This window comes from Paraburkholderia sp. GV068, from assembly GCF_003058125.1.
Lineage (GTDB): Bacteria > Pseudomonadota > Gammaproteobacteria > Burkholderiales > Burkholderiaceae > Paraburkholderia > Paraburkholderia graminis.
On sequence record NZ_QBUB01000019.1, the window covers coordinates 1 to 105,566 of the forward strand.

Sequence of the window (105,566 nt, forward strand, 5' to 3'; positions counted from 1 at the left end):
GCTGGTCCGCAGCGTCACGGGCCATCGCGCGAATTCCTACGCCTGAAAAACAAAACCCCACGCTCCGGAAAACGTGGGGTTGGTCAGCAGTCTGAGGGCAGTCCGCAACGGACTGCCCTTTTGCTTTGTTTGCTTACGCGTTGCAGCCGCGCCACGCGGCATGCATTGCATTAGCCCGGCGGACTCGCGTCCTCGACCACCGCCGGCTGCTTGCCGACAATCAACCGCGCCGCGATGATCCCCGCCTCGTACAAAACGATCAGCGGAATGGCCAGAATCAGTTGCGAGAAGACGTCCGGCGGCGTGACCACGGCCGAAATCACGAACGCGCCGACGATCACATACGGCCGGATTTCCTTTAGCTTCTTGAGCGTCACGACGTTCATGCGCACGAGCAGCACGACGACGATCGGCACTTCAAACGTCACGCCGAACGCAATGAACATGGTGAGCACGAAGCTCAGATAATTGTCGATGTCCGTCGTCATCTCCGCGCCGAGCGGCGCGTTGTAATGCGCCATCACGCGAAAGATGGTGGGAAACACAACGAAATACGCGAACGCCATGCCGCAGAGAAACAGCGTATAGCTGCTGCCGACGAGCGGCCCGACCAGCTTCTTCTCGTGCTGATAAAGACCCGGCGCGACGAACGCCCAGATCTGATACAGCACGATAGGCAGCGCGATCACGAAGGCGACCAGCATGGTCACTTTCATCGGCACGAAGAACGAGCCGGTGACGTCGGTCACGATCATCTTGCCGTCTTTGGGCAGGTTCTGCATCAGCGGGCGCGCCAGCAGCCGGAAGATGTCCGGCGCCCAATACACGAGCCCGATAAACACCACGATGACGGCAAGGCCCGCGCGGATGATGCGGTCGCGCAATTCAACGAGGTGGGAAATGAAGGTCTCTTCAGTGCCTTCGTCCTGGTTTTTCTGGGGGTCGCTCACACCGGCCCTCGGTTAGAGATTGTCGTTCTGATCATCAGAAAAACCGCGTCGGACGACGCATGCTGGCAGGCGTATGCCGCGCAACGCGTGCCGCCCCGGACTGCACGCGCGTGCGGCGCGTGGTCGCGCGCTTGTACCAGGTGGGCATTGCCGTTTGCTTGACGCGCCAGTTCTTGCGCTTGGCCGCCGCGGCTGGCGTGCTGTTCTGCCACGAAGTGCTGCCGGCATTGCCGGCGGCGTCTTCGAGCGCCCCGCCGGCGATGCTCGGCGACACGGACGTCCCGCTGTTCCACGCGTCGTTCAGTTCGCTCTCATGCTTGCGCAGGTTTTCCTGAACTGCCGTTTCGACGTTGCTCGCCGCCGTCTCGAACTCGGTTTTCATGCGACGCAATTCGTCGAGTTCGATTTCCCGCGTGACTTCCGACTTGACGTCGTTGATGTAGCGCTGCGCGCGGCCAAACAGCGCGCCCGCCGTGCGGGCAACGCGCGGCAGCCGCTCAGGGCCGAGCACGACCAGTGCGACGACGCCGATGAGCGCCATCTTGGTTAGACCGAGGTCCAGCATGGAGGGAAATGTCCGTCAGTAACGCGGTTGGCCCGCGGCTTAGCGGTAATCGCCCGAACGCGGGGTCTTTTCCTTGGCTTCCACATCCACCGCGCCGTTGCGCGGCAGTTCGCGCTGCTGCTGCGCGTCCGCCGAAGGCGTTTCGTTCTCGCGCATGCCTTCCTTGAAGCCCTTCACAGCGCCACCCAGATCGCCGCCGATGTTGCGCAGCTTCTTCGTGCCGAACACGAGCGCCACGATCAGCAACACGATCAACCAATGCCAAATACTCAACGAACCCATGACTACTCTCCTTAACCCCGACGCCGCACGTAATGCGGCAAAAACTCGTCTGCCTTGCGGCGTGAATCGAAGCGCTTGCGCTTCATCTATACGTTACAGCAGCGTTGCCGCGCGTGCCGCTGTTTCGCCAGGACCTCGCACGCCGGACCTCGCCCGTATTGTGGCCAGAGAATCGCGTCGCCAAAATTACAGCGCGGCAAAAACAGCCTGGCAAAATTGGCTGTGCACCCGGCAACGTCTCCGCGGCCCGGCCAAGCCAGGCTGCGCCAGGCCCATTAGCCCATGCGCTGCCACGGACGCGGCCCCGCCAGAATGTGCGCGTGCAGGTGATACACCTCTTGCCCGCCGCCCGGGCCGGTATTGATGACGGTGCGGAAGCCGGTTTCTCCACCGGTGTACGCCACGCCCAACTGATCGGCCAAACGCGCAGTCAAAACAAGCATTCTACCAAGCATGGGCGCATCGCTTTCGGTGCAGTCCGTGAGCGTGGCGATGTGCTTGCGCGGAATGACCAGCACATGGGTTTCGGCCGCCGGACGGATGTCGCGGAAGGCAAGAAACTCTTCGTCTTCATGGACTTTGGTCGACGGGATCTCGCCGGCGGCGATCTTGCAGAAGAGGCAATTCGGGTCGTGACTCATCGTATTCCTGACGCGGTAGGGCTAAAGCGCGAAGCGTGGCTCGATGCGGCAGAGCGGATTTGCGCCGGCGCCGCATGACATGACACCAATTCAGAACCACGCCCGCGGATTCGCAAGCGGCTTGTTATCGTACAGATACAGCCAGCCCTTGATAATACGGTACAACATCCAGATGCTGACGGCCCAGAGCACCGCAAAGCCGATGAAGACGAACACCAGCAGCCCGCCTATCGCGTAACCCAGCAGGCCGATCCAGAACGTGCGGATCTGCCACTCGAAATGCGGTTCATACGGCGTGCCGGCCGCGTCGCCGCGCTTCACGTAATTGATGATGATCGCGATCAGGATCGTCAGGCCGCCCGTCAGCCAGTGAACCGCATACAGCGCGTACAGCACATGCGTCAGCGTGCGCAGGCTGCGTTCCCGCTCCGGCTCGATCGCGTGGCGGTAAGCCGGCGGCGGATAACTCTGGTGCGACTGTTCCATGCTGCGTCCTCCGGACGATGGGTTTGCGATGCGTTCACTGCAATGTGGGCGCCGGCGCTCGCCACTTCAAGGCAAACCGCGCGAAGAAACAGCAGAAATCGCACTCGGGAAAATCGCGCGCTCAATCGCCGTTCTGCTCGCGCTCGCGGCTCTTGCGCAGCGCTTTTTCCTCAATGCCCGACATGCCTTCGCGGCGCTCCAGCTCGGCGAGCACGTCCGCGGGGCTCAGATCGTAGTGCGACAGCATGACGAGGCAATGGAACCACAGATCCGCGACCTCGCCGACGAGCGCCTTCGTCTCGCCGCCGTGGCGCGTGTCCTTGGCGGCCAGCACGACTTCGGTGGCTTCTTCGCCGATTTTCTTCAGCACCGCGTCGTCGCCCTTATGGAACAGGCGCGACACATACGACACGTCCGGGTCGCCGCCCTTGCGGCTGTCGATGATCGCCGCGAGGCGCATCAACGTATCGGTCGTGGATGGATTGGCGGATGCGGCTTGGGTGGTCTGCGTCATTTGTAGATGTGTTCGGGGTCTTTCAGCACGGGATCGACGGCAATCCAGTCGCCGTCATCTGTCGAGCCTTCGAATTTCTGGAAAAAACACGAGTGGCGGCCGGTGTGGCACGCAATGCCGGACACCTGCTCCACCTTCAGCAGCACGACGTCTTCGTCGCAATCGAGCCGCACTTCATGCACATGCTGAACGTGGCCGGACTCCTCGCCCTTGAACCACAGCCGCTGGCGCGAGCGCGAGAAGTACACCGCGCGGCCGAGTTCGACGGTTTTCGCCAACGCCTCGCGGTTCATCCACGCGAACATCAGCACGTCGTTCGTCGACGCTTCCTGCGCGATCACCGGCACAAGGCCGTTCGCGTCCCACTTGACCTTGTCGAGCCAATTGACTGCCGTTGGATTCACCACGTCACAACCTCACCGAAATGCCCTGCCCGGCCATGAAGCGCTTGGCCTCGCCCACCGTGTGCTCGCCGTAGTGGAAGATGCTCGCGGCGAGTACCGCGTCGGCGTGGCCGCTCTTGATGCCGTCGGCGAGATGCTGCAGATTGCCGACGCCGCCCGAGGCGATCACCGGAATCGGCACCGCGTCGGAGACCGCACGCGTGAGCGCGAGGTCGAAGCCGCTTTTCGTGCCGTCGCGATCCATGCTGGTCAAGAGGATTTCGCCCGCGCCGAGCTCGGCCATCTTGCGCGCCCATTCGACGGCTTCGAGGCCGGTCGCCTTGCGTCCGCCGTGCGTGAAGACTTCCCAGCGCGGCGGCTCACCGTCCGCGGAAACGCGCTTGGCGTCGATCGCGACCACGATGCATTGCGAGCCGTATTTGTCCGTGGCGTCCTTGACGAGCTGCGGATTCGCCACCGCCGACGAGTTCATGCTGATCTTGTCCGCGCCCGCGTTGAGCAGGCGCCGCACGTCTTCGACGGCGCGCACGCCGCCACCGACTGTCAGCGGAATGAACACTTGCGAGGCGACTGCTTCGATGATCGGCAGGATCAGGTCGCGCTGGTCGGAAGTCGCGGTGATGTCGAGGAAAGTCAGTTCGTCCGCGCCCTGATCGTCGTAACGGCGCGCGATTTCCACGGGATCGCCCGCGTCGCGCAGTTCGACGAAGTTGACGCCCTTGACCACGCGGCCGGCGGTGACGTCGAGACAGGGAATGATGCGTTTAGCTAGAGCCATGATCTTGCAATTCTGCCAATACCGCTGATGAGGCCGCTCGCCTGGACCGCAGGCGAGCGGTGATGGGCCGGGGTGCCGGGCCGGGTTGCTCGCGGCGGGTTCGGCGCGTGGCGCTTGGGGCGCTTGTTCAGAAAGCCACCGCCAACTGCGGCTCGCATTGCGCCGCATGCAGGCGAGCAGGTGAGCAGGCATGCAGCGCGTGCTTGCGTGCGGCGGGCGTTGTCCTCAGACGCGAGGCTGACCACGCCGCCGCGCTCATCCGTTCAACCGCTCGCCCACTCGCCCGCTGCGCAGCCGAGCAGCGCTCAGGCGTCGTCCGATTCGCGCAGCCGGTCTGCCAAAGTCTGCGCGGCCGTGAAGTCGAGATCGCCCGAGTAGATCGCCCGGCCGCAGATCACGCCTTCAATGCCTTCGCCCTCGACTTCGCACAGCGATTCGATGTCGGCGAGATTCGACAGCCCGCCGCTTGCGATCACCGGAATCTTCACGGCGCGCGCAAGGCGCACCGTCGCCTCGATGTTGATGCCCTGGAGCATGCCGTCGCGGCCGATGTCCGTGTAGATGATCGACTCGCAGCCGTAGTCCTCGAACTTGCGCGCCAGATCGGCCACTTCGTGACCCGTCAGCTTGCTCCAGCCGTCGGTCGCGACCTTGCCGTCTTTCGCATCCAGCCCGACGATGATATGGCCGCCGAACGCGGTACACGCGTCCTGCAGGAAGCCCGGATTTTTCACCGCGGCCGTGCCGATGATCACGTACTCGAGACCGTCGTCGAGATAGCGCTCGATGGTGTTCAGGTCGCGGATGCCGCCGCCGAGCTGCACGGGAATCTCGCCGCCCACTTCCTCGATGATCGCGCGAATCGCGTCTTCGTTCCTCGGCTTGCCGGCGAACGCGCCGTTCAGGTCGACGAGGTGCAGACGGCGCGCGCCGCGCTCGACCCAATGTCGGGCCATCGCCGCCGGTTCCTCGGAGAATATCGTCGCCTGGTCCATATCGCCCTGTTTGAGGCGTACACACTGACCGTCTTTCAGGTCGATGGCGGGGATCAGCAGCATAGCAATCGGGTGTTGAGTGGGAATGGGTTGAAGGGCGGCGGCGGCGGCTGGTCGGCCAGCCCGCCCAAACGCCGTCTCGCTAGTTTAGTACAACTCTTTCGACGCTCTTGCGCACCGGCGGCGCAAAGCGAAATCAGGATGCGGCCGCCGCAGCGCGCGGCGAATGCCCCGCTTGCGGCAAAACAGCGCGCCGCGGCAGCAGGAAGCGAGGCGCTCACGGGTTCCAGTGCACGAAGTTGCGATACACGCGCAGCCCGGCTTCGGCGCTCTTTTCCGGGTGAAACTGGGTCGCGAAGATGTTGTCCCGCGCGACCGCCGACGTAAAAGGCACGCCGTACACCGTCTCGCCCGACGTGTGCGCGGCATTGTCCGGCACCACGTAATAGCTATGCACGAAGTAGAAGAACGCATTGTCGGCCACGCCGTCCCACAGCGGATGCGGCTGCGCCTGGCGCACGCGGTTCCAGCCCATCTGCGGAACCTTGAAGCGCGAGCCGTCGTCCTGCACCTGGCCTTCCAGGTCGAAGCGCAGCACCTTGCCCGGCAGCAGTCCGAGGCCGGGCGTGCCGCCCTCGGCGCTCCAGTCGAACAGCATCTGCTCGCCCACGCACACGCCCATCAGCGGCTTCGTGCGCGACGCTTCCACGACCGCTTCCTGCAGGCCGGACTCAGCGAGACTGCGCATGCAGTCGGGCATCGCGCCCTGGCCGGGCAGCACGACGCGGTCGGCCGCGCGGATCGCTTCCGGCTGGTCGACGATCGCCACGTCCGCTTCCGGCGCGGCCTTGCGCAACGCCTGCGCCACCGAGCGCAGGTTGCCCATTCCGTAATCCACAATCGCTATCGAAGTTTTCATTTCAAAGTAGGCAGCAAAGCCTTCAATCCATCGACGATGAATTCCACCGCCAGCGCCGATAACATCAAACCCATGAGCCGCGTGCCGATGTTGATACCGGTGCGACCGACCCAGCGTGCAATCGGTTCAGCGAGGCGCAGCGAAAAAAAGCAGATCGCCGCCAGCACCGCGCCGATCGCGATCAGACCGATGCGGTCGTACCAATGCGGCGAACTGGCCGCATAGATGATCGTCGTGCTGATCGCGCCGGGCCCGGTCAACAGCGGAATGGCCAGCGGCACGACCGCGATGTTGTCCTTCTGCTCGGCTTCGTCGCGCTCTTCCGGTGTCGAACGACTGTTGCCGATCTGCGCGTTCAGCATGTTGATCGCCATCAGCAGCATGATGATGCCGCCGCCCACTTCGAGCGAACCGACCGAAATGCCGAAGAAGCTGATGATCTGCTGCCCGAGCAGCGTCGTCACCGCGATCACGCAGAACACCGAAATAGCCGCGATCCGAATGGTCCTGCGCCGTTCGACGTCGCTCTGATTCGCCGTCAGGCTCATGAAGAACGGAATCGCGCCGACCGGATTGATCAGCGCGAGCAGCGAGATAAACGACTTCAGAATATCCATTGAACACCGGGCGCGCGCACGGCGCGGTTCCGGTCCCGGTAAATAAGTCGCTTAAAGACTGCCTTTGGTCGACGGAATCTGCCCCGCCGCGCGCTCGTCCAGTTCGACGGCCATGCGCAGCGCGCGGCCGAACGCCTTGAACACCGTTTCCATTTGATGGTGAGCGTTCAGGCCGCGCAGATTGTCGATATGCAACGTCACGCCCGCATGGTTCACGAAGCCGCGGAAGAATTCGATCGACAGATCGACGTCGAACGTGCCGATGCGCGCACGCGTGAACGGCACATGAAACTCGAGGCCCGGACGGCCCGAAAAGTCGATCACGACGCGCGACAGCGCTTCGTCGAGCGGCACATACGAATGGCCGTAGCGGCGAATGCCCTTGCGGTCGCCGATTGCTTTCGCGACGGCCTGGCCGAGCGTGATGCCGGTGTCTTCGACCGTATGATGGTCGTCGATATGCAGGTCGCCATGCGCTTCAATGTCGAGATCGAACAGGCCATGCCGCGCGATCTGGTCGAGCATGTGGTCCAGGAACGGCACGCCGGTGGCCAGCTTCTGCTGACCGGTGCCGTCCAGGTTGATCTTGACACGGATCTGCGTTTCGCTGGTGTTGCGAACGACTTCCGCAAGGCGCATGGTAATTCCTCGAATCTGGCTAGAAAGCGCTAGTAGTGTGGGAGGGGAGCGGCGAGCCGCCGCTTAATGCACGCTTATTGCACGCTCAGTGCAATACGAGCTTCAGCGCGGCAAGCAACTGGGCGTTTTCGTCGGGAGAACCAACGGTCAAACGCACGCAATTCGCCAGCAATGGGTGCATTTTACTCACGTTTTTGACCAGAACCCGCGACGTGAGCAGGGTTTCGAACAGAATCGACGCGTCGGGCACGCGCACCAGCAGAAAATTGCCGGCGCTCGGAAACACTTCGGCACCGGGCAATTGAGCGACGGCGTCTGCGAGTTTCGTACGCTCGTCGCGCAATTTCGCCGCTTGCGAGTCGAGCACGTCGACGTGATCGAGCAGGAAATCCGCGGCCGCCTGGGTCAGCACGTTGGTGTTGTACGGCGGGCGCACCTTGTCGAGTTCGTTAAGCCACGCGGGCTTGCCAACCAGATAGCCGAGGCGGATGCCGGCGAGACCCAGCTTCGACACCGTGCGCATCACGACCACGTTGTCGAACGCGTCGGCGCGCGGCAGCCAGCTTCGCTGCGCAAACGGCTGATAAGCCTCGTCGATTACGACCAGGCTCTTCGTCGCCGCGGCGATGATGCGCTCCATGTCGGCGTCGTTAAAGAGCGTGCCGGTCGGATTGTTCGGATACGCGAGATACACGACCGCGGGCTTGTGTTCGGCGATGGCTGCAAGCATCGCTTCGGTATCGAGCGTGAAGTCGCTGTTCAGCGGCACGCCGACGAATTCGAGGTTCGCCAGCTTCGCCGACATCTGATACATGACGAAGCCCGGCACAGGCGCGAGCACCCTGGCGCCCGGCTTCGCGCAGGCAATCGAGAGCATGCTGATGATCTCGTCCGAGCCGTTGCCGAGCAGCACATCGCAACCGGCCGGCACGCCCATCGTGCGTTTGATCTTCTCGATGAGCGCTTCCGGACGCGGCGCCGGATAGCGGTTCAACGCGACGCCCGCCAGATGCTCGCCGAGGTGCGCGGCCAGCGTCGGCGGCAGCGAAAACGGGTTCTCCATTGCGTCGAGCTTGATGTAGCCGGTGGCGTCGGGTACCGGATAGCTCGTCATCGCGAGCACGTCGTGGCGGATGATGTCTTGAGGTGTCGTCATAAGTCAGTGGGCCGGGCCGCGCGCGTCGCATGCAAGGCGCATGGAACGCTGCGGACACGCCTCGTTGCGCGGCAGGCTCGCCGCGCCGGGTTGGTCTGTGTTGTGCGTTTGTTGTTCGTTCTTGTTATGAGGCGGCGATTCGTCGAACGGCTTATGCGGGGCAAGGCGCGCAGCAGTGGAGCGCCTGAGCCCCGATCCGCTCAACCGCCTTGCCGCATCCGGTACTCGGCGCTGCGAGCGTGGGCCTGCAAGCCTTCGCCGTACGCCAGTTCGGCGGCAATTTCGCCGAGCGTCTGCGCGCCTTCCGCGCTCACTTCGATCACGCTCGAACGCTTGAAGAAATCATAGACGCCGAGCGGCGACGAGAACCGTGCGGTACGCGACGTAGGCAGAACGTGGTTCGGCCCCGCGCAGTAGTCGCCGAGGCTCTCGCTCGTATAGCGGCCGAGGAAGATCGCGCCCGCATGGCGGATCAGTTGCCCCCATTGATGCGGCTCCAGCGCCGATATCTCAAGGTGTTCCGGCGCGATGTCGTTGGCAATCGCGCAGGCTTCGGCCATGTCGCGCACCTTGACGAGCGCGCCGCGCCCTTCCAGCGACGCCTGAATCACGTCGCGGCGCGGCATGGTGGGCAGCAGTTCGTCGATGGCGTCCTTCACGCGGCCAATGAACGCGTCGTCCGGACACAGCAGAATGGACTGCGCGAGTTCGTCGTGCTCGGCTTGCGAGAACAGGTCCATCGCGACCCAGCGCGGGTCGGTCGTCCCATCGCACAGCACGAGAATTTCCGACGGCCCGGCGATCATGTCGATGCCGACCGTGCCGAACACACGCCGCTTGGCCGACGCGACATACGCGTTGCCGGGGCCGCAAATCTTGTCGACGGCCGGTACGGTTTCGGTGCCGTACGCGAGCGCGCCGACAGCCTGCGCGCCGCCGATCGTGAACACGCGATCCACGCCGCCGAGCAACGCCGCCGCCAGCACGAGCGGATTCTTCACGCCGTCCGGCGTGGGCACCACCATGACGATCTCGCGCACGCCGGCCACGCGCGCCGGAATCGCATTCATCAGCACCGACGACGGATACGCCGCCTTGCCGCCCGGCACGTAGATGCCCGCGCGATCGAGCGGCGTGACCTTCTGGCCGAGCACGGTGCCGTCGGCTTCCGTGTACTGCCAGCTATGGCTGCCGCACTCGATCTTCTGCTTCTCGTGATAGCCGCGCACGCGCGCCGCCGCCGCTTCGAGCGCCGCGCGGCGCTTCGGCTCGAGACTTTCGAGCGCTGCTTCCAGCTCGGAGATAGGCAGCTCCAGCGCCGCGACGCTCTTCGCGTCGAGCCGGTCGAAGCGGTTCGTGTATTCGAGCACCGCCGCGTCGCCGCGCGCCTTCACGTCGTTCAGGATCTGCGCGACCGAGCGCTCGATTGCTTCGTCTTCGCTCGCCTCGAACGCGAGCACCGCGTGCAGCGACTTCTGGAAGTCGCGGGCCGTGGAATCGAGTTTGCGAATCTTGATAGACATACGGGTATCCGTTTCGGTAAGGCGCGCTTTAAAGCGAGGTCAGACTGATTCGATGCGGATGTCAGGCCGCCGCAACGCCGGCTTTGGTCGCGCGTTCGAACGCGTCGAGAATCGGCCGCAACGCGGCGCGCTTGAGCTTCAGCGCCGCCTGGTTCACCACGAGGCGCGATGAAATCTGCATGACTTCCTCCACCTCCACCAGATGGTTGGCGCGCAACGTATTGCCCGAACTCACCAGATCGACGATCGCATCCGCGAGCCCGACGAGCGGCGCGAGCTCCATCGAACCATACAGCTTGATCAGGTCGACGTGCACGCCCTTGGCGGCGAAATGCTCGCGTGCGGTCTCGACGTACTTGGTCGCGACGCGCAAGCGGGCGCCCTGGCGCACCGCGTTCGCATAATCGAAACCCGCGGCAACCGCGACCGACATGCGGCAACGCGCGATGTCCAGGTCCACCGGCTGATACAGCCCGCTGCCGCCGTGTTCGAGCAGCACGTCTTTGCCCGCGACGCCGAAGTCCGCCGCGCCGTATTCGACGTAGGTCGGCACGTCGGTCGCGCGAACGATGATCACGCGCAGGTTCGCGTCGGTGGTCGGCAGGATCAGCTTGCGCGAGCTTTCCGGATCTTCGGCCACTTCGATGCCGGCCGCGGCGAGCAGCGGCAGCGTTTCTTCAAAGATACGCCCCTTCGACAAAGCCAGCGTCAACGGCGCGCTGACCGCCGGCGAACTCGACGTTTGCGGCATCGAACTCATGCCTGGCTCCCGGCAATGCGCCGCACCTTCGCGCCGATCGCGTTGAGCTTGGTTTCCATCCGGTCGTAGCCGCGATCCAGATGATAGATACGGTCGATCAGCGTCTCGCCTTCCGCGCGCAACGCGGCAATCACGAGGCTCGCCGACGCGCGCAGATCCGTCGCCATGACCTTCGCGCCCGAGAGTTTATCGACGCCCGTCACGAGCGCGGTCTTGCCGTCGGTCGTGATGTTGGCGCCGAGGCGGTTCAGCTCCTGCACGTGCATGAAGCGGTTCTCGAAGATGGTCTCGACGACCTGCGCCTTGCCGTCCGCCACCGTGTTCAGCGCCATGAACTGCGCCTGCATGTCGGTCGGGAACGCCGGGTATTCGGACGTGCGGAACGACACCGCGCTCGGACGCTTGTCCATGCGCACGCGCATCCAGTCGTCGCCTTCGTCGATCGTCACGCCCGCTTCGCGCAGCTTGGCGGTCACCGCGTCCAGAGTCTGCGGACGCACGTTCTTCAGCGTGACGTCGCCGCCGGCCGCCGCCACCGCGCACAGGAACGTGCCGGCTTCGATGCGGTCCGGAATCACCGTGTGCTTTGCGCCGTGCAGCTTGTCCACGCCCTGGATCACGAGACGGTCGGTGCCGATGCCTTCGATCTTCGCGCCCATCTGCACGAGCAGGTGCGCGAGGTCGCCCACTTCCGGTTCGCGCGCCGCGTTCTCGATGACCGTTTCACCTTCGGCGAGCACGGCTGCCATCAGCAGGTTCTCGGTGCCGGTCACGGTGATCATGTCGGTGATGATGCGCGCGCCCTTCAGCCGCTCCGCACGCGCTTCGATGAAGCCGTGATCGATCGTGATCTCGGCGCCCATCGCCTGCAGGCCTTTGATGTGCTGATCGACCGGACGCGCGCCGATCGCGCAACCACCCGGCAGCGACACGCGCGCGTGCCCAAAGCGTGCGACGAGCGGCCCGAGCACGAGGATCGACGCGCGCATCGTCTTGACCATTTCGTACGGCGCGACGAGGTTGTCGACCTTCGACGCGTCGAGCGACACGCGCCCTTCAGCACTTTCGATGCGCACGCCCATTTGCCCGAGCAGCTTGAGCATGGTGCGCACGTCCTGCAAATCGGGCACGTTGTCGAGCTGCACCGGCTCCGCGCTCAGCAAACTCGCGCACAGAATCGGCAACGCCGCGTTCTTCGCACCCGAGACAACGACCTCACCCGACAGCGGGTAGCCACCTTCAATGACGAGTTTGTCCATGCCTGTGTGTTCCTGATCGATCCGGACTTCAGCCGGAACTGCCTTGATTGTGTTCGACGCGCCGCTGCCGGCGTCGCGTCCTTCCTGAGTAATTCGCACTAAATTTCCAGATTACGCGTTCTGCCATTCGGCGGGCGTCAGCGTTTTCATGCTGAGCGCGTGGATTTCTTCGCGCATGCGGTCGCCGAGCGCCGCATACACGAGTTGATGACGCTGGATCAGACGCTTGCCCTCGAAGCTCGGAGAAACGATGGTCGCAAAGAAATGCTGACCGTCGCCTTCGACTTCGAGATGCTGGCAAGCGAGCCCAGCGGCGATGTATTGCTTGACCTGTTCGGGAGTCGGCAACATGTGAGAAGCTCCTCGTCAGTGGCGCAGCTTGTAGCCGGACGCGAGCATGCGCATCGCCACCACGGCCAGCACCACGAAGAAACCGGCGACGATCGCAAGGCTCACGAGCGGATTGATATCCGACATCCCGAAGAAGCCATAGCGAAAGCCGTCGATCATGTAGAAAAAAGGATTGAGCCGCGATATTTCCCGCCACACCGGCGGCAGCGTATGCGTCGAGTAGAACACGCCTGAGAGAAACGTGAGCGGCATGATCAGAAAATTCTGGAATGCGGCGAGCTGGTCGAACTTCTCGGCCCAGATGCCCGCGATCAAACCGAGCGTGCCGAGAATCGCGGCGCCGAAAATCGCAAACAGAATGATGTAGAGCGGCGCGGTGAAGCTGACGGGCACAAACCAGATCGTCACGATGAACACTCCGAAACCGACCGCGAGACCGCGCGCGACGGCCGCGAGAACATACGCGGCGAACATCTCGTAGTGCGACAGCGGCGGCAGCAGCACGAACACCAGATTACCGGTGATTTTCGACTGGATCAGCGACGACGAACTGTTCGCAAACGCATTCTGCAACACGCTCATCATCACGAGGCCCGGCACCAGAAAACTCGTGTATTCGACGCCCGGATAAACCTGCACATGATTGCGCAGCGCGTGGCCGAAAATGGTCAGATACAGCAGCGCCGTGATGATGGGCGCAAGCACGGTCTGGAACGACACTTTCCAGAAGCGCAGGATTTCTTTATAGAACAGCGTGCCGAAACCGCTATAGCCGCTCATGCGAGCCCCTCGATCACTTCCGGACCGTTCATCACCTGAACGAAAACATCTTCGAGGTCGGCTTTGCGGACCTCGATTTCTTCGAATGTGCAGCCCGCCGCGCGGCATTGCGCGAGAATCTTCTCGACGTCGTCATAGCTCGCGAGGCGCAGCAGATGCTGGCGGCCATTGCCGTTGCCCGCGCCGCCCTCGGCTTCGAGCGGGCGCAGTTCGGCGGGCAGCACGCCTTGCGCGAAACGCACGAACAGTTGCATGCCGGCGAAGCGCTGCAGCAGCGTGCTGGTACGGTCCAGCGCCACCACTTCGCCGCGACGCAGCATCGCGATGCGGTCGCACAGCGATTCGGCTTCCTCGAGATAGTGCGTGGTCAGCACGATGGTGTGGCCTTCGCGGTTCAGGCGCGAGATGAATTTCCATAGCGTCTGGCGCAACTCGACGTCGACGCCCGCGGTCGGCTCGTCGAGCACGATCACCGGTGGCCGATGCACCAGCGCCTGCGCGACCAGCACGCGGCGCTTCATGCCGCCCGACAGCGCGCGCATGTTGGCGTCGGCTTTCTCGCTCAGGTCGAGGTTGGCCATGATTTCGTCGATCCACGCGTCGTTGTTGCGCAGACCGTAGTAGCCGGACTGGATGCGCAAGGTTTCGCGCACCGTGAAGAACGGATCGAACACGAGTTCCTGCGGCACCACGCCCAACGCGCGGCGCGCCGCGCGGAAGTCGCCCACGACGTCGTGGCCGCGCACCGCGATGCTGCCTTCGTCCGCGCGCGCGAGTCCCGCGAGAATGCTGATGAGCGTTGTCTTGCCCGCGCCGTTCGGACCGAGCAGCCCGAAGAACTCGCCTTCTTCCACCGTGAGGCTGACGCCCTTGAGCGCCTGCAAGTCCTTGTAGCGCTTTTTGACGTTACGAATTTCTATGGCTGACATGACAGTGCGCCGCGTGCGTCGCGGCGCTTAAAGGAGCCCTGGGCGGGCGCAAAGTGCTGGAAAAAACGGAATTGGGGCCGGTGGGATTGCCCTAACCGTGGCCCAAAAAACGTTTGATTATAGGGCAAAACCTGGCGGCCCTATCTCAGTCGGGGGATAGCGGGAAGCGTGATGAACGCGTCAGGTGCGCGCGCGTGTGGCGCTGACGGCAAGCTGGCGAACGACGTGAGCAGAATCGCGTGAAGCCGGCGCTGAAGCGCGCCGGACCGCTCACGCGGGACGACCGCCTTCGATGGAACCGGCGATCAGCGTATCGACGCCGTAGGCTTGCGCGAGACTCGCGAGCCCGGCCGGCAGATTGAGAACTTCGAATGCGCCGCCGCGCGCCTGAGCGGCGCGCCGCCATGCGAGAAGCACGGCCAGCGCCGATGAATCGAAGTGCGTGAGCGGCGCGCAATCGACGCCGCCCGCGCCCGCTGCGATTCGCTCGAGACCCGCCGCGAGCGCGGCCTTTGCGCTCGCGTGGGTCAGCGTCGCGCCGCTCGCGAACCGTTGAGCGACGGGGCTCAGCACTTCGCTCACGACTGCTTGCCCGCGGCGAGTTGCTGATTGCGCTGCGTGAGGAACTGGATCAGTCCGTCGACGCCCTTCTGCTGGATCTGCTCGCTGAACTGCTGCTGATAAGCCTGGATCAGCCACGCGCCGAGCACGTTGATGTCATACACGCGCCAGCCTTGCGGCGTCTTGTACAGACGGTAGTCGAGCTCGATCGGCGAACCGTTGTTCATCACGACCGAACGGACCACCGTGTCCGTGTCGTCGGGATTCATGCGGAACGGCTTGTACTGGATCTGCTGGTCGCGCACCTGCGCGAGCGCGCCCGAATACGTGCGGATCAGCAGCATCTTGAACTGTTCGACGACCTGGCTCTGCTGCTCGGGCGTCGCCGTGCGCCAGTTGCGGCCCATCGCCAGTTGCGTGGTGCGGCGGAAGTCCGTGTACGGCAGGATCTTTTCGTTGACGAGACGCGTGATGTGCGAAATGTCGCCCTGCTGGATCGACTTGTCGGCGCGCACCGCGTCGATCACCTGCTGGGTGACGGTCTTGACGAGCACGTCGGGCGCGCTGCTGTCGACGGCTTGCGCCGATGCTCCAACACTCACGAAAGAGAACAACGCAGCAAACAACGGAATCAGAAAGAATTTTTTCATATCGAGCCTTGCTTAAAAAATAGTGCAACCGTTTGAGGCGACATTAACACGCGAGTTCAGCGGCAATCCATGCGCAAACTGCGAGAGTCGTATCGATCTGTTACGGCCGCGCCGGCACGCTCAACGCAACTTGAACGACGGTAAGTTGAAGCGCGTGGGCGGCACCAGTTGACCCGCCGGAATCTGCGTGGTTTCCGGACCGCCGTTGAGGTCGAGCGGCGGCGTTTCCGCGCCCGAAGCCGCTTCGGGCGCCGAGGCGCCGTTCGCCGTTGCAGCGGCTGACGCGGCTTGCGGCGGCGTCGCGGCGCTCACACCGGATGCACCGGATGCAGCCGACGCAGCCGACGCCTTCGCGGCAGCACCGCTCGTTCCCGCCGCGCCCGCGGTTCCGGTCACTGCACCGGCCGGCGCGCCGGCGGGCGTGCCGTCGACGTCTTCGTACTTCGGCAGCGGCGCTTCATCGCCATAGTTCGGCAGCGCCTGCGACTGCTTGCCGTCCGACAGCAGATACTCGCGGCGTTGCAGATACGCGTTGCGCACGAACGAATACTTGTCGAGCGCGGCGCCTTCCAGCACGTCGCTCGCATTCAGCAGATTCGCGCGCGTATTGACGATGTTCAGACCGTACAGCGCCCAGCTCAAGCCCGCCGGATCGACGTAGCTGAGCGGGTTGATATAGTAATTGCCGATCGAGCCGACCGCGTCGCGCGCGGTGCTCGGACCGAACAGCGGCAGCACCAGATACGGCCCCGCAGGCACGCCGTAATGGCCGAGCGTCAGGCCGAGGTCGTTGTCGTGCTTGGGCAGCTTCGCGAGCGTGGCCACGTCGAACAATCCGCCGACACCGAAGATCGTATTGATCACGATCCGCATGATGTCCTGCACGCCGTCGGTGATCTTCAGTTGCAGCAGGTTGTTCGCCGCAATGTAGACGTCGCCGATGTTCGAGAAGAAGTTCGTCACGCTGTCGCGCACCGGCTGCGGCGTGATGAACACATAGCCCTTCGCGACCGGCTTCAGCGCGTACTGGTCGAGCTTGTCGTTGACCGTGAAGATGGTGCGGTTCAGGCCCTCGAGCGGATCGCCCTTGGTCGGCGTCTGCACCGTCGTGCAACCGGCCAGGATCGCGGCCGCAACCGCCAGTCTACCCATCCGGAAGACGCGCGCGCCCCCGGCCTGTAAGGTCTGCATTGTTGTTCTCCTTATTGACCGGCCGAGCCGGAAGCGGGCACCGCCGCCGCGGGCGCCGGAGCGGGTGCTGCCGCCGGTGCCACCGATGCGGCGCCCGGCTTCGATGCGCCCGAATCGGCCGCTTTGCTGTAGAGGAACTGTCCGATCAGGTTTTCAAGCACGATTGCCGATTGCGTCATCGAAATGGTGTCGCCGGCTTTGAGCATCTCGGTATCGCCGCCCGGTTCGAGGCCGATGTATTGCTCGCCGAGCAGCCCCGACGTCAGGATTTTCGCCGACGTGTCTTTCGGAAACTGATACTGCTTGTCGATGTCGATCGTCACCTGCGCCTGATAGGCGTTGCTGTCGAAGCCGATCGACGCGACCCGGCCCACCGTCACGCCCGCGCTTTTGACGGGCGCGCGCGCCTTCAATCCGCCGATATTGTCGAACTTCAGCTTGACCGGATAGGTCGCCTGGAACGACAGCGAGCTCATGTTGCCGGCCTTCAGCGCGAGAAACAGCAGCGCCACGAAACCCAACACCACGAACAGGCCGACCCAGAAGTCGAGAGCAGTCTTTTTCATCGTCATCCCAAAGTGAATCGCCGCGCCGCCGTCGCGCCGCCGCGCGCGCTCAGTGACGCGCCGCAGCGGCAAAACAGGCAACGCAGTCTTAACTGAACATCAGCGCGGTCAGCAGAAAATCGAGGCCGAGCACCGCGAGCGACGCATACACGACCGTCTTCGTCGTGGCGCGCGACACGCCCTCGGGCGTCGGCCGCGCTTCGTAGCCCTGGAAGAGCGCCACGAACGTCACCGCAAGGCCGAACACCACGCTTTTGACGACGCCCGCGCCGACATCGCGCCAGACGTCCACGCCGCCTTGCATCTGCGACCAGAACGCGCCGGCATCGACGCCGATCAGCAGCACGCCGACCACATAGCCGCCCGCGACACCGACCGCGCTGAAAATCGCTGCGAGAATCGGCATCGCGATAATGCCGGCCCACAGACGCGGCGCGACCACGACCTTGACCGGGTCGACCGCCATCATTTCCATCGCGGTGAGCTGCTCGCCCGCTTTCATCAAGCCGATTTCGGCGGTGAGCGAGGTGCCCGCGCGGCCGGCGAACAGCAGCGCCGTGACGACCGGCCCGAGTTCGCGCACGAGCGAGAGCGCGACCAGCAGCCCGAGCGCCTGCTCGGAACCATAGCGATTGAGCGTGTAATAGCCCTGCAAGCCGAGCACGAAGCCGACGAACAGCCCCGACACCGCAATGATCACCAGCGAATAATTACCTACGAAGTGGATCTGCTTCGTGACAAGCCGCGGACGGCGCAGCAGCGGGAAAAATTCGACCAGCAGCCGGAGAAAAAAACGCGTCGCGTAGCCGGCCGTGCCGAGCCCGTCGAGCACCACGCGGCCGACCGAGGAGATCAATGTGCCGATCATGACCGCCCTCCGCCGACGCCGAAGTCCGCCGCGAGCGGCGTTCTGCTCGGATAGTGGAATTTGAACGGACCGTCCGGCGCGCCGTCGATGAACTGCCGCACCGTCGGATCAGTCGACGCGCGCAGTTGCGCCGGCGTGCCCTCGGCATGAACGCCGCCGTTGGCGAGGAAATACACGTAGTCCGCGATCGCGAACGACTCCGGCACGTCGTGCGTGACCAGAATCGACGTCGCGCCGAGCGCCTGGTTGAGCGCGCGAATCAGGTTCGCGGTGATGCCGAGCGAGATCGGGTCGAGGCCGGCGAACGGCTCGTCGTACATCATCAGTTCGGGGTCGAGGGCGATGGCGCGCGCGAGCGCCACGCGCCGCGCCATGCCGCCGGAAATCTCCGACGGCAGCAGGTCGCGCGCGCCGCGCAGGCCGACCGCATTGAGCTTCATCAGCACGAGATCGCGGATCAGTTCCTCGGGAAGATCGGTGTGCTCGCGCAGCGCGAACGCCACGTTTTCGAACACCGACATGTCCGTGAACAGCGCGCCGAACTGGAACAGCATGCCCATCTTGCGGCGCAGCGCGTACAGGCCGTCGCGCGTTTGCGCACCGACGTTCTCGCCGTGGAACAGGATCTCGCCGCGCTGCGCGCGAACCAGACCGCCGATCAGCCGCAGCACCGTTGTTTTGCCGCAACCCGAACCGCCCATGACCGCGACGACCTGGCCGCGCGGAAAGCGCAGGTTCAGGTTCGACAGGACGAGCCGGTCGCCGTAACCGAAGTCGACGTCGCGCAGCTCGAGTAAGGTCTCGGATGGGGAAGACACTGAGTGACAATCCTTTTGCACGGAAGGCCGAATTATAGGGCCATCATGCAAATGTTGCCGTGAGGCGCCCTGTCCCTTAACCAATCATGACGATTATTGCGTAAAAGCTTGTTGCAGTGCGGCAACGGCGGCCGCCGGATCAGACGCTTCGGTGACTGCGCGCACCACGGCCGCGCACCCGACGCCCGTCGCGAGAACCTCGGGCAGCACCTGCAAATCGATTCCGCCGATCGCCACCAGCGGCACGACGCCGTCCAGAAGCCGGACGTAGCGCGCGAGGCGCTTCAGACCCTGCGGCGCGGTCGGCATCACTTTCGTCGTGGTCGGGAACACCGCGCCGAGCGCGATGTAGCTCGGACGGAAGTGCAGCGCCTTCAGGATTTCGTAGAAACCGTGCGTCGACAGACCGAGCCGGATGCCGGCCGCCGCCAGCGCCGCCAGATCCGCCGTGTGCACGTCTTCCTGGCCGAGGTGCACGCCGTAGGCGCCCGCATCGAGCGCGGCCTGCCAGTGATCGTTGATGAAAACCTGCGCGTCGTGCCGCTTTCCCGCCGCCACGCAACGGGCGATCTCGCGCTGAAGTTCGTCGGCGGGACGGGCGGACTTGCGGCGCAACTGCACCGTTTTCACGCCGTAGCCGACCACGCGTTCGACCCACTCGGCGCTCGGCAGCACCGGATAAAGTCCGAGCCGCTCGGGGCAGCGCGGGAACGGCTGCGCCGGCGCTTGCGGCAAACCGGCAAGACGCGGAAAGGCAGCCAGATCGCAGGGGAAGGAGTCGCCCGCGGCGTTGGTCCGCGTTTCGTCGCCGTCGCGCCACGCGAGCGCCAACACGAGCGCGTCGTGCGGATCGAAACCGCAGTCGAGGAACGCGGCGAGCGCGGGGATCCAGTCTTCGGCGAGATGGCCTTCCAGACGGTATTTTTCGCCTCCGAGATGCAGCGTCGCCTTGTTCTCGGCGGCTTCGACCACCGCCGCGCCCTGCACGAGCCAGCGCGCCATCTGTTCGCCGTGCCGCGCGGCATCGGCGAGCACGATCAGATCGCCGCCATTCGGCTGATCCGGCGCGGTCAGGCAGATGCGCCACGGCGCGTGCGTGGGCGGCCAGTCGCCGAGACGGGCGCGGATGCGTTCGGTCGCTTCGGTGAGTTCGTCGGCGGGCGGCCAGAACAGGTCGCGGTCTTTCAGGGCCAGGGTCTGCGTCATGCGGCGCTCCCGTCCTGATGCCAGAACGGCATGCCGACCACCGGCGTGCTCGCGTGCGCACTTTCGCGCTCGGCCATCGGTCCGGCGAGAAACGCCTGACGGCCCGCTTCGACGCCCAGCGCAAACGCGCGCGCCATCGCGTCGGGATGCGTGGCCTGCGACACCGCCGTGTTCAGCAGCACGCCGTCGAAACCCCACTCCATCACCTGGGCCGCGTGCGACGGCACGCCGAGCCCGGCGTCGACGATCAGCGGCACGTCCGGCAGCCGCTCGCGCAGCACCCGCAAGCCATACGGATTGATCACGCCCTTGCCGGTGCCGATCGGCGCGCCCCACGGCATCAGCGCCTCACAGCCGGCGTCCAGCAGACGGCGGCCGATCACCAGGTCTTCGGTGCAATACGGCAGCACCTTGAAGCCGTCCTTCACGAGCTTCGTGGCCGCCTCGATCAGGCCGACCGGATCGGGCTGCAGCGTGTAGTCGTCGCCGATCAGTTCGAGCTTGATCCACTCGGTTTCGAAGATTTCGCGCGCCATGTGCGCGGTCGCTACCGCCTCGCCGACGGTCAGGCAACCGGCCGTGTTCGGCAAAAGCGGCACGCCGTGGCGCTTGAGCAGATCGAAGAAGCCGGCTTCGGCGCCGCCTTCGTTCATCTGCCGGCGCAGCGCGACGGTCACCATGCCGGGGCGCGCGGCGTCGATCGAATCGGACAGCGATTGCAGCGACGGATAGCGCGACGTGCCAAGTAGCACCCGGCTCGCGAAGGGTTGGCCGTAGAGCGTGAGCGCGTCGGCGGTTTGGGGGGAAGTCATTTGCATCATCTGGTCTCCGGCAAGGCGGGGCGGGCGGCGATTGCTCGTGATCGTGCGTGGTCGTGCGTGGTCGTGTTCGCTCGTCTGCGATTGCGTGATCGGCTGGCTTGGTTTGGCGCGGCAACGCGCTCAACCGCCGGCCACAGGCTGCACGACGTCCAGCTTGTCGCCCGGCTGCAATGCGCGCGCCGCATGCTGCGTGCGCGCGACGAAATCGCCGTTCAGCGCGACGGCGAACGGCGGCCGCGCGCCGTACGCGGCGAGCGCATCGGCGACAGTCGCGCCCTCGGGCAACGACAACGGCTTCTGATTGATATGAATGTCCATGGTGTTCGAATACGGTTCAGTCGATGGCAATTGCGCAGGCGTTCGCAGCGTCGCGCCGGCGGCCGGCGCTCACGCGGGCTCCCGCGCGCGCTGCTCGTGGAACAGTTCGCTCCAGCGCGCGGCGCGCCGCCAGTCCGCGAACGCGTCGGCGTCGCCGATGCGTCCGTCCAGCAGCGCCGCCGCGAAGCGCGCGGCTTCGTCGGCGACCTCGGGCACGATCATGTAGCCATGCCGGTACAGCCCGTTCACGCGCAGCGTCTGCGCGCCGTCCCACAACAGCGCCGGCCGATGATCGGGCAAGGTCGGACGGCACTGCGAATTCAGTTCGAGAATGCGCGCCTCGCCGAAGCCCGGATGCACGGAAAACGCCGCGCTCAGCAGCTCCAGCGCGGATCGCACGCTGACGGGCGACATGTCCTCGCCTTCCACCTCGGTGGCGCCGATCACATACAAATCGTCCTGCTTCGGCGCGATGTAGAGCGGATAGCGCGGATGCAGCAGCCGCACGGGCCGCGTCAGATTAATGCCCGGCGCGCGCACGCGTGCGACTTCGCCGCGGATGCCGCGCAGCGTCGGCAGCACGGGTTTCGCGCCGAGGCCGCGGCAGTCGATGGTGATGCGCGCAGGCGGCAGCGCCCTATCGAGCACGGGCGTATTCCAATGCGTTTCCACACCGCGTTGCGCGAGACCCGCCGCCAACGCACGCAGCACCTGGCGGTTGTCCAGTTGACCTTCGCGCGGCAGCAGCCAGCCCTGGTTGAAGCGCCCCGCGAGCGCGGGTTCGGCCGCACCGAGTTGCGCGCCGGCGAGCGTGACGAAGCCGCCGTCCAGCAGTTCGGCCGGCGCGTTCGAGCGCACCCGTCTTTCGAACAACGGCGCCTCGGTCCGATCCGCGTGATGCCAGACGACGAGCGTGCCATTGCGCTGGAAAAACACCGGCTCGGGCAACCCGGCCAGCACTTGCGGCCAGGTTTCGAGCGATGCGGCGCCGAGCCGCGTGATCAGAAGTTCGGCGCTGGCGGCTTCGGCAAGCGGCGCGAGCATGGCGGCCGCGACCCACGCGGCGGCCTGCGAGCCGTCCGCGTCGCCGCGCTCATAAAGCGCCACGCGATGTCCTTCTCCGGCGAGCCGCCACGCGACGAGGCGCCCGCACAGACCGCCGCCGAGCACAGCGAAATCGGGTTGTGCGGCGCGGCTCATCGTGCGCGCTCCGCTTCGATACGACGGACAAAAGCAATGCAGCGCGCGTCAAGAACGGCGCGACAAGGAGCAAAACACATAACTGAACAATAGGCGGTCATCGAGTCCTTTCCGTACGGCCGACAAAAAGCGCGTACCCAGGACGAAACCGGCGGGCAAGGCCGGCCAGGCAACATGCGTACTCCAATGAAGTACGCCGCCCGGCGGGGAATGGAAGACTGGCTGCTTCCGGAAACTTCCCGCGCCGGTATTACCCGGATCGGGTGCAAAGGGTCTCTCTCAGCCTCGCAGCCGCAGCGTGAGAATCACGCCGCTCAAGTGCAAAGCACCCCTGTTTCGTCGAAGGTCATTAGACCATAAAAGGCGCGGCGCTCGCAAACGAGCGGCGCATCGCGCCGCGCGCGGCTTGATCCGGCACCACCTTTTGCGCCTTACGCTTTAGCCGGATGAGCGGCCCAGCGCTCTGGCACAATGCCACGAGAGATGACGCGGAAAACGCGGCATCGCGCGAACGGTCGGCGGTTATGTCGCGGCGGCGCTCGCGCAGAGGCGGCAACAATGACTGCCGGCTTTGCGCCGGCGCCGTGAATTAATTTTCGCTTAAGGGCTTCGCGCCAGAATCGGCAGTCGCCGCGGCGCCCGGCCGTCAGCCGCCGCGCCAGCATAGATGCACACGCACAGATACGAAGACCCGCGAGGGGTCGGCCCGCGTGGACCGGCCCGAATCGAACAGCACTCCCAGGACGCTCATGACAACGAATACTTCTGTCAGCCCCGCGCTGCCGCCCGACGAGAAAGTCTCCGCATGGAGCCTCATCAAGCCTTACTGGGTGTCGGAAGAAAAAAAGACGGCGTGGGGGATGCTCATCGCGATCATTGCGATGAACCTCGCGGTGGTATGGATCAACGTCCGCGTGAACCGCTGGAGCGCCGACTTCTATAACGCGCTGCAAACCAAGAACGTGCGCGACTTCCCGCATCTGCTGATGATCTTTTCCGGGCTCGCGTTCGGCTACATCATCCTCGCGGTGTACGGGCGCTATATGCGCCAGATGCTCGGCTTTCGCTGGCGTCAATGGCTGACCACGCGCTATCTGAACGAGTGGCTGCACGACAGCGCGTTTTACCGGATCGAGCGCGACCGCCTCGCCGACAACCCAGACCAGCGGATCAGCGACGACCTGCAGTCGTTCGCCACGACCACGCTGTCACTCACGCTCGATCTGCTGTCCACGGTCGTCACGCTCGTCTCGTTCATCACGATCCTGTGGGCGCTGGCCGGCGCGCTGACCATCACGCTCGGCGGCGTGCCGCTGCAGATTCCCGGCTACATGGTGTGGGCAGCCGCGCTGTACGCAGTGGTCGGCTCGCTCGTGATCCAGAAAGTCGGTCATCCGCTCGTGCCGATCAACTATCAGGCGCAGAAAGTCGAGGCCGATTTCCGTTTCGGCCTGATCCGTCTGCGCGAGAACGCCGAGCAGATCGCGTTCTACAACGGCATGGACACGGAGAAGACGAACGCCCATTCGCTGTTTGGCCGCATCCGCGATAACTGGTGGCAGGTCATGAAGTACACGAAGCGCCTGACCTTCGTGCTGAGCTTCTACGGCCAGATCGCCATCATCTTTCCGCTCGTCGTCGCCGCGCCGCGTTATTTCGCGGGTGCCTTCACGTTCGGTGTGCTGATGCAAATCTCCAGCGCATTCAACACGGTCAGCGATTCGTTCTCGTGGTTCATCAACAGTTACTCGACGCTGGTCGAATGGCGCGCCACGGTCAACCGTCTGCGCGAATTCAAGCGCGTCGTGCATGCGCCGCGTCTGAAGGAATCCGTCTCGCCGGCCACCGCGCACGGCGGCATCAACCTGCATTTCGTCGACGCCGACAAGCTCTCCACCGACGGCCTCCAGCTCGCGCTCCCGAACGGCAGCCCGCTCTCGCGCATCCGCGACATCGTGATTCATCCGGGCTCGCGCTGGCTCGTGCGCGGGCCGTCCGGCTCGGGCAAGAGCACGCTGATGCGCGCGCTCGCCGGCTTGTGGCCGTTCGGCGATGGAGCCATCGACGCGCCGGTCAACGCCCGCATGATGTTCATTCCGCAAGTGAGCTACATGCCGATCGGCACGCTGAAGGCGGCGCTCGCGTATCCGTCGGCGGCGGACACGTATACGGACGACGAATGCCGCGAGGCGCTCGTCGTCTGCCACTTGTCGCAATACGCGGACCGTTTGCAGGAATCCGCGCACTGGACGCGCGTTCTCTCGCCGGGCGAGCAACAGCGCCTCGCCGCCGCGCGCGTGCTGCTGCACAAGCCCGACTATCTGTTCCTCGACGAAGCGACGAGCGCGCTCGACGCCGAGAACGAAGCGCGTCTTTATCGCCTCTTCACCGAGCGGCTGCCGAAGGCGGCCATCGTCAGCGTCGCGCATCGCGAATCGCTGGCGGCGTTCCATGACGAAACGCTCGAAGTCGAGCGCGCCGGCGAAGCGGTCGCCGCATGAACCCGGAGAGCGCCGCAGCGAGCGAAGCCAGTGCGGGCTTTGACCGCGTCGTGCTGATCACCGGCGCGGGTTCCGGCATCGGCGCGGCGCTGGCCCGGCGGATCGCCGCGCCGCGCACCGCGCTGATGCTGCACGCACGCGGCGCCGAGCGCGAGTCGCGCGAGCGTCTCGCGCACGTTGCCGCGGATTGCAGCGCGAACGGCGCGGCCTGCGCAACGGTGACGGGCGATCTCGCCGAGCGCGGCGCCGCGGAACATGTGGTGCATCAAACGCTCGCGAACTTCGGCGCACTCGATCAACTGGTCGCGAACGCGGGCCACGCGCAGCGTCAGACGCTTCAGGCGCTCGACTCGGATGTGCTCGGCGCCGCATTCGCCGCGATGCCCGCCGCCTTCGCGGCGCTCGTGAAGCGCGCGACGCCTGCGTTGGAAACCTCGAAGCGAGGCCGCGTGATCGCGCTGAGTTCGTTCGTCGCGCATCGTTATCGCGCGGATACGCCGTTTGCCGCGACCGCCGCGGCCAAGGCGGCGCTCGAGTCGCTCGCGAAAACCGCAGCCGCCGAACTCGCGCCGCATGGCGTGACCGTGAATTGCGTCGCGCCCGGCTATACGCGCAAGGACCGCGGACCGAGCGCCGACAACGCCGCCGTGTGGACGCGTGCCGCGGAATCGACACCGCTCGGCCACATCGCCGAGCCAGCCGACATTGCCGCGCTGATCGCCTTCCTGCTTTCCGACGAAGCGCGTCACATCACCGGCCAGGTGATTCACGTCGACGGCGGACTGACGCTCGGCTGATTCGCACCGCCGCGCGCAATTCGCCAACGCGCCCGCACCCGTACTCACATTCGCGCGAGCCGCGGCAAGATCCCGAAACACGCGAGAACACCTCGAAAGCATTTGCGAAGCGGGCAAGCTTTTCAGCCCTTTGAAACGAGCCCGAAACAGCGACGATAGTCGTGCGCGCCGTCCCCTGCGGCCCGCACGCCATCCACTGCTAACGGACTCTCGCTCATGTCATTCGATCGCCGCTCTTATCCTTCGATTCACCGGCTCGGCCTCGCTCTCTCCACAGCGGTGCTGCTCGGAAGTGCCGCTCATGTTGCTCATGCCGCGCAAACCACGCCGCCGAACGAACCCGCCGACGTGTGCCCCGCGCTCAGGCACATCGTCGAAGCATCCGATTACAAGCAATTGCACACGCAACCGGCCGCGCAACTGCCGGGCGTCGCGAGCGCCGAAGACTGCCGCGCCAACGCGCACGCGTACGACTGCCACTGGCGCGCGCACTGGCAAGCCGACGGTGTCGTCAACGATCCGCTCGAGGAAATCGGCGCCGACATCGCCGCGTGCTTTCCGAACGTCGTGCATGACGTGAACACGCCGACGCGCCAGCATTTCATCGTGACGACCGGCGAGCGGCGCGTGAATGTCACTGCGAGCGTGCAAGGGCAAAACGAGTTGCGGCTGCGCGTCGCGCGCTGAATGCAGACACGTCGAGGACGATGCGCGTGTTGCCGCGTTCCGCTGAATTTCGCTTCGCTCAGCCGATCCGCATGGCTTGCCTTTATCGCATTTGGCTCCGCTTGATGACCTTCCTGACCACGAAACGCGCTAACGCTTTAACGCGAGCCCCTCGCGCGGCCTGGGTCAGGTTGCGGCGGCCGAGCGCGCGGTTCGTCGCCTGTACGACGTTGACGGTCGGACTGAACGGCTGCGCGTGGACGCTGATCCAGGCAGCCGACGCCACCGGCTCCGTGATCCAGGCCGGCTACGCCATCGCCGCGAACTATTCGTCGCCGACCTTCGTGAGCGGCCGTCCCGCGGATGTGCGGCAAGTTTGCATCGAAGTGAACACTGCTGTGTCGGTCGGCGATTTCGTGCCGGCGCTGCAACTCGCGCTCGATCGCCGCGGCATTCGTTCGGATGTCTACAATCCCGGCACCTCGCCCGCCGGCTGCGAGGCGCGCCTCGTCTACAACGCGGCGATCGACTACGGCCGCCGCTCGTTCAGCGACGACGCGATCCAGTATCTGTCGGTCATCGACCTGACGCTCGTGCAGAGTGGCCGCATTCTCGTCACCGCGCGCTACCAGACGGGCGGCCTGAACAGCGACCGCTTCTCGTCGGCGTCGACCAAGCTCAATGGGTTGATCGACAAGATGGTGATCGACCGGACCGATTTCGGCCGCGAAACACGGCAGACCATTCAGACCTCGCAGGTCAACTAGCCGCATGCCGGTTGCTTTCTCTTACGCGAGAAAGGATTGGAAAGCGTTAGCCGCTTTGCTGCGCGCGCGCGGATCACTAAGATGACCTGAATGAACCAATCCATTCTGGTCGTCGACGACGACCCCGTCGTACGTGAGCTCGTCAGTCAGTATCTCGAAGGGCGCGGCTTCAAGGTTGCCACGCTCGAACATGGCATGGCGCTGCAGCGCAAACTTCAGGACGAGCGTCCCGCGCTGGTCGTGCTCGACATCATGATGCCCGAGCTCGACGGCATCAGTGCGCTGCGCGCGCTGCGCGTGGCGGGCGACGATATCCCCGTGATTCTGCTGACCGCACGCGCCGATCCGATCGACCGTGTGATCGGTCTCGAACTCGGCGCGGACGATTATCTCGGCAAGCCGTTCGAACCGAGCGAACTCGTCGCGCGGATTCGCACGGTGCTGCGCCGGCGCGGCTCGATTGCGCCGAGCGCGCCCGAGCAACGGGCGCCGTATCGCTTCGGCCGCTTCGAGGTGAATTTCCCGGCGCGTGAATTGCGCCGCGACGGCGAGCGCATCACGCTGCGCTCAAGCGAATTCGCAATGCTGAAAGTGTTCGTCACTCACGCGATGACCGTCCTCACGCGCGCGCAACTGCTCGAAAAACTGCACGGCAATAGCGAGACGCATCGCAACCGCAGTCTCGATGTGTCGATCTGGCGTTTGCGTCGGCTGATCGAAGTCGATCCGTCCGAGCCGCGCTATGTGCAAACGGTGTGGGGACGCGGCTATGTGTTCGTGCCGGACGGCGAGATCGGCGCGGCCGAGCGCGGAGCGGGCGCGGCTGCACAGTGAGCGCGTTCGTTGACGCCGCCTCAGAAAGTCAGCACGCTCAAAAACATTCTCTGCAGCCAGCCCATCGTCGTCGCGTCGGAGATCATGCCGGAGCCGGCCTGCTCGATGCGCGCATTCGCGACCTTGCTCGACGCGACGTAGTTGCCTGTTTCGATATCCTTAGGATTCACCACGCCTGACAGCCGCAAGCGGTCGCGGTTGCCGCCCATCGAAATCACCTTTTCGCCCGACACGACCAGGTTGCCGGTCGGCATCGTGCCGATCACGGTCACGGCGAGTGTGCCGGTCATCGCGCTCGCGTCGGTGAGACTGCCTTGTCCTTTGAATTCCGTGCTGGCCGAGCCGATGTTGAAGAGCCTCGCGAGCCGCGCGGCGGCGCCCGTCGATTTATCGGCGGCATCGGCGGTGATGCTGCTCGCCCGGCTCGCAGCCGCCGTCGAACTGTTGTTCCCGCTATACGACTCGGACAGACGGATCGTCAGCACGTCGCCGATGTGTTGCGCGCGCGGCGTCTCGTACAGCACCATCAGCGTGCCCGCCTGATAGATCGCGCCCTGCGTGTTGACGTTCAGCGGCGCCGACACGAGCGGCGGCGCCATCGGCGTTTCGACAATCGACCTCTGTCCGCTCGCGCAAGCGGACACACATGCCGCCGCGCACAGCGCGACGGAAAAACGTAGCGTAGGCATCGGGTTTACTCCCTCGCTGAATGGTGCTGATCCGCGCATTGGCGCCGCTGTGCATCAACCGGCTTCCGCATCGCTCGCCTGCCACTGCCGCACGACGGACTTCACCCACGCGTCCGACCCCTTCAGCAGATAAGTGAGCGTGCCGTTGCGCGTGCCCGGCAGGAAACACAACGTGATCGAACTGACCGCGTTTTCCCACACGTAGACCGGCAACGCGCCCGGCGACGACACGTTCCGCGTCGCATGACGCGGCGGGCCGTAGCGGTCCGCGAGCGCGTCGCGCAGATCTTCGGCGGTGACTTCGTCGATCACGAAGGAAATCTCGTAGAGCCGCAGCGCGCTTTGCCCTTCCATGCGCGCGAAACGCAGCACATGCTCGACCGCCGGCGCACCGTCGACGACCGCTTGCGACAGCGCCCAACCGTTATCGTCGCGATGCGCCCAGCGGCACGCGACGGTCAGACTCTCGTGCGACTTCAGCCGCATGCCGAGCGCGCCCGCCTGCACGTCCGTCTCGCAGACCGGCACGCTGCCGACCGGCGTCGCACGCACTTTCGAACCGGCGCGGAATTCATCGAGCGTGATGCCGAGCGCGATGCCGCGGAAAGCAAATGGCGTGTCCTGCGCGCGTCGGCGGGCGTCGGCGAATGCGTCCTTCGATGCCGACGCCGAAGCTGCGGCGCCCGCATCGCGCGCCGCCGGCTGCGCCGGCACGGTCAGCGAGAATGTGCCGCACAGCAGCGCCAGCGCGCAGGCAATCCGTTGTGGTCTCATGTTTCAATCGATCGCGGATGAACAGATGTCGAACGGCGTGGCCGCCGCATGGCCGACGACCGGGATGATCTTCAGCGTCGCCGACGTGAGCCGGCAAGGCAGCGCCGCAACGGCGCAGCCGTCGAGCGGCAACAGCGCCGCGCCGAGCGCGAGCCACGCAGCGGCGCGCACGAGGCGCCCGGAAATTATTGATGTCGACACGCGCGCCTCGGTACGTCAGGCGGTCGTGTTGACGTGATGGCCGACGAGGCCCGCGGGCACCGACGGCTGCGGCTGCGGCTGAGTCGCCGAGCCCTTGGCTTGCGCGTTGCCGCTGCCGCTCCCGCTCGTCGCTGCGGAACTGCCGTTGGACGCCGGCTTTTCCGTCGCCTTGGTGGGCGCAATCGAAGAAAAATGGGTGGAATTGAGGTTGCTGGGAACAGTCATGATGAGCCTCGCATGGCGCTGGTTGGGCTGGGTTTCGCGGAAATGAGTCGCGCACCGCGTGCGCCGGATGAGAGCCCGAAGCTCCGCCGACGTGCGGCGCGACGTATCGCAGGACGAATCATCTCGCCGCCCACGCCTCGCCGATGCACGAAGAAAAGCGCGCTTTTCGACGGTGCTTACGACGCGTTGCGAGTGCTTTCCGGCACTTGCCGTTGTGCGCAAACTGTTTCGAGAAATACCGCGTGCGCACATCGAATGCGAGGCCCGCACGCGCGCCCGCGTTGCCAGAAGCGGCAGTGCTGAAATATGCTGTGAACCTTGGTTGACGGGCCTTACGCTCGCGTGTGGGGACATTGCGCCCAATTGCGCCAGAATCGCGCCGAAAAACTCGCACCGCATCGGGTAAGCATTGGTAAGAAAACAGTCGGCCGCGCGTCGCGCGCGCCGGTCTAGAATTTCGCCATGAATCCACAGGTCCTTATCGTCGACGACGATCCGGTCGTACGCGATCTGCTTTGCAAGTTCTTGCAGTCGAACGGCTTCGATGCGTCGGTGCTGCATGACGGCACCCATCTCCAGCGCCGGCTCGAGCGCGAACGGCCGTCGGTCGTCGTGCTCGACATCATGATGCCGAACACCGACGGCCTGCGCGCGCTCACCGCGCTGCGCGCCGCCGGCGACGACATTCCGGTGATCTTCGTGACGGCGCGCGGCACGGTGGCCGACCGCATCGTCGGGCTGTCGCTCGGCGCGGACGACTATCTGACCAAGCCCTTCGATCCGCGCGAACTGCTCGCGCGCATCCACACGGTGCTGCGGCGCCGCGGGCCGTCGACCACGAGCGCGCCGGAAGCCCGCAAGCCGTACAGGTTCGGCCCGTTCGAACTGGACTTCGCCACACGCTCGCTGTCGCGCGCCGATACGAAGCTGCCGTTGCGCGACAGTGAGTTCGCGCTACTGAAGATCTTCGTCAACAACCCGTACAAGGTGTTATCGCGTGTGCTGATTCACGACCTCGTGCACCGCGACAACCTCGCCTTCCGCGATCGCAGCCTCGACGTGCCGATCTGGCGTCTGCGGCGCGTGATCGAGGACGATCCGTCCAATCCGTGCTACGTGCAAACCGTGCGCGGCAAGGGCTATGTTTTCGTCCCCGACGCCGACGGCACACCTTTCTCCGACGAGGCCGCCTCGAACGCATGAGAAACCCGCTGAACACGCTGTTCGGCAGAATGGCGTTGCTTTCGACGGCGGTGCTGTTGGCGATTCAGGCCGGCTGGTTCGTGCTGGTGGTGATGCAGCCGCCGCGCCATGAGATCGACGGCTTTGCGCGCGGCGTCGTGCTGGCGCTGCAGGCCATCAACGGCGAGCCGATCAAGGGCGCCGCGCTCGCGCCGGCCATGCGCGTGCATCTGGTTCCGACCTGGAACATGCCGCCGAGCGTCCATCTGCGCGAACCCACCGAGCACCTGGTTGTTCAGTTGACGCAGCATCTGCGTGAGACGCTTCCGCCAGGCACCCAGATTGCCGTCGACGATCTGCGTCCGCCGCAACTGTGGGTGCTGTTTCCGGGCAAGTCGAACTGGGTCGTGCTGCCGGTCGATCTGCCGCCGCCGCCGCGCTTTCTGATCGAAGCCATTTCGATGCTGGCCGCCGCGTTGATCCTGTCGTTGTTCGCGGTGTGGCAGATGCAGCGTCCGCTGTCGCGCGTCGCCGACGCCGCGCGCGTCTTCGGTTCGGGCGGCCGGCCGGAACCGGTGACGGTGCAAGGCCCGCGCGAACTGCGCGAGCTGATCGGCTCGTTCAACGACATGATGCGGCGCCTGAACGAGGCCGGCGACGACCAGGCGGTCATGCTCGCCGGCGTCGCGCACGACCTGAAAGCGCCGCTCACGCGCCTGAAGCTGCGCGCGAGCGTGCTGGTGGCGGAAAGCGAGCGTGCCGGCCTGATTCGCGATGTCGATTCGCTGACTAACATTGTCCAGCAGTTTCTGGAGTTCGCCGGTCAATCCGCCGATGCCGGTCCGCCGGTTCAGGTCGACGAATTCTTGCGCGAGCAGTTTTCGGATAGTGACGGTGTGGGTGACAGTGTGATTGACAGCGCCGTCGATGGCTCGGGCTCGCAGGACGCGGCCGGCGAAGCCCGGCTGTTCGCCCTGGATCTGCGTGCCGGCCCGTCGTTCACGTTGCCGCGCACGCTGCTCGACCGGCTGGCGACCAACCTCGTCGATAACGCACTCGAGCATGGCGCGCCGCCCGTCGATATCCGCACCGCACGCAGCGACGGACATTGGGTCATCAGCGTGCGGGACCACGGCGCGGGCATTCCCGACGACCGCATCGCAGCCGCGATGAAGCCGTTCGTGAGGCTCGACGCCGCGCGCGGCGGCGAAGGCCATTGCGGTCTCGGTCTCGCGATCGTCGCACGGCTCGCGCACGATCGCGGCGGACGTTGCCACGTGCGCAATCACGCCGAGGGTGGGCTGGAAGTGTGTATTGAGTTGCCGGTGGGGGTGGTGGCGGCGTCGGCGTCGACATCGACATGACAGGTGGGCTCGTGGTAGCGGTAGCGGTCGTGATCGCACTGCGCGGCGCGGCGCAAGGCACGCGCTTACGCTGCCTTACCGCATCGGCTAACGCATGACCGCGGGCCTTATAGTCGACCCCGGCAACCTCGATGCCGCCCTTCTCAGTCCGCCCGCGTATCCGGGGCGGATTTTTTTTGACTGCGTGTTCGGCCTGCGTGTTCGGCCTGCGTGTTTGGCCTGCGTGTTCGGCCTGCGCGTTCGGCCTGCGTGCTTGGCCTGCGTGTTTGGCCTGCGTGTTCGGCCTGCGTGTTCGGCCTGCGTGTTCGGCCTGCGTGTTCGGCCTGCGTGTTCGGCCTGCGTGTTCGGCCTGCGTGTTCGGCCTGCGTGTTTGACCTGCGTGTTCGGCCTGCGCGTTCGGCCTGCGTGTTCGGCCCGCGCGTTTGGCGCGCATCTTCAGCCGCTGTTTTCAGCTAGCCCGTTCAGCCCACGCGCCTAACCCGCTCCCTCGCCGCCACATCAAACAACCAACCGGCTCCGCAAGCTCTCGATAGCCGCCTCCGATACGCCAAGCCCGTCAGTCAGATAGCGCGTCATCGTGCCGTAGCTCGTCTGCACCTGATCGAAGCCAGCCTGCAGAAAACTCTCCTGCACGCCGAGCAACGGTTCCTGAATCGCGGCGAGCGCGTCGCCGTCCTGCGCGCGCAATGTTTCCTTCAGCGACCTGATGGCCTGCGCGCGGTAGACATTGCTCAGCAGATAGTCCTGCATGATCACGTCGAGCGGCACATTCGCAATGCTCTGCAGCAGCGCCGCGACCCAGCCGGCGCGATCCTTACCCGCGTTGGAATGAAAGAGCTGCGGGCCCGTGCCGTCCGCGAGCTGGCGCAGCAGCGCGCCGAAGTTCGCCCGCTGCGCCGCGCCGGTCACATAGCCGCGCGCCTGCGACTCCATGAACGCGGTCGCGCCGGCGGCTGAATCGAAAGGCGGCGGCGTGAAGTCGCGCACACCGAGCACATCGAGCGTTTGCGAAACCGCGCCGCGCGGCAGCATGTCGGCGGTGCGCTCGACTTCGCCGGGCGTGCGCAGATCGTAGACGCTCGCAATGCCGAGCCGCTCCATCTCCGTCTGATCGGCGACGCTCAGCGTCAGCACGTTCGCGCGGAAAAAGAGGCCGCGCCGCATCTTCTTGCCGTCGACGGTCGGATAGCCGGCCGCAGCGCCCGCGACATCGCGGAAATTGTCCACCGATGCAAGCCGCGGCGTGTCGCTCTGCTCGTCGCCGAGGCCGCCGCCGCATGCGGAGAGCAGCGAGCTGCCCACGCCGGACACCAGCAGCACGCTGGCGGAGCGCTTCAGGAACGTCCGTCGCGACGCGCATGCCGCCAGCGAGTGCGCGGGCATGGCCGGGGGAACAAGGTGGCGGCGAGTTGCCGGACAGTTTTTCGCGGTGGCGGGCATTAGGCGATCTGATGTGTCATGCGCGAGGTGAGTAAAAAAAGTGCAGCCTGAGCGCTGCGGGCGCAGTTTAACGTTTCCAATATTTTTTTGGTTACGACGTATTAGTTCGTAAGCAACGGTCAGCTTGGTCTTTGCCCGTGCCGCGCGCGCTTCCGATATGCCCGCTGCAATCACGCGCGAAAAAGCGCTTCTTAAGCCATTCTCCCAGGCATTTCGTCTCCTGTCGGCTGCTTACTCCCTGCTTACCGTCTGCTGCCAATTTTGACCACAAGTGGCCGCACGACGCCTCGCCCCGTAGAATACAAAGACCTCCCCTCGAGCCGCACGCACACAAGAAAAGCCCAGGAGAACACAACAAACATGCCTTCTCTCCAATGGTTCACCGAATTGACGCAGCGGGAACGCCGCACGCTCTACGCGGGTTTCGGCGGCTACGCGGTCGACGCGTTCGACTTCATGATCTACTCGTTCCTGATTCCAACGCTGATCGCGACGTGGGGCATGAGCAAAAGCGAAGCCGGCATGATCGCGACGAGTTCACTGATTTCATCGGCGCTCGGCGGATGGCTCGCCGGCATTCTGGCCGACCGCTATGGCCGCATCCGCGTGCTGCAATGGACCATCGCGACTTTCGCGCTGTTCACGTTTCTGTCCGGCTTCACGCATTCGTTCTGGCAACTGCTCGCGACACGCACGCTACAAGGTATCGGCTTCGGCGGTGAATGGTCAGTGGTCACAATCATGATGGCCGAGACGATACGCTCGCCGCAGCATCGAGCGAAAGCCGTCGGGACCGTGCAGAGCAGCTGGTCGTTCGGCTGGGCGGCCGCGGCCATCGTCTATTGGGCGTTCTTTGCGTTGCTGCCGGAGCAAGTCGCGTGGCGCGCCTGTTTCTGGATCGGCCTCCTGCCCGCGGCGTGGATCATCTACATTCGCCGCAACGTCAGCGACCCGGACATTTATCTCGAGACGCGCCGTGCGCGCGACAGCGGCCTGGAGACCGCGCATTTCCTGCAGATTTTCTCGCTGCCTCATCTGCGCACCACGCTGCTCGGCAGCGCCTTATGCACCGGCATGCTCGGCGGCTATTACGCGATTACCACCTGGCTGCCGACCTATCTGAAGACTGTGCGCCATCTGTCGGTGTTCAACACGAGCGGCTATCTGATCGTGCTGATCGTCGGCTCGTTCACCGGTTATATCGTCGGCGCGATTCTGTGCGACAAGATCGGCCGGCGCGCGTCGTTCATCCTGTTCGCGATCGGCTCGTTCGTGCTCGGCATGATCTACACGATGCTGCCGATCACCGACGGCATGATGCTCGCGCTCGGCTTTCCGCTCGGCATCGTCGTGCAAGGGATTTTCGCCGGCGTGGGCGCGTATCTGTCGGAGCTGTATCCGAACGCGATTCGCGGATCGGGCCAGGGCTTCTGCTACAACCTGGGGCGCGGCTTCGGCTCGTTCTTTCCGATTCTCGTCGGCACGCTTTCGCAGGGCATGTCGCTCGTGAAGGCGATGGGGATTGTCGCCGGTTCGGGTTATCTGCTCGTGATCGTCGCCGCTTTGTGCCTGCCTGAGACGAAGGGTAAGGTGCTCGGCGCGGCGCATCCTGCTGCATGACATGGCGGCCTGAGTTGCGACCTGAGATCGCGACCCGACGTTGCCGCTGATTTGCCTGATAACAGCACATGAAAACGATTGTTCTCGGGGGCGGCGTGATCGGCGTCGCCACCGCCTTCTACCTGCGCCAGCAAGGCTGCGAGGTGACGCTGATCGAACGCGAGCCGGACGTCGCGCTCGCCACGAGCTTCGGCAACGCGGGCGTGATCGCACCCGGCTACGTGACGCCTTGGGCCGCGCCCGGCATGCCGGCCAAGGTTCTCAAATACCTGTTCAAGCCCGCTTCGCCACTGATTTTCCGGCCGACTTTGGACCCGGCTCAATGGCGCTGGATCGCGCGCTGGCTGCGCGAATGCGAGCTCGAGCGCTTTCGCGTCAACAAGCAGCGGATGCAGCGCATCGCTTACTACAGCCGCGAGTGTCTGCGCGAATTCCGCAGCCGTCATCCGTTCGATTACGGCCGCAGCCAAGGCTACCTGCAACTCTTTCGCAGCGAGTACGACGTCGAACTCGCACAGCCGGCGCTCGCGGTGCTGCGCGACGCGGGCATCGCTTATCGGGAAGTGAGCGCCGCGCAATGCGTCGACATCGAGCCGGGCCTGCGCTGGGCACGCGCGACGCCGGTATCGGGCGTCCATCTTCCCGACGACGAAGCCGGCGACTGCGCGCGCTTCACGCGTGAACTCCGCGCCATCTGCGAACGTCATGGCGTGCGCTTTCGCTTCGACACGCGCGTGACATCGCTCGACGTGGAAGGCGGCGTCGTGCGCGCGGTGCGTGTCGAAAGCGAGCGCGGCGCGGAGACGGTGCCGGCCGACAGCGTGGTCGTGGCATTGGGCGTCGACAGTGCGGCGTTGCTCGCGCCGCTTGGCGTGAAGGTGCCGCTCTATCCGGTGAAAGGCTATTCGGCGACGCTGCCTGTGATCGACGACGAAAAGGCCCCGCGCGCCGCGCTCATGGACGAATCGCTGAAGACGGCGATCACGCGTTTCGGCGACAACCTGCGGGTGGCCGGCACGGCGGAACTCGGCAACCGCGACGCGACGCTGCGCGAGCAGGCGTTGCAGACGCTGATGAAAGTGCTGGCCGACTGGTTTCCGCACGCCGCGGCGCCGACGTCCGCGCATTTCTGGGTCGGCCGCCGCCCGATGACGCCCGACGGCGCACCGTTGCTCGGGCCTTCGGGCATCGGCAACCTGTGGCTCAACCTCGGCCACGGCTCGACGGGCTGGGCGATGTCGATGGGCTCGGCGCGTGTGGTTGCGGATCTGATCACGCAGCGCGAACCGGAGATCGATCTGGACGGGCTGACGCTGGCGCGTTATGGGAAGTAGCTAGCCTCTGCGCAATCAAGGCACTAAGGCACGCAGAAACCGCACGTTAAAAAGCCGGGTCACCTTCTCAGGTGCCCGGCTTTGTTCTCACTGCTCTCAGCGGTGCCGCCCGCTATAACGCGAAGCAGGCACCGTCGTCGTCTCCACCTCTTCCTGCAAACCCTGGCTGGCGGCGAGACAGACGTTTAACGCGGCAGTTCCGAATGACCCATCAGGAACGCATCGACCGAACGCGCGCACTGACGGCCTTCGCGGATCGCCCACACCACGAGCGACTGGCCGCGGCGCATATCGCCCGCCGTGAACACCTTGTCCACCGACGTGTAATACGCCTTGTCGCCCTCAGTGGAAGCACGCACGTTGCCGCGCGCATCCTTGTCGACGCCGAACGCCTCGAGCACCGGCGACACCGGCTGCGTGAAGCCCATCGCGAGCAGCACGAGGTCGGCCTTCATTTCGAACTCCGAACCCGGCACTTCGACCATCTTGCCGTCCTTCCATTCGACGCGTGCCGCGATCAGCTTTTCGACCTTGCCGTTCTTGCCTTCGAGGCGCTTCGTGGCGACCGCCCAATCGCGCGAGCAGCCTTCGTCATGCGACGACGACGTGCGCAGCTTGATCGGCCAGTACGGCCACACGAGCGGCTTGTTCTCTTCTTCCGGCGGTTGCGGCAGCAGTTCGAATTGCGTGACGCTCTTCGCGCCGTGACGATTCGACGTGCCCACGCAGTCCGAGCCCGTATCGCCGCCGCCGATCACGACCACATGCTTGCCCTTCGCGAGCAACTGGTTCGCGACCTTGTCGCCGGCGTTGACCTTGTTCTGCTGCGGCAGGAATTCCATTGCATAGTGAATGCCTTCCAGCTCGCGTCCTGGCACCGGCAGATCGCGCGGCGTTTCCGAACCGCCGGCGATCACGACCGCGTCGAAGTCTTCCTTCAACTGCTCGGGCGTGATGGTTTCCTTCGCCGTGTTGCCGATGTACGGCGGCAGCGAATCCGCCTTGCCGACGAACACGTTGGCGCGGAACGTCACGCCTTCCGCTTCCATCTGGCGCATGCGGCGGTCGATCAGCCACTTCTCCAGCTTGAAGTCGGGAATGCCGTAACGCAGCAGGCCGCCGATGCGGTCGTTCTTCTCGAACACGGTGACCTCGTGGCCCGCGCGCGCGAGTTGCTGCGCGACGGCCAGGCCAGCAGGGCCCGAACCGACCACGGCGACCTTCTTGCCGGTCTTGTGCTTCGGCGGCTGCGGCGCGACCCAGCCTTCGGCCCACGCTTTGTCGATGATCGCGTGTTCGAGCGACTTGATGCCGACCGGGTCGTCGTTGATGCCGAGCGTGCACGCTGCTTCGCACGGCGCCGGGCAGATGCGGCCCGTGAATTCCGGGAAGTTGTTCGTGGAGTGCAGCACTTCAATCGCGGTCTTCCAGTCCTGATGGAACACCAGGTCGTTGAAGTCCGGAATGATGTTGTTCACCGGGCAGCCGTTGTTGCAAAACGGGATGCCGCAGTCCATGCAACGTGCGCCTTGAATCTTCGCTTCGTCGTCGGTGAGTGCCGCGACGAATTCCTTGTAGTGCTTCACACGCGTGAGCGGAGCTTCGTACGCCTCGTGGCGGCGCTCGAACTCGAGAAAACCGGTTGCCTTGCCCATGTGGTTCTCTTCTCTATCTGTATCTAGGGGTAATCTGGACCCGCCGCGCATCGGATTGTCGAGCGGCGGCGGGTACGGCTAAAGGTGACGTCTACTGTGCGGGAGCGGTTAGCGCTTAGTCAGCGTTCAGTCAGTGCTCAATCCGCGCTTAGGCGGCGAGCACTTCCTTGTTCGCTTTCTTCGCTGCCATTTCGCCGAGCGCGCGCTTGTATTCGGTCGGGAACACCTTCACGAATTGACGGCGCGACGCGTCCCAGTTTTCGAGCAGCGCCTTTGCACGCGGCGAGCCCGTGAACTGGAAGTGACGTTCGACGAGACCCTTCAGCAGCGCTTCGTCGGTGGTGCCGGCGTGCCACAGGCCGCGGTCGACCGTGCGTTCCTGTTCGGCCTGCTGCAGAACCGGATCGAGTGCGACCATCGACTTGTTGCACTTGCCCGCGAACGTGTTGTCCGGGTCGTACACATAAGCGATGCCGCCCGACATGCCCGCTGCAAAGTTGCGCCCGGTCTCGCCGAGCACGACCACCGTGCCGCCCGTCATGTATTCGCAACCGTGGTCGCCCGTGCCTTCGACAACCGCCGTCGCGCCCGAGTTACGCACGCAGAAACGCTCGCCCGCCACGCCGCGGAAGAAGGCTTCGCCTTCGATCGCGCCGTACATCACCGTGTTGCCGCAGATGATGTTCTCTTCCGACTTGCCGCGGAAATCGTTCGTGGGACGAATGATGATCCGCCCGCCCGACAAACCCTTGCCGACGTAGTCGTTGCCGTCGCCGACGAGATCCAGCGTGATGCCCTTCGCGAGGAACGCGCCGAAGCTCTGGCCCGCCGTGCCCTTCAACTGGATGTGAATCGTGTCGTCGGGCAAGCCGTCGTGGCCGTACTTCTTCGCGATCGTGCCGGACAGCATCGCGCCGACCGTACGATTGACGTTGCGCACCGGCTGGATGAACGACACATGCTCGCCCTTCTCGATGGCCGCCTTCGCTTTCTCGATCAGCGTGTGATCGAGCGCGCGATCGAGACCGTGATCCTGCTGTTCGACGTGCTTGCGCGCCACTTCGGCCGGCACTTGCGGCTGATAGAACACGCGCGAGAAGTCGAGACCCTTCGCCTTCCAGTGCTCGACGCCCTTCTTCATGTCGAGCAATTCGGCGTGGCCGATCAGGTCGTCGAACTTGCGGATGCCCAGTTGCGCCATGAGTTCGCGTGCTTCTTCAGCGACGAAGAAGAAGAAGTTCACGACGTGTTCCGGCTGGCCCTTGAACTTCGCACGCAGCACCGGATCTTGCGTCGCGACGCCGACCGGGCACGTGTTCAGGTGGCACTTGCGCATCATGATGCAGCCTTCGACGACGAGCGGCGCCGTCGCAAAGCCGAACTCGTCGGCGCCGAGCAGCGCACCGATCACAACGTCGCGGCCGGTCTTCATCTGACCGTCGGCCTGCACGCGGATACGGCCGCGCAACTGGTTCAGCACCAGCGTCTGCTGCGTTTCGGCGAGACCGAGTTCCCACGGCGTGCCGGCGTGCTTGATCGACGACAGCGGCGACGCGCCCGTGCCGCCGTCGTGGCCCGCGATAACGACGTGATCGGCCTTCGCCTTGGCAACGCCCGCGGCAACCGTGCCGACGCCCGACTCCGACACGAGCTTCACCGAGACGCTCGCCGCCGGGTTCGCGTTCTTCAGATCGTGGATGAGCTGCGCCAGATCTTCGATCGAATAGATGTCGTGGTGCGGCGGCGGCGAAATCAGGCCGACGCCCGGCACCGAATAACGCAGCTTGCCGATGTAGTCGGATACCTTGTGGCCCGGCAACTGGCCGCCTTCGCCCGGCTTCGCGCCCTGCGCCATCTTGATCTGGATCTGATCGGCGGACGCGAGGTATTCCGCCGTCACGCCGAAGCGGCCGGATGCGACCTGCTTGATCTTCGAGCGCAGCGAATCGCCGTCCTTCAACGGAATGTCGACGATCACTTCGTCGCCGATCACGGACTTCATCGTGTCGCCGTTCTTGATCGGGATGCCGCGCAGTTCGTTGCGATAGCGGTTTTCGTCCTCGCCGCCTTCGCCCGTGTTCGACTTGCCGCCGATGCGGTTCATCGCGACCGCCAGCGTGGCGTGCGCTTCGGTGCTGATCGAGCCGAGCGACATGGCGCCGGTCGCGAAACGCTTGACGATTTCCTTCGCCGGTTCGACTTCGTCGAGGGGAATTGCCTTGGCCGGATCGAGCTTGAATTCGAACAGGCCACGGAACGTCATGTGACGCTTGGTCTGATCGTTGATCAGATGCGCGTATTCCTTGTACGTCTGATACGAGTTGCTGCGCGCCGAGTGTTGCAGCTTGGCGATCGCATCCGGCGTCCACATGTGTTCTTCGCCGCGCACGCGATACGCGTACTCGCCGCCCGCGTCGAGCATGCTCGCGAGAACCGGGTTGTCGCCGAATGCATCGCGATGCAGACGGATCGCTTCTTCGGCGACGTCGAACAAACCGATACCGCCGACCTTCGACGACGTGCCCTTGAAGTACTTCTGCACGAGGTCTTCAGCGAGGCCGACTGCTTCGAAAATCTGCGCGCCGGTGTACGACATGTAGGTCGAAATGCCCATCTTGGACATGACCTTCTGCAAGCCCTTGCCGACCGCCTTCGTGAAGTTGTAGATCGCCTTCTCCGCCGACAGGTCGCCCTTCAGGCCGGCCGCGAGCTGCGCGAGCGTTTCCATCGCGAGGTACGGATGCACGGCTTCCGCGCCATAGCCCGCGAGCAGCGCGAAGTGATGCGTCTCACGCGCCGATCCGGTTTCGACGACCAGACCGGTGCTCGTGCGCAAACCTTGCTGCACGAGATGCGTGTGAATAGCGGCCGTGGCCAGCAGCGCCGGGATCGCGACGTTGTCGCGGTCGGTCTTGCGGTCCGACACGATCAGCATGTTGTAGCCGGACTTGACGGCGTCGACGGCTTCCGCGCACAGCGACGCGAGACGCGCCTCGATGCCTTCCTTGCCCCACGCAACCGGATAGCAGATGTTCAGTTCGTACGAGCTGAACTTGCCGCCCGTGTACTGATCGATCGCGCGGATCTTCGCGATGTCCTTGAAGTCGAGCACGGGCTGCGACACTTCGAGACGCATCGGGGGGTTGATGTTGTTCGTGTCGAGCAGGTTCGGCTTCGGACCGACGAACGACACGAGCGACATCACCATGTTTTCGCGGATCGGGTCGATCGGCGGGTTCGTGACCTGCGCGAACAGCTGCTTGAAGTAGTGATAGAGCGTCTTGTTCTTGTTGGACATGACCGCGAGCGGCGAGTCGTTGCCCATCGAACCGACGGCTTCTTCACCGGCTTGCGCCATCGGCGCCATCAGGAACTTGAGGTCTTCCTGCGTGTAGCCGAATGCCTGCTGACGATCCAGCAACGCGGCGGCTTCGCGGCGTTCCGTCGCGACGTCTTCCGCCTTCGGCTCGATCTCGTCGAGCTTGATGCGCACGGCGTCGATCCAGCTCTTGTACGGCTTCGCGTTCGCGAGGTTGTCCTTCAGTTCCTTGTCGTCGATGATGCGGCCGTGTTCCATGTCGATCAGGAACATCTTGCCCGGCTGCAGACGCCACTTCTTGACGATCTTCGACTCGGGGATAGGCAGCGTGCCCGCTTCGGACGCCATGATGACGAGGTCGTCGTCGGTGACGATGTAGCGCGCCGGACGCAGGCCGTTACGGTCGAGCGTCGCGCCGATCTGCCGGCCGTCGGTGAACGCGATTGCCGCGGGACCGTCCCACGGCTCCATCATCGCGGCGTGGTATTCGTAGAACGCGCGGCGGTTGTCGTCCATCAGCGTGTGCTGTTCCCAGGCTTCCGGGATCATCATCATCATTGCGTGGACGAGCGGATAGCCGGCCATCACGAGCAGTTCGAGGCAGTTGTCGAACGATGCCGTGTCCGATTGGCCCGGATAGATCAGCGGCCACAGCTTCGGCAGATCGTCGCCGAGCACGTGCGACGCGATTGCGCCGGTACGCGCGTTCAGCCAGTTGACGTTGCCCTTCACCGTGTTGATTTCGCCGTTGTGGGCGATCATCCGGTACGGGTGAGCCAGTTCCCACGCCGGGAACGTGTTGGTCGAGAAGCGCTGGTGCACGAGCGCGAGCGCCGACACCGTGCGCTCGTCCTGCAGGTCGCGGTAGTACACGCCGACCTGCCCCGCCAGCAGCAGACCTTTGTAGACGACCGTGCGCGCCGACATGGACGGCACGAAGTATTCCTTGCCGTGCTTGAGCTTGAGCGCCTGGATGCGGTGGCTTGCGGTCTTGCGGATCACGTACAGCTTCCGCTCGAGCGCGTCGGTCACCATGATGTCCTTGCCGCGGCCGATGAAGATCTGGCGGATCAGCGGCTCGCTCGCCTTCACAGTGGGCGAGATCGGCATGGTGTGATCGACCGGCACGTCGCGCCAGCCGAGCACGACCTGGCCTTCGGCCTTGACCGTGCGCTCCAGCTCCTGCTCGCAGGCGAGACGCGATGCGTGTTCCTTCGGCAGGAACACCATGCCGACGCCGTATTCGCCGAACGGCGGCAAGGTCACGCCTTGCCTCGCCATTTCCTCGCGATAGAAACCGTCCGGAATCTGGATCAGGATGCCCGCGCCGTCGCCCATGAGCGGATCGGCGCCGACGGCGCCGCGGTGGTCGAGATTCTCCAGAATCTTCAGGCCCTGCTCGATGATCTCGTGGCTTTTCTTGCCCTTGATATGAGCGACGAAGCCGACGCCGCAGGCGTCATGTTCGTTTTGCGGGTCGTACAACCCTTGCGCGGCGGGAACCGGGTGAACCGGTTGCTGGTGATCGTTCATGGGGACACCGTCTGTGAGGGGCCGGACAGGCCGTTAAACCGTTTTTTCTATTGCCGCACGTGCACACCCGCAACGGCGAAGGCGCTTCTGAGGCTGCATCCTGCACATATCAAAAACGCCGGAATTCGGAATATACGCGACGAATCAACGGAATAGCAAATAAAACGTTGCGTTCGATCCCCAATTATCAATTTGGTGCATTGCGGCTCGCTTTTATTGGTGCCATATCGAAAGCAGGCAAAATAAAACGGCATGTCCGAATGCCGTTCAAAACATGAACCGTTGATTCTGTTGCCTATCGAGTGGGGCGCTCGCTGCGTTTATTGCGTCTGCGGCGTCTCGCGGACTTTGCGCGGCCGTCCGCGCGGCAATGGAGACACGCGCCGGTTCGCCGCGCGCGCCGCCCATTCGCGATACGTGTCGCTGCCGAGCACCCAGCCCTTTAACGTGGCCTGCTGAAGCTGGCTTGCCTCGCGTTCGTCGAGTGGCTGTTCGCAGAGCTCGCGGTACGCGCGTTGCCGCTCGAACGGCGTATTGCCGAGCGACCAGTAAAGCGGATGGTCGGTGATCAGGCTGTCGAGCGTGAGACCGATGTGATGCCGGTAGCTCGACCACCGGTAGTCTTCCGGCGCGCTCACGAGCTGCATGCGCACCGGACACATTTCGACGACGCGGCTCGCCAGCAGAAAGTACCGCTCGCCCTCGATCACCGTGGCGCGATAACGCCCTTCCCACAGCGTGCCGCGCCGCGCGTAGCGACGGTTGAAGTGCGCCACATAGCGGCGCCCCACCGCCTGCATCGCCTTGGGCAGACTCGACTCCTCGGTCGGCGTGACGAGCAGTTGAACCGCGCCCGGCATCAACGCATAAGCGTGGATCGACAGGTGATGGTCGCGGGAAGCCGCTTTCAAACAGTCGATGAACAATTCATAGTCCTGGTCGTCGACGAACGCAGGCTGCTGATCGAGTCCGCGGAGGATGACGTGCTGCGGCTGGTCAGGAACATAAAGACGTGCAAGCCGTGCCATGCTGAAGTATCCGATAGTCGCGTTGGTACATACCCGAAGGTCCGAAGAGCCGCATGCGCCGGAGATTCGGCGCGGCGCGGCCAGGCCAGAAAGCGCGCGTGGCTTAGGGAGAAAACTCTAACCGCCGCGTATGGTTAGTTTCAAACGTTGTGTTCATAATGAGCGGGCCTTTTTTGGAGGAGCACATATGAAATTAAAACAGGCCGTAGTGGGGACCGCGATGCTAGCCGGCATGACAACGGCAGCATACGCACAATCGGCCGGTAGCTTTACCGTCACAACAGGCTGGTTCCATCTTGCGCCTCAATCGAGCAGCAAGCCCCTGAAAGTGACGAGCATCGGCGGCAGTCCGACCAACATCACCGAACCGAACACCGGAGCAACGCTGAGTTCGGCCGACACCATCGGCCTGGCTCTTGGCTACTTCATCACCGACCATATCGCGACCGAATTCGTGGTTGGCTATCCGCCTTCGTTCGACCTGAACGGCAGCGGCAGCCTCGAACAATTCGGCAAGATCGGGCAGGCAAAACAGTGGAGCCCGACGCTGCTGTTCAAGTACTACTTCAACGCCCCCACTGCTACGTTCCGTCCGTATCTCGGTATCGGCGTGAGCCGTATCTGGTTCACCGACGAGAAGATCACCAACGGCGCATTTCAGGCAAACGTCCTGCATGGTCCGACCAGCGTCACTACGGATAGTTCGTGGGAGCCGGTGTTTAATCTGGGTTTCACTTACGCGTTCAACGAGCACTGGTTCGCAGGCGCTTCGGTGTCGTACCTGCCGCTCAGCACGACGGCCAAACTGAACACGCAGGCGAAGACGCCGGTCGGCACGCTCAATGTGCAATCGGAAACCAAGATCAAGCTGAACCCGATCGTTACGTACGTCAATATCGGTTACCGCTTTTAACACTCGCTTTTTGCAGTCGCTCCGAACGCCCGCTTCGCACAGCGTTCAACGCGCGGGCATCGAACTATGCCGTGCGATTAGGGTAGTCGAATTTCCGGGGCTTGAACAACGCCGTCATTCATCCAATGGCGGCGTTTTTTATTTTGTGCGCGCGGCGAGCCACCGCGCCGGCTTTACCGATGCCGCGCGTCCCGTTGCCGCTGCGTTTGTAAATTTGACCCGTCGCGAAGGCAATATGTGCTGAGGAAATTCGGCGCGCGCCGCCGTGGGCGGAGCATTCGGCTGTGGCACCGAAGTTGCGTTCTGCTGGTGTTTCCTGCGTTGCGATCAGGTTTAACGCAACCGTGAACGTGGGCCTTTTTCACCCTCATCGACGGAGCGACCATGACAGCACTTCCGAATACGCGAGACGCCCTCGGCGAATCCTGGACCAGCACGAGCCGCCGCGCGCGACGCATTGCGCGACACAGCCGCCACGCGGCCGAAGACATTGCAGGCGAACTGCGCACGCTGATGTCCGAGCTTGAATCCACCCTGGCGGACGGCACGCAGGCCGACGCCGTCGCACTGCGCGGCAAATTGCGCAAGCAGCTCGACAACGCGCGCGCCCGTTTAAGCGACACGCGCGAAGCCGTGCGCGAACGCGCCAACGTCGCGCTAGCCGATGCCGACGACTACGTGCATGAGAATCCGTGGCAGACGCTGGCGATTGTCGGCGGCGTCGCGTTGATCGTAGGCGCGCTGTTTGCCTCGCGGGTGCGCTGACAGGCGCGGCTACTGCGAACGCGCGCTTGCCAGGCGCGCGGCCACCGCGGCACGCTACGGCGTCGCCGTCGTGGCCGCTCAGTTGTCGTCGATGACGAAAAGGCGCTGATACTCCTTCAGCGCATAGCGGTCCGTCATGCCCGCGATGTAATGCGCGATCAGGCGCGGTTGCAGCGCGGCGTCGGTCGACTGATAGCCGGGCGGCAGGAGCCGCGGATCGTCGGTGAACGCGTCGAACAGACCGACGACGACGCGGCGCGCCTTGTTGGCCATCCGCATCACGCGGTAATGGCGGTACAGGTTCTTGAACAGAAAGCGCTTGAGCGCCGCCGCCTGAGCCGCGATCGGCTCGCTATGCGCGACGAGCGCCGGCGCCGCGCGCACGGCGTCGAGCGAATCGGGCGCATGATGCGCAAGGTTCAGCTTGGTCGTGTCGATAAGATCGACGATCAGCGTATTGATGATGCGCCGCACCGTCTCGTGAATCAGCCTGCGTCCTTCGATCTGCGGGAAATCGCGCCGCGCCGCTTCGAAGTGCGTTTGCCAAAGCTCGACTTCGGCGAGTTGCTCGACGGTCAGTAGACCCGAGCGCAGGCCGTCGTCGACATCGTGATTGTTGTAGGCGATTTCATCGGCGACATTCGCGATCTGCGCTTCGATGGACGGCTGACGCCCTTCGAGAAACCGCTCGCCTAAAGCGCCGAGCCGCCGCGCATTCTCACGTGAGCAATGCTTGAGGATGCCTTCGCGGGTTTCGAAACACAGGTTCAGGCCGTTGTACGCGCCATAGTGCTCCTCGAGATCGTCCACCACCGCGAGGCTTTGCAGATTGTGCTCGAAGCCGCCGTGCTCGCGCATGCACTCGTTCAGCGCGTCCTGGCCGGCATGGCCGAACGGCGTGTGGCCGAGATCGTGGGCAAGAGAAATGGCTTCGACGAGGTCTTCGTTCACGCGCAGGTTACGCGCCACGGAGCGCGCGATCTGCGCGACTTCCAGACTATGCGTGAGACGCGTGCGGAACAGGTCGCCCTCATGGTTCACGAACACCTGCGTCTTGTATTCGAGGCGGCGGAACGCCGTCGAATGAACGATGCGGTCGCGGTCGCGCTGGAACTCGGTGCGCGCGCTCGGCGGGGCTTCCGGATAGCGGCGCCCGCGCGAATGCGCCGAGTGCGCGGCATATGGCGCGAGATGCGCTTCGAGCGCTTCCTGCGTGAGCGCGCCGAGCGCGGCCGCGGCTGCGGCGGGTTGCTGCTTTACATCGTCGCTGCGCCTGTCTGTCACCGGCTTCTCCGAAACATGGGCGGCGCCGCTCGACGCCGTGCGCGGCGCCTTGCTGGAATATCCGCGTGTCAGACGGCGGCGGCCAGCGTGGCGTGCACCTCGGCGTCGGGCGCCTGGGTGATGAGCGTCTCACCGAAACGCTTCAGCAGAATGAACTTGATCGCGCCGGCTTCCGCCTTCTTGTCGACCTGCATCAGTTCGATGTAGCGCGATTCGCCGAGCGCGGGCGCGCGGGTCGGCAAATGCGCGGCGACGATCACGTCGACGAGCCGCTTGCGCGACGCTTCGTCGAGATAGCCGAGACGCACGGACAGATCCGCCGCCATCACCATTCCGCAGCCGACGGCCTCGCCGTGCAGCCACTCGCCGTAGCCAAGGCCGGCTTCGATCGCGTGACCGAACGTGTGGCCGAAGTTGAGAATGGCGCGCAGCCCGCCTTCGCGCTCGTCCTGCGCGACCACCGACGCCTTGATCTCGCACGAGCGCTTGACCGCCTCCGCGAGCGCCGTGGGTTCGCAGCCGTTCAACGCCTCGACGTTGGCCTCGATCCAGCGGAAAAAGCCGGCGTCGGCAATCGCGCCGGTCTTGATGACCTCGGCGATGCCCGCGGCCAGTTCGCGCGCGGGCAACGTGCGCAATGCGCCGATGTCGGCGATCACGGCCTGCGGCTGATAAAACGCGCCGATCATGTTCTTGCCGAGCGGATGGTTGATGCCCGTCTTGCCGCCCACCGACGAATCCACCTGCGAGAGCAGCGTGGTCGGCACCTGGATGAACGGCACGCCGCGCATATAGCAGGCCGCCGCAAAACCCGTCATATCGCCGATCACGCCGCCGCCCAACGCGATCAGCGTCGTCTTGCGGTCGGCGCGCGAGCCGAGCAGCGCGTCGAAAATCAGGTTCAGCGTTTCGAGATTCTTGTACGCCTCGCCGTCGGGCAACACGACCGTGGACACCTGCTTGCCGAGCGGCGCAAGCGCCGCGCGCAGCGTGTCGCCATACAGTGGATCGACGGTGGTGTTGGTGACGATCGTGACCGAATTGCCCGCAATGTGCGGCGTGAACAGCGCAGTCTGGCCGATCAGGTCGGCACCGATATGGATGGGGTAGGCGCGTTCGCCCAGTTCGACGTTGACGGTAATCATACGGCCCATTATGACGCAGGATGTTTGGCGACGCCGGCCATCTCGAGCTGCATCAGAACCATATTGACGAGTCCGTTGACCGAAGGCCGGCCTGTTTCAATCACAAAGTGCGCGCACTCGCGGTAGAGCGGATCGCGCACTTCGTAGAGCGCTTCGAGCCGCGCTTTCGGGTCTTCGGTTTGCAGCAGCGGACGATTCTTGTCGCGCCGCGTGCGCAGCCACAGATCGTGCGGATTCGCGCGCAGGTAAATCACGACGCCGCGGTTTTGCAGCGCCGCGCGGTTTTCCGGCCGAAGCACGGCGCCGCCGCCGGTTGCCAGCACGATGTTGTCGCGCTCCGTGAGTTCCGAAATGACGCTCGCTTCGCGGTCGCGAAAGCCGGCTTCGCCCTCGAGCTCGAAGATGACCGGAATGCGTGCGCCCGTACGCGCTTCGATTTCATGGTCCGAATCGAAGAACGGGCGATCGAGACGGCGCGCAATGGCCCGGCCCACGGTGGTCTTTCCTGCCCCCATGAGCCCTACAAAAAATACATTGGCGTGTGCGTCCCGCGCTTGCAACGGTGTCCTCTGGCTAATCCGGTATGGTTCGTGCCGCAGCTTACTGGCAAAGCGGCTGCCTTGTCGAGCCTGCGCGCCGCCGCTTTCGAGCGGCGGGCGCGTGCCCTCAATTCGTCTGAACGACGCGCGGCGTGATGAAAACAGCCAGTTCGCTGCGCTGGTCGCGATGGGCCCGATGGCGGAAAAGCGCGCCTAAAACCGGTATTTTGCCCAGGAGCGGCACCCGAGTCACATCGTCGCGACCGTCCGTCGCGTAGATTCCGCCGATCGACACCGTACCACCATCTTCCACTTCGACCCGGGTTTGCACGTGCTTGGTGTTGATCGCGGGACCGGCGTCGGTCTGTTCGCCGACGCTGTCCTTGGCCACATCGAGGTCTAGCACGACGCGGCCGTCCGGCATGATCTGCGGCTCGACTTCGAGCTTCAGCGTGGCCCGCCGGAACTGCACGCCCGACACGCCCTGCCCGACTTTCGCCTGATACGGCAGTTCGGTGCCCTGCTCGACCACGGCCTTCATCCGGTCGGCGGTAACGACGCGCGGACTGGAAACGACCTCTCCACGCCCTTCGGCCTCGAGCGCGCTCAATTCGATGTTCAGAAGCCGCGTCGCGCCCGCCGCGAACAGCGTGAGCCCGGCCGTGGCGGCGTCGAAGCCCGCGATCGGCCGCGCTGACAGATCGGCGACCAGACCGTCCTTGCCGCCGCTCAGCCCGCGCGTGGTGCCGTCGGCGCTGGTGCCCGCCATCGAAAGCCGCACGCCGAGATTGCGCGAAAAACCATGCTCGCCTTCGACGATGCGCGCCTCGATCAGCACCTGCCGCGTCGGCCGGTCGACGGAAGCAAGCAGCGCGGCTATCTGCGCGAGGCGGCCCTCCAGGTCGGTCACGAACAGCAGATTCGTGCGCGGATCGGCGGTCACGGCGCCGCGCTTCGACAGCACGCGCTGGTTGCCCGAGCCGGTCAACAGACGCCGCACGTCTTCGGCGCGTGCATAGTGCAACTGGAATGTGCGGCTCGCGAGCGGTTCGAGATCGGCGGCCCGCGCGTGGGCCTCGTAGCGCTGCCGCTCGCGCGCCGCCAGATCCGCGATGGGCGCGACCCACACGACGTTGCCGTGGCGCTCCATCGCGAGGCCGTGAACGTCGAGCAGCGTGTCGAACGCGACGCGCCACGGCACTTTGTCGAGGCGCAGCGACACGGCGCCGCGCACTCTCTCGCTCGCGACGATGTTCAAGCCGGTGAATTGCGCAAACGCATTCAGCACCGCGCCCAGCTCGGCGCGCTGGAAGTTCAGCGAGATCGGCTTGTCGTCGGCGGCTAGCGAGGCGTCGGCGGCGGTTTTCGGCGCGCCGCTCAGGCGTGCGAGCGGCGGCAACGGGACGGGCGGGCCTTCGAGCGCGGATGATGTCGCAGCGGCCTCGCGACTTAAGGCTGCCGCTTGCGGGCCAAGAGGCGCGGAGCCGTCGGCGGGGTCGGTTGCATCGCCCGTGTGGGTTCGATCGGCCAGCGCAGGCGTCGTGTGTGAGACCGCCGTGTCATCGGGAGAATCGTCGCGGAACGGGTTCGGCGTCTCGGCGATCGTGCCGCGTGGCAGCGGCGGGGCATCGTAGCGCGCGTCGGAAGGCGACGATGCCTCGTCGAGCGGCAGATAGGCAGGCAACGGTGGCAGCGATGGAATCGCCGCCTGCGCGATGCCGGCACTCAGCGCCACGCCGATTGCCATGCTGACGCACACGCTGAAATGCACGCTGATCGGCAGCCCAGAGCCGGAGCATGCGCGGGCCACACGGCGAAGAACAGCGCCCACAATCGACCGCGCGGCGGCACACAAGACCTTCCTGATGCTCATCACGATGCCTCCGCGAGCAGCAGCGTGCGCGTCGCATCACCTCGGGCGAGCGTGATACCCGACGCATCGAAGCGCGTGAAGCGCTCGTCGCCGATCTGCTGACCGGACGCGACAGTCGCTGCGCCGTCCGGCGTATCGACTAACGCCAGACCGCGCGCACGGTCATGCAGCAATCCAACAAGGCGCAGTTGCGCGAGTCCCGGGGAGTCGATCGCGGCCTGCATCTGGGCGGGCGAGAACGGGTCGAAGAACACGACATCTTCTTCGTCATCCGAATCAAGGCTTGCGTCGGCGAGCTCCTGCACCGAGAGGCTCACAGGCGCCGGGCGCAAACCGCTGTACACGCGCAGCGTCGCGTTCACCGAGAGCGACGCCGCATCGCGCTTGATCGTGACGTCGACGGGAACCATTAGCACCGGCAACTCCGTCAAGCCACGCAGAAACGACATCAGATGAACGAAGTCCGTATGCGCCGAGAACTGCAACGGTCGCTCGCTTTGTGCGCCCGTGCCGCTCGCGGCACCGGACTCCACTGCCAGCAACATCACGCCGTTTTGCGCGGCGAGTTCGGAGACGACGCGCACGTCATCCGCCGAAGTCCATTGCGCCCGCGACGGCCACGCGCCACCTGTCGTCCCGCTCGCCGCATCGGCTTCGCGACGCAACGCGGGCAATTGCAAAAGCGCACGCTTTGCCTCCGCGAGACGCTGCGCGCTCGCATGCAGCGCCGCGCGGCTTGCTTCGAGGCGCCCGAGATCGGCCACGATCCAGCCATGCGCACCGAGGCCGAACACCACCAGCGCAATCAGCAACGCAACCGCCCAGCGGCGACGCCTGCTCCACGTATGAAGCGGCGCGCGCGCACGTTTGATCCAATGCGCCAGCATGGAACCTGGCTGTTGCGCGCCGCCGAAGTCGATAAACGTCGTACTCATTTCAAACCTCCGCTGTGATCGGCGCTCGTTTTCGGCGATGCCGCCAGGCCCGCATGCTCGGCCGTATTTTTTATGGGGTGCTCCCAGCGCAGGCGGGCACCGAACTCCGTTGAGCCGGCAGTGCTCGCCGCGGCATTCGCCTTGCCCGACGCGCGATGCGATTCGCTCATCTCCGCGCTCTCTACACCGCGTATCGCACCGAGGCGCTTGAGCCACTGCGCGGAATCGATGTGCGCTCGCGAACTCGCCACGAGCTCGGTCTCATGCTCGCGCTGGCGAAGCTGCTGCAACAGCACACCGTCGCCAGGTTCGAAACTCAGCGCATCGAGCAGATCGCGCAAATAGGTGAGCGGCTCGGCGAGACGTTTTGCGCGGGCGGCTTCATCGCGCTGCCTGTCGCGCGTGCGCGTCAGCTTCGTATGCTCGGCCAGCGGAGCGGCGAGCTGCGCAAGCGCTTGCTCGGCCGACTCGCGCTGCGCATCGAGCCGCGCTTTCTCGACCATCTGATATCCGGCGAGCGCAATCACAGCAGTGCAGCCGGCCAACGCGGCGGCGGCCCATAGAAGGACGCACCGCCGACGCGCAAGCCGCGCGTCGCGTTGTCTGTGCGGCAGCAGATTGAAACCGCCGCGCCTCGGCGTGAACGAATGCGCGGCGCGCAACCGGCGCATGTCGCGTGCAACATGCGATTGCGCCGCCGCGCCGAGACGCCCCGCGTCGAAAACGGCCGCGCTCATTCGAGCACCCCGCGCAATGCAAGCCCGAATGCAACGGCGCCTGCCGGTTCGTGCAGCAGCGGATCGCTCAGCTTGCGCGCGACGCCGCCCAATGCGCCGCACTCGAACGGCAACACGGTGCAGCCGAGAACATCCGCGATATCCGCCATCGAGAAGCCGACGCCCTCCAACAGATCGAGCTCGCCGCCCACCAGCGCACAGTCGCACTCCGGGCCATGCGCCAGATCGCGCAACGCATCGGCGAGATCGGAATGCTCAGGCGCGGGATAGCGCATTTCGGCTGCGACGCTGTCGTCGACGAGACGCCAGCCTTGCACGCCGTCGGCGCCGATCCACAACGCCACATACGGTTCATGTGGATCGAGCTCGCGACTCGCCGCGTAGCGCATCGCACGCAGCGCGGCATGCGGCTCGCCGTCTATCGCGGTCAGCGAAATGCCCGCGGCCGCCGCGCATTCGATGCGCGCTTCGATATGCTGACGCGCGGTCGCGGCAATCGTCACCGAACGAACCGGCGACGGCCGGTCATCGACAAACCAGTCGACGGCCAATGCGTGCCGCTCGAGTCCCGCGATGCGTTCCACTTCGCTCATCACCGCCGGTTCGAGCTCGGCTAGTTCATATCCGCCGTCTTCGGCGCCACCGCTTTGCACGGCGAGGCGTGCGAGCGGGACCGTAGCGGTCAGCGTCGCGGACGCGGGCACCGCCATCGCGCAACGCAATGCGGATGTCGCACATGAATGAGGCAAGTCGGCAAACGCATCGCGCAACGCGCGCGAGACCGCTTGGCGATCCGCGATCTCGATGCCGGCCATTGCATTCGGCGGCAACGGCACCGTGCGCACGTATTCGATCTGCAACGACGCGCAGGCTCGCGCACGCTGACTCACCACGACGAGCCGCACGTCCTGCGAACTCACGTCGATACCCGCAGCGAAACGCTGCATACCCGCCTGCACAGCTTCCAGCCATGAACTTCTTATTGTCATCACGCCCTCCCTGAGACTCGCGCGGCGAACGATTCGAACGCGAGCAGCGAGGAGGATTGTGCGCATCGGCGCGTCTGAGCGACACTCAGCCAAACGGCCAACGTCGTCGAAACCGACGCGCCGGCGATCGTCAAAGCAGCTACAGTGAGGCCTCATTCAACGTGGCGCGGAGACTTGTAAAGAACTGTCAGTAAGCATGCCGAAAGCTGAAAAGCGGGGCGGCTATAATCGCGGGACTGTTTTTTGGTGCCTATATGCAATCCACGTCTCCCACCTCTCCGCCGCCCGCGCCGCCTAAGCGCAAACGCCCGTTGTGGCTCAAGCTCCTGCTTGGGTTTTTTGGCCTGATCGTCGCGGGCATCGCGTGCGTGCTGCTGGTGCTCGGTTATGCGCTCGTGGTCGCGACGCCTAACCTGCCCTCGCTCGAAGCGCTCACCGACTACCGGCCGAAAGTGCCGCTGCGCATCTATACGGCCGATCACGTGCTGATCGGTGAGTTCGGCGAAGAACGCCGCGACATCGTCCGCATTCAGGACGTGCCCGACAGCCTGAAGAAGGCCGTGCTCGCCATTGAAGACGCGCGCTTTTACGATCACGGCGGCGTCGACCTGACGGGCATCGCGCGCGCCGGCTTCGTCGCGCTGACCAATGGCCACGCGACGCAAGGCGCGAGCACGATCACGATGCAGGTCGCGCGCAACTTCTTTCTCTCCAGCGAGAAGACCTATACGCGCAAGATCTACGAGATGCTGCTCGCGTACAAGATCGAGTCGAAGCTCAGCAAGGATCAGATTCTCGAGGTGTATATGAATCAGATCTATCTGGGTCAGCGCGCATATGGGTTCGCGAGCGCGGCACGCGTGTATTTCGGCAAGGATCTGAAGGACCTGACGCTCGCGGAATCTGCGATGCTGGCCGGCTTGCCGAAGGCGCCGTCCGCGTATAACCCCGTGGTGAATCCGAAGCGCGCGAAAGTGCGCCAGGAGTACATCCTTCAGCGCATGTACGAGCTGCATTACATCAACCAGCAGCAGTACGACGAAGCGAGCCGTCAGCCGCTTGTCGTGAAGGGCGCCGGCAAGGAATTCAGCGTGCACGCGGAGTATGTCGCGGAAATGGTGCGGCAGATGATGTACGCGCAGTACCGCGAGGAAGCGTACACGCGCGGCCTGAACGTCGTGACGACGATCGACTCCGCCGATCAGGACGTCGCCTATCGCGCGTTGCGCAAAGGTTTGATGGACTACGAGCGGCGCCACGGTTATCGCGGCCCGGAGGCGTTCATCGACTTGCCGTCGGACGCGGACGACCGCGAGCAGGCCATCGACGACGCGCTGCTCGAGCATCCGGATAACGGCGAAATCATTGCGGCAGTCGTGACCGCGGCGAGCCCGAAGCAGGTGCAGGCCACGTTTATCGACGGCAATGTGGCGACCATTCAGGGCGACGGCCTGCGCTTCGCGCAATCGGCGCTAAGCGCACGCGCGCAGCCGAATCAGCGGCTGCGGGCTGGCGCGATCATTCGTCTCGTGAAGAACGACGAAGGCGAGTGGGCGATCACGCAGTTGCCGCAAGTCGAAGGCGCCTTCGTTTCCGTCGTGCCGCAGGACGGCGCGATTCGTGCGCTCGTCGGCGGCTTCGACTTCAACAAGAACAAGTTCAATCACGTCACGCAGGCGTGGCGTCAGCCGGGCTCGAGTTTCAAGCCGTTCATCTATTCGGCTTCGCTCGAAAAGGGACTCGGCCCGGCAACCGTCATCAACGACGCGCCGCTCTTTTTCAGCGCTGCGGAAACAGGCGGCCAGCCGTGGGAGCCGAAGAACTACGGCGGCGGTTTCGACGGTCCGATGAGCATGCGCACCGCGTTGCAGAAGTCGAAAAACCTGGTGTCGATTCGTATCCTCAACCACATCGGCACGAAGTACGCGCAGCAGTACATCACGCGCTTCGGCTTCGATGCGGACCGTCATCCGGCGTATCTGCCGATGGCGCTCGGCGCGGGTCTCGTCACGCCGTTGCAGATGGCGGGCGCGTTCTCGGTGTTCGCGAACGGCGGCTATCGGATCAACCCGTACCTGATCGCCGAGGTCACCGATCCGCGCGGCGTCGTCGTCGCGCACGCACAGCCGCTCGTCGCCGAGCAAAGCGCGCCGCACGCTATCGAGCCGCGCAACGCGTATGTGATGAACAGCCTGCTGCAAAGCGTCGCGCAGCGCGGCACGGGCGCGAAGTCCAACGCGCTCAAGCGCACGGATCTCGGCGGCAAGACCGGCACGACAAACGATTCGCGCGACGCCTGGTTCGCCGGCTATCAGCACACGCTCACCGCGATTGCGTGGATCGGCTACGACAACCCGCGCAGTCTCGGCGACAAGGAAACCGGCGGCGGCCTCGCGTTGCCGGTGTGGATCGAGTACATGGGACGCGCGCTCAAAGGCGTGCCGGACTACAAGATGCCGAAGCCCGATGGCGTGACCGAAATCGGCTCCGAACTGTATTTCGACGAATTCACGCCGGGGCACGGCTTTGTCTCGACGGTCGGCATCAGCCAGGCCGCGCTCGACGAAGCGAGCGCCGCATCCGCCGCGCCGGGACAGGTCGGCGAGCAGGAGAAGCAGGACATCATGAATCTGTTCCGCGGGCACTGACATAGCGTCCCGCTTGCTGAAGAAAAAAGCCGCCGCGCAGATCATGCGCGGCGGCTTTTTTTTGACCTTCTTTCCGTCGACAGCCCGACTCTGCGTTCAGGCTTCGAAGCGGACCGGTTCGCCAGCCTGCTGCGTCGCGTATTCGGAGAGCGCCTCGAAAAATTCCTTGCCGCTGCGCGTGTCGCGCCACTCGCCGTCGACGAAACGGTAGTGAAAACCGCCCGCTTTCGCGGCGATCCAGATCTCGCTCATAGGCGGTTGCAGGTTGACGATGATCTTCGAGCGATTCGCGAACTCGAGGGTCAGCACGTTGCCGCTGCGCTCGAGTTCGATGTCGGCCTCGGTGTCGTCCAAAGCGCGTTCGATGACGGCTAGCGCGGCCTCCGCGCGGGTCAGGTAATCACTATCGGACATGCTAAACTCCATCGATTATTTATTCAGGGACAGTCATGCGAGTCGTATCTCGGATGCGCGCGGCGGCGCCCGGCCGCGCGATTGTAGCGGGTTTAGCCATTCTCGCAGGTTGCGCGCTCGGCGGTTCGCTCACCGGTTGCGGGCAACGCGGTTCGCTCTATTTGCCCACGGTGCCGCCGTTGCCGGCCAAGCCGATCGACCGCACGCAGCCGCCGTCGCCTGATGAAGTGAAACCGGGCGCAGAAACCGCTGCCGACTCAGACTCCATTCCCGATACTTCCGGCACGCCGCTTTCGCTTGCACCGGCAGATGAGCTGTCTGCATCGCCTACGTCCGCAGCTTCCGCTGCATCGGCTGCAAAGGCAGCTTCGCAGCCGACCTCGCAGCCCGCCGCCACTCCCGCTCAATAAGACCTTCGCATGACTCGACCTGCATTTGACTACGTCGACGGCGTGCTTCACGCCGAAGGCGTGTCCGCCGTTTCGCTCGCCGAACAGTTCGGCACGCCGCTCTATGTTTATTCGCGCGCCGCGCTCACCGCCGCGTGGAACGCGTACGCGGGCGCATGCGCCGGCCGTCGCGCGAGCGTGCACGTCGCCGTCAAGGCCAACAGCAATCTAGCGGTGCTGAACGTGTTCGCGCGCCTCGGCGCGGGCTTCGACATTGTGTCGGGCGGCGAACTGGCGCGCGTGCTGGCCGCCGGCGGCAAAGCGGAAAACACCGTGTTTTCCGGCGTCGGCAAGCATGCCAACGAAATGCGCGAGGCGCTCGCGGCGGGCGTCAAGTGCTTTAACGTCGAGTCGATACCGGAGCTCGATCGGCTGAACCAGGTCGCTGAGCAAATGGGCAAGAAGGCGCCGGTTTCGCTGCGCGTGAATCCGGACGTCGACGCGAAAACGCATCCGTATATTTCCACCGGGCTCAAGTCGAACAAGTTCGGCGTCGCGTTCGAAGATGCGCGCGCGACCTATCAGGCGGCCGCGGCCATGACGAACCTTGAGGTGGTCGGCATCGACTGCCATATCGGTTCGCAGATTACCGAGATCGCGCCTTATCTCGACGCGGTCGACAAGGTTCTGGAACTGGTCGAGCAGATCGAGCAGGACGGCGTCACGATCCGTCATATCGACGTGGGCGGCGGTCTGGGCATTACTTACGACGACGAGACGCCGCCGGATATCGGCGAGTTCGTGCGCACCGTGCTCGACCGGATCGAGGCGCGCGGCCACGGCCATCGCGAGGTGTACTTCGAGCCGGGCCGTTCGCTCGTCGGCAATGCGGGCGTGCTGCTCACGCGCGTCGAGTTTCTGAAGCCGGGCGCTGAAAAGAACTTCGCCATCGTCGATGCGGCCATGAACGATCTCGCCCGTCCCGCGATGTACGACGCGTATCACGCGATCGACGCCGCGGTTAAGCGCGGCGTGCCGGCGCATGTCTACGACATCGTCGGTCCCGTTTGCGAAAGCGGCGACTGGCTCGGGCGCGAGCGGCTGCTGTCCGTGGAGCCGGGTGATCTGCTTGCGATTCGTTCGGCCGGCGCCTATGGCTTCGCGATGAGTTCGAACTACAACACGCGTCCGCGCGCAGCGGAGGTGATGGTCGATGGTACACAGGCGCATGTGGTCCGTGCTCGCGAGGAAGTCCAGCAACTGTTTGCGGGCGAAGCGATCTTGCCGGCGTAACCAGCGCCGCGACGTCTCAACCGGCGATTGAATAAAAAAGGCGATGCCCTCGGTGGCATCGCCTTTTTTGTTTGCGGCGCGCGCTCGTCTAACGCGGCTTTAAACTGCGACGCGCTCGCAGCCACACGATCAGGCGCCAGCCCAGCAGCGCCAGCATGATCGCGCCGTAGATCTTCGGCAGAATCAGGTCGTGCTTGCCGGCCTTCATCCACCAGAAATGCAGAATCGCCAGCGCTCCGATCACGTAGATCGCACGATGCAAAGTCTGCCAGCGGCGGCCGAGCTTGCGCACCATTGCGCGCGGCGACGTGGCAGCCAACGCGATCAATAGCACGAAAGCGGCAAAGCCCACGGTGATGAACGGCCGCTTGCCAATGTCCTTGATGATTTCAGCGACGTCGAACCACTTGTCGAACCACAGGTACGTCGTGAAATGCAGCGTCGCGTAGAAAAACGCGTAGAGCCCAAGCATGCGGCGAAAGCGCACGAACGCCGCGACGCCTGTCAGACGACGCAACGGCGTCACGGCCAGCGTGATGCACAGAAACACGAGCGTCCAGAGACCCGTGGAACGCGTGATGAACTCGATCGGGTTGGCGCCGAGCCGGTCGGTCATGCCGAACAACACGATGCGCGCAAGCGGATACCACGCCGCGATAAACACCGCGATTTTCGCGGGCACGACCCAGCGCGCGCCGGCGGTCGTCCGTTTCGCGGCGGCGCCCGCCGTCTGCGTTGCGCGAGCCTGCGCTCGTGGCGCGTTGCGCTCTGTGCGAGCGACGGATTGAGTATCGGAAGCCATCGTCATGTCGCTCAGAAGTTTTTCTTCAGGTCCATGCCCTGATACAGCGACGCGACCTGATCGCCGTAACCGTTGAACATCAGCGTCTTACGCTTCGGCGTAAAAAACCCGTCTTCGCCGATGCGCCGCTCGGTCGCCTGGCTCCAGCGCGGGTGGTCGACATTCGGGTTCACGTTCGAATAAAACCCGTACTCGCTCGACGCGTACGTGTTCCAGCTCGTCGGCGGCTGCTTCTCGACAAAGCGGATTTTCACGAGCGACTTCGCGCTCTTGAAGCCGTATTTCCAAGGCACCACGATGCGAACCGGCGCGCCGTTCTGATTCGGCAGCACCTGACCATAGACGCCCATCGTGAGCAGCGTGAGCGGATTCATCGCCTCGTCCATGCGCAGGCCTTCGGAGTAAGGCCAGTCGAGTATCGGCGTGGAAAGCCCCGGCATCTGCGACGGATCCGCGAGCGTGATGAACTGTACGTATTTCGCGTTGCCGGTCGGCTGCACGCGCTTGATCAACTCCGCGAGCGGCACGCCGATCCACGGAATCACCATCGACCAACCTTCGACGCAGCGCAGCCGATACACGCGCTCCTCGAGCGGCGCGAGTTTGAGCAACTCGTCGATGTCATACACCTTCGGGTTCTTGATTTCGCCTTCGACACTCACCTTCCACGGACGCGGACGCAGCGTGCCCGCGTGCTGCGCCGGGTCGGACTTATCGGTGCCGAACTCGTAGTAGTTGTTGTAGGTGGTGATGTCTTTGAACGGCGTGATCTTGTCGAGCGCGATGAACTTCGCGTTGGTCTTCGCGCTGAGCTTCTGCGCCTTCGGATCGGTCGACGTGTACGCAGCCAGCGCTTCGCCGTTCACGCCGATCAGACTGCCGAGCGCCAACGCGCCGGCCGCCTGCAGCACGCGCCGCCGGTTTTCGAAAATGTGCTGCGGCGTGATTTCGCTGCGAGCGATATCGTCGCCGGTGAGTTGAATCCTGTCGCTTCGCTTGATCCACATCGTGCTGCTCCTTGCGGCCCTTGCGTTGAAACATCTAACGGGGCCAGGTGATGATCGCTCGTCGGGCTATCCATGCGCGCTCTATAAAACAAACACATTCGATGCGCAAATATTCCGCCAGCCATAAAAAAACCGCCGGTGTGAAACACGCGGCGGTTCTTTGTCGGTCGAGAACGGCGGATATTACAGCTTGCCGTAACTATGCAGCCCCGACAGAAACATATTCACGCCGAGGAACGCAAACGTCGTGACCAGCAGGCCGGTCAGCGCCCACCATGCGGCAACCGCGCCGCGCAGCCCCTTCATCAGACGCATATGCAGCCAGGCCGCGTAATTCAGCCAGACGATCAGCGCCCACGTTTCCTTCGGGTCCCAGCTCCAGTAACCGCCCCACGCTTCGGCTGCCCACAGCGCGCCGAGAATCGTCGCGATCGTGAAGAACGCGAAACCGACGGCGATCGACTTGTACATGACGTCGTCGAGCACTTCGAGCGCCGGCAGACGATCGGCCAGCACGCCGCGCTCCTTGGCGAGATACGCGACCGCCACCATCGCCGACAACGCAAAACTGCCGTAGCCGATGAAGTTCGCGGGCACGTGGATCTTCATCCACCAGCTTTGCAGAGCCGGAACGAGCGGCTGGATCTGCTGCGCGTCGCGGGCAACCGAGTACCACATCAGGAAGCCGACGGCGGCGCTGATCACGAGCAGAACGAAGGCGCCGAGCGCGCGCGTGTTGTAGTGCTGCTCGTAGTACAAATAGAAGAGCGCGGTGATGAGGCTGAACAGCACGAACACTTCGTACAGGTTCGAGATAGGAATATGGCCGACGTCCGCGCCGATCAGATACGACTCGTACCAGCGCACCATCAGACCGACAAACCCCATCAGCACCGCAACCCACGTCATGCGCGAGCCGATCGCGCCGCCCGTGGGCGAGCGCGACAGCAAGCCGATCCAGTAGAACACAGTCGCGAAGACGAAGAGCGCGCTCATCCACAGAATCGCGGACTGGCTCGACAGGAAGTATTTCAGGAAGAACGCGTTATCGGCGCGGCTCAGATCGCCGTGATAAATCTGGATGGCCAGCAGCGACAGCGCCGCGATTCCCGCCATCAGCGGACGCACCGGTTTCCAGCGCCAGCCGAGCACGACGAACACCGGCACTGAGCACACCAGCACCAGTTTGTCGTAGTAATTCATGAACGGGTGATAGCGCGTCAGCGCGAACCCGGCGCCCGCGACCATCGCGAGGGCGAACAGCCAGTCGACAATGCCGAGCCGCTTCAGAAACGGCCGCTCGTCGTATTGAGCCGCGTTGAGCGCTTCGTCCGCGGCCGCCCTGGCAGGCCGGGAGGAGGAAGGAGAGGATGAGGAAACCTGAGTCAAGTCCATGGTATTACCGGGTCGAATCTTGTGAGCTTGCGGACTGCGCGCCCGCGTTGCCGGATGCTGGATCAGCGGGTTTCGCGCCCAGCGCGGCGCCGACCGCGTCGCGCGTCTGAGCAAATTCTTTCTCGAAGTCGAGCGTCTTGCGGGCGCTCGACATTGCCATCACGACATGCGTGCCCTGCTCACTATCTTTGAGCCAGAACCAGAGGCGCCGTTCGCGGACGTAGAACATCGAGAAGATGCCCAATACGAGGAGCAGGCTGCCAAGATACACGACTTTTTTGCCGGGCGCGCGCGTCAGCTGAAATACCGAGGCTTGCACCTGCTTGAAGGAATCGAGCTGCAAGTAGACCGGCGATCCATACAAAAAGCTGTCCGATAGCGCGTTGATCGAGCTTTGGACGAAGCGGCTCGCGTCCGCGTTCGCGTCTGCCTGCGGCTCGCCGAGTTGCTGGCGCGACAGTTGCCACAGGTCCCACATCGAGCCTTCCAGCATACGCAGCAGCAAACCCGCGGCCTTTTCCTGCTCGGCCTTCGGCACCGAATGGTCGATGAATCCGGCGATCGCCTGGAAGCCGCCCACCGGCTGGCCGTTCGGCATCTTGACGCTTGTGTCTGCGCCGGCAAAAAGGGTCAGCACGCGCAGCGCGCTTTCTTCCAGGTGCTGCTGCAATTCGGTGTTCGCTTCGGGCACCGAACGCTGCGCGAAGCGGCGAGCGGCTTGCGCGCGCGCCCCCGGATTTTCCAGCGTGGCGCGCAGGTTCATCCACTCCTTGACGGTGCCGCCGCTGTCCGCGGGAATGCGCAGGTAGCGGAACGGATCGTCGGGATTCAGGCGCATGCCGGCGAGGAAGAACCGCTCGCCGCCCACCGTGACCGGCAGCATGTAGTTGTTGTACTCGCGCGCCTGGCCGTCCTTGTCGCGCACCTTGTACTGCACCGAAGGGCCGACGTTGTGCAGCTCGAGCGGCTTCGAAGTCTTCGCGCCGGAGCCGAGCCGCTCGTCGAACGCTTCCTTCAGCGAGCGGTGCGCGGCGACGCCGCGAGCATCCGTCTGGCCGTTGGCGTTCGAAATGTTTTCGACGTTGATCGCGCGGAAATCGGTGAACTCGACCGTCTGGCCGTCTGCAAGCGGCGTCGCGGAACTCAACGGCGCATTGCCGCCGATCGCGCCGCCGAACGGCGCGGTTGCCGCGCTTGCGCCGGTCATCGGAAACGCGGTCATCTGCATTTGCGAGCCGCCGTCCTGGAAGCTCGATTGATAGATCGACACGCCATCGTACTCGAACGGCTTGTTCACCTCGATGCGCGCCGGCACGCGGGCGCCGGTCTTGTGATCGACCACGACGATGTCGCTCGCGAACAGCTTGGGCATGCCCGTCGAGTAATAGTCGACGATGAACTTTTGCAGCTCGATCGAGAACGGCAAGTCCTGAATCAGCGAGCCGTCCGGCTGGTTCAGAATCGCCGTCGACACGTGCTGCCCTTCCGGCACCCACGCGTAACCGCGGAACGTCGGGTTGGACTGCGACAGACGGTGTTCCGGAGGAATGTCGTTGATGACCGTGTTCGCGCGGATCGGCGACTTGTCGAAGAGCCACATTTGCAGCTTGATCGGCAGATTGCTGTCGAGCAGGCCACCCAGGCAGATCACCACGATTGCAATGTGCGCGGAAATGTAGCCGAGCTTGGTCAACGCGCCGCGTTTGGCCGCGATCAGCGTCGCGCCCTCGGACTCCCGCGTGACGAACTTATAGCCGAGTTTCGCCGATAGTTTCGCGAGCACCGCCGCGGTCTGCGCCCGCGTGCCGTGCACCGCGAATTCGCCCTTGTGATGGAATGCGCGCAGGCTGGCTTCGCGGACCTTGTCTTTCCAGCTCTTCGTGTCGGCGATCATTTTCGGCGCGTTGCGGATCACGCACAGCGACACCGACACCATCAGAAAGCCGAGAATCAGCATGAACCACCACGAGCTGTAGACCGTGTAGAGGCTCAGCGAGCGGAAGATGTCGGCCCAGAAAGGACCGAACTGATTGACGTAGTTGGGGTAGGGATCGTCCTGCGTGAGAACGGTGCCGATGATGCTGGCGATCGACAGAATCACAAGCAGCGCAATGGCAAAACGCATCGAACTCAATACTTCGATGACGCTGCGCAAGACGCGATTGCCCGACTTCGACTGCAAACCCGACGTGGTGACGCTCATTCATACTCCGACTGAACAGCAAAAAAGGGTGAAGGGCGATCGTAGATACGACGCCCCCACCCTTTTCTTGTTTTTCACCGGCCTCGACGGGCCGGTTGCACTTGCGCGCGAACCTCTTAGTGCAGGCCCGCGATGTAATCGGCAACAGCCTTTATCTCGCTGTCCGACAGACGCGTTGCGACAGCATGCATCGCCTCGTTGTTATTGCGCGCGCCCGGACCTTGTGTGAACGCGTTCAACTGCGCCACTGTGTACTCCGCCCATTGTCCCGACAAACGCGGATATTGCGACGGAATACCTTGACCCGTGGGCCCGTGACAGCTTGCACATGCCGGCACGCCCTTGTCGGCGATACCGCCACGATAGATCTTCTGCCCGAGCGGCACGGTATTCTTGTTGTGCGCATAGCCGGGCTTCGGAGCCTGCGTCGCGAAATAGGCAGCGACGTTGACCATGTCCTGATCCGACAGCGCTGACGCCATGCCCGTCATGATCGCATTGTTGCGCACGGGCTGCTTGGCGCCGGGCTGCAGCTTGAAATCCTTGAGTTGTTTGACGAGATAGTCGGGATGCTGACCCGCGAGCTTCGGATAGGCACCGCCGGCGCTATTACCGTCTGCGCCGTGACACGACGCGCAAACCTGCACCGCGATTGCCTGCCCCCGGTTGATGTCCGGCTTTGCCGGATCTGCTGCTCGTGCCTGAATTGCCAAACCTGAAAGACCTGCCGCTAGCTGAAACACCATCAGAGCCTTGCACAGTCGATTCATTCGCACACCCTGTCTCGTCTTGTGGGATTTTAGAGGTTTTGCACAATACGACGGCGACCCAAGTGACCGCCAGGAGCCGCCGAGGCACGCGGGCTGGCCCCCTCAGGTTTTCAGTAAACCATCGTATTGTACAATAACTCGCTAATCGCTAAGACGCCAGTCGGGCTTGACCCGTCCCCACTCCGGGTTCCCCGGCGTCTCGAATTCTGGCCTGCTCATGTCCTTCCTGCTCCACCAATCGCGCTTCTTCACGACCGTCAATCACCTGCGCGATCTGCCTGCCACCGCTCAGCCCGAGATCGCTTTCGCGGGGCGCTCGAACGCGGGCAAATCGACGGCTATCAACATTCTGTGCAATCAGAAGCGGCTGGCATTCGCGAGTAAAACGCCGGGGCGCACGCAGCACATCAATTACTTTTCGGTCGGACGCGAGGACGAACCGGTCGCCCATCTGGTCGACCTGCCGGGCTACGGCTACGCCGAAGTGCCCGGCGCGGCGAAGGCTCACTGGGAGGCGCTGCTTTCCACGTACCTGCAGTCGCGCTCGCAATTGCGCGGCATGATTCTGATGATGGATTCGCGCCGTCCGTTGACCGATCTGGACCGGCGAATGATCGAGTGGTTCGCGCCGACCGGCAAGCCGATTCACGCACTCCTGACCAAATGCGACAAATTGACGCGCCAGGAAAGTGTGAATGCGTTGCGCACAACGCAGAAGGGTTTCGCCGAGTATCGTGCCGCGGGCTACCAGGGCGAACTGACGGCGCAGCTTTTTTCGGCGCTCAAGCGTGTCGGTATCGACGAGGCGCATGAATTGGTCGAAAGCTGGCTGATCCCCGGCGCCAAAGGCGAAACGGACGCCGCGCAGTAAGCCGAGTCCTGGTTTTCGAATCGGGGAAAGCGCCGTTTTCGTCGGCGCATAAAAAAACCCGCCGCATTAACGGCGGGTCAAACAGCCTAATCGAAAAACGACAGGCACCCGCTCAGGGAGGAGAAGCGGGGAGGTCAGCGCCAGGCGCCTTGCTCGATCGGTATGATATACCATTGTCTTGAAAAGTTTCCGCGAGTGGCCGCCGACCGTTGGTGCCGCTCGTGTCACCGCCCCACTCAAGACACTCACGTTTTCTATCCCACATGAGCTTCTACCCGCACTATCGCCCGCGCCGCATGCGCCGCGACGACTTTTCGCGCCGTCTGATGCGCGAAAACATTCTCACCACCAACGACCTGATCTATCCCGTGTTCGTGGTCGAGGGCACCAATATTCGCCAAGCGGTGCCGTCGATGCCCGGCGTCGATCGCGTTTCCGTCGACCTGCTGATGAAAGTCGCCGAGCAATGCGTCGAGCTGGGCGTGCCCGTGCTGTCGCTGTTTCCGGCGATCGAGCCGTCGCTGAAAACGCCCGATGGCCGCGAGGCGGCGAACCCCGCGGGCCTCATCCCGCGCGCGGTTCGCGAACTCAAGAAGCACTTCCCTGAGCTCGGCGTGCTGACCGACGTCGCGCTCGATCCGTACACGAGCCACGGCCAGGACGGCGTGCTCGACGAGACCGGCTACGTGATCAACGACGAAACCGTCGAAATCCTGATCGAACAGGCGCGCGCGCAGGCCGAGGCCGGTGTCGATATCGTTGCGCCGTCGGACATGATGGACGGCCGCATTGGCGCCATCCGCGAAATGCTGGAAAGCGAGGACCATGTGCATACGCGGATCATGGCTTACGCGGCCAAGTTCGCGTCCGCGTTCTACGGCCCGTTCCGTGACGCCGTGGGCTCGGCCACAAACCTCGGCAAAAGCAACAAGATGACGTACCAGATGGACCCGGCGAATTCGAACGAAGCGCTGCGCGAAGTCCAGGCGGACATCAACGAAGGCGCCGATATGGTGATGGTCAAGCCGGGCATGCCGTATCTCGACATCGTGCGTCGCGTGAAGGACGAATTCCAGTTCCCGACCTACGTCTATCAGGTCAGCGGCGAGTACGCGATGCTGAAAGCGGCGGCCCAGAACGGCTGGCTCGATCACGACAAGGCGATGATGGAATCGCTGCTCGCGTTCAAGCGTGCGGGCGCGGACGGCGTTCTGACGTATTTCGCGCTGGATGCGGCGCGGATTCTGCGGTCGCAGAAGTGAGTTGGGTTGGGTTTTAGGTTAGCGGGTGTAGCGAAGAACTCGCTAGAAATGGAAAACGGAGGCGGACTTTGAGTCGCGCCTCCGTTTTTTTTTTGCGTTCACCGGGCGTAAGCCCCGCGCGTTGCACATCGTCGTGTGATTTGCGTGCGATCAGGTCTGCGGCGCACTCGCCCGCTCGAGCGAACGCAGGAATTTGTCAGCCGATTCGTAACCGACGACGCGCAGCACCTCTTTGCCGCCGCGGTCGAAGAAGATAATCCCCGGCGGGCCGAAAAGGCCGAATCGCTTGAGCAGAGCCTGATCGTCGGCGTTATTGGCGGTGACGTCGGCGCGCAGCAGATTCATCTGCTTTAACTTCGCGTGGACGCGCGGATCGCTGAAGGTGAATTTTTCCATCTCTTTGCAGCTTACGCACCAGTCCGCGTAAAAATCGAGCATGGCGGGCTGTGCCGCCGCTTTGACAGCGCCGTCCAATTCCGCCGATGAACGCACCGCCTGGAACGCCAGATCGTCGTGCGACGCGGTTTGAGGCGCGCCAGCCACAGACGTAGCGGCCGGCGCCGCCGACCGCGACGCCAGCACGGCGAGCGGACGCAATGGATCGGACGAACCCGCAGCAAGTCCGACCAGCAGCACGGCCGCCCAAACAGCGAGGGCCGCGCCGATGCCGCGTCCAAGCCGCCGCCATATCGACGCCTGAACGCCAGGCGCGGAAAAAAGGCCCAAGCATGCGGCGGCGATCAGCAACCAGAGCGCGCAGAGCAACATCGTGGCGGTTGCTCCAAGCACGGGCCACACGATCCACAGCGCCGCGGCGAGCAGCACGACGCCGAACAGCACCTTGATGTCGTCCATCCATGCGCCGGCGCGCGGCAGCAAAGTCCCGGCGCCGAGACCGACAATCATCAGGGGCACGCCAAGCCCCAGCCCCATTGCGAACAGCGCCGCGCCGCCGAGCACCGCGCTCCCCGTATGCGCGATGAAGGCCAGCACCGCGAAAAGCGGCGCAGTCATGCAGGCGCCGACCACCAGTGCCGACAGCGCGCCCATTCCGGCGACGGCTGCGAACTTGCCGCCCGAACGTCCCGCCGACGCGTGCGACGCGCCTTCCTGCCAGCGCTGCGGCAACGCGATGTCAAACCCGGCGATCAGCGTGAGTGCGAAAATAGTCAGCAGCACGCCGAACGCGCCCAACACCCACGGATTCTGCAGCCAGGCGCCAAGACTCTGCCCGACCAGCGCGGCGGCAATGCCGAGCGCGGTGTAGACGAGCGCCATCCCGATGACATAGGCCAGCGACAGCGCGAAGCCGCGCGCCCGCGTGACCCGCGCGCCTTCACCGATGATGATCGCCGACAGGATCGGAATCATCGGATAGGAACACGGCAGCAGGCTCAGCACGATGCCCGCAACGAAGTAAAGCCCAATGATCGCGAGGAAGCCTCCGCCTTGCAGCAGCGATTGCGCGTAGTCGGCGCTGGTGGCGCGCTCGTACCAAGGCGCGTCGTTTGCCGCGGATTGCGGCGCAGCCGCGCTGCCGGCCGGCAGCAGCGCCGCGCCGCTGACGTGGTAGACGCGCTCCATCGGCGGATAACAGATGCCGGCGTCCGCGCAGCCTTGCGATGTGACCGCCAGATCGAACCCACCTGCGGCCTGCTTCACGGGAATCCGGATCGTCAGTTCGTTGCGATACGTCTCAACGTTCTTGTTGAACGTCTGATCGAACTTGATATGACCCGCCGGCAACTGCGGTTCGCCGATCGTCGCGTTTCCGTTGCGGGCCGCAAATGCGAAGCGCTCGCGGTACATGTAGTAGCCGTCCGCGATCTTGTAGGTCACGTCGACCTCGCCGGGCTTCTCGGTCGCGCTGAATTTGAAGGCGACGGCAGGATCGAGGAAGTCGTCCGAAGCGCGGGCAAGCGTGCCGAACTGCGCGAGAATCAGGCACGCGAAAACGAGGAGGGCGGTACGCAACGCGTGGCGCGCGCGTCGGTTGAGACCGTTAAACATGTAGGGGACGTTGGGTTTCAGAAGTGATCCACCGGCCATAGGCGGCCGATGCGGCAGCTTGCCATGACAGGATTTCCGGCGTGTCGTAGGGATGGTTTGCCTGTAGGTACTGCTCGAGCTCAAGCACGCGGGCGGCGCTGGTCTTGAACAGCAGCTGGATTTCTTGCGCCGTTTCTAGCTGACCCTGCCAATGGTAACTGGACTGCACCGGGCCGAGCTGCGTGACGCATGCACACAGGCGTGCGGCCAATGCGTCCGCGGCCAGCTTCTGTGCAGCGGCCGCATCGGGCACCGTCGTGAGAAGGAGAGTCACATTCACGTTCACAGCAAGCTCCAGCCAGGCACAATTTGGGTGTCAATATCGTATCACCTGGTCTTGGACCGCCGCTGGCTGCCCGACCGCGTGGACGCGAGGATGCGGCGTTTCGCCGCCTGTGCCAGCGCGCCTACTACGCCTGCCGCCATAAACAAAAAAGCCAGGCTGTGAGCCTGGCTTTCTTCTGTGCTATCAGCGCTTCAAAGCTTATTCAGCTTCTTGCACTTCGACTTCTTCAACTTCCGGACGATCGAGCAGTTCGACCAGAGCCATCGGTGCGTTGTCGCCGACGCGGAAGCCAAACTTCAGCACGCGCAGGTAGCCGCCCGGACGGGTAGCGTAACGCGGGCCGAGGACTTCAAACAGCTTCGTGACCGAGTCACGATCGCGCAGGCGGTTGAACGCCAGACGACGGTTTGCCAGCGACGGCTTCTTGCCGAGCGTGATCAGCGGCTCGACGACTTTACGGAGTTCTTTCGCCTTCGGCAGCGTGGTCTTGATGACTTCGTGCTCGATCAGCGAGTTGGACATGTTACGGAGCATTGCCAGACGGTGGCTGCTCGTGCGGTTCAGTTTCCGCAGACCATGACGGTGACGCATGTTAATTCCTTCGATTCAAAGTTTTGATCCAGCTCTTCTATCGCGCTCGATCTACCAAAGTAGCGAGTGCACGGGCCGGTAGTGAAAAAAGACAAGACGCGGATTTTAAAGGAAAATCCGCGTCTTTGCCAGTACAGCGGCGGGCTCTGCCCCGGATGACTGCCGAGTTACTTGTCCAGCCCTGCGGGCGGCCAGTTTTCCAGCTTCATGCCGAGCGTCAAACCACGCGACGCCAAGACTTCCTTGATTTCGTTCAACGACTTGCGGCCCAGGTTCGGCGTCTTGAGCAACTCGTTTTCCGTGCGCTGGATCAGATCGCCGATGTAGTAGATGTTCTCGGCCTTCAGGCAGTTCGCGGAACGAACCGTGAGTTCGAGATCATCGACCGGACGCAGCAGGATCGGATCGATCTGCGGTGCGCGCGACGGCGCTTCAGCCGTTGCTTCGGTGCCTTCCAGTGCAGCGAACACCGACAGCTGATCGACCAGAATGCGCGCCGATTGACGGATCGCTTCTTCCGGCGAAATCACACCGTTCGTTTCGATGTTCATCACGAGCTTGTCGAGGTCGGTACGCTGTTCGACGCGAGCGCTTTCAACGGCGTAGCTCACGCGGCGAACCGGCGAGAACGACGCGTCCAGCACGATACGGCCGATAATCTTGGCCGACTCCTCGCCATAACGACGCACATTGCCCGGCACGTAGCCGCGGCCCTTCTCAACCTTGATCTGAACGTCGAGCTTGCCGCCCTTCGACAGATGCGCGATCACGTGGTCAGGGTTGATCACTTCGCAGTCGTGCGCCAGCTCGATGTCGCCAGCGGTCACAACGCCTTCGCCTTCCTTGCGCAGCGTAACCGTCACTTCGTCACGGTTATGCAGCTTGAACACCACGCCCTTCAGGTTCAACAACAGGTTGACCACGTCCTCTTGCACACCGTCGAGCGTCGAATATTCATGTACGACGCCTGCGATCGTCACTTCGGTCGGCGCATAGCCGATCATGGACGACAGCAGCACGCGCCGAAGCGCGTTACCCAAGGTGTGGCCGTAACCGCGTTCAAACGGTTCCATGACCACTTTCGCGTGGCTTTCGCCCAGCGATTCAACTGCGATGATCTTGGGCTTCAACAAACTGGTTTGCATAGGTTTTCCTTTTCAATACCCTCGGCTCGTTACACCGATAAGGCTGACCGGTAACAACCTGAAAATAAACAGCCGAGACGCCCCCTTGCGCAACGCAACGAGGTGCCCCGGCCGTTAATCCGATTACCGCGAATACAATTCGACGATCAGGCTTTCGTTGATATCGCCAGCGATGTCGCTGCGTTCCGGCTTGGACTTGAACGTGCCTTCGAACTTCTTCGAATCCACGGCGACCCAGCTCGGCATGCCGCCTTGCTCAGCCAGCGACAGCGCTTCGAGAATACGCGCTTGCTTCTTCTTCTGTTCGCGCACTGCGACGACGTCGCCTGCCTTCACTTGCATCGACGGGATGTTCGACACGACGCCGTTCACCGTGATCGCCTTGTGGCTCACCAGCTGACGCGCTTCAGCACGCGTCGAACCGAAGCCCATGCGGTACACGACGTTATCCAGACGCGACTCGAGCAATTGCAGCAGGTTTTCACCCGTGTTGCCCTTCAGACGGTCGGCTTCGGCGAAGTAACGGCGGAATTGACGCTCCAGAACACCGTAGATACGCTTCACTTTTTGCTTTTCGCGCAGCTGCGTGCCGTAGTCGGACGTACGCGCACCCGAGGTGCGGCCATGCTGGCCGGGCTTGCTGTCAAGCTTGCACTTGTCAGCGAGCGAACGACGGGCGCTCTTCAGGAAGAGGTCAGTGCCTTCACGGCGGGACAGCTTGGCCTTAGGGCCGATATAACGTGCCACGTTGATTCCTTCGTTGATTGATCACGCGAATGCTCGCACTCGCGCTAGTCCGAACCCTTTGGGTCGAACGGTGGGCTTAGTCAATTCAATAGCGCAAGCAGCCTGTTTCGCCGGTCACTTGAACCAGCGGCAACAGGCGCTAGCGAAAACAGCGTCTTAGATACGACGACGCTTCGGCGGACGGCAGCCGTTGTGCGGGACCGGGGTCACGTCGGAGATTGCCGTGATCTTGATGCCAAGACCATGCAACGCGCGCACCGCCGATTCACGGCCAGGACCGGGGCCCTTGATCCGCACTTCGAGGTTCTTCACGCCGTATTCCATCGCCACGCGGCCAGCCGATTCGGCCGCCACCTGAGCTGCAAACGGGGTCGATTTACGCGAACCCTTGAAGCCCTGACCACCCGACGTTGCCCAGGCAAGTGCATTGCCTTGACGATCGGTGATCGTGATGATGGTGTTGTTGAACGACGCGTGAACGTGAACCACGCCCTCGGCGACGTTCTTCTTGACCTTCTTGCGAACGCGTTGCGCCGCGGAGTTGTTCGAAGCCTTAGCCATTACGTTTTCCTGTAACTGTCAGTTCCGCTTACTTCTTCAGCGATTGCGCTGCACGACGCGGACCCTTGCGCGTACGGGCATTCGTACGCGTACGTTGGCCGCGCAGGGGCAAGCCCTTACGATGCCGAACGCCACGGTAGCAGCCGAGATCCATCAGGCGCTTGATGTTCATCGTCGTTTCACGGCGCAGATCGCCTTCAACGATGAACTTGCCGACTTCTTCACGCAGCTTTTCGAGGTCTGCGTCGTTCAGGTCTTTGACCTTCTTCGAAAATGCCACACCAGCAGCGACGCAAATGTCGCGCGAGCGCGTGCGGCCGATACCGTAAATAGCCGTCAGGCCGATTTCAGTATGCTGGTGATTCGGGATGTTAACCCCTGCGATACGAGCCATTGTTTTTCCTCAAACAAAAAGCGCAAGCAAAAGCGCGGCGTTCAGCCTTGACGCTGTTTGTGGCGCGGATCAGAGCTGCAAATCACGCGCACAACGCCTTTGCGCTTGATGATCTTGCAATTGCGGCAAATGCGCTTAACCGATGCCATCACTTTCATGATATTACCCTTTTTTCAAATCACTTCGCCCGGAACACGATCCGCGCACGCGAGAGATCGTAAGGCGTCAATTCAACCGTCACCTTGTCGCCCGGCAGGATTCGGATGTAGTGCATCCGCATCTTGCCGGATATGTGTCCCAATACGACATGGCCGTTTTCCAGCTTCACCCTGAAGGTAGCATTAGGCAGGTTTTCGATGACTTCACCCTGCATCTGGATAACATCGTCTTTGGCCATAAGTCCTTTCAACGCATCGGGACGCCGCCGCCTTTGAAATTAGCCTTCTTCAGCAGCGATTCATACTGTTGCGACATAACGTACGACTGCACCTGCGCCATGAAATCCATTGTGACGACGACAATGATCAGCAGCGACGTTCCACCAAAATAAAACGGCACGTTCCAGCGCAGCACCAGAAACTCGGGCAGCAGGCAAACAAACACGATGTAGATCGCACCGGCCAGCGTCAGACGCGTGAGGATGCGGTCGATATATCGCGCCGTTTGATCGCCCGGGCGGATGCCAGGAACGAAAGCGCCACTCTTTTTCAGGTTGTCGGCCGTCTCTCTGCTGTTGAACACCAGCGCGGTGTAGAAAAAGCAGAAGAAAACGATCGCCAACGCGTACAGCAACACGTACACGGGCTGACCGGGCTTAATGGCCTCGGCCACGTTGTGCAGCGTGTCTGCGAACCAACTGGTGCGCGACCCCGAACTGAACCAGTTCAGGATGGTTGCCGGGAAGAGAATGATCGACGATGCGAAGATCGGCGGAATCACGCCCGACATGTTCAACTTCAGCGGCAAATGCGAAGATTGACCGCCGTAAATCTTGTTACCGACTTGCCGCTTCGCGTAGTTCACAAGGATCTTGCGCTGGCCGCGTTCGATGAACACCACCAGATACGTCACTGCGGCGATCAGCGCGACGACGATAATCGCCGAGATGATGCTCATCGAGCCGGTTCGCACCAGTTCGAAAAGACCACCGATTGCATTCGGGAAACCCGCTGCAATACCACCGAAAATGATGATCGAGATACCGTTGCCAAGCCCGCGCTCCGTGATCTGCTCACCCAGCCACATCAGGAACATCGTGCCCGTCACCAGCGTCACGACCGTCGTCAACCGAAACACCATTCCCGGATCGATCACCAGAGCCGGCTGATTTTCCAGGGCTACGGCAATACCGAAAGCCTGGAACGTTGCCAGCAGGACCGTGAAGATACGCGTGTACTGCGTGATCTTTCGTTGCCCCGCCTGCCCTTCCTTCTTCAACGCTTCGAGTTGCGGCGAGACAATTGCCAACAACTGCATGATGATCGACGCCGAGATATACGGCATGATCCCAAGCGCGAAAATCGTGAACCGCGAAAGCGCGCCACCCGAGAACATGTTGAACATGCCAAGGATGCCGCCCGACTGGCTCTGGAACAACTTCGCCAGCTGGTCCGGGTCGATACCCGGCACCGGAATGTGCGCGCCGACACGGTAGACGATCAGCGCCAGCAGCAGAAACACTGCTCGCCGACGCAGATCGCCAAACTTCGCCGCGCTGCGACCGGGTTTTGCGAGACTCGGGCTGTTAGCCAAGTACCTTCTCCGATGCAAATGCTAGTGACGGCAAAATAACTTGCGCGTTACTCGGCAAAAGAGCCGCCGGCTGCCTCGATAGCAGCGCGCGCACCCTTCGTCGCACCCAGACCCTTCACAACGATCTTGCGCTTCAGCTCGCCCGTCGCGATGATCTTGGCGCTCTTGATCAGCTCGCCGACCAGGCCGGCTTGCTTCAGAGCCAGCAGATCGATTTCGTCGACCGGCAGCTTTTCCAGATCCGAGAGACGCACTTCACCGACGAATTCCTTCGTCAGCGAGGTGAAGCCACGCTTCGGCAGGCGACGTTGCAGCGGCATTTGACCGCCTTCGAAGCCAACCTTGTGAAAGCCGCCCGAACGCGACTTCTGACCCTTGTGACCACGGCCAGCGGTCTTGCCGAGGCCAGAGCCGATACCGCGACCAACGCGACGCTTTGCGTGCTTCGCGCCTTCAGCCGGCTTCAGATCATTCAATTCCATTATCAACTCCTTGAGTCCTGGTCAGCCGCTTAGCTGATGACCTTAACGAGGTACGAAACCTTGTTGATCATGCCGCGCACGGCCGGCGTGTCCTGCAACTCGCTGACCGAGTTGAGTCGGCGCAGACCCAGGCCACGCACCGTTGCACGGTGCGTTTCACGGGTGCCGATCAGGCTCTTGACGAGCTGGACCTTGACAGTTTTTTCAGACATGGTGTCCACCTTAGCCCAGAATATCTTCGACGGACTTGCCGCGCTTCGCCGCGATGTCGCCCGGCGTGGACTGCTTGCGCAGACCGTCGAGCGTTGCACGAACGAGGTTGTACGGGTTCGTCGAGCCGTGGCTCTTGGCCACAACGTTCTGCACGCCCATCACGTCGAACACTGCGCGCATCGGGCCGCCGGCGATCACACCGGTACCGTCCTTCGCCGGAGCGAGGAGGACCATCGATGCGCCGTGCTTGCCGTGCACTTCGTGTTGCAGGGTACCGTTCTTAAGCGGCACCTTGAACATGTTGCGGCGGGCTTGTTCCATCGCCTTCTGGACAGCGACCGGCACTTCCTTCGCCTTGCCCTTGCCCATACCGACGCGGCCATCACCGTCGCCAACCACGGTCAGTGCGGCGAAGCCGAGAATACGGCCACCCTTCACGACCTTGGTCACGCGGTTGACCGAAATCATCTTTTCGCGCAGGCCGTCGTCGCGTTCGTCAGCCTGAACTTTCGCTTGCATCTTTGCCATGACGAATTCTTCCCTTAGAACTTGAGTCCGGCTTCGCGCGCCGCATCAGCCAGCGCTTTCACGCGGCCGTGGTAACGGAAACCCGAACGGTCGAAGGCGACGGATTCGATGCCGGCAGCCTTAGCCTTTTCTGCAATGCGCTTGCCAATCAGCGTGGCAGCGGCGACGTTGCCGCCCTTGCCCGTTTGATCAGCCAGTTGCGCACGCACTTCGGCCTCGAGCGTCGACGCGCTGGCGAGCACCTTGGTGCCGCACGGCGAGAACACTTGCGCATAGATGTGCGTGTTCGTGCGATGCACGGCGAGACGCGCGACCTGCAGCTCAGCGATCTTGATACGCGTCTGACGAGCGCGGCGCAGGCGAGATTGAGTCTTATCCATGATTGCGCACCCTTACTTCTTCTTCGTTTCTTTGAGGATCACGACCTCGTTGGCATAGCGCACGCCCTTGCCCTTGTAGGGCTCCGGCGGACGATAGCCGCGCACTTCTGCAGCGACCTGGCCAACTTTCTGCTTGTCGATCCCCTTGATCACGATTTCGGTTTGCGACGGGGTTTCAGCCTTCACGCCTTCCGGCATCTGGTGCACCACGGGGTGCGAGAAACCCAGCGACAGATTCAGCTTGTCGCCTTGCGCCTGTGCGCGGTAACCGACGCCTACCAGCGTCAGCTTGCGCTCGAAACCCTTCGTCACGCCGTTCACCATGTTCGCAACCAGTGCGCGCATCGTGCCCGACATCGCATTCGCTTCGCGGCTTTCGTCAACCGGCTCGATCTTCAGAATGCCGTTGTCGTTCACCACTTTCACGAGGCGGTTCGCCGCCTGCGTAATCGTACCCAGCGGGCCCTTGACGGTGATGCGATCATCGCTCAGGGCCACTTCTGCGCCTTGCAGCGCGATCGGGCTCTTACCTACTCGAGACATGTTTCTCTCCTTTCGGCCTTAAGCGACGTAGCAGATGACTTCGCCGCCAACGCCCGTTGCGCGCGCCTTGCGGTCCGTCATCACGCCCTTGGGCGTCGACACGATTGCCACGCCGAGGCCATTCATGACCACGGGGATGTCGTTACGGCCGCGGTACACACGCAGACCAGGCTTCGAAACGCGTTCAATGCGCTCGATGACCGGACGGCCGGCGTAGTACTTCAACACGATGTTCAATTCAGACTTCGCACCTTCGGACTTCACTGCGAAATCATCGATATAGCCTTCGTCCTTCAGGACCTGCGCAATCGCAACCTTGACTTTCGACGAGGGCATTGTCACCGAAACCTTCTCGACCATCTGCGCGTTGCGGATGCGAGTCAGCATATCGGCGATAGGATCACTCATGCTCATTTACGTTTCTCCTATTACCAGCTCGCCTTGGTCAGGCCAGGGATCTCGCCGCGGAACGCGATTTCGCGAATCTTGTTACGCGCCAGCCCGAATTTACGGAACGTGCCACGCGGGCGACCGGTAATCGCGCAACGATTGCGCTTACGGGTCGGGTTAGAGTTGCGCGGCAGTTGTTGCAGTTCCAGACGTGCTGCGTAATGCTCTTCGTCCGACTTGCTCATATCGCCGATGATCGCCTTCAACTCTGCACGCTTAGGCGCGTACTTAGCAGCGAGGCGAGCACGCTTCTTTTCACGTTCGATCAGTGCCAGTTTAGCCACGGTAACCTCAGTTTCTGAACGGGAACTTGAAGCTGGCGAGCAGAGCCTTTGCTTCGTCGTCGGTCTTCGCAGTCGTCGTGATGCTGATGTTCAGCCCACGCAGTGCGTCGATTTTGTCGTAGTCGATTTCGGGGAAAATGATCTGCTCTTTCACACCGATGTTGTAGTTGCCGCGACCATCGAACGCACGACCCGACACGCCACGGAAGTCGCGCACACGGGGGAGCGCAACCGTCACGAAACGGTCCAGGAATTCGTACATTGCCTGACCGCGCAACGTGACCATTGCACCGATCGGGTAGCCCTGACGGATCTTGAAGCCAGCGATTGCCTTGCGTGCCTTCGTGATCACAGGCTTCTGGCCTGCAATCTTCGTCAGGTCGCCAACGGCGTTTTCGATGATCTTCTTGTCAGCAACCGCTTCGCCAAGGCCCATGTTCAGGGTGATCTTGGTGATGCGCGGCACTTCCATCACGGACTTGTAACCGAACTTCTCGATGAGGCCGGGTACAACCTTTTCTTTGTAAAACTCTTGCAAACGAGCCATTTTTTTACTCCGCAGCGTCAGGCGCTCAGCTCGGCACCGGTCGTCTTAAGGAAACGAACTTTCTTGTCCCCTTCGACCTTGATGCCTACACGCGATGCCTTGCCATTCGCGTCGACCAATGCGACGTTCGAAATTTGCAGCGGCATCGTCTTGGCTTCCACACCACCCGTCGTACCCTTCATCGGGTTCGGCTTGACGTGTTTCTTGACGAGGTTGATACCCTCGACAATGACCTTGCCTTCGCCAACGGACAGCACGACGCCGCGCTTGCCTTTGTCTTTGCCGGTGATGACGATAACTTCGTCACCTTTGCGAATCTTGTTCATCGCGACTCCTTACAGCACTTCAGGTGCCAACGAAACGATCTTCATGAATCGTTCGCTACGCAACTCGCGCGTGACAGGCCCGAAAATACGGGTGCCAATAGGTTCGAGCTTGGCATTCAACAGCACTGCAGCATTGCCGTCGAACTTGATCAGCGAGCCGTCCTGACGGCGCACGCCCTTGGCGGTGCGAACCACCACGGCGTTATAAATTTCGCCTTTCTTCACGCGCCCGCGCGGCGTTGCTTCTTTGACGGTCACCTTGATGATGTCGCCAATGCTGGCATAACGACGCTTCGAGCCGCCGAGCACCTTGATGCACATGACTTCACGCGCACCCGTGTTGTCGGCCACTTCAAGCCGAGTTTCGGTCTGGATCATGGTTTATCTTTCCCAACTTAATCCGGTCACACCACCATGGCGTACCCGGTCAGTCTTGGTCCCGTCAGCCAATCGGCTGCTTGGGTTAGAACAGCAGCGACGGCAAACGAAACCCGCCATCGCAATCCGGTGAATCCTTCGGGACAGACTGGCGCCTGAACCGCTTCCCCCACCAACTTCGCCCGCGACGGGGCTCCCATAAAGAGGGAAGACCGAGATTATAACAAATAATCTCGGTCTTGCAAGCGAAATCTACTGCGATTTCAACTACTTCTACAGCTATGCGGCGTCAGATGACGCGAGCAGCCTCGACCAGGCGAGCCACAACCCAAGCCTTCGTCTTCGAAATCGGACGAGTTTCCTGGATTTCAACGAGGTCACCCTCGTTGTACGTGTTCGCGTCGTCGTGCGCGTGGTACTTCTTCGAGCGCACAACGTACTTGCCGTAGATCGGGTGCTTCACGCGGTGCTCAACCAGCACGGTGACCGTCTTGTCCATCTTGTTGCTGACGACCTTGCCGACCAGCGTCCGCTTGAGCGAGGTTTTTACGCTATCGTTCATTTCTGGTTCGCCTTCTCAGTCAGGACGGTCCGCACACGTGCGATGTCGCGACGAACCTTCTTCAGCTGGCTCGTGTTCGTGAGCTGCTGGGTCGCGAGTTGCATGCGCAGGCCGAATTGCGCCTTCAACAGGTCCGACAGCTCCTTGTTGAGCGCGGCCTGATCTTTCTGGTGAAGTTCGGAAGCCTTCATCATTTGCTCCTTAGGCGCCGAGCTGACGCACGATAAACGTCGTCTTCAGCGGCAGCTTAGCTGCAGCCAGACGGAACGCTTCGCGTGCCAGCTCTTCGGTTACGCCGTCCATTTCGTACAGCATCTTGCCCGGTTGAATCTCTGCGACGTAGTACTCAGGGTTACCTTTACCGTTACCCATACGTACTTCAGCCGGCTTGTGCGAGATCGGCTTGTCCGGGAAGATGCGGATCCAGATGCGGCCACCACGCTTGATGTGACGCGTCATTGCACGACGTGCCGCTTCGATCTGGCGCGCGGTCAGACGACCACGACCGATAGCCTTCAGGCCGAACTCACCGAACGACACCGCGTTACCGCGGGTAGCGACACCGGTGTTACGACCCTTCTGCTCTTTGCGATACTTTCTGCGTTTCGGTTGCAGCATCGTTATTCTCCAGTCTTCCCGTCGCCGCCGGCACCGCCAGCACGACGAGGAGCGCCACGGCGTGCACCTGCCGGGCCACCACCTTCACCATCGCGACGCGGACGGCGATCGCCACCCGGACGTGCGTTGCGGCGCGGACGCTTTTCTTCGGCGACTTCTTCAACCACCGGTGCGTCGTTGCGGCCGAGCGTGTCGCCCTTGTAGACCCACACCTTCACGCCGATGATGCCGTACGTCGTCTTCGCTTCCGAAGTTGCGTAGTCGATATCAGCACGCAGCGTATGAAGCGGCACGCGACCTTCGCGATACCATTCCGTACGAGCGATTTCGATACCGTTCAGACGGCCAGCGCTCATGATCTTGATGCCTTGGGCACCCAGACGCATCGCGTTTTGCATCGCACGCTTCATCGCGCGGCGGAACATAATCCGGCGCTCGAGCTGTTGCGTGATCGAATCCGCGATCAGTTGCGCGTCGGTTTCCGGCTTGCGAATTTCTTCGATGTTGACGTGAACCGGAACGCCCATGCGCTTTTGCAGCTCGGACTTCAGCAGTTCAATGTCTTCACCCTTCTTACCGATCACGACACCCGGACGCGAGCTGAAAATCGTGATGCGTGCGTTCTTTGCAGGACGCTCGATCACCACGCGGCCGACGGACGCGTTCTTCAGCTTCTTCTTCAGGTATTCACGAACACCGATGTCTTCCTGCAACATCGCCGCGAAATTGTTGTTGTTCGCGTACCAACGCGACGCCCAATTGCGGCTGACGGCCAAACGGAAGCCAGTCGGATGAATTTTCTGTCCCATCGTATGACCCCTTAATTCCCGACCGTCACAGTGATGTGACAGGATTGCTTCTCGATGCGGTTACCGCGGCCTTTAGCGCGCGCGGTGAAACGCTTGAGCGACGCAGCCTTGTCGATGTAGATGCTCGTGATCTTGAGCTCATCGATATCGGCGCCTTCGTTATGCTCCGCATTCGCGATCGCCGACAGCACGACCTTTTTCACGATTCCCGCAGCCTTCTTCGGCGAGAACGTCAGAACGTTCAGCGCCTTGTCGACCGGCAAACCGCGGATCTGGTCAGCCACAAGGCGCGTTTTCTGCGCCGAGATGCGGGCACCGCGATGAATTGCTTTCACTTCCATCATGAGCCCCTTATTTCTTAGCCTTCTTGTCGGCTGCATGACCCTTGAACGTACGGGTCAGTGCGAACTCGCCAAGCTTGTGGCCGACCATGTTTTCCGAGATGTACACCGGAACGTGTTGACGGCCGTTGTGAACGGCGATCGTCAGACCGATGAAATCCGGGAGGATCGTCGAGCGACGCGACCAGGTTTTGATCGGCTTCTTATCCCGCGAAGCTGCTGCCGCCTCAACTTTCTTCAGCAAATGGGCGTCGCAGAACGGACCTTTTTTTACAGAACGTGCCATTGCCTACTCCTTAACGCTTGTGACGGCGCTGGACGATCATGCTCGTCGTGCGCTTGTTGCTGCGGGTGCGATAACCCTTAGCAGGCGTGCCCCACGGGCTCACCGGATCGCGACCTGCAGCCGTCTTGCCTTCACCACCACCGTGCGGGTGATCGACCGGGTTCATTGCAACGCCGCGCACCGTCGGGCGGATACCGCGCCAGCGGTTCGCGCCAGCCTTACCGATTTGACGGAGGCTATGCTCTTCGTTGCCAACTTCACCAATCGTCGCGCGGCATTCAACGTGAACGCGGCGGATTTCACCCGAGCGCAGGCGGACCTGTGCGTAGATGCCTTCACGAGCCAGCAGCATCGCCGACGTACCAGCCGAACGCGCCATTTGCGCGCCCTTGCCCGGCAGCATTTCGATGCAGTGGATCGTCGTACCGACCGGAATGTTACGGATCGGCAGCGTGTTGCCTGCGCGGATCGGCGCTTCCGAACCCGACATCAGTTGCTGGCCGACGGTGACACCCTTCGGAGCGATGATGTAACGGCGCTCGCCGTCTGCGTACAGAACCAGCGCGATGTTCGCGCTACGGTTCGGATCGTACTCAAGACGTTCGACCTTTGCCGGAATGCCATCCTTCGTGCGACGGAAGTCGACGACACGATAGTGATGCTTATGGCCGCCACCCTTATGACGCGTGGTGATGTGACCATTGTTGTTACGGCCGGCGGTCGAGGATTGCGCGTCGAGCAGCGGTGCGAACGGCTTGCCCTTGTACAGATCCTTGTTGACCACCTTGACCATCGCGCGGCGGCCCGGCGAAGTCGGCTTAACTTTAACGATTGCCATGATTACTTGGCCTCCGCTTCAAAGTTGATTTCCTGGCCGGGCTTCAGGCAGACGTACGCCTTCTTCACGTCTTTGCGCTTGCCCATGAAACGGCCAAAGCGCTTGGCTTTGCCCTTCGAGACCAGCACGTTGACGGAATTGACTTCCACCTTGAACAGCAGCTCGACTGCAGCTTTCACTTCCTGCTTCGTGGCATCGGGCGCGACTTCGAACACGACTTGCTCGTTCTTGTCGGCCACCAGCGTCGCCTTTTCGGAGATCACCGGCGCGAGCAGGACCTGCATCAAACGATGATCGTTTTTGCGAATCTCGCTCATGACAGCAACTCCTCGATCTGGGCGACCGCAGCCTTCGTGATCAGGATCTTCTTGAAGTAGATCAGCGACAGCGGGTCGGCGTAACGCGGCTCGACAACCGCCACGTGGGCGAGGTTGCGCGACGCGAGGTACAGGTTTTCGTCAACCGTGTCGGTAATCACCAGCACGGAGTCGAGACCCATCGCCTTGAATTTTTCGGCCAGCAGCTTGGTCTTCGGCGCTTCGAGCGTCAGCTCGTCAACCACCGAGATACGGCCTTCGCGGGCCAGCTGCGAGAAGATCGAGCAGAGACCTGCGCGATGCATCTTCTTGTTGACCTTGTGCGAAAAGTTTTCTTCCGGCGAATTCGGGAAGATCCGGCCACCGCCGCGCCACAACGGGCTCGACGACATACCGGCACGGGCGCGGCCCGTACCCTTCTGGCGCCACGGCTTCTTGGTCGTGTGCTTGACTTGCTCACGGTCCTTCTGCGCGCGGTTGCCGCTACGGGCATTCGCTTGATACGCCACCACGACCTGGTGAATCAGGGCTTCGTTGTAATCGCGGCCGAACACGACGTCCGACGCGCTAACGCCTGCACCTTCCTGACCATTGGCATTCAGGAGCTTAAGTTCCATTATTTCGCTCCTTTCACGGCACGCGTCTTCACGGCCGGCGTAACGAATACCTTGCCACCCTTCGCACCCGGAACGGCGCCCTTGACCAGCAACAGGTTGCGGTCAGCGTCGATACGAGCGATTTCGAGGTTTTGCACCGTTACCGTGTCGTCACCCATATGACCGGTCATGCGCTTACCCGGGAAAACACGACCCGGATCCTGCGCCATACCGATCGAACCCGGCACGTTGTGCGAGCGCGAGTTACCGTGCGATGCACGGCCGGATGCGAAGTTGTAACGCTTGATGGTACCGGCGTAGCCCTTACCGATCGACACGCCTTGCACGTCGACCTTCTGGCCCACTTCGAACAGATCAGGACCGACCACGGCGCCGTTCGACAACTCGGCAGCCTTAGCGGCATCGATCTGGAATTCTTTGAGGATTTCACCGGCTTGAACACCGGCTTTGGCGAGATGACCGGCCAACGGCTTCGTCACACGCGATGCACGGCGCGTACCGAATGCAACCTGCACGGCCGTGTAGCCGTCGGTTTCAACAGTCTTGATCTGCGTCACGCGGTTGTCGGACACGTCCAGCACGGTAACGGGAATCGAATCCCCTTCTGCCGTGAAGATACGGGTCATGCCAACCTTGCGACCTACGAGTCCAAGGCTCATCGTTTTCTCCATTCCCGACTGCGATTGGTCGGGGCTAATTTACAAAATGCCGGTGCCGTTTCGGGCGTGAATTCACGCTGCAGCACACCGACTTTTTTGCGCCAATGCGCGAAAAGCCTTGCATTATAGCGAGGCTTTTCGTTTTCCGCAAGCAATCAAAGACTTAGCGTTACCCGGCGGGCCGGGTGCGGCCCAAGGGCCTTATTGCAGCTTGATTTCGACGTCCACGCCAGCCGGCAGGTCCAGCTTCATCAGTGCGTCAACGGTCTTGTCCGTCGGATCGACGATGTCCATCAGGCGTTGGTGCGTACGGATTTCGAGCTGATCGCGCGACGTCTTGTTGACGTGCGGCGAACGCAGGATGTCGAAGCGTTGAATACGGGTCGGCAGCGGCACCGGACCACGAACGATTGCGCCAGTCCGCTTCGCGGTGTCGACGATCTCAGCAGCCGATTGATCGATCAGGCGATAGTCGAAAGCCTTCAGGCGAATGCGGATTTTCTGGTTCTGCATGACAATTCCTTGGAAAAGAGCGAGGCGGTATTGCACCGCCAGACGATAAAAGAGCGTAGAGCCGGATGCCCGCCGGAAGCGGGCGCCCGGCTCCGGGCACCACTTACTGCAAAAGCTTTACTGCTAAAACGTCAATCCGCGATTTTACTCGAGAATCTTGGCAACGACACCTGCGCCGACGGTACGGCCGCCTTCACGGATAGCGAAGCGCAGACCTTCTTCCATCGCGATCGGGTTGATCAGCTTCACCGTGATCGACACGTTGTCGCCCGGCATGACCATTTCCTTGTCCTTCGGCAGCTCGATCGAGCCCGTCACGTCCGTCGTACGGAAGTAGAACTGCGGACGGTAGTTGTTGAAGAACGGCGTGTGACGGCCGCCTTCGTCCTTGCTCAGCACGTACACTTCAGCCGTGAAGTGCGTGTGCGGGTTGATCGAACCCGGCTTGGCCAGCACCTGGCCACGTTCCACGTCTTCGCGCTTCGTGCCGCGCAGCAGGATACCGACGTTGTCGCCTGCCTGACCCTGGTCGAGCAGCTTGCGGAACATTTCCACGCCCGTGCAGGTCGTCTTCACCGTCGGCTTGATACCGACGATTTCGATTTCCTCGCCGACCTTCACGACGCCGCGCTCAACGCGACCCGTGACCACCGTGCCACGACCCGAGATCGAGAACACGTCTTCCACCGGCATCAGGAACGCGCCGTCCACTGCGCGCTCCGGCGTCGGGATGTACGTGTCCAGCGCGTCGGCCAGGTTCATGATCGCCACTTCGCCCAGCTCGCCCTTGTCGCCTTCCAGCGCCAGCTTGGCCGAACCCTTGATGATCGGCGTGTCGTCGCCCGGAAAGTCGTACTTCGACAGAAGCTCGCGCACTTCCATCTCGACCAGCTCCAGCAGCTCGGCGTCGTCCACCATGTCGCACTTGTTCAGGAACACGATGATGTACGGCACGCCAACCTGACGCGCCAGCAGGATGTGCTCACGCGTTTGCGGCATCGGGCCGTCAGCGGCCGAGCACACCAGGATTGCGCCGTCCATCTGCGCTGCGCCCGTGATCATGTTCTTCACATAGTCAGCGTGGCCCGGGCAGTCGACGTGTGCGTAGTGGCGGTTAGCCGTTTCGTACTCGACGTGTGCCGTGTTGATCGTGATGCCACGTGCCTTTTCTTCCGGCGCCGCGTCGATCTGGTCGTACGCCTTCGCTTCGCCGCCGAACTTCTGCGTCAGAACCGTCGTGATCGCTGCCGTCAGCGTGGTCTTGCCGTGGTCAACGTGACCGATCGTGCCGACGTTCACGTGCGGCTTGGTCCGTTCGAATTTACCTTTAGCCATGTTTCTCTTCTTTCAAAAAGTTAATCGTTGAATGACTTGCCGCGCGATTACTTCGACTTGGCGTTGATGATCGCTTCCGACACATTACGCGGTGCTTCAGCGTAGTGCTTGAACTCCATCGTGTACGTTGCACGACCCTGGGTCAGCGAACGCAGCGACGTCGAGTAGCCGAACATTTCCGACAGCGGAACTTCTGCGCGGACGATCTTGCCGCCGCCAACCATGTCGTCCATGCCCTGCACGATGCCGCGACGACCCGACAGGTCGCCCATCACGTTGCCCATGTAGTCTTCAGGCGTTTCGACTTCAACAGCCATCATCGGTTCGAGGATGACCGGTTGAGCCTTGCGCATTGCTTCCTTGAACGCCATCGAACCGGCCATGCGGAATGCATTTTCGTTCGAGTCGACGTCGTGGTACGAACCGAACGTCAGGTGAACCTTCACGTCAACGACCGGGAAGCCCGCCAGCACGCCAGCCTTCAGCGTTTCCTGGATACCCTTGTCGACTGCCGGGATGTATTCACGCGGAATCACACCGCCCTTGATCTCGTCCAGGAACTCGTAGCCCTTGCCTTGCTCGTTCGGCTCGAGCGTGATGACCGCGTGACCGTACTGGCCGCGACCACCCGACTGCTTGACGAACTTGCCGTCAACGTCTTCCGCCTTGCCGCGAATCGTTTCGCGGTACGCAACCTGCGGCTTGCCGACAGTTGCTTCCACGCCGAATTCGCGCTTCATACGGTCAACCAGAATTTCGAGGTGGAGCTCGCCCATGCCCGAAATAATGGTTTGGCCCGATTCTTCGTCCGTTTGGACGCGGAACGACGGATCTTCCTGAGCCAGACGGTTCAGTGCCAGACCCATCTTTTCCTGGTCAGGCTTCGTCTTCGGCTCAACAGCCTGCGAGATCACCGGTTCCGGGAAAATCATGCGCTCGAGGACGATCGGGTGTTGCGGATCGCACAGCGTGTCGCCCGTCGTCGCTTCCTTCAGGCCGACTGCCGCGGCGATGTCGCCCGCGCGCACTTCCTTGATTTCTTCGCGCTGGTTCGCGTGCATCTGCAGAATACGGCCGAGACGTTCCTTCTTGTCCTTGGTCGCGTTCAGCACCGTGTCGCCCGAATTGACGACGCCCGAGTACACACGGAAGAAGATCAGCTGGCCGACGAACGGGTCGGTCATGATCTTGAATGCCAGCGACGAGAACTTCTCGTCGTCGGCAGCACGGCGCTCGCCCTTCTCGCCGTTTTCCAGTTCGCCCGTAACCGGCGGAATGTCGATCGGCGACGGCAGGAAGTCCAGAACCGCGTCCAGCATACGCTGCACGCCCTTGTTCTTGAACGCGGTGCCGCACAGCATCGGCTGGATTTCGCAAGCGATCGTACGGTCGCGCAGACCCTTGATGATTTCCGCTTCGGAGAGCTCGCCCTCTTCCAGGTACTTGTTCATCAATTCTTCGCTCGACTCAGCGGCCGCTTCGATCATCTTCTCGCGCCATTCGTTGCACGAATCGAGGAGTTCAGCCGGGATTTCTTCGTACGAGAACTTGGTGCCCTGGGACGCGTCGTCCCAAATGATCGCCTTCATCTTCATCAGGTCGACGACGCCCGTGAAGTTTTCTTCCGCGCCGATAGGCACCACGACCGGAACCGGGTTTGCCTTCAGACGCAGCTTCAGCTGGTCGTAAACCTTGAAGAAGTTCGCGCCGGTACGGTCCATCTTGTTGATGAACGCGAGACGGGGAACCTTGTACTTGTTAGCCTGACGCCAAACCGTTTCCGATTGCGGCTGCACGCCGCCCACAGCGCAGTACACCATGCACGCGCCGTCGAGCACGCGCATGGAGCGCTCGACTTCAATCGTGAAGTCGACGTGACCCGGGGTGTCGATGATGTTGATGCGGTGCTCAGCGCGATCGCCGGCCATGCCCTTCCAGAACGCCGTCGTAGCAGCCGACGTGATCGTGATGCCGCGTTCCTGCTCCTGCTCCATCCAGTCCATGGTCGCAGCGCCGTCGTGAACTTCACCAATCTTGTGGTTCACGCCGGTATAGAACAGGATGCGCTCGGTCGTCGTCGTTTTGCCGGCGTCGATGTGAGCGCTAATACCGATGTTACGGTAGCGCTCGATAGGTGTCTTGCGAGCCACTTTGATCCTCTATTGGGATAACGCGATGCGAGAAAAATACCCATCGCGCTGTAACACAAACGGGCGAGGCGCTTTGTAAGCGCACCCGCCCGGAATTTCTTTCCGTTGTTTCTGCTAACCCGATGCGGGAAGCTTAGAAACGGAAATGCGAGAACGCCTTGTTGGCTTCTGCCATCCGGTGAACTTCGTCGCGCTTCTTCATTGCGCCGCCACGGCCTTCGGCCGCTTCGGAGAGTTCACCTGCCAGACGCAGGGCCATCGACTTCTCGCTGCGCTTCTTCGCGGCTTCACGCAGCCAACGCATCGCCAATGCCATACGACGCGATGGACGCACTTCGACCGGAACCTGATAGTTCGCACCACCAACGCGGCGGCTCTTCACTTCGACCACCGGCTTGACGTTGTTGAGCGCTACCGTGAACACTTCCAGCGGGTCCTTGCCACCCTTGGTCTGGATCTGTTCGAAAGCGCCGTACACGATGCGCTCGGCAACAGACTTCTTGCCGGACAGCATCAGCACGTTCATGAACTTAGCTACATCTACGTTACCGAACTTCGGATCCGGCAACACTTCCCGCTTGGGGACTTCGCGACGACGCGGCATGTTTCTTCCTTTAACTTTTCAGTTGGAGCTACTTTTAGCCCCGCGGCCACCAACTAACCCGATTCATCTCTTACGACTTACCAGCCTGGTCGGGTGACCACTTACTCGACAGCACCGGCGATTCCGGCACCACCGCTATTACCGCCTTTGCAGGCGACCTGAACTGCTGCTGACCGGCGAATTACTTGCCAGCCTTGGCACGCTTCGCACCGTACTTCGAGCGAGCCTGCTTACGATCCTTGACGCCCTGGGTATCCAGCGAGCCGCGAACCATGTGGTAACGCACACCCGGCAAGTCCTTCACACGGCCGCCGCGAATCAGCACGACCGAGTGTTCCTGCAGGTTGTGGCCTTCACCACCGATGTACGAAATAACTTCGAAACCGTTCGTGAGGCGCACCTTCGCGACCTTACGAAGTGCCGAGTTCGGCTTCTTAGGCGTCGTGGTGTACACACGGGTGCACACGCCGCGACGCTGGGGGCAGTCCTGCAAGGCCGGGCTCTTGCTCTTCGTCGTTTCCGACGTGCGGCCTTTGCGAACCAGTTGATTGATGGTTGGCATTGTCTATTCCTGAAATTGAACAAAATCGACGCATCTGTTTTCGGGCAAAGCGAAAACGACTGCGCATCGAACTTCCGGCTGCGACCGCGAGCGCGCGAACAGAGTCCGCGCGCAAGCATCCCAAGAACCGGAACCTAGCATAATATTCCGAAAATACTAAGCGAGTCAACAGGTTGCAATGTTTCGCAGACCTGTGGACCTGTTGCGGCGACCGCGGACGGCTTAGTCCGCGGCGACGACTTCGAGCAGTTCGTCCCCGAAACGGTCCAGCTTGCGCGCGCCCATGCCTGGAATGCCTCGCAAGTCCTCGATCGAGTCTGGGCCGTTGCGCGCGATCTCCGCGAGTGTCGCGTCGTGGAAGATCACATAGGCGGGCACGCCGTCGCTCTTCGCGGTTTCCGTGCGCCAGGTGCGCAAACGCTCCCAGCGCGCCCGCTCGCGCGGCCCCATTCCGATGGTCGGGTCCGCGCGCTCGCTGGTTCGTCCGGACGACTGACGCGTGCGCGTCGGCTTCACATAGCGGCGCATCGTCACGTTCTGTTCGCCTTTCAGAACGGGCTTGCTCGCCTCGGTCAGGACGAGCGAGCCGAAGCCCTCGTGGTCGACCGTCAGATAGCCGAACGCCACGAGCTGTCGAAACACCGCGCGCCACTCCGGCTCGCCGAGCGCCGCGCCAATGCCGAACGTGGTCAGCTTCTCATGACCGCGCTGAACGATTTTTTCGCTCCGGTTGCCGCGCAGAATGTCTATCAGGTGGCCGGCGCCGAAGTGAAAACCGCTCGCCCGCTGCGCCCGGAACACGCACGACAGCGCCATTTGCGCCTCGCGCGTCGCGTCCCATGTGGCGGGCGGCTCGAGACAATTGTCGCAGTTACCGCAAGGCTTGCTCGATTCGCCGAAATACGCCAGAAGCCGCACGCGCCGGCACGTCGCCGCCTCGCACAGGCCGAGCAGCGCATCGAGCTTGCCGGTCTGGACGCGTTTGTGCGCGTCGTCGGCGTCCGATTCGTCGATCATCTTGCGCTGCTGCACGACGTCGCCGAGGCCGTAGGCCATCCACGCATTGGCCGGCATGCCGTCGCGGCCCGCGCGGCCGGTTTCCTGGTAATACCCTTCGACGCTCTTCGGCAAATCGAGGTGAGCGACGAACCGCACGTCCGGCTTGTCGATACCCATACCGAACGCGATCGTCGCGCACATCACAATGCCTTCCTCGCGCTGGAACATCTCCTGATGCTTCTGGCGCGTTTCGAATTCCATGCCGGCGTGATACGGCAGCGCGCGCATGCCCTTTTCCTTGAGCCACTCGGCCGTCTCTTCGACCTTGCGCCGCGACAGACAATAGACGACGCCAGCGTCGGTCGTGCCGTCGGCTCGCGTGTGTTCCGCGCGGATAAAGTCGAGCAACTGCGTGCGCGCGTTGTCTTTTTCGACGATCCGATAACGAATGTTCGGTCGATCGAAGCTCGAGACGAAAATGCGAGCGTCGTCGAGCGCGAGACGATGAATGATTTCGTCGCGCGTGATGGCGTCCGCGGTCGCCGTCAGCGCAATGCGCGGTACGTTCGGGAAACGCTCGTGCAGCACGGAAAGCTGAATGTATTCCGGCCGGAAGTCGTGCCCCCATTGCGACACGCAATGCGCTTCGTCGATGGCGAAAAGCCCGATGCGCGTGCGTTCCAGCAGTTCCTGGAATCGCGGCGTCATCAGGCGCTCGGGTGCCACGTAGAGCAAGTCGATCTCGCCGTCGCGCAGCGCGCGTTCGGTAGCCATCGCCTCGGCGCTGGAGAGCGTCGAGTTCAGGTACGCCGCGCGCACACCGACTTCGGTGAGCGCAGCCACCTGGTCCTGCATCAGCGCGATCAGTGGCGACACCACGATGCCCGTGCCGAAGCCGCCTTCGCGGCGCACCAGCGACGGAATCTGATAGCACAGCGATTTGCCGCCGCCCGTTGGCATCAGCACGAGACAGTCACCGCCGCCGGCGACGTGCTCGACAATTTCGCCTTGCTGTCCTCTGAACGCGGGGTAACCAAAAACTTCGTTGAGGATTTCGAGCGGACGGGACATGAATTTGAGAGAGGCGGCGTAAAGCGGTGACACGAATTTTACCAACGCATTCGTGCTGCGCCCGCGCTTTGCGACAACGTTAGCCATCCGGGCTAGGAATCGGCGACGTCGCGCGGCAAAAAGGCGCATAAAAAAAAGCCGCTCAGTCGAAACTGAGCGGCTTCGCTGGCTAGAGCCCCAAGCGGCTTACGCCGCCGGGACTTACTCGCCTGAGTGCTGCTGTTCGGCGGCCGGGGTTTCCGGCGTACCGAATTCGAACGACTCTTCCGCTGCGATCTGATCGAAACGCTCGCGGTCGGACAGTTCCTTGCTCTTGCGCGCCTTGTGGAACGCGAGACCCGTACCGGCCGGAATCAGACGGCCGACGATCACGTTTTCCTTCAGACCGCGCAGGTCGTCGCGCTTGCCCATGATCGCCGCTTCGGTCAGCACGCGGGTCGTTTCCTGGAACGACGCCGCCGAGATGAACGAATCGGTCGACAACGAGGCCTTCGTGATACCGAGCAGCACGTTTTCGTACGTTGCCGGACGCTTGTCTTCCGCGATCATACGGTCGTTTTCGTCGAGCATATCCGACCGCTCGACCTGTTCGCCCGGGATGAAGCGCGTATCGCCGTTGTCCGTAATCTGCACGCGGCGCAGCATCTGACGAACAATCACTTCAATGTGCTTGTCGTTGATCTTCACGCCTTGCAGACGGTACACGTCCTGCACTTCGTCCACGATGTAGCGCGACAGCGCCTCGACGCCCTGCAGACGCAGGATGTCGTGCGGATCGGCAGGTCCGTCCACGATCATTTCGCCCTTGTTGACGACCTGACCATCGTGAACCAGAACCTGCTTTTCCTTCGCGATCAGGAACTCGTGCTGGTTGCCCTCGAGGTCCGTGATAACGAGACGCTGCTTGCCCTTCGTGTCCTTACCGAACGACGTCGTACCCGTGACTTCCGCCAGGATACCTGCGTCCTTCGGCGAACGTGCTTCGAACAGTTCCGCCACACGCGGCAGACCGCCGGTAATGTCACGCGTCTTCTGCGATTCAGTCGGGATACGTGCGAGCACTTCACCGACCTGCACTTGCTGACCGTCCTTCACAGTGATCAGAGCGCCGACCTGGAAGCCGATCTGCACCGAGTGCTCGGTGTTCGGGATCTTGACTTCCTCGCCGTTCGCGTCGAGCAGCTTGACCTGCGGACGCACCGTCTTCGCGGCTTGCGAACCGCGACGCTTCACGTCGATCACGACGAGCGTGGAGAGCCCCGTCACATCGTCGATCTGCTTCGCAACCGTCACGCCTTCTTCGACGTTCTCGAACTTCACCGTACCGCCGTACTCGGTGATGATCGGACGCGTCATCGGGTCCCACGTCGCCAGTTGCGTGCCGGCCTTGATCTGCGCGCCGTCCAGTTGCAACAGCGTCGCGCCGTACGGCACCTTGTGACGTTCGCGCTCGCGACCGTGGTCGTCGGTGATCATCGCTTCGCCCGAACGCGAAATGACGATCTGCTCGCCCTTCGCGTTGGTGACGTAACGCATCGTCGACGTGAAACGCACCGTACCGTTCGACTTGGCTTCAACCGACGAAGCCACTGCCGCACGCGACGCCGCGCCACCGATGTGGAACGTACGCATGGTCAGCTGCGTGCCCGGCTCGCCAATCGACTGAGCGGCGATCACGCCAACCGCTTCGCCGACGTTCACGAGCGAGCCACGGCCCAGGTCGCGGCCATAGCAGGCTGCGCACAGACCGTAACGCGTTTCGCAAGTCAGCGGCGTACGCACACGCACTTCGTCGATGCCGAGGCGTTCGATTTCCTCGACCGCGTCTTCGTCGAGCAGCGTGCCCGATTCGTACAGCGTTTCCTGCGATTCCGGATTGACGACGTCAGCCACCGCCACGCGACCCAGAATACGGTCACGCAGAGCTTCGACGACTTCACCGCCTTCGACCAACGCCTTCATGGCGACGCCGTTGGACGTACCGCAATCGTCCTCGACCACCACCAGATCCTGCGTCACGTCGACGAGACGTCGCGTCAGGTAACCGGAGTTCGCCGTCTTCAGTGCCGTATCAGCCAGACCCTTACGTGCGCCGTGGGTCGAGATGAAGTACTGCAACACGTTCAGGCCTTCGCGGAAGTTCGCCGTAATCGGCGTCTCGATGATCGAGCCGTCCGGCTTCGCCATCAGGCCACGCATACCGGCCAGCTGACGAATCTGAACCGCGGAACCACGAGCACCCGAGTCCGCCATCATGTAGATGGAGTTGAACGACTCCTGACGCGTTTCGTTGCCGTCGCGATCGACCACCGGCTCCGTCGAGAGCTGCTCCATCATCGCCTTGCCGACCGCTTCCGACGTTGCCGACCAGATGTCGACCACGTTGTTGTAGCGCTCTTGCGACGTGACGAGACCCGACATGTACTGACGGTCGTATTCCTTCACCTTCTTCGCAGCGTCGCCGACGATGGTTTCCTTCTGCGGCGGCACGAGCATGTCGTCCACGCAGATCGAAATACCAGCGCGCGTTGCCAGACGGAAACCCGACTGCATCAACTGGTCGGCGAAAATCACCGTTTCGCGCAGACCGCACTTGCGGAATGCGGTGTTGATGAGGCGCGAGATTTCCTTCTTCTTCAGCGGCTTGTTCAGCACCGAGAACGGCAGGCCCGGCGGAAGAATCTCCGACAGGATTGCGCGGCCGACGGTCGTTGGGTACAGCGTGATCTTCGGCACGAATGCCGGCGCGCCTTCCGACTTGTCTTCGTTGTGGACCATTTCGGTGATCCGCACGTTGACGCGCGAGGCAAGCTCGACTTCCTTGTTCTCGTAGGCACGCAGCGCTTCCGAGACGCCCGTGAACGTCAGGCCTTCGCCCTTGCCGTTCACTGCTTCACGGGTCGCGTAGTACAGACCGAGCACGATATCCTGCGACGGCACGATCGACGGATCGCCGTTAGCCGGGAACAGCACGTTGTTCGACGCCAGCATCAGCGTGCGCGCTTCCATCTGCGCTTCGAGCGACAGCGGAACGTGAACAGCCATCTGGTCACCGTCGAAGTCGGCGTTGAACGCCGCGCAAACGAGCGGATGCAGCTGGATCGCCTTACCTTCGATCAGCACCGGCTCGAAAGCCTGAATGCCAAGACGGTGCAGCGTCGGCGCGCGGTTCAGCATGACCGGATGTTCGCGGATCACCTCTTCGAGGATGTCCCACACCACCGGTGTCTGGTTCTCGACTTCCTTCTTCGCAGCCTTGATGGTGGTAGCGACACCCATCACTTCGAGCTTGTTGAAGATGAACGGCTTGAACAGTTCGAGCGCCATCAGCTTCGGCAAACCGCACTGATGCAGCTTGAGCGTCGGGCCGACCACGATCACCGAACGGCCGGAATAGTCAACGCGCTTACCGAGCAGGTTCTGACGGAAACGACCGCCCTTACCCTTGATCATGTCAGCGAGCGACTTCAGCGGACGCTTGTTCGCGCCGGTCATTGCCTTACCGCGACGACCGTTGTCGAGCAGCGAATCGACGGCTTCCTGCAGCATCCGCTTTTCGTTGCGGACGATGATTTCAGGCGCCTTCAGTTCGAGCAGACGCTTCAACCGGTTGTTACGGTTGATCACGCGGCGATACAGGTCGTTCAGGTCCGACGTCGCGAAGCGGCCGCCATCCAGCGGCACCAGCGGACGCAGTTCCGGCGGCAGCACCGGCAGCACTTCGAGCACCATCCAGTCAGGCTTGATGCCCGAACGCTGGAATGCCTCGAGCACCTTCAGGCGCTTCGCGTACTTCTTGATCTTCGCTTCCGAACCCGTGTTCTTGAGTTCGGTGCGGAGCATCTCGACCTGTTCGTCGATGTTGATCGCACGCAGCAGTTCGCGAACGCCTTCCGCGCCCATCTCGGCACGGAATTCGTCACCGTACTCTTCGACCTTGTTGTAGTAATCCTCTTCGGTCATGATCTGCCGCGCTTTCAGCGGCGTCATGCCCGGGTCGATCACCACATACGCTTCGAAGTACAGCACGCGTTCGATGTCGCGCAGCGTCATGTCGAGCACCATGCCCAGACGCGACGGCAGCGACTTCAGGAACCAGATGTGCGCGACCGGCGAGGCCAGCTCAATGTGGCCCATCCGTTCACGACGCACCTTGGCGAGCGTCACTTCGACGCCGCACTTCTCGCAGATCACGCCACGATGCTTCAGGCGCTTGTACTTGCCGCAAAGGCATTCGTAGTCTTTGATCGGCCCGAAAATCTTCGCGCAGAACAGACCATCGCGTTCCGGCTTGAACGTCCGGTAGTTGATGGTTTCCGGCTTCTTCACTTCACCGAAAGACCACGAACGGATCTTGTCCGGCGAGGCCAGACCGATCTTGATCGCGTCAAAAACTTCAGGTTGTTGGACTTGCTTGAATAGATCGAGCAAAGCTTTCATCGCTTCTCTCCAGTAGTCCGATTAGTTGCGGTCGAGGTCGATATCGATACCGAGCGAGCGGATTTCCTTCACCAGCACGTTGAAGGATTCCGGCATGCCTGCATCGATCACGTGATCGCCCTTGACCAGGTTCTCGTACACCTTGGTCCGGCCTGTCACGTCGTCCGACTTCACCGTCAGCATTTCCTGCAGCACGTACGATGCACCGTACGCTTCGAGCGCCCACACTTCCATTTCACCGAAACGCTGGCCACCGAACTGCGCCTTACCGCCCAACGGCTGCTGCGTCACGAGCGAGTACGGGCCCGTGGAACGCGCGTGCATCTTATCGTCGACCAGGTGGTGCAGCTTCAGATAGTGCATGTAGCCGACCGTCACCGTACGTTCGAACATTTCGCCCGTGCGGCCGTCGTACAGCCGCACCTGATTCTTCGACGGCGTCATGCCCAGGTTCTTCGCGATGTCGTCCGGGAAAGCCAGATCCAGCGCGCGCGACATTTCTTCTTCCGTCGCGCCGTCGAACACCGGCGTCGCGAACGGCACGCCTTCGCGCAGGTTCTTCGCCAGTTCGACGATTTCCTCGTCGGTGAAGCTGTCCAGCTCTTCGGCGCGGCCCGACTCGTTGTAGATCTTGGTCAGGAATTCGCGCAATTCAGCAATCTTCGCCTGGCGCTGCAGCATTTCGCCGATACGCCAGCCGAGACCCTTCGCGGCCCAACCCAGATGCACTTCGAGAACCTGACCCACGTTCATCCGCGACGGCACGCCGAGCGGGTTCAGAACGACGTCAGCCGGACGGCCGTCGGCCATGTACGGCATGTCTTCGATCGGGACGATCTTCGACACGACACCCTTGTTACCGTGGCGGCCGGCCATCTTGTCGCCAGGCTGCAGGCGGCGCTTGACTGCCAGATACACCTTGACCATCTTCAACACGCCCGGCGGCAGTTCGTCGCCTTGCGTGAGCTTCTTGCGCTTTTCTTCGAACGCCAGATCGAACTGGTGACGCTTCTGTTCGATCGAGTCCTTGATAGCTTCGAGCTGTGCCGCTGCTTCTTCGTCCGCGAGGCGGATGTCGAACCAGTGGTAATGGTCGAGATCTTCCAGGTAAGCCTGTTCGATCTTCGTACCCTTCGCGAGCTTCTTCGGACCGCCGTTCGCGACCTTGCCGGTCAGCATACGTGCGAGACGCTGGAACGCGTCGCCTTCCACGATGCGCAGCTGGTCGTTCAGGTCGAGGCGGTAGCGCTTCAGTTCATCGTCGATGATTTGCTGCGCACGCTTGTCGCGCTGAATGCCTTCACGCGTGAACACTTGTACGTCGATGACCGTGCCGCTCATGCCCGACGGCACGCGCAGCGACGTGTCCTTCACGTCCGAAGCCTTTTCACCGAAGATCGCGCGCAGCAGCTTTTCTTCCGGCGTCAACTGGGTTTCGCCCTTCGGCGTGACCTTGCCGACCAGCACGTCGCCTGCTTCGACTTCCGCGCCGATGTACACGATGCCCGACTCGTCGAGACGGCCAAGTTGCACTTCAGCGAGGTTCGAAATGTCGCGCGTGATTTCTTCCGGTCCGAGCTTCGTGTCGCGAGCCACGACGTTCAGTTCTTCGATGTGGATCGACGTGTAACGGTCGTCGGCCACCACCTTCTCAGAGATCAAAATCGAGTCTTCGAAGTTGTAGCCATTCCACGGCATGAACGCGACCAGCATGTTCTGGCCGAGAGCCAGTTCGCCAAGATCCGTCGATGCGCCGTCAGCCAGCACGTCGCCACGCGAAACCTTGTCGCCGACCTTCACGATCGGACGCTGGTTGATGTTCGTGTTCTGGTTCGAACGCGTGTACTTGATCAGGTTGTAGATGTCGACACCGACGTCGCCAGCCACCGCTTCCTCGTCGTTCACGCGAATCACGATACGGCCTGCGTCGACATAGTCGACCACACCGCCGCGGAATGCCTGAACCGTCGTGCCCGAGTCGACCGCCACCGTGCGCTCGATACCCGTACCGACCACGGCCTTTTCAGGACGCAGACATGGCACAGCCTGACGCTGCATGTTCGAGCCCATCAACGCGCGGTTCGCGTCGTCGTGCTCGAGGAACGGAATCAGCGATGCTGCCACCGACACGATCTGCGACGGCGCCACGTCCATGTACTGGATGCGGTCCGGCGTGACCATCAGCGTTTCGCCGGCTTCACGCGACGACACCAGTTCGTCGGTCAGCGAGCCGTCTTCAGCCACGGCCGCATTCGCCTGAGCGATCACGTAACGGCCTTCTTCGATCGCCGACAGATAGTCGATCTGATCCGTCACCTTGCTGTCCACGACCTTGCGATACGGCGTTTCGAGGAAGCCGTATTCGTTCAGGTGCGCGTACAGAGCCAGCGAGTTGATCAGGCCGATGTTCGGACCTTCAGGCGTTTCAATCGGGCACACACGACCGTAGTGCGTCGGATGCACGTCGCGGACTTCAAAGCCAGCGCGCTCACGCGTCAAACCGCCCGGGCCAAGTGCCGAAACACGGCGCTTGTGGGTGATTTCCGACAGCGGGTTGGTCTGGTCCATGAACTGCGACAGCTGCGACGAACCGAAGAACTCGCGAATCGCCGACGAAATCGGCTTCGAGTTGATCAGGTCGTGCGGCATCAGGTTTTCGCTTTCGGCCTGGCCGAGGCGTTCCTTGACAGCACGTTCGACACGCACGAGACCTGCGCGGAACTGGTTTTCCGCCAGTTCGCCGACGCAACGCACACGACGATTGCCCAAGTGGTCGATGTCGTCCACTTCGCCCTTGCCGTTACGCAGCTCGACCAGGATCTTGATCGTGGCGAGGATGTCGTCGTCTTGCAGCGTCATCGGTCCGATGATCTCGTCGCGGCCCACGCGACGATTGAACTTCATACGGCCCACCTTGGACAGGTCGTATGCGTCTTCGCTGTAGAACAGACGGTTGAACAGCGCCTCGACCGCTTCTTCGGTCGGCGGTTCGCCCGGACGCATCATGCGGTAGATCGCGATGCGCGCGGCCATCTTGTCCGCGGTTTCGTCGATACGCAGCGTGGACGAGATGTACGGGCCCTGGTCCAGATCGTTCGTGTAGAGCGTCTGAATGTCCTTGATCTTCGACTCGCGCAGCTTCTCGAGGACGGTTTCGGTGATTTCGTCGTTCGCGTTGGCGATGACTTCACCCGTGTCGCCGTCGACGACATTCTTCGCCAGCACGCGGCCGAGCAGATAGTCTTCCGGGACCGAGATGAACTTGGTCTTCGCGTTGTCCAGGTCGCGGATGTGCTTTGCGTTGATCCGCTTGTCCTTCTGGACGATCACGTTGCCGTCACGGTCCGTGATGTCGAAGCGCGCGACTTCGCCACGCAGACGCTCCGGCACGAACTCCATCTGCGCGCCTTCCGGCATCAGCGTGAAGTTATCGAACACGAAGAAGTTTGCGAGGATCTGTTCCGGCGTCAGGCCGATTGCCTTCAGCAGGATCGTGACCGGCATCTTGCGGCGACGGTCGACGCGGAAGTACAGCACGTCCTTCGGGTCGAACTCGAAGTCGAGCCACGAACCGCGGTAAGGAATGATACGTGCCGAGAACAGAAGCTTGCCCGAGCTGTGCGTCTTGCCCTTGTCGTGTTCGAAGAACACGCCAGGCGAACGGTGCAGCTGCGAAACGATCACACGCTCCGTACCGTTGATGACGAACGAACCCGTCGGCGTCATGAGCGGAATTTCGCCCATGTACACTTCCTGTTCCTTCACTTCCTTGACGACCGGCTTGCTCGGCGATTCTTTATCGAGCAGCACCAGACGCACTTTCGCGCGCAGCGCCGAGCAGTACGTCAAACCGCGCTGCTGACATTCCTTGATGTTGAATGCCGGCGGCGACAGCATGTAGCTGACGAACTCAAGACGTGCGAACCCGTTGTGCGAAACGATCGGGAAAACGGATGTGAACGCAGCCTGCAGGCCTTCCGGCTTGCGCTGCGTAGACGGCGTGTCTGCTTGCAGAAACGTGCTGAATGATTCAAGCTGGGTAGCCAGCAGGAAAGGTACTTGGTGAACGATGGGGCGCTTCGCAAAACTCTTACGAATGCGCTTCTTCTCGGTGAAGGAATATTGCATACGATCTCCGAATCACGGCGGGCATTGTTGTCGAGGCAGGATACCTTGATGAGACAACCCGAGTGTTCACCGACTGAGACCCGATGGCCGTCCGATGGCTTGAACGAGCCTAGAAGCTTGGTGGTTGGCCGCTACCAACCGCTGGCTGACGGCAGCGGATGCCTATGTTGCCCGCTACCCGACCAAACTTGCCTTCTGCAGTCGCTTCAGAAGACAAAGAGAAGCGCCGGTCAATGTTGCCGATAGGCGGTTTTCTTTGGCTTCTGGGAGTCACATTATTGCCGTACAGCGAGGCAAAAACGCGTCCCCCACAAAGCACAAAAAGGCCGGCGGTGAAAAACCGCCAGCCTTCGCACAGCGCGCTGAAACTTACTTGATTTCAGCTTTCGCGCCGGCTTCTTCCAGCTTCTTCTTGGCTTCTTCTGCAGCAGCCTTCGGTACCGCTTCCTTAACAGGCTTCGGTGCGCCGTCGACCAGGTCCTTCGCTTCCTTCAGGCCGAGACCCGTCAGTTCACGAACTGCCTTAATGACGGAAACCTTGTTCGCGCCAACGTCAACCAGGTTGACCGTGAATTCGGTTTGCTCTTCAGCTGCAGCAGCAGCGCCGCCGCCTGCCGGGCCTGCCACTGCAACAGCAGCTGCCGACACGCCAAACTTTTCTTCGAACGCCTTGACCAGTTCGTTCAGTTCCAGAACCGACATCGAGCTTACTGCCTCGAGGATGTCATCTTTTGCGATTGCCATTTGAAATACTCCTAAATTGAATTCGGATACAGCCAGCGATCAATCACGCTCGACTGAAGTACATTACGCAGCGGTTTCTTCGCCTTGTTTCTTTTCTGCCAGCGCGGCCAGAGCGCGCGCAAAGCCAGAAACAGGTGCTTGCATAACGTACAACAGCTTGGAGAGCAGTTCTTCGCGGCTCGGGATGTTTGCCAGCGCTTGCACGCCAGCCTTGTCCATCACCTTGCCTTCGTAGGAACCAGCCTTGATGACCAACTTGTCATTGCTTTTGCCGAAGTCATTGACGACCTTAGCAGCAGCAATTGCATCTTCCGAGATGCCGTAGATCAGGGGGCCAGTCATCTGCTCTGCCAGCGGAGCGAACGGCGTACCTTCGACAGCGCGACGCGCCAGCGTGTTCTTCAACACGCGAAGGTAGACCTGTTGCTCACGCGCTTTCGCGCGCAGCTTGGTCAGATCGCCAACCGTGATCCCACGATACTCAGCCAGAACCACGGTCTGGGCTTTCGCGACTTGCGCGGCAACCTCAGCGACGACGGCCTGCTTGCTTTCTTTGTTGAGTGGCACGGTTAACCTCCAGATTCGATACACGCGGCGTGCGCCTTGTGTACCGCGTTCAATAACGGCGTCCGACCAGTCAGGAGTATTTCGACCGCCCGACACACGCATTGCTGCGGATGCCAACCGGTTTCATCACTACAAAACTTTTTCGGGTTCGCCATCTGCGTTGGCTTTGCATTAAGGGTCCGCCTACCTGCTGCGTGCCCGCCAACGGTCTTTGACAACCGGTTGCTTGATGCGAACTGCCACCTCACAACCGCCCAAAGCCCATAAACCGCCCCGATTTTCATCGAGGCGATGAATTACTTACTGTGCCGCGAGCGATGCCTGATCGACGCGAACGCCGACACCCATCGTGCTCGACAGAGCGACTTTACGCAGATACACGCCCTTGCTCGTTGCCGGCTTGGCCTTTTGCAGTGCGTCGATGAGCGCGCTCAGATTGCTACGCAGAGCCGTCGGCTCGAACGAAGCGCGGCCAATCGTGGCGTGGATGATACCCGCTTTGTCGACACGGAATTGCACCTGACCAGCCTTGGCGTTCTTCACCGCAGTCGCGACGTCCGGCGTGACCGTACCGACCTTCGGGTTCGGCATCAGGCCGCGCGGGCCGAGGATCTGACCGAGCGTACCGACAACACGCATCGTGTCCGGCGAAGCGATCACGATGTCGAAGTCCAGATTGCCGGCCTTGACTTGTTCAGCCAGGTCTTCCATACCGACGACTTCAGCGCCTGCTGCGCGAGCCTGCTCAGCCTTTTCGCCTTGCGCGAACACTGCCACGCGCACCGACTTGCCCGTACCTGCAGGCAGAACGACCGAACCGCGGACCACTTGATCCGACTTCTTTGCGTCGATGCCGAGTTGCACAGCGACGTCGATCGACTCATCGAACTTCGCGCTTGCGCATTCCTTCACGAGCGACAAAGCGTCGTCGATCGGGTACAGCTTCTGACGGTCAACCTTTGCTGCAAATGCTTGCAGACGCTTCGAAAGCTTAGCCATTTACACGCCCTCCACGGTGATGCCCATCGAGCGGGCGCTACCAGCGATCGTACGAACCGCTGCGTCCAGATCAGCTGCCGTCAGATCGGGCATCTTGGTCTTGGCGATGTCTTCAGCTTGAGCGCGGGTGATCTTGCCGACCTTGTCGGTATGCGGCTTGCTCGAACCCTTGTCGATCTTCGCTGCCTTCTTGATCAGAACCGTTGCCGGCGGCGTCTTCAGGACGAACGTGAAGCTCTTGTCAGCGAACGCGGTGATCACGACCGGAATCGGCAGACCCGGTTCCAGAGCTTGAGTCTGCGCGTTAAACGCCTTGCAGAACTCCATGATGTTCAGGCCACGTTGGCCCAGTGCCGGACCGACCGGCGGCGACGGGTTGGCTTTACCTGCAGGAATCTGCAGCTTGATAAAGCCGATGATTTTCTTTGCCATGTTGAAAACCTCGTTGGAACGTCGCATTGGCTGCGAACGTTCAGTGAGTAGTAGCGCGCGTTCACCAGAATCCGGCTACTTACGCTCCTCAACGGTCATTACGCGGACCGTAAGCGCGAAGTGCGAAACGCGCCGATAGGCGCGCTCCGCAGAATTCTGGATTACAACTTCTCGACTTGGCCGAATTCCAACTCAACCGGCGTTGCACGGCCGAAGATCGTAACGGATACACGGACGCGCGACTTTTCGTAGTTCACTTCTTCGACGCTGCCGTTGAAATCGGTGAAAGGACCGTCCTTTACCCGGACCATCTCGCCGACCTCGAACAGGGTCTTTGGACGCGGCTTTTCCACGCCTTCCTGCATCTGCGACATGATCTTCTCGACTTCCCGCGGGGAAATCGGACTCGGGCGATTACGCGCACCACCTACGAAACCCGTGACCTTCGCGGTGTTCTTCACGAGGTGCCACGTTTCATCCGTCATTTCCATTTCCACGAGCACGTAGCCCGGGAAGAAACGACGTTCGGTCACCGACTTGTGACCACCCTTCACCTCGACAACCTCTTCGGTCGGGACGAGGATCTGGCCAAACTGGTCTTGCATGCCGGCGCGTTCGATGCGCTCCTGAAGCGCGCGTTGCACGCTCTTCTCCATGCCGGAGTAGGCGTGCACGACGTACCAACGTTTGCCGCTCGGAGATGCCGGAGTATCGCTCATATCATTTCCAACCCAGAATCACCGAGAAAATCGCCCATTCGATGGATTTATCGCTAACCCAAAGAAAGATCGCCATCACAAACACGAAGCCAAACACCACCAACGTTGTCTGAGTAGCCTCTTTGCGAGTCGGCCAGACAACCTTGCGGACTTCCTTGTACGAATCTTTGGCGAAAGCGATGAAACCCTTGCCAGGCGCGGATAGAAGACCGACTGCAACACCCGCGATTGCACCAACAGCCAAGGCGGCTCCGCGGACGTACCATTCCTGACCGTTAAGCCAGAAGAACCCCACGAACCCGGCCAAGACTAGCAATACGCCCGCGACGAGCATCAGCTTGTCGCCGGATGTATTTACAGTTTCGACGGAAGGATTCGCCATAACACCTTAACGAAGCGTCAATTTGACGCGAGAGTTGGCAGGGGCAGAGGGAATCGAACCCCCAACCTTCGGTTTTGGAGACCGACGCTCTGCCAGTTGAGCTATACCCCTAAACCATTTGGGGTTGACGACACCGCCAACCCCGAAACTACAGATTAACGAGAGAACTATCTGGCGTTACTCGAGAATCTTGGCAACGACACCTGCGCCAACGGTACGGCCACCTTCACGGATGGCGAAGCGCAGACCTTCTTCCATCGCGATCGGGTTGATCAGCTTCACCGTGATCGACACGTTGTCGCCCGGCATGACCATTTCCTTGTCCTTCGGCAGCTCGATCGAGCCCGTCACGTCCGTCGTACGGAAGTAGAACTGCGGACGGTAGTTGTTGAAGAACGGCGTGTGACGGCCGCCTTCGTCCTTGCTCAGCACGTACACTTCAGCCGTGAAGTGCGTGTGCGGGTTGATCGAACCCGGCTTGGCCAGCACCTGGCCACGTTCCACGTCTTCGCGCTTGGTGCCGCGCAGCAGGATACCGACGTTGTCGCCTGCCTGACCCTGGTCGAGCAGCTTGCGGAACATTTCCACGCCCGTGCAGGTCGTCTTCACCGTCGGCTTGATACCGACGATTTCGATTTCCTCGCCGACCTTCACGACGCCGCGCTCAACGCGACCCGTGACCACCGTGCCGCGACCCGAGATCGAGAACACGTCTTCCACCGGCATCAGGAACGCGCCGTCCACTGCGCGCTCCGGCGTCGGGATGTACGTGTCCAGCGCGTCGGCCAGGTTCATGATCGCCACTTCGCCCAGCTCGCCCTTGTCGCCTTCCAGCGCCAGCTTGGCCGAACCCTTGATGATCGGCGTGTCGTCGCCCGGAAAGTCGTACTTCGACAGAAGCTCGCGCACTTCCATCTCGACCAGCTCCAGCAGCTCGGCGTCGTCCACCATGTCGCACTTGTTCAGGAACACGATGATGTACGGCACGCCAACCTGACGCGCCAGCAGGATGTGCTCACGCGTTTGCGGCATCGGGCCGTCAGCGGCCGAGCACACCAGGATTGCGCCGTCCATCTGCGCTGCGCCCGTGATCATGTTCTTCACATAGTCAGCGTGGCCCGGGCAGTCGACGTGTGCGTAGTGGCGGTTAGCCGTTTCGTACTCGACGTGTGCCGTGTTGATCGTGATGCCACGCGCCTTTTCTTCCGGCGCCGCGTCGATCTGGTCGTATGCCTTCGCTTCGCCGCCGAACTTCTGCGTCAGAACCGTCGTGATCGCTGCCGTCAGCGTGGTCTTGCCGTGGTCAACGTGACCGATCGTGCCGACGTTCACGTGCGGCTTGGTCCGCTCAAACTTACCCTTGGCCATTTTCGACTCCTAAGAGGATTTATCCGTACGTTGCGCCGGGCGCAAACAATCACCGAGTACTTCTGGTGCCCATGGGCAGGATCGAACTGCCGACCTCTCCCTTACCAAGGGAGTGCTCTACCACTGAGCCACATGGGCGCTACTTCTATATTGCTGGAGCGGGTGAAGGGAATCGAACCCTCGTCGTAAGCTTGGAAGGCTTCTGCTCTACCATTGAGCTACACCCGCAAGGACCCATGGATTCCCAACAACTGCTGCAACTTGCATTCTGGTGGAGGAGGTTGGATTCGAACCAACGTAGGCGTAAGCCAACAGATTTACAGTCTGCCCCCTTTAGCCACTCGGGCACCCCTCCGCAGAGAACTGATGATTATGGGGGAACAACCGCTCGATGTCAAGAGTTAGTCGACTGTTCCAAACCCAAATGCTCTCACTTATACGCAGTGTTTTTAGCACTACCGTAAACGCAGAAACCCCACCTTTGCGGGGTGGGGTTTCTGACACTGCTGGGGAGCCTGACGATTACCTACTTTCACACGGGTAATCCGCACTATCATCGGCGTGGAGTCGTTTCACGGTCCTGTTCGGGATGGGAAGGGGTGGGACCGACTCGCTATGGTCATCAGGCTTTGACGGGTTGCTGTAGCGCTCAGGGAGCAGTACAGCCAATCTGGAAGAAGTAGTTTCTGGTGATGCTCACCAGGGTAAAGCTGTTTGGGCTGTGTTGTTCGAGGCACAACATCGATCACTCAACCGTGCGTCCTGTTCTCCCTGGCGGGGAGTTCCAGCGCATCCCCTTCGGGGATCGGACCAGTGTAAGCGCCAAAGCGCTAACGCTGGTCGAGACACACCTGTTATAGGATCAAGCCTTACGGGCAATTAGTATCAGTTAGCTGAACGCATTACTGCGCTTACACACCTGACCTATCAACGTCCTGGT

The 105,566-nt window shown here is 62.5% G+C and carries 111 protein-coding genes, 4 tRNA genes, 2 rRNA genes and 1 riboswitch; of the genes, 16 read left to right on the top strand and 101 right to left on the bottom strand.

Going from position 1 to position 105,566, the window contains the following annotated elements; genetic code table 11:
* Positions 1-170: 170 nt before the first annotated feature.
* The 29 genes from tatC to C8K18_RS28550 form a co-directional block, all read right to left on the bottom strand.
* The gene (gene tatC / locus C8K18_RS28410) at positions 171-950 is read right to left on the bottom strand and encodes a twin-arginine translocase subunit TatC (RefSeq protein ID WP_107710620.1); all 780 of its coding nucleotides are present in this window, start codon (positions 948-950) and stop codon (positions 171-173) included.
* A 34-nt stretch (positions 951-984) separates the two neighbouring features.
* Positions 985-1,515 (bottom strand): Sec-independent protein translocase protein TatB, encoded by a 531-nt coding sequence (gene tatB / locus C8K18_RS28415; protein ID WP_107710621.1) that lies wholly within the window; start codon positions 1,513-1,515, stop codon positions 985-987.
* A gap of 39 nt (positions 1,516-1,554) precedes the next feature.
* On the bottom strand, positions 1,555-1,797 hold the full coding sequence (gene tatA / locus C8K18_RS28420; RefSeq protein WP_006052294.1) for a Sec-independent protein translocase subunit TatA: 243 nt from the start codon (positions 1,795-1,797) through the stop codon (positions 1,555-1,557).
* Between the two features lie 275 nt (positions 1,798-2,072).
* Positions 2,073-2,438 carry a histidine triad nucleotide-binding protein gene (locus C8K18_RS28425; RefSeq protein ID WP_006052293.1) on the bottom strand — a complete coding sequence of 122 codons (366 nt, stop codon included), beginning with the start codon at positions 2,436-2,438 and terminating at the stop codon, positions 2,073-2,075.
* Positions 2,439-2,528: 90 nt separating this feature from the next.
* A complete protein-coding gene (locus C8K18_RS28430) occupies positions 2,529-2,924 on the bottom strand; it encodes a hypothetical protein (protein WP_006052292.1) in 396 nt (131 codons plus the stop codon).
* 121 nt (positions 2,925-3,045) lie between these two features.
* Entirely contained in the window at positions 3,046-3,438 is a 393-nt protein-coding gene (locus C8K18_RS28435) for a phosphoribosyl-ATP diphosphatase (protein ID WP_006052291.1), read from the bottom strand.
* The gene (gene hisI / locus C8K18_RS28440; protein ID WP_006052290.1) at positions 3,435-3,845 is read right to left on the bottom strand and encodes a phosphoribosyl-AMP cyclohydrolase; all 411 of its coding nucleotides are present in this window, start codon (positions 3,843-3,845) and stop codon (positions 3,435-3,437) included. Before hisI ends, C8K18_RS28435 begins: the two co-directional genes overlap by 4 nt.
* 1 nt (position 3,846) lies before the next feature.
* Positions 3,847-4,620: an imidazole glycerol phosphate synthase subunit HisF gene (gene hisF, locus C8K18_RS28445; protein ID WP_107710622.1), complete on the bottom strand. Its 774-nt coding sequence runs from the start codon at positions 4,618-4,620 to the stop codon at positions 3,847-3,849.
* Positions 4,621-4,925: 305 nt separating this feature from the next.
* On the bottom strand, positions 4,926-5,678 hold the full coding sequence (hisA, locus tag C8K18_RS28450; RefSeq protein ID WP_006052288.1) for a 1-(5-phosphoribosyl)-5-[(5-phosphoribosylamino)methylideneamino]imidazole-4-carboxamide isomerase: 753 nt from the start codon (positions 5,676-5,678) through the stop codon (positions 4,926-4,928).
* Positions 5,679-5,892: 214 nt separating this feature from the next.
* Complete coding sequence (gene hisH / locus C8K18_RS28455; protein ID WP_006052287.1) at positions 5,893-6,534, bottom strand: imidazole glycerol phosphate synthase subunit HisH; 642 nt, start codon at positions 6,532-6,534, stop codon at positions 5,893-5,895.
* Positions 6,531-7,151, bottom strand: coding sequence for a YchE family NAAT transporter (locus C8K18_RS28460; RefSeq protein ID WP_006052286.1), 621 nt, complete (start codon positions 7,149-7,151; stop codon positions 6,531-6,533). The genes hisH and C8K18_RS28460 overlap by 4 nt, the downstream gene beginning before the upstream one ends.
* Before the next feature lie 51 nt (positions 7,152-7,202).
* Positions 7,203-7,790 carry an imidazoleglycerol-phosphate dehydratase HisB gene (hisB, locus tag C8K18_RS28465; RefSeq protein WP_006052285.1) on the bottom strand — a complete coding sequence of 196 codons (588 nt, stop codon included), beginning with the start codon at positions 7,788-7,790 and terminating at the stop codon, positions 7,203-7,205.
* Between the two features lie 85 nt (positions 7,791-7,875).
* The gene (gene hisC / locus C8K18_RS28470; protein ID WP_107710623.1) at positions 7,876-8,946 is read right to left on the bottom strand and encodes a histidinol-phosphate transaminase; all 1,071 of its coding nucleotides are present in this window, start codon (positions 8,944-8,946) and stop codon (positions 7,876-7,878) included.
* Between the two features lie 200 nt (positions 8,947-9,146).
* Positions 9,147-10,469 carry a histidinol dehydrogenase gene (gene hisD, locus C8K18_RS28475; RefSeq protein ID WP_006052283.1) on the bottom strand — a complete coding sequence of 441 codons (1,323 nt, stop codon included), beginning with the start codon at positions 10,467-10,469 and terminating at the stop codon, positions 9,147-9,149.
* Between the two features lie 61 nt (positions 10,470-10,530).
* The gene (gene hisG / locus C8K18_RS28480; RefSeq protein ID WP_053858805.1) at positions 10,531-11,229 is read right to left on the bottom strand and encodes an ATP phosphoribosyltransferase; all 699 of its coding nucleotides are present in this window, start codon (positions 11,227-11,229) and stop codon (positions 10,531-10,533) included.
* Positions 11,226-12,488 (bottom strand): UDP-N-acetylglucosamine 1-carboxyvinyltransferase, encoded by a 1,263-nt coding sequence (gene murA / locus C8K18_RS28485; protein ID WP_107710649.1) that lies wholly within the window; start codon positions 12,486-12,488, stop codon positions 11,226-11,228. The genes hisG and murA overlap by 4 nt, the downstream gene beginning before the upstream one ends.
* A 111-nt stretch (positions 12,489-12,599) precedes the next feature.
* Positions 12,600-12,839 carry a BolA family protein gene (locus tag C8K18_RS28490; RefSeq protein ID WP_006052280.1) on the bottom strand — a complete coding sequence of 80 codons (240 nt, stop codon included), beginning with the start codon at positions 12,837-12,839 and terminating at the stop codon, positions 12,600-12,602.
* Between the two features lie 15 nt (positions 12,840-12,854).
* Positions 12,855-13,619 (bottom strand): ABC transporter permease, encoded by a 765-nt coding sequence (locus C8K18_RS28495; RefSeq protein WP_006052279.1) that lies wholly within the window; start codon positions 13,617-13,619, stop codon positions 12,855-12,857.
* Positions 13,616-14,548: an ABC transporter ATP-binding protein gene (locus C8K18_RS28500; RefSeq protein ID WP_107710624.1), complete on the bottom strand. Its 933-nt coding sequence runs from the start codon at positions 14,546-14,548 to the stop codon at positions 13,616-13,618. The genes C8K18_RS28495 and C8K18_RS28500 overlap by 4 nt, the downstream gene beginning before the upstream one ends.
* A 270-nt stretch (positions 14,549-14,818) precedes the next feature.
* Entirely contained in the window at positions 14,819-15,130 is a 312-nt protein-coding gene (locus tag C8K18_RS28505) for a lipid asymmetry maintenance protein MlaB (protein ID WP_053858806.1), read from the bottom strand.
* Entirely contained in the window at positions 15,127-15,759 is a 633-nt protein-coding gene (locus C8K18_RS28510) for a phospholipid-binding protein MlaC (RefSeq protein ID WP_006052276.1), read from the bottom strand. The genes C8K18_RS28505 and C8K18_RS28510 overlap by 4 nt, the downstream gene beginning before the upstream one ends.
* A gap of 120 nt (positions 15,760-15,879) precedes the next feature.
* A complete protein-coding gene (locus C8K18_RS28515) occupies positions 15,880-16,950 on the bottom strand; it encodes a VacJ family lipoprotein (RefSeq protein ID WP_107710625.1) in 1,071 nt (356 codons plus the stop codon).
* An 11-nt stretch (positions 16,951-16,961) separates the two neighbouring features.
* Positions 16,962-17,516, bottom strand: coding sequence for an outer membrane lipid asymmetry maintenance protein MlaD (gene mlaD / locus C8K18_RS28520; protein ID WP_006052274.1), 555 nt, complete (start codon positions 17,514-17,516; stop codon positions 16,962-16,964).
* A gap of 88 nt (positions 17,517-17,604) precedes the next feature.
* Positions 17,605-18,372 (bottom strand): lipid asymmetry maintenance ABC transporter permease subunit MlaE, encoded by a 768-nt coding sequence (mlaE, locus tag C8K18_RS28525; RefSeq protein WP_107710650.1) that lies wholly within the window; start codon positions 18,370-18,372, stop codon positions 17,605-17,607.
* Between the two features lie 8 nt (positions 18,373-18,380).
* The gene (locus tag C8K18_RS28530) at positions 18,381-19,202 is read right to left on the bottom strand and encodes an ABC transporter ATP-binding protein (RefSeq protein WP_006052272.1); all 822 of its coding nucleotides are present in this window, start codon (positions 19,200-19,202) and stop codon (positions 18,381-18,383) included.
* Positions 19,203-19,295: 93 nt separating this feature from the next.
* Positions 19,296-20,408 carry a thiamine phosphate synthase gene (thiE, locus tag C8K18_RS28535; protein ID WP_107710626.1) on the bottom strand — a complete coding sequence of 371 codons (1,113 nt, stop codon included), beginning with the start codon at positions 20,406-20,408 and terminating at the stop codon, positions 19,296-19,298.
* The gene (locus C8K18_RS28540) at positions 20,405-21,220 is read right to left on the bottom strand and encodes a thiazole synthase (RefSeq protein ID WP_107710651.1); all 816 of its coding nucleotides are present in this window, start codon (positions 21,218-21,220) and stop codon (positions 20,405-20,407) included. The genes thiE and C8K18_RS28540 overlap by 4 nt, the downstream gene beginning before the upstream one ends.
* A 129-nt stretch (positions 21,221-21,349) precedes the next feature.
* On the bottom strand, positions 21,350-21,547 hold the full coding sequence (gene thiS / locus C8K18_RS28545) for a sulfur carrier protein ThiS (RefSeq protein ID WP_006052269.1): 198 nt from the start codon (positions 21,545-21,547) through the stop codon (positions 21,350-21,352).
* Between the two features lie 69 nt (positions 21,548-21,616).
* Positions 21,617-22,747 carry an FAD-dependent oxidoreductase gene (locus C8K18_RS28550; RefSeq protein ID WP_107710627.1) on the bottom strand — a complete coding sequence of 377 codons (1,131 nt, stop codon included), beginning with the start codon at positions 22,745-22,747 and terminating at the stop codon, positions 21,617-21,619.
* Positions 22,748-22,966: 219 nt separating this feature from the next.
* Positions 22,967-23,090: riboswitch (TPP riboswitch) on the bottom strand.
* A gap of 406 nt (positions 23,091-23,496) precedes the next feature.
* On the opposite strand from C8K18_RS28550, the gene C8K18_RS28560 reads away from it, so the two are divergent.
* The 5 genes from C8K18_RS28560 (at position 23,497) to C8K18_RS28580 (ending at position 28,312) form a co-directional block, all read left to right on the top strand.
* On the top strand, positions 23,497-25,248 hold the full coding sequence (locus tag C8K18_RS28560) for an ABC transporter ATP-binding protein/permease (RefSeq protein ID WP_107710629.1): 1,752 nt from the start codon (positions 23,497-23,499) through the stop codon (positions 25,246-25,248).
* Positions 25,245-26,045, top strand: a complete 801-nt coding sequence (locus C8K18_RS28565) for an SDR family NAD(P)-dependent oxidoreductase (RefSeq protein ID WP_107710630.1) — start codon at positions 25,245-25,247, stop codon at positions 26,043-26,045. The genes C8K18_RS28560 and C8K18_RS28565 overlap by 4 nt, the downstream gene beginning before the upstream one ends.
* A gap of 216 nt (positions 26,046-26,261) precedes the next feature.
* Positions 26,262-26,732: a hypothetical protein gene (locus tag C8K18_RS28570; protein WP_107710631.1), complete on the top strand. Its 471-nt coding sequence runs from the start codon at positions 26,262-26,264 to the stop codon at positions 26,730-26,732.
* A 104-nt stretch (positions 26,733-26,836) separates the two neighbouring features.
* Positions 26,837-27,478 (top strand): hypothetical protein, encoded by a 642-nt coding sequence (locus C8K18_RS28575; RefSeq protein WP_107710652.1) that lies wholly within the window; start codon positions 26,837-26,839, stop codon positions 27,476-27,478.
* Between the two features lie 90 nt (positions 27,479-27,568).
* Positions 27,569-28,312 (top strand): response regulator, encoded by a 744-nt coding sequence (locus tag C8K18_RS28580; protein ID WP_053858810.1) that lies wholly within the window; start codon positions 27,569-27,571, stop codon positions 28,310-28,312.
* Between the two features lie 20 nt (positions 28,313-28,332).
* Here the strand turns inward: C8K18_RS28580 and C8K18_RS28585 are convergent, their stop codons facing one another.
* Genes C8K18_RS28585 through C8K18_RS28600 form a run of 4 tightly spaced genes read right to left on the bottom strand, consistent with a single transcriptional unit; the run spans position 28,333 to position 30,201 of the window.
* A complete protein-coding gene (locus C8K18_RS28585) occupies positions 28,333-29,001 on the bottom strand; it encodes a flagellar basal body L-ring protein FlgH (RefSeq protein ID WP_029971270.1) in 669 nt (222 codons plus the stop codon).
* A 54-nt stretch (positions 29,002-29,055) separates the two neighbouring features.
* Complete coding sequence (locus C8K18_RS28590) at positions 29,056-29,775, bottom strand: hypothetical protein (RefSeq protein ID WP_107710632.1); 720 nt, start codon at positions 29,773-29,775, stop codon at positions 29,056-29,058.
* Between the two features lie 3 nt (positions 29,776-29,778).
* The gene (locus tag C8K18_RS28595) at positions 29,779-29,946 is read right to left on the bottom strand and encodes a DUF6726 family protein (protein ID WP_321175810.1); all 168 of its coding nucleotides are present in this window, start codon (positions 29,944-29,946) and stop codon (positions 29,779-29,781) included.
* A gap of 45 nt (positions 29,947-29,991) precedes the next feature.
* Positions 29,992-30,201 (bottom strand): hypothetical protein, encoded by a 210-nt coding sequence (locus tag C8K18_RS28600; protein ID WP_006052258.1) that lies wholly within the window; start codon positions 30,199-30,201, stop codon positions 29,992-29,994.
* Between the two features lie 462 nt (positions 30,202-30,663).
* Here C8K18_RS28600 and C8K18_RS28605 point away from each other — a divergent pair, with 462 nt between their 5' ends.
* A complete protein-coding gene (locus C8K18_RS28605) occupies positions 30,664-31,404 on the top strand; it encodes a response regulator (protein ID WP_006052257.1) in 741 nt (246 codons plus the stop codon).
* Positions 31,401-32,747 (top strand): ATP-binding protein, encoded by a 1,347-nt coding sequence (locus C8K18_RS28610; RefSeq protein ID WP_107710633.1) that lies wholly within the window; start codon positions 31,401-31,403, stop codon positions 32,745-32,747. The genes C8K18_RS28605 and C8K18_RS28610 overlap by 4 nt, the downstream gene beginning before the upstream one ends.
* Before the next feature lie 498 nt (positions 32,748-33,245).
* Here the strand turns inward: C8K18_RS28610 and C8K18_RS28615 are convergent, their stop codons facing one another.
* Positions 33,246-34,130, bottom strand: coding sequence for a tyrosine-protein phosphatase (locus C8K18_RS28615; RefSeq protein WP_107710634.1), 885 nt, complete (start codon positions 34,128-34,130; stop codon positions 33,246-33,248).
* A gap of 417 nt (positions 34,131-34,547) precedes the next feature.
* On the opposite strand from C8K18_RS28615, the gene C8K18_RS28620 reads away from it, so the two are divergent.
* Together C8K18_RS28620 and C8K18_RS28625 are read left to right on the top strand one after the other, a co-directional pair.
* A complete protein-coding gene (locus tag C8K18_RS28620; RefSeq protein ID WP_006052254.1) occupies positions 34,548-35,807 on the top strand; it encodes an MFS transporter in 1,260 nt (419 codons plus the stop codon).
* Between the two features lie 68 nt (positions 35,808-35,875).
* Entirely contained in the window at positions 35,876-37,141 is a 1,266-nt protein-coding gene (locus C8K18_RS28625) for a D-amino acid dehydrogenase (protein WP_107710635.1), read from the top strand.
* Between the two features lie 185 nt (positions 37,142-37,326).
* Here the strand turns inward: C8K18_RS28625 and C8K18_RS28630 are convergent, their stop codons facing one another.
* The 3 genes from C8K18_RS28630 to C8K18_RS28640 all read right to left on the bottom strand — a co-directional run bounded on the left by C8K18_RS28630 (position 37,327) and on the right by C8K18_RS28640 (position 44,676).
* On the bottom strand, positions 37,327-38,796 hold the full coding sequence (locus C8K18_RS28630; protein WP_006052252.1) for a glutamate synthase subunit beta: 1,470 nt from the start codon (positions 38,794-38,796) through the stop codon (positions 37,327-37,329).
* 148 nt (positions 38,797-38,944) lie between these two features.
* Positions 38,945-43,648 (bottom strand): glutamate synthase-related protein, encoded by a 4,704-nt coding sequence (locus C8K18_RS28635; protein WP_107710636.1) that lies wholly within the window; start codon positions 43,646-43,648, stop codon positions 38,945-38,947.
* A gap of 320 nt (positions 43,649-43,968) precedes the next feature.
* Complete coding sequence (locus C8K18_RS28640) at positions 43,969-44,676, bottom strand: transposase (protein ID WP_006052250.1); 708 nt, start codon at positions 44,674-44,676, stop codon at positions 43,969-43,971.
* A gap of 187 nt (positions 44,677-44,863) precedes the next feature.
* Here C8K18_RS28640 and C8K18_RS28645 point away from each other — a divergent pair, with 187 nt between their 5' ends.
* Positions 44,864-45,589 (top strand): OmpW family protein, encoded by a 726-nt coding sequence (locus C8K18_RS28645; protein ID WP_006052249.1) that lies wholly within the window; start codon positions 44,864-44,866, stop codon positions 45,587-45,589.
* A 384-nt stretch (positions 45,590-45,973) separates the two neighbouring features.
* The gene (locus C8K18_RS28650) at positions 45,974-46,354 is read left to right on the top strand and encodes a YqjD family protein (RefSeq protein WP_006052248.1); all 381 of its coding nucleotides are present in this window, start codon (positions 45,974-45,976) and stop codon (positions 46,352-46,354) included.
* 78 nt (positions 46,355-46,432) lie between these two features.
* On the opposite strand, the gene C8K18_RS28655 is transcribed toward C8K18_RS28650, so the two are convergent.
* The 7 genes from C8K18_RS28655 to pilM all read right to left on the bottom strand — a co-directional run bounded on the left by C8K18_RS28655 (position 46,433) and on the right by pilM (position 53,856).
* Complete coding sequence (locus C8K18_RS28655) at positions 46,433-47,638, bottom strand: deoxyguanosinetriphosphate triphosphohydrolase (RefSeq protein ID WP_029971264.1); 1,206 nt, start codon at positions 47,636-47,638, stop codon at positions 46,433-46,435.
* 68 nt (positions 47,639-47,706) lie between these two features.
* A complete protein-coding gene (gene aroB, locus C8K18_RS28660) occupies positions 47,707-48,792 on the bottom strand; it encodes a 3-dehydroquinate synthase (protein ID WP_107710637.1) in 1,086 nt (361 codons plus the stop codon).
* Positions 48,792-49,343 (bottom strand): shikimate kinase AroK, encoded by a 552-nt coding sequence (gene aroK / locus C8K18_RS28665; protein ID WP_006052245.1) that lies wholly within the window; start codon positions 49,341-49,343, stop codon positions 48,792-48,794. Before aroK ends, aroB begins: the two co-directional genes overlap by 1 nt.
* A 106-nt stretch (positions 49,344-49,449) precedes the next feature.
* The gene (locus tag C8K18_RS28670) at positions 49,450-51,069 is read right to left on the bottom strand and encodes a type IV pilus secretin PilQ (protein ID WP_244230945.1); all 1,620 of its coding nucleotides are present in this window, start codon (positions 51,067-51,069) and stop codon (positions 49,450-49,452) included.
* Between the two features lie 125 nt (positions 51,070-51,194).
* On the bottom strand, positions 51,195-52,130 hold the full coding sequence (locus tag C8K18_RS28675) for a hypothetical protein (RefSeq protein WP_107710639.1): 936 nt from the start codon (positions 52,128-52,130) through the stop codon (positions 51,195-51,197).
* The gene (locus C8K18_RS28680) at positions 52,127-52,867 is read right to left on the bottom strand and encodes a fimbrial assembly protein (protein ID WP_107710640.1); all 741 of its coding nucleotides are present in this window, start codon (positions 52,865-52,867) and stop codon (positions 52,127-52,129) included. The genes C8K18_RS28675 and C8K18_RS28680 overlap by 4 nt, the downstream gene beginning before the upstream one ends.
* Positions 52,864-53,856, bottom strand: a complete 993-nt coding sequence (gene pilM, locus C8K18_RS28685) for a type IV pilus biogenesis protein PilM (protein WP_029971258.1) — start codon at positions 53,854-53,856, stop codon at positions 52,864-52,866. Before pilM ends, C8K18_RS28680 begins: the two co-directional genes overlap by 4 nt.
* Positions 53,857-54,110: 254 nt before the next feature.
* Between pilM and C8K18_RS28690 the strand changes: the two genes are divergently transcribed.
* Complete coding sequence (locus tag C8K18_RS28690) at positions 54,111-56,504, top strand: penicillin-binding protein 1A (protein WP_029971257.1); 2,394 nt, start codon at positions 54,111-54,113, stop codon at positions 56,502-56,504.
* 96 nt (positions 56,505-56,600) lie between these two features.
* Here the strand turns inward: C8K18_RS28690 and cyaY are convergent, their stop codons facing one another.
* Positions 56,601-56,918, bottom strand: a complete 318-nt coding sequence (gene cyaY, locus C8K18_RS28695) for an iron donor protein CyaY (protein WP_053858822.1) — start codon at positions 56,916-56,918, stop codon at positions 56,601-56,603.
* 35 nt (positions 56,919-56,953) lie between these two features.
* Here cyaY and C8K18_RS28700 point away from each other — a divergent pair, with 35 nt between their 5' ends.
* Both C8K18_RS28700 and lysA read left to right on the top strand, forming a co-directional pair.
* Positions 56,954-57,328 carry a lipoprotein gene (locus tag C8K18_RS28700; protein WP_107710641.1) on the top strand — a complete coding sequence of 125 codons (375 nt, stop codon included), beginning with the start codon at positions 56,954-56,956 and terminating at the stop codon, positions 57,326-57,328.
* 9 nt (positions 57,329-57,337) lie between these two features.
* On the top strand, positions 57,338-58,600 hold the full coding sequence (gene lysA / locus C8K18_RS28705; RefSeq protein ID WP_107710642.1) for a diaminopimelate decarboxylase: 1,263 nt from the start codon (positions 57,338-57,340) through the stop codon (positions 58,598-58,600).
* An 88-nt stretch (positions 58,601-58,688) separates the two neighbouring features.
* On the opposite strand, the gene msrQ is transcribed toward lysA, so the two are convergent.
* The 5 genes from msrQ to C8K18_RS28730 all read right to left on the bottom strand — a co-directional run bounded on the left by msrQ (position 58,689) and on the right by C8K18_RS28730 (position 64,777).
* The gene (gene msrQ, locus C8K18_RS28710) at positions 58,689-59,402 is read right to left on the bottom strand and encodes a protein-methionine-sulfoxide reductase heme-binding subunit MsrQ (protein WP_181324954.1); all 714 of its coding nucleotides are present in this window, start codon (positions 59,400-59,402) and stop codon (positions 58,689-58,691) included.
* 11 nt (positions 59,403-59,413) lie between these two features.
* Complete coding sequence (gene msrP / locus C8K18_RS28715; protein WP_107710644.1) at positions 59,414-60,409, bottom strand: protein-methionine-sulfoxide reductase catalytic subunit MsrP; 996 nt, start codon at positions 60,407-60,409, stop codon at positions 59,414-59,416.
* 183 nt (positions 60,410-60,592) lie between these two features.
* The gene (ccsB, locus tag C8K18_RS28720) at positions 60,593-61,804 is read right to left on the bottom strand and encodes a c-type cytochrome biogenesis protein CcsB (RefSeq protein ID WP_006052234.1); all 1,212 of its coding nucleotides are present in this window, start codon (positions 61,802-61,804) and stop codon (positions 60,593-60,595) included.
* A gap of 4 nt (positions 61,805-61,808) precedes the next feature.
* Positions 61,809-64,007 (bottom strand): cytochrome c biogenesis protein ResB, encoded by a 2,199-nt coding sequence (locus tag C8K18_RS28725; protein WP_029971252.1) that lies wholly within the window; start codon positions 64,005-64,007, stop codon positions 61,809-61,811.
* A 116-nt stretch (positions 64,008-64,123) separates the two neighbouring features.
* Positions 64,124-64,777: a cytochrome c gene (locus C8K18_RS28730; RefSeq protein ID WP_107710645.1), complete on the bottom strand. Its 654-nt coding sequence runs from the start codon at positions 64,775-64,777 to the stop codon at positions 64,124-64,126.
* A gap of 217 nt (positions 64,778-64,994) precedes the next feature.
* Here C8K18_RS28730 and yihA point away from each other — a divergent pair, with 217 nt between their 5' ends.
* Positions 64,995-65,648 (top strand): ribosome biogenesis GTP-binding protein YihA/YsxC, encoded by a 654-nt coding sequence (yihA, locus tag C8K18_RS28735; RefSeq protein WP_006052231.1) that lies wholly within the window; start codon positions 64,995-64,997, stop codon positions 65,646-65,648.
* A gap of 263 nt (positions 65,649-65,911) precedes the next feature.
* Positions 65,912-66,910, top strand: coding sequence for a porphobilinogen synthase (gene hemB, locus C8K18_RS28740; protein WP_006052230.1), 999 nt, complete (start codon positions 65,912-65,914; stop codon positions 66,908-66,910).
* A 150-nt stretch (positions 66,911-67,060) separates the two neighbouring features.
* Here hemB and dsbD read toward each other — a convergent pair whose 3' ends face one another.
* The 51 genes from dsbD to C8K18_RS28995 all read right to left on the bottom strand — a co-directional run.
* Positions 67,061-68,920 (bottom strand): protein-disulfide reductase DsbD, encoded by a 1,860-nt coding sequence (gene dsbD, locus C8K18_RS28745; protein ID WP_107710646.1) that lies wholly within the window; start codon positions 68,918-68,920, stop codon positions 67,061-67,063.
* Positions 68,913-69,245 (bottom strand): divalent-cation tolerance protein CutA, encoded by a 333-nt coding sequence (cutA, locus tag C8K18_RS28750; RefSeq protein WP_107710647.1) that lies wholly within the window; start codon positions 69,243-69,245, stop codon positions 68,913-68,915. The genes dsbD and cutA overlap by 8 nt, the downstream gene beginning before the upstream one ends.
* Before the next feature lie 198 nt (positions 69,246-69,443).
* Positions 69,444-69,836 (bottom strand): 50S ribosomal protein L17, encoded by a 393-nt coding sequence (gene rplQ / locus C8K18_RS28755; protein WP_006052227.1) that lies wholly within the window; start codon positions 69,834-69,836, stop codon positions 69,444-69,446.
* 167 nt (positions 69,837-70,003) lie between these two features.
* Entirely contained in the window at positions 70,004-70,981 is a 978-nt protein-coding gene (locus tag C8K18_RS28760) for a DNA-directed RNA polymerase subunit alpha (RefSeq protein WP_006052226.1), read from the bottom strand.
* Between the two features lie 123 nt (positions 70,982-71,104).
* Entirely contained in the window at positions 71,105-71,728 is a 624-nt protein-coding gene (gene rpsD, locus C8K18_RS28765) for a 30S ribosomal protein S4 (RefSeq protein ID WP_006052225.1), read from the bottom strand.
* Between the two features lie 156 nt (positions 71,729-71,884).
* Entirely contained in the window at positions 71,885-72,289 is a 405-nt protein-coding gene (rpsK, locus tag C8K18_RS28770; protein WP_006052224.1) for a 30S ribosomal protein S11, read from the bottom strand.
* Between the two features lie 28 nt (positions 72,290-72,317).
* Positions 72,318-72,683 (bottom strand): 30S ribosomal protein S13, encoded by a 366-nt coding sequence (rpsM, locus tag C8K18_RS28775; RefSeq protein WP_006052223.1) that lies wholly within the window; start codon positions 72,681-72,683, stop codon positions 72,318-72,320.
* A gap of 41 nt (positions 72,684-72,724) precedes the next feature.
* Positions 72,725-72,841, bottom strand: a complete 117-nt coding sequence (rpmJ, locus tag C8K18_RS28780) for a 50S ribosomal protein L36 (protein WP_004199844.1) — start codon at positions 72,839-72,841, stop codon at positions 72,725-72,727.
* Between the two features lie 20 nt (positions 72,842-72,861).
* Positions 72,862-73,080 carry a translation initiation factor IF-1 gene (infA, locus tag C8K18_RS28785; RefSeq protein ID WP_004521905.1) on the bottom strand — a complete coding sequence of 73 codons (219 nt, stop codon included), beginning with the start codon at positions 73,078-73,080 and terminating at the stop codon, positions 72,862-72,864.
* An 8-nt stretch (positions 73,081-73,088) separates the two neighbouring features.
* On the bottom strand, positions 73,089-74,435 hold the full coding sequence (gene secY, locus C8K18_RS28790; RefSeq protein ID WP_006052222.1) for a preprotein translocase subunit SecY: 1,347 nt from the start codon (positions 74,433-74,435) through the stop codon (positions 73,089-73,091).
* Positions 74,436-74,482: 47 nt separating this feature from the next.
* Positions 74,483-74,917, bottom strand: a complete 435-nt coding sequence (rplO, locus tag C8K18_RS28795; protein ID WP_006052221.1) for a 50S ribosomal protein L15 — start codon at positions 74,915-74,917, stop codon at positions 74,483-74,485.
* A gap of 29 nt (positions 74,918-74,946) precedes the next feature.
* A complete protein-coding gene (rpmD, locus tag C8K18_RS28800) occupies positions 74,947-75,129 on the bottom strand; it encodes a 50S ribosomal protein L30 (RefSeq protein ID WP_006052220.1) in 183 nt (60 codons plus the stop codon).
* A 10-nt stretch (positions 75,130-75,139) separates the two neighbouring features.
* A complete protein-coding gene (gene rpsE / locus C8K18_RS28805) occupies positions 75,140-75,658 on the bottom strand; it encodes a 30S ribosomal protein S5 (RefSeq protein WP_006052219.1) in 519 nt (172 codons plus the stop codon).
* A gap of 14 nt (positions 75,659-75,672) precedes the next feature.
* Positions 75,673-76,038, bottom strand: a complete 366-nt coding sequence (rplR, locus tag C8K18_RS28810) for a 50S ribosomal protein L18 (protein ID WP_006052218.1) — start codon at positions 76,036-76,038, stop codon at positions 75,673-75,675.
* Between the two features lie 12 nt (positions 76,039-76,050).
* On the bottom strand, positions 76,051-76,581 hold the full coding sequence (gene rplF, locus C8K18_RS28815) for a 50S ribosomal protein L6 (protein ID WP_006052217.1): 531 nt from the start codon (positions 76,579-76,581) through the stop codon (positions 76,051-76,053).
* A gap of 18 nt (positions 76,582-76,599) precedes the next feature.
* The gene (gene rpsH / locus C8K18_RS28820; protein ID WP_006052216.1) at positions 76,600-76,995 is read right to left on the bottom strand and encodes a 30S ribosomal protein S8; all 396 of its coding nucleotides are present in this window, start codon (positions 76,993-76,995) and stop codon (positions 76,600-76,602) included.
* Positions 76,996-77,009: 14 nt separating this feature from the next.
* Positions 77,010-77,315 carry a 30S ribosomal protein S14 gene (rpsN, locus tag C8K18_RS28825; protein WP_006052215.1) on the bottom strand — a complete coding sequence of 102 codons (306 nt, stop codon included), beginning with the start codon at positions 77,313-77,315 and terminating at the stop codon, positions 77,010-77,012.
* Positions 77,316-77,322: 7 nt separating this feature from the next.
* Complete coding sequence (rplE, locus tag C8K18_RS28830) at positions 77,323-77,862, bottom strand: 50S ribosomal protein L5 (RefSeq protein WP_006052214.1); 540 nt, start codon at positions 77,860-77,862, stop codon at positions 77,323-77,325.
* A 17-nt stretch (positions 77,863-77,879) separates the two neighbouring features.
* On the bottom strand, positions 77,880-78,188 hold the full coding sequence (gene rplX / locus C8K18_RS28835) for a 50S ribosomal protein L24 (protein ID WP_006052213.1): 309 nt from the start codon (positions 78,186-78,188) through the stop codon (positions 77,880-77,882).
* Between the two features lie 9 nt (positions 78,189-78,197).
* Positions 78,198-78,566, bottom strand: coding sequence for a 50S ribosomal protein L14 (rplN, locus tag C8K18_RS28840; protein WP_006052212.1), 369 nt, complete (start codon positions 78,564-78,566; stop codon positions 78,198-78,200).
* A 289-nt stretch (positions 78,567-78,855) separates the two neighbouring features.
* A complete protein-coding gene (gene rpsQ, locus C8K18_RS28845; protein ID WP_007180129.1) occupies positions 78,856-79,128 on the bottom strand; it encodes a 30S ribosomal protein S17 in 273 nt (90 codons plus the stop codon).
* Complete coding sequence (gene rpmC / locus C8K18_RS28850) at positions 79,125-79,319, bottom strand: 50S ribosomal protein L29 (RefSeq protein WP_007180130.1); 195 nt, start codon at positions 79,317-79,319, stop codon at positions 79,125-79,127. The genes rpsQ and rpmC overlap by 4 nt, the downstream gene beginning before the upstream one ends.
* A gap of 10 nt (positions 79,320-79,329) precedes the next feature.
* The gene (gene rplP / locus C8K18_RS28855) at positions 79,330-79,746 is read right to left on the bottom strand and encodes a 50S ribosomal protein L16 (RefSeq protein WP_013340739.1); all 417 of its coding nucleotides are present in this window, start codon (positions 79,744-79,746) and stop codon (positions 79,330-79,332) included.
* A 2-nt stretch (positions 79,747-79,748) separates the two neighbouring features.
* On the bottom strand, positions 79,749-80,555 hold the full coding sequence (rpsC, locus tag C8K18_RS28860) for a 30S ribosomal protein S3 (RefSeq protein ID WP_012434570.1): 807 nt from the start codon (positions 80,553-80,555) through the stop codon (positions 79,749-79,751).
* An 11-nt stretch (positions 80,556-80,566) separates the two neighbouring features.
* Positions 80,567-80,899 carry a 50S ribosomal protein L22 gene (rplV, locus tag C8K18_RS28865; protein WP_007180133.1) on the bottom strand — a complete coding sequence of 111 codons (333 nt, stop codon included), beginning with the start codon at positions 80,897-80,899 and terminating at the stop codon, positions 80,567-80,569.
* Between the two features lie 7 nt (positions 80,900-80,906).
* Complete coding sequence (gene rpsS / locus C8K18_RS28870; RefSeq protein ID WP_004199273.1) at positions 80,907-81,182, bottom strand: 30S ribosomal protein S19; 276 nt, start codon at positions 81,180-81,182, stop codon at positions 80,907-80,909.
* A gap of 10 nt (positions 81,183-81,192) precedes the next feature.
* The gene (rplB, locus tag C8K18_RS28875) at positions 81,193-82,020 is read right to left on the bottom strand and encodes a 50S ribosomal protein L2 (protein WP_029971246.1); all 828 of its coding nucleotides are present in this window, start codon (positions 82,018-82,020) and stop codon (positions 81,193-81,195) included.
* A 2-nt stretch (positions 82,021-82,022) separates the two neighbouring features.
* A complete protein-coding gene (rplW, locus tag C8K18_RS28880) occupies positions 82,023-82,337 on the bottom strand; it encodes a 50S ribosomal protein L23 (protein WP_007180135.1) in 315 nt (104 codons plus the stop codon).
* Complete coding sequence (gene rplD, locus C8K18_RS28885) at positions 82,334-82,954, bottom strand: 50S ribosomal protein L4 (protein WP_007180136.1); 621 nt, start codon at positions 82,952-82,954, stop codon at positions 82,334-82,336. Before rplD ends, rplW begins: the two co-directional genes overlap by 4 nt.
* The gene (rplC, locus tag C8K18_RS28890) at positions 82,954-83,613 is read right to left on the bottom strand and encodes a 50S ribosomal protein L3 (protein WP_029971245.1); all 660 of its coding nucleotides are present in this window, start codon (positions 83,611-83,613) and stop codon (positions 82,954-82,956) included. Before rplC ends, rplD begins: the two co-directional genes overlap by 1 nt.
* A 201-nt stretch (positions 83,614-83,814) precedes the next feature.
* Positions 83,815-84,126: a 30S ribosomal protein S10 gene (gene rpsJ, locus C8K18_RS28895; protein ID WP_006998489.1), complete on the bottom strand. Its 312-nt coding sequence runs from the start codon at positions 84,124-84,126 to the stop codon at positions 83,815-83,817.
* A 144-nt stretch (positions 84,127-84,270) separates the two neighbouring features.
* The gene (gene tuf / locus C8K18_RS28900) at positions 84,271-85,461 is read right to left on the bottom strand and encodes an elongation factor Tu (RefSeq protein ID WP_012434572.1); all 1,191 of its coding nucleotides are present in this window, start codon (positions 85,459-85,461) and stop codon (positions 84,271-84,273) included.
* A gap of 47 nt (positions 85,462-85,508) precedes the next feature.
* Complete coding sequence (fusA, locus tag C8K18_RS28905; RefSeq protein ID WP_029972182.1) at positions 85,509-87,611, bottom strand: elongation factor G; 2,103 nt, start codon at positions 87,609-87,611, stop codon at positions 85,509-85,511.
* A gap of 133 nt (positions 87,612-87,744) precedes the next feature.
* A complete protein-coding gene (gene rpsG, locus C8K18_RS28910) occupies positions 87,745-88,215 on the bottom strand; it encodes a 30S ribosomal protein S7 (RefSeq protein WP_006053291.1) in 471 nt (156 codons plus the stop codon).
* 181 nt (positions 88,216-88,396) lie between these two features.
* A complete protein-coding gene (gene rpsL, locus C8K18_RS28915) occupies positions 88,397-88,777 on the bottom strand; it encodes a 30S ribosomal protein S12 (protein WP_006053290.1) in 381 nt (126 codons plus the stop codon).
* A gap of 222 nt (positions 88,778-88,999) precedes the next feature.
* The gene (gene recQ, locus C8K18_RS28920; RefSeq protein WP_029972181.1) at positions 89,000-90,847 is read right to left on the bottom strand and encodes a DNA helicase RecQ; all 1,848 of its coding nucleotides are present in this window, start codon (positions 90,845-90,847) and stop codon (positions 89,000-89,002) included.
* A gap of 201 nt (positions 90,848-91,048) precedes the next feature.
* Positions 91,049-95,287 (bottom strand): DNA-directed RNA polymerase subunit beta', encoded by a 4,239-nt coding sequence (gene rpoC, locus C8K18_RS28925; RefSeq protein ID WP_107710648.1) that lies wholly within the window; start codon positions 95,285-95,287, stop codon positions 91,049-91,051.
* Positions 95,288-95,308: 21 nt separating this feature from the next.
* Entirely contained in the window at positions 95,309-99,415 is a 4,107-nt protein-coding gene (gene rpoB / locus C8K18_RS28930; RefSeq protein WP_029972179.1) for a DNA-directed RNA polymerase subunit beta, read from the bottom strand.
* Positions 99,416-99,784: 369 nt separating this feature from the next.
* The gene (rplL, locus tag C8K18_RS28935; protein ID WP_029972178.1) at positions 99,785-100,159 is read right to left on the bottom strand and encodes a 50S ribosomal protein L7/L12; all 375 of its coding nucleotides are present in this window, start codon (positions 100,157-100,159) and stop codon (positions 99,785-99,787) included.
* A gap of 63 nt (positions 100,160-100,222) precedes the next feature.
* Positions 100,223-100,726, bottom strand: a complete 504-nt coding sequence (rplJ, locus tag C8K18_RS28940; RefSeq protein WP_006053279.1) for a 50S ribosomal protein L10 — start codon at positions 100,724-100,726, stop codon at positions 100,223-100,225.
* A gap of 300 nt (positions 100,727-101,026) precedes the next feature.
* Positions 101,027-101,725: a 50S ribosomal protein L1 gene (rplA, locus tag C8K18_RS28945; RefSeq protein ID WP_006053278.1), complete on the bottom strand. Its 699-nt coding sequence runs from the start codon at positions 101,723-101,725 to the stop codon at positions 101,027-101,029.
* Positions 101,726-102,157 carry a 50S ribosomal protein L11 gene (gene rplK / locus C8K18_RS28950; protein WP_007180146.1) on the bottom strand — a complete coding sequence of 144 codons (432 nt, stop codon included), beginning with the start codon at positions 102,155-102,157 and terminating at the stop codon, positions 101,726-101,728. It lies immediately after the preceding gene.
* Positions 102,158-102,318: 161 nt separating this feature from the next.
* On the bottom strand, positions 102,319-102,876 hold the full coding sequence (nusG, locus tag C8K18_RS28955; protein ID WP_007180147.1) for a transcription termination/antitermination protein NusG: 558 nt from the start codon (positions 102,874-102,876) through the stop codon (positions 102,319-102,321).
* A gap of 1 nt (position 102,877) precedes the next feature.
* The gene (secE, locus tag C8K18_RS28960; protein WP_015003929.1) at positions 102,878-103,258 is read right to left on the bottom strand and encodes a preprotein translocase subunit SecE; all 381 of its coding nucleotides are present in this window, start codon (positions 103,256-103,258) and stop codon (positions 102,878-102,880) included.
* 35 nt (positions 103,259-103,293) lie between these two features.
* Positions 103,294-103,369 (bottom strand) — tRNA-Trp (locus C8K18_RS28965).
* 66 nt (positions 103,370-103,435) lie between these two features.
* On the bottom strand, positions 103,436-104,626 hold the full coding sequence (gene tuf / locus C8K18_RS28970) for an elongation factor Tu (RefSeq protein ID WP_012434572.1): 1,191 nt from the start codon (positions 104,624-104,626) through the stop codon (positions 103,436-103,438).
* Between the two features lie 63 nt (positions 104,627-104,689).
* Positions 104,690-104,764: transfer RNA gene (locus C8K18_RS28975), tRNA-Thr, on the bottom strand.
* Between the two features lie 16 nt (positions 104,765-104,780).
* Positions 104,781-104,854: transfer RNA gene (locus C8K18_RS28980), tRNA-Gly, on the bottom strand.
* Between the two features lie 41 nt (positions 104,855-104,895).
* Positions 104,896-104,981: transfer RNA gene (locus C8K18_RS28985), tRNA-Tyr, on the bottom strand.
* 158 nt (positions 104,982-105,139) lie between these two features.
* Positions 105,140-105,253: ribosomal RNA gene (gene rrf, locus C8K18_RS28990) — 5S ribosomal RNA — on the bottom strand.
* A gap of 231 nt (positions 105,254-105,484) precedes the next feature.
* A 23S ribosomal RNA gene (locus tag C8K18_RS28995) occupies positions 105,485-105,566 on the bottom strand; the annotation flags it as partial.

Coding starts and splice junctions, on each gene's coding strand:
- hemB (WP_006052230.1), top strand. CDS start 65,912: ATGAGCTTCTACCCGCACTATCGCCCGCGCCGCATGCGCCGCGACGAC.
- thiE (WP_107710626.1), bottom strand. CDS start 20,408: ATGACGCAGACCCTGGCCCTGAAAGACCGCGACCTGTTCTGGCCGCCC.
- hisA (WP_006052288.1), bottom strand. CDS start 5,678: ATGCTGCTGATCCCCGCCATCGACCTGAAAGACGGTCAGTGTGTACGC.
- C8K18_RS28550 (WP_107710627.1), bottom strand. CDS start 22,747: ATGAGCCGCGCCGCACAACCCGATTTCGCTGTGCTCGGCGGCGGTCTG.
- rplB (WP_029971246.1), bottom strand. CDS start 82,020: ATGGCAATCGTTAAAGTTAAGCCGACTTCGCCGGGCCGCCGCGCGATG.
- C8K18_RS28640 (WP_006052250.1), bottom strand. CDS start 44,676: ATGGCACGGCTTGCACGTCTTTATGTTCCTGACCAGCCGCAGCACGTC.
- rpsG (WP_006053291.1), bottom strand. CDS start 88,215: ATGCCGCGTCGTCGCGAAGTCCCCAAGCGGGAAGTGTTGCCGGATCCG.
- rpmC (WP_007180130.1), bottom strand. CDS start 79,319: ATGAAGGCTTCCGAACTTCACCAGAAAGATCAGGCCGCGCTCAACAAG.
- C8K18_RS28605 (WP_006052257.1), top strand. CDS start 30,664: ATGAATCCACAGGTCCTTATCGTCGACGACGATCCGGTCGTACGCGAT.
- rplN (WP_006052212.1), bottom strand. CDS start 78,566: ATGATCCAGACCGAAACTCGGCTTGAAGTGGCCGACAACACGGGTGCG.
- C8K18_RS28760 (WP_006052226.1), bottom strand. CDS start 70,981: ATGCAAACCAGTTTGTTGAAGCCCAAGATCATCGCAGTTGAATCGCTG.
- C8K18_RS28560 (WP_107710629.1), top strand. CDS start 23,497: ATGACAACGAATACTTCTGTCAGCCCCGCGCTGCCGCCCGACGAGAAA.
- tatB (WP_107710621.1), bottom strand. CDS start 1,515: ATGCTGGACCTCGGTCTAACCAAGATGGCGCTCATCGGCGTCGTCGCA.
- rplA (WP_006053278.1), bottom strand. CDS start 101,725: ATGGCTAAGCTTTCGAAGCGTCTGCAAGCATTTGCAGCAAAGGTTGAC.
- nusG (WP_007180147.1), bottom strand. CDS start 102,876: ATGAGCGATACTCCGGCATCTCCGAGCGGCAAACGTTGGTACGTCGTG.
- C8K18_RS28580 (WP_053858810.1), top strand. CDS start 27,569: ATGAACCAATCCATTCTGGTCGTCGACGACGACCCCGTCGTACGTGAG.
- lysA (WP_107710642.1), top strand. CDS start 57,338: ATGACTCGACCTGCATTTGACTACGTCGACGGCGTGCTTCACGCCGAA.
- C8K18_RS28430 (WP_006052292.1), bottom strand. CDS start 2,924: ATGGAACAGTCGCACCAGAGTTATCCGCCGCCGGCTTACCGCCACGCG.
- tuf (WP_012434572.1), bottom strand. CDS start 85,461: ATGGCTAAAGGTAAATTCGAACGGACCAAGCCGCACGTGAACGTCGGC.
- C8K18_RS28725 (WP_029971252.1), bottom strand. CDS start 64,007: ATGAGCGTCACCACGTCGGGTTTGCAGTCGAAGTCGGGCAATCGCGTC.
- rpoB (WP_029972179.1), bottom strand. CDS start 99,415: ATGCAATATTCCTTCACCGAGAAGAAGCGCATTCGTAAGAGTTTTGCG.
- C8K18_RS28620 (WP_006052254.1), top strand. CDS start 34,548: ATGCCTTCTCTCCAATGGTTCACCGAATTGACGCAGCGGGAACGCCGC.
- C8K18_RS28645 (WP_006052249.1), top strand. CDS start 44,864: ATGAAATTAAAACAGGCCGTAGTGGGGACCGCGATGCTAGCCGGCATG.
- C8K18_RS28635 (WP_107710636.1), bottom strand. CDS start 43,648: ATGAACGATCACCAGCAACCGGTTCACCCGGTTCCCGCCGCGCAAGGG.
- C8K18_RS28575 (WP_107710652.1), top strand. CDS start 26,837: ATGACCTTCCTGACCACGAAACGCGCTAACGCTTTAACGCGAGCCCCT.
- mlaD (WP_006052274.1), bottom strand. CDS start 17,516: ATGAAAAAGACTGCTCTCGACTTCTGGGTCGGCCTGTTCGTGGTGTTG.
- tatA (WP_006052294.1), bottom strand. CDS start 1,797: ATGGGTTCGTTGAGTATTTGGCATTGGTTGATCGTGTTGCTGATCGTG.
- rpsM (WP_006052223.1), bottom strand. CDS start 72,683: ATGGCTCGTATCGCAGGGGTTAACATCCCGAATCACCAGCATACTGAA.
- secE (WP_015003929.1), bottom strand. CDS start 103,258: ATGGCGAATCCTTCCGTCGAAACTGTAAATACATCCGGCGACAAGCTG.
- hisC (WP_107710623.1), bottom strand. CDS start 8,946: ATGACGACACCTCAAGACATCATCCGCCACGACGTGCTCGCGATGACG.
- rplL (WP_029972178.1), bottom strand. CDS start 100,159: ATGGCAATCGCAAAAGATGACATCCTCGAGGCAGTAAGCTCGATGTCG.
- rpsE (WP_006052219.1), bottom strand. CDS start 75,658: ATGGCAAAGATGCAAGCGAAAGTTCAGGCTGACGAACGCGACGACGGC.
- thiS (WP_006052269.1), bottom strand. CDS start 21,547: ATGGACATTCATATCAATCAGAAGCCGTTGTCGTTGCCCGAGGGCGCG.
- C8K18_RS28500 (WP_107710624.1), bottom strand. CDS start 14,548: ATGTCAGCCATAGAAATTCGTAACGTCAAAAAGCGCTACAAGGACTTG.
- rpsL (WP_006053290.1), bottom strand. CDS start 88,777: ATGCCAACCATCAATCAACTGGTTCGCAAAGGCCGCACGTCGGAAACG.
- rpsS (WP_004199273.1), bottom strand. CDS start 81,182: ATGGCACGTTCTGTAAAAAAAGGTCCGTTCTGCGACGCCCATTTGCTG.
- rplX (WP_006052213.1), bottom strand. CDS start 78,188: ATGAACAAGATTCGCAAAGGTGACGAAGTTATCGTCATCACCGGCAAA.
- C8K18_RS28650 (WP_006052248.1), top strand. CDS start 45,974: ATGACAGCACTTCCGAATACGCGAGACGCCCTCGGCGAATCCTGGACC.
- hisB (WP_006052285.1), bottom strand. CDS start 7,790: ATGCGCCTTGCGGAAGTCGTTCGCAACACCAGCGAAACGCAGATCCGT.
- pilM (WP_029971258.1), bottom strand. CDS start 53,856: ATGACAATAAGAAGTTCATGGCTGGAAGCTGTGCAGGCGGGTATGCAG.
- cyaY (WP_053858822.1), bottom strand. CDS start 56,918: ATGTCCGATAGTGATTACCTGACCCGCGCGGAGGCCGCGCTAGCCGTC.
- C8K18_RS28630 (WP_006052252.1), bottom strand. CDS start 38,796: ATGGGCAAGGCAACCGGTTTTCTCGAGTTCGAGCGCCGCCACGAGGCG.
- rplE (WP_006052214.1), bottom strand. CDS start 77,862: ATGGCTCGTTTGCAAGAGTTTTACAAAGAAAAGGTTGTACCCGGCCTC.
- dsbD (WP_107710646.1), bottom strand. CDS start 68,920: ATGTTTAACGGTCTCAACCGACGCGCGCGCCACGCGTTGCGTACCGCC.
- C8K18_RS28600 (WP_006052258.1), bottom strand. CDS start 30,201: ATGACTGTTCCCAGCAACCTCAATTCCACCCATTTTTCTTCGATTGCG.
- C8K18_RS28435 (WP_006052291.1), bottom strand. CDS start 3,438: ATGACGCAGACCACCCAAGCCGCATCCGCCAATCCATCCACGACCGAT.
- ccsB (WP_006052234.1), bottom strand. CDS start 61,804: ATGGACTTGACTCAGGTTTCCTCATCCTCTCCTTCCTCCTCCCGGCCT.
- rpsC (WP_012434570.1), bottom strand. CDS start 80,555: ATGGGACAGAAAATTCATCCGACTGGCTTCCGTTTGGCCGTCAGCCGC.
- C8K18_RS28690 (WP_029971257.1), top strand. CDS start 54,111: ATGCAATCCACGTCTCCCACCTCTCCGCCGCCCGCGCCGCCTAAGCGC.
- C8K18_RS28730 (WP_107710645.1), bottom strand. CDS start 64,777: ATGAATCGACTGTGCAAGGCTCTGATGGTGTTTCAGCTAGCGGCAGGT.
- C8K18_RS28515 (WP_107710625.1), bottom strand. CDS start 16,950: ATGCAGACCTTACAGGCCGGGGGCGCGCGCGTCTTCCGGATGGGTAGA.
- rplO (WP_006052221.1), bottom strand. CDS start 74,917: ATGGAATTGAATGATCTGAAGCCGGCTGAAGGCGCGAAGCACGCAAAG.
- rplC (WP_029971245.1), bottom strand. CDS start 83,613: ATGAGCCTTGGACTCGTAGGTCGCAAGGTTGGCATGACCCGTATCTTC.
- yihA (WP_006052231.1), top strand. CDS start 64,995: ATGTCCTTCCTGCTCCACCAATCGCGCTTCTTCACGACCGTCAATCAC.
- hisF (WP_107710622.1), bottom strand. CDS start 4,620: ATGGCTCTAGCTAAACGCATCATTCCCTGTCTCGACGTCACCGCCGGC.
- infA (WP_004521905.1), bottom strand. CDS start 73,080: ATGGCCAAAGACGATGTTATCCAGATGCAGGGTGAAGTCATCGAAAAC.
- C8K18_RS28610 (WP_107710633.1), top strand. CDS start 31,401: ATGAGAAACCCGCTGAACACGCTGTTCGGCAGAATGGCGTTGCTTTCG.
- C8K18_RS28540 (WP_107710651.1), bottom strand. CDS start 21,220: ATGACTTCCCCCCAAACCGCCGACGCGCTCACGCTCTACGGCCAACCC.
- rpmJ (WP_004199844.1), bottom strand. CDS start 72,841: ATGAAAGTGATGGCATCGGTTAAGCGCATTTGCCGCAATTGCAAGATC.
- rpsQ (WP_007180129.1), bottom strand. CDS start 79,128: ATGAACGATAGCGTAAAAACCTCGCTCAAGCGGACGCTGGTCGGCAAG.
- hisD (WP_006052283.1), bottom strand. CDS start 10,469: ATGTCTATCAAGATTCGCAAACTCGATTCCACGGCCCGCGACTTCCAG.
- rplK (WP_007180146.1), bottom strand. CDS start 102,157: ATGGCAAAGAAAATCATCGGCTTTATCAAGCTGCAGATTCCTGCAGGT.
- rpsJ (WP_006998489.1), bottom strand. CDS start 84,126: ATGCAGAACCAGAAAATCCGCATTCGCCTGAAGGCTTTCGACTATCGC.
- C8K18_RS28570 (WP_107710631.1), top strand. CDS start 26,262: ATGTCATTCGATCGCCGCTCTTATCCTTCGATTCACCGGCTCGGCCTC.
- rplQ (WP_006052227.1), bottom strand. CDS start 69,836: ATGCGTCACCGTCATGGTCTGCGGAAACTGAACCGCACGAGCAGCCAC.
- rpsH (WP_006052216.1), bottom strand. CDS start 76,995: ATGAGCATGAGTGATCCTATCGCCGATATGCTGACTCGCATCCGCAAC.
- rplP (WP_013340739.1), bottom strand. CDS start 79,746: ATGCTGCAACCGAAACGCAGAAAGTATCGCAAAGAGCAGAAGGGTCGT.
- C8K18_RS28460 (WP_006052286.1), bottom strand. CDS start 7,151: ATGGATATTCTGAAGTCGTTTATCTCGCTGCTCGCGCTGATCAATCCG.
- C8K18_RS28425 (WP_006052293.1), bottom strand. CDS start 2,438: ATGAGTCACGACCCGAATTGCCTCTTCTGCAAGATCGCCGCCGGCGAG.
- rplF (WP_006052217.1), bottom strand. CDS start 76,581: ATGTCTCGAGTAGGTAAGAGCCCGATCGCGCTGCAAGGCGCAGAAGTG.
- hisH (WP_006052287.1), bottom strand. CDS start 6,534: ATGAAAACTTCGATAGCGATTGTGGATTACGGAATGGGCAACCTGCGC.
- hisG (WP_053858805.1), bottom strand. CDS start 11,229: ATGAGTTCGATGCCGCAAACGTCGAGTTCGCCGGCGGTCAGCGCGCCG.
- C8K18_RS28670 (WP_244230945.1), bottom strand. CDS start 51,069: ATGGCAATCGGCGTGGCGCTGAGTGCCGGCATCGCGCAGGCGGCGATT.
- rplD (WP_007180136.1), bottom strand. CDS start 82,954: ATGGAACTTAAGCTCCTGAATGCCAATGGTCAGGAAGGTGCAGGCGTT.
- murA (WP_107710649.1), bottom strand. CDS start 12,488: ATGGACAAACTCGTCATTGAAGGTGGCTACCCGCTGTCGGGTGAGGTC.
- C8K18_RS28700 (WP_107710641.1), top strand. CDS start 56,954: ATGCGAGTCGTATCTCGGATGCGCGCGGCGGCGCCCGGCCGCGCGATT.
- msrP (WP_107710644.1), bottom strand. CDS start 60,409: ATGTGGATCAAGCGAAGCGACAGGATTCAACTCACCGGCGACGATATC.
- C8K18_RS28615 (WP_107710634.1), bottom strand. CDS start 34,130: ATGCCCGCGCACTCGCTGGCGGCATGCGCGTCGCGACGGACGTTCCTG.
- rpoC (WP_107710648.1), bottom strand. CDS start 95,287: ATGAAAGCTTTGCTCGATCTATTCAAGCAAGTCCAACAACCTGAAGTT.
- C8K18_RS28490 (WP_006052280.1), bottom strand. CDS start 12,839: ATGTTGCCGACTCCCGAACAGGTCAAGCAATACATCGCCGCTGGGCTC.
- rpmD (WP_006052220.1), bottom strand. CDS start 75,129: ATGTCTGAAAAAACTGTCAAGGTCCAGCTCGTCAAGAGCCTGATCGGC.
- C8K18_RS28675 (WP_107710639.1), bottom strand. CDS start 52,130: ATGAGTACGACGTTTATCGACTTCGGCGGCGCGCAACAGCCAGGTTCC.
- C8K18_RS28565 (WP_107710630.1), top strand. CDS start 25,245: ATGAACCCGGAGAGCGCCGCAGCGAGCGAAGCCAGTGCGGGCTTTGAC.
- tuf (WP_012434572.1), bottom strand. CDS start 104,626: ATGGCCAAGGGTAAGTTTGAGCGGACCAAGCCGCACGTGAACGTCGGC.
- recQ (WP_029972181.1), bottom strand. CDS start 90,847: ATGTCCCGTCCGCTCGAAATCCTCAACGAAGTTTTTGGTTACCCCGCG.
- C8K18_RS28590 (WP_107710632.1), bottom strand. CDS start 29,775: ATGAGACCACAACGGATTGCCTGCGCGCTGGCGCTGCTGTGCGGCACA.
- msrQ (WP_181324954.1), bottom strand. CDS start 59,402: ATGGCTTCCGATACTCAATCCGTCGCTCGCACAGAGCGCAACGCGCCA.
- C8K18_RS28625 (WP_107710635.1), top strand. CDS start 35,876: ATGAAAACGATTGTTCTCGGGGGCGGCGTGATCGGCGTCGCCACCGCC.
- rplR (WP_006052218.1), bottom strand. CDS start 76,038: ATGGATAAGACTCAATCTCGCCTGCGCCGCGCTCGTCAGACGCGTATC.
- rplW (WP_007180135.1), bottom strand. CDS start 82,337: ATGAGCGAGATTCGCAAAAACGATCATCGTTTGATGCAGGTCCTGCTC.
- aroB (WP_107710637.1), bottom strand. CDS start 48,792: ATGGGCCGTATGATTACCGTCAACGTCGAACTGGGCGAACGCGCCTAC.
- rpsK (WP_006052224.1), bottom strand. CDS start 72,289: ATGGCTAAGGCTTCGAACAACTCCGCGGCGCAACGCGTTCGCAAGAAG.
- C8K18_RS28510 (WP_006052276.1), bottom strand. CDS start 15,759: ATGAAAAAATTCTTTCTGATTCCGTTGTTTGCTGCGTTGTTCTCTTTC.
- C8K18_RS28495 (WP_006052279.1), bottom strand. CDS start 13,619: ATGAGCGGCTATAGCGGTTTCGGCACGCTGTTCTATAAAGAAATCCTG.
- C8K18_RS28585 (WP_029971270.1), bottom strand. CDS start 29,001: ATGCCTACGCTACGTTTTTCCGTCGCGCTGTGCGCGGCGGCATGTGTG.
- rplV (WP_007180133.1), bottom strand. CDS start 80,899: ATGATGGAAGTGAAAGCAATTCATCGCGGTGCCCGCATCTCGGCGCAG.
- C8K18_RS28680 (WP_107710640.1), bottom strand. CDS start 52,867: ATGAGCGCGGCCGTTTTCGACGCGGGGCGTCTCGGCGCGGCGGCGCAA.